Origin of the sequence: Longimicrobium sp., assembly GCA_036389795.1 — a bacterium.
Taxonomy (GTDB): domain Bacteria; phylum Gemmatimonadota; class Gemmatimonadetes; order Longimicrobiales; family Longimicrobiaceae; genus Longimicrobium.
On the sequence record DASVWD010000140.1, the window covers coordinates 1 to 115343 of the forward strand.

General features: G+C 72.2%; 91 protein-coding genes (1 of these 91 running past the window's edge). 60 read left to right on the forward strand and 31 right to left on the reverse strand.

The genetic code is table 11. The features are described 5' to 3' along the window. Window positions 1–199: 199 nt before the first annotated feature. Window positions 200–376, reverse strand: a complete 177-nt coding sequence (locus VF746_18620) for a hypothetical protein (GenBank protein ID HEX8694443.1) — start codon at window positions 374–376, stop codon at window positions 200–202. A 51-nt stretch (window positions 377–427) separates the two neighbouring features. Beyond that, a complete protein-coding gene (locus VF746_18625; GenBank protein ID HEX8694444.1) occupies window positions 428–685 on the reverse strand; it encodes a hypothetical protein in 258 nt (85 codons plus the stop codon). A gap of 364 nt (window positions 686–1049) precedes the next feature. Here VF746_18625 and VF746_18630 point away from each other — a divergent pair, with 364 nt between their 5' ends. Continuing rightward, window positions 1050–1568, forward strand: a complete 519-nt coding sequence (locus VF746_18630; protein ID HEX8694445.1) for a DUF3761 domain-containing protein — start codon at window positions 1050–1052, stop codon at window positions 1566–1568. On the opposite strand, the gene VF746_18635 is transcribed toward VF746_18630, so the two are convergent. Next, entirely contained in the window at window positions 1536–2015 is a 480-nt protein-coding gene (locus VF746_18635; protein HEX8694446.1) for a hypothetical protein, read from the reverse strand. The genes VF746_18630 and VF746_18635 overlap by 33 nt on opposite strands. A gap of 229 nt (window positions 2016–2244) precedes the next feature. Between VF746_18635 and VF746_18640 the strand changes: the two genes are divergently transcribed. From VF746_18640 to priA, 7 genes are all read left to right on the forward strand, one after another. Continuing rightward, window positions 2245–3207 (forward strand): histone deacetylase, encoded by a 963-nt coding sequence (locus VF746_18640; GenBank protein ID HEX8694447.1) that lies wholly within the window; start codon window positions 2245–2247, stop codon window positions 3205–3207. A gap of 299 nt (window positions 3208–3506) precedes the next feature. Next, window positions 3507–4361 (forward strand): methyltransferase domain-containing protein, encoded by an 855-nt coding sequence (locus tag VF746_18645; GenBank protein HEX8694448.1) that lies wholly within the window; start codon window positions 3507–3509, stop codon window positions 4359–4361. 122 nt (window positions 4362–4483) lie between these two features. After that, on the forward strand, window positions 4484–5707 hold the full coding sequence (locus VF746_18650; protein HEX8694449.1) for a M24 family metallopeptidase: 1224 nt from the start codon (window positions 4484–4486) through the stop codon (window positions 5705–5707). Next, on the forward strand, window positions 5704–6369 hold the full coding sequence (locus VF746_18655; protein ID HEX8694450.1) for a GvpL/GvpF family gas vesicle protein: 666 nt from the start codon (window positions 5704–5706) through the stop codon (window positions 6367–6369). Before VF746_18650 ends, VF746_18655 begins: the two co-directional genes overlap by 4 nt. Before the next feature lie 297 nt (window positions 6370–6666). Further along, on the forward strand, window positions 6667–7704 hold the full coding sequence (locus tag VF746_18660) for a dipeptide epimerase (GenBank protein ID HEX8694451.1): 1038 nt from the start codon (window positions 6667–6669) through the stop codon (window positions 7702–7704). 52 nt (window positions 7705–7756) lie between these two features. Further along, on the forward strand, window positions 7757–8074 hold the full coding sequence (locus VF746_18665) for a nucleotidyltransferase family protein (protein ID HEX8694452.1): 318 nt from the start codon (window positions 7757–7759) through the stop codon (window positions 8072–8074). 332 nt (window positions 8075–8406) lie between these two features. Further along, complete coding sequence (gene priA, locus VF746_18670) at window positions 8407–10884, forward strand: primosomal protein N' (GenBank protein ID HEX8694453.1); 2478 nt, start codon at window positions 8407–8409, stop codon at window positions 10882–10884. Window positions 10885–11166: 282 nt separating this feature from the next. Here priA and VF746_18675 read toward each other — a convergent pair whose 3' ends face one another. Together VF746_18675 and VF746_18680 are read right to left on the reverse strand one after the other, a co-directional pair. Beyond that, complete coding sequence (locus VF746_18675) at window positions 11167–13014, reverse strand: PDZ domain-containing protein (GenBank protein ID HEX8694454.1); 1848 nt, start codon at window positions 13012–13014, stop codon at window positions 11167–11169. Window positions 13015–13260: 246 nt separating this feature from the next. Continuing rightward, a complete protein-coding gene (locus VF746_18680) occupies window positions 13261–13500 on the reverse strand; it encodes a hypothetical protein (protein HEX8694455.1) in 240 nt (79 codons plus the stop codon). Window positions 13501–13914: 414 nt separating this feature from the next. On the opposite strand from VF746_18680, the gene VF746_18685 reads away from it, so the two are divergent. Then, window positions 13915–14472, forward strand: a complete 558-nt coding sequence (locus tag VF746_18685) for an HNH endonuclease (GenBank protein ID HEX8694456.1) — start codon at window positions 13915–13917, stop codon at window positions 14470–14472. Window positions 14473–14809: 337 nt separating this feature from the next. Here the strand turns inward: VF746_18685 and VF746_18690 are convergent, their stop codons facing one another. After that, complete coding sequence (locus VF746_18690) at window positions 14810–15343, reverse strand: SRPBCC domain-containing protein (protein HEX8694457.1); 534 nt, start codon at window positions 15341–15343, stop codon at window positions 14810–14812. A gap of 213 nt (window positions 15344–15556) precedes the next feature. On the opposite strand from VF746_18690, the gene VF746_18695 reads away from it, so the two are divergent. From VF746_18695 to VF746_18715, 5 genes are all read left to right on the forward strand, one after another. After that, complete coding sequence (locus tag VF746_18695; protein HEX8694458.1) at window positions 15557–16033, forward strand: DinB family protein; 477 nt, start codon at window positions 15557–15559, stop codon at window positions 16031–16033. Between the two features lie 149 nt (window positions 16034–16182). Further along, complete coding sequence (locus tag VF746_18700) at window positions 16183–17439, forward strand: M20/M25/M40 family metallo-hydrolase (protein ID HEX8694459.1); 1257 nt, start codon at window positions 16183–16185, stop codon at window positions 17437–17439. A 511-nt stretch (window positions 17440–17950) separates the two neighbouring features. Further along, complete coding sequence (locus VF746_18705; GenBank protein HEX8694460.1) at window positions 17951–21868, forward strand: P-loop NTPase fold protein; 3918 nt, start codon at window positions 17951–17953, stop codon at window positions 21866–21868. A 153-nt stretch (window positions 21869–22021) separates the two neighbouring features. Then, the gene (locus VF746_18710) at window positions 22022–22333 is read left to right on the forward strand and encodes a non-heme iron oxygenase ferredoxin subunit (protein ID HEX8694461.1); all 312 of its coding nucleotides are present in this window, start codon (window positions 22022–22024) and stop codon (window positions 22331–22333) included. 520 nt (window positions 22334–22853) lie between these two features. Beyond that, a complete protein-coding gene (locus VF746_18715; protein ID HEX8694462.1) occupies window positions 22854–26054 on the forward strand; it encodes an alpha/beta fold hydrolase in 3201 nt (1066 codons plus the stop codon). 144 nt (window positions 26055–26198) lie between these two features. Here VF746_18715 and VF746_18720 read toward each other — a convergent pair whose 3' ends face one another. After that, window positions 26199–27866: an FAD-dependent oxidoreductase gene (locus tag VF746_18720; GenBank protein HEX8694463.1), complete on the reverse strand. Its 1668-nt coding sequence runs from the start codon at window positions 27864–27866 to the stop codon at window positions 26199–26201. Between the two features lie 472 nt (window positions 27867–28338). Between VF746_18720 and VF746_18725 the strand changes: the two genes are divergently transcribed. The 13 genes from VF746_18725 to VF746_18785 all read left to right on the forward strand — a co-directional run bounded on the left by VF746_18725 (window position 28339) and on the right by VF746_18785 (window position 55203). Next, window positions 28339–29121 (forward strand): DUF2272 domain-containing protein, encoded by a 783-nt coding sequence (locus VF746_18725; GenBank protein ID HEX8694464.1) that lies wholly within the window; start codon window positions 28339–28341, stop codon window positions 29119–29121. Window positions 29122–30002: 881 nt separating this feature from the next. Beyond that, window positions 30003–33002 carry a SusC/RagA family TonB-linked outer membrane protein gene (locus VF746_18730; GenBank protein HEX8694465.1) on the forward strand — a complete coding sequence of 1000 codons (3000 nt, stop codon included), beginning with the start codon at window positions 30003–30005 and terminating at the stop codon, window positions 33000–33002. An 80-nt stretch (window positions 33003–33082) separates the two neighbouring features. After that, on the forward strand, window positions 33083–34966 hold the full coding sequence (locus VF746_18735; protein HEX8694466.1) for a RagB/SusD family nutrient uptake outer membrane protein: 1884 nt from the start codon (window positions 33083–33085) through the stop codon (window positions 34964–34966). 160 nt (window positions 34967–35126) lie between these two features. Beyond that, window positions 35127–37190 (forward strand): glycoside hydrolase family 97 protein, encoded by a 2064-nt coding sequence (locus VF746_18740; GenBank protein HEX8694467.1) that lies wholly within the window; start codon window positions 35127–35129, stop codon window positions 37188–37190. Window positions 37191–37441: 251 nt separating this feature from the next. Then, the gene (locus VF746_18745; protein ID HEX8694468.1) at window positions 37442–38782 is read left to right on the forward strand and encodes an alpha-amylase family glycosyl hydrolase; all 1341 of its coding nucleotides are present in this window, start codon (window positions 37442–37444) and stop codon (window positions 38780–38782) included. An 11-nt stretch (window positions 38783–38793) separates the two neighbouring features. Then, window positions 38794–41628 (forward strand): alpha-amylase family glycosyl hydrolase, encoded by a 2835-nt coding sequence (locus VF746_18750; protein HEX8694469.1) that lies wholly within the window; start codon window positions 38794–38796, stop codon window positions 41626–41628. A gap of 50 nt (window positions 41629–41678) precedes the next feature. Beyond that, window positions 41679–43112, forward strand: coding sequence for an MFS transporter (locus tag VF746_18755; GenBank protein ID HEX8694470.1), 1434 nt, complete (start codon window positions 41679–41681; stop codon window positions 43110–43112). A gap of 50 nt (window positions 43113–43162) precedes the next feature. Then, window positions 43163–43606 carry a hypothetical protein gene (locus VF746_18760; GenBank protein ID HEX8694471.1) on the forward strand — a complete coding sequence of 148 codons (444 nt, stop codon included), beginning with the start codon at window positions 43163–43165 and terminating at the stop codon, window positions 43604–43606. Window positions 43607–44125: 519 nt separating this feature from the next. Then, window positions 44126–46069: a hypothetical protein gene (locus tag VF746_18765; GenBank protein ID HEX8694472.1), complete on the forward strand. Its 1944-nt coding sequence runs from the start codon at window positions 44126–44128 to the stop codon at window positions 46067–46069. A gap of 660 nt (window positions 46070–46729) precedes the next feature. Next, a complete protein-coding gene (locus VF746_18770; GenBank protein HEX8694473.1) occupies window positions 46730–46942 on the forward strand; it encodes a hypothetical protein in 213 nt (70 codons plus the stop codon). A gap of 99 nt (window positions 46943–47041) precedes the next feature. Beyond that, on the forward strand, window positions 47042–49462 hold the full coding sequence (locus VF746_18775; GenBank protein ID HEX8694474.1) for an ABC transporter permease: 2421 nt from the start codon (window positions 47042–47044) through the stop codon (window positions 49460–49462). A gap of 358 nt (window positions 49463–49820) precedes the next feature. After that, on the forward strand, window positions 49821–52253 hold the full coding sequence (locus VF746_18780) for an ABC transporter permease (protein HEX8694475.1): 2433 nt from the start codon (window positions 49821–49823) through the stop codon (window positions 52251–52253). Window positions 52254–52776: 523 nt separating this feature from the next. Beyond that, window positions 52777–55203, forward strand: a complete 2427-nt coding sequence (locus VF746_18785; GenBank protein ID HEX8694476.1) for an ABC transporter permease — start codon at window positions 52777–52779, stop codon at window positions 55201–55203. Window positions 55204–56096: 893 nt separating this feature from the next. Here the strand turns inward: VF746_18785 and VF746_18790 are convergent. Further along, window positions 56097–56936 carry a helix-turn-helix domain-containing protein gene (locus VF746_18790; protein ID HEX8694477.1) on the reverse strand — a complete coding sequence of 280 codons (840 nt, stop codon included), beginning with the start codon at window positions 56934–56936 and terminating at the stop codon, window positions 56097–56099. A gap of 119 nt (window positions 56937–57055) precedes the next feature. On the opposite strand from VF746_18790, the gene VF746_18795 reads away from it, so the two are divergent. Then, a complete protein-coding gene (locus tag VF746_18795) occupies window positions 57056–57220 on the forward strand; it encodes a hypothetical protein (protein ID HEX8694478.1) in 165 nt (54 codons plus the stop codon). 31 nt (window positions 57221–57251) lie between these two features. Here VF746_18795 and VF746_18800 read toward each other — a convergent pair whose 3' ends face one another. Together VF746_18800 and VF746_18805 are read right to left on the reverse strand one after the other, a co-directional pair. Continuing rightward, window positions 57252–58529, reverse strand: a complete 1278-nt coding sequence (locus tag VF746_18800) for a hypothetical protein (protein HEX8694479.1) — start codon at window positions 58527–58529, stop codon at window positions 57252–57254. Between the two features lie 148 nt (window positions 58530–58677). Further along, window positions 58678–61914: an Eco57I restriction-modification methylase domain-containing protein gene (locus VF746_18805; protein ID HEX8694480.1), complete on the reverse strand. Its 3237-nt coding sequence runs from the start codon at window positions 61912–61914 to the stop codon at window positions 58678–58680. Window positions 61915–62872: 958 nt separating this feature from the next. Between VF746_18805 and VF746_18810 the strand changes: the two genes are divergently transcribed. Further along, window positions 62873–63508: a hypothetical protein gene (locus VF746_18810; protein HEX8694481.1), complete on the forward strand. Its 636-nt coding sequence runs from the start codon at window positions 62873–62875 to the stop codon at window positions 63506–63508. Between the two features lie 96 nt (window positions 63509–63604). On the opposite strand, the gene VF746_18815 is transcribed toward VF746_18810, so the two are convergent. Then, on the reverse strand, window positions 63605–65575 hold the full coding sequence (locus VF746_18815; GenBank protein ID HEX8694482.1) for an ABC transporter ATP-binding protein: 1971 nt from the start codon (window positions 65573–65575) through the stop codon (window positions 63605–63607). 668 nt (window positions 65576–66243) lie between these two features. Here VF746_18815 and coxB point away from each other — a divergent pair. From coxB to VF746_18840, 5 genes are all read left to right on the forward strand, one after another. Then, entirely contained in the window at window positions 66244–67371 is a 1128-nt protein-coding gene (coxB, locus tag VF746_18820; protein ID HEX8694483.1) for a cytochrome c oxidase subunit II, read from the forward strand. 103 nt (window positions 67372–67474) lie between these two features. Next, entirely contained in the window at window positions 67475–69433 is a 1959-nt protein-coding gene (gene ctaD, locus VF746_18825) for a cytochrome c oxidase subunit I (GenBank protein ID HEX8694484.1), read from the forward strand. 181 nt (window positions 69434–69614) lie between these two features. Next, a complete protein-coding gene (locus tag VF746_18830; GenBank protein HEX8694485.1) occupies window positions 69615–70256 on the forward strand; it encodes a cytochrome c oxidase subunit 3 in 642 nt (213 codons plus the stop codon). Window positions 70257–70267: 11 nt separating this feature from the next. Further along, window positions 70268–70669, forward strand: a complete 402-nt coding sequence (locus VF746_18835) for a cytochrome C oxidase subunit IV family protein (protein HEX8694486.1) — start codon at window positions 70268–70270, stop codon at window positions 70667–70669. A gap of 99 nt (window positions 70670–70768) precedes the next feature. After that, window positions 70769–71653, forward strand: a complete 885-nt coding sequence (locus VF746_18840) for a cytochrome c oxidase assembly protein (protein ID HEX8694487.1) — start codon at window positions 70769–70771, stop codon at window positions 71651–71653. 475 nt (window positions 71654–72128) lie between these two features. On the opposite strand, the gene VF746_18845 is transcribed toward VF746_18840, so the two are convergent. Together VF746_18845 and VF746_18850 are read right to left on the reverse strand one after the other, a co-directional pair. After that, on the reverse strand, window positions 72129–72395 hold the full coding sequence (locus VF746_18845; GenBank protein HEX8694488.1) for a hypothetical protein: 267 nt from the start codon (window positions 72393–72395) through the stop codon (window positions 72129–72131). 59 nt (window positions 72396–72454) lie between these two features. Then, window positions 72455–72946: a GNAT family N-acetyltransferase gene (locus tag VF746_18850; GenBank protein ID HEX8694489.1), complete on the reverse strand. Its 492-nt coding sequence runs from the start codon at window positions 72944–72946 to the stop codon at window positions 72455–72457. Window positions 72947–73048: 102 nt separating this feature from the next. Between VF746_18850 and VF746_18855 the strand changes: the two genes are divergently transcribed. Next, window positions 73049–73810, forward strand: a complete 762-nt coding sequence (locus VF746_18855; GenBank protein HEX8694490.1) for a methyltransferase domain-containing protein — start codon at window positions 73049–73051, stop codon at window positions 73808–73810. A gap of 25 nt (window positions 73811–73835) precedes the next feature. On the opposite strand, the gene VF746_18860 is transcribed toward VF746_18855, so the two are convergent. From VF746_18860 to VF746_18870, 3 genes are all read right to left on the reverse strand, one after another. Continuing rightward, window positions 73836–75038 carry a DegT/DnrJ/EryC1/StrS family aminotransferase gene (locus VF746_18860; protein ID HEX8694491.1) on the reverse strand — a complete coding sequence of 401 codons (1203 nt, stop codon included), beginning with the start codon at window positions 75036–75038 and terminating at the stop codon, window positions 73836–73838. After that, complete coding sequence (locus VF746_18865; protein HEX8694492.1) at window positions 75014–76045, reverse strand: NAD-dependent epimerase/dehydratase family protein; 1032 nt, start codon at window positions 76043–76045, stop codon at window positions 75014–75016. Before VF746_18865 ends, VF746_18860 begins: the two co-directional genes overlap by 25 nt. An 82-nt stretch (window positions 76046–76127) precedes the next feature. After that, entirely contained in the window at window positions 76128–76865 is a 738-nt protein-coding gene (locus tag VF746_18870) for a glycosyltransferase family 2 protein (GenBank protein HEX8694493.1), read from the reverse strand. Between the two features lie 198 nt (window positions 76866–77063). Here VF746_18870 and VF746_18875 point away from each other — a divergent pair, with 198 nt between their 5' ends. Next, the gene (locus VF746_18875) at window positions 77064–77327 is read left to right on the forward strand and encodes a hypothetical protein (GenBank protein ID HEX8694494.1); all 264 of its coding nucleotides are present in this window, start codon (window positions 77064–77066) and stop codon (window positions 77325–77327) included. Window positions 77328–77352: 25 nt separating this feature from the next. Here the strand turns inward: VF746_18875 and VF746_18880 are convergent, their stop codons facing one another. Together VF746_18880 and VF746_18885 are read right to left on the reverse strand one after the other, a co-directional pair. Further along, window positions 77353–77877 (reverse strand): YqhA family protein, encoded by a 525-nt coding sequence (locus tag VF746_18880; protein HEX8694495.1) that lies wholly within the window; start codon window positions 77875–77877, stop codon window positions 77353–77355. Between the two features lie 76 nt (window positions 77878–77953). Beyond that, window positions 77954–78406, reverse strand: coding sequence for a PaaI family thioesterase (locus VF746_18885; protein ID HEX8694496.1), 453 nt, complete (start codon window positions 78404–78406; stop codon window positions 77954–77956). A gap of 187 nt (window positions 78407–78593) precedes the next feature. Here VF746_18885 and VF746_18890 point away from each other — a divergent pair, with 187 nt between their 5' ends. Next, a complete protein-coding gene (locus VF746_18890) occupies window positions 78594–79382 on the forward strand; it encodes a class I SAM-dependent methyltransferase (protein ID HEX8694497.1) in 789 nt (262 codons plus the stop codon). Between the two features lie 156 nt (window positions 79383–79538). Further along, on the forward strand, window positions 79539–80771 hold the full coding sequence (locus tag VF746_18895; protein ID HEX8694498.1) for a CapA family protein: 1233 nt from the start codon (window positions 79539–79541) through the stop codon (window positions 80769–80771). A 126-nt stretch (window positions 80772–80897) separates the two neighbouring features. Here the strand turns inward: VF746_18895 and VF746_18900 are convergent, their stop codons facing one another. The 3 genes from VF746_18900 to VF746_18910 form a co-directional block, all read right to left on the reverse strand. Further along, the gene (locus tag VF746_18900; GenBank protein ID HEX8694499.1) at window positions 80898–81368 is read right to left on the reverse strand and encodes a GNAT family N-acetyltransferase; all 471 of its coding nucleotides are present in this window, start codon (window positions 81366–81368) and stop codon (window positions 80898–80900) included. Between the two features lie 82 nt (window positions 81369–81450). Further along, window positions 81451–82065: a hypothetical protein gene (locus VF746_18905; protein HEX8694500.1), complete on the reverse strand. Its 615-nt coding sequence runs from the start codon at window positions 82063–82065 to the stop codon at window positions 81451–81453. 170 nt (window positions 82066–82235) lie between these two features. Continuing rightward, window positions 82236–82844 (reverse strand): C40 family peptidase, encoded by a 609-nt coding sequence (locus VF746_18910; GenBank protein HEX8694501.1) that lies wholly within the window; start codon window positions 82842–82844, stop codon window positions 82236–82238. Between the two features lie 612 nt (window positions 82845–83456). On the opposite strand from VF746_18910, the gene VF746_18915 reads away from it, so the two are divergent. Further along, a complete protein-coding gene (locus VF746_18915) occupies window positions 83457–84422 on the forward strand; it encodes a serine hydrolase (GenBank protein HEX8694502.1) in 966 nt (321 codons plus the stop codon). A 219-nt stretch (window positions 84423–84641) separates the two neighbouring features. Here VF746_18915 and VF746_18920 read toward each other — a convergent pair whose 3' ends face one another. Beyond that, entirely contained in the window at window positions 84642–85157 is a 516-nt protein-coding gene (locus VF746_18920) for a DUF2059 domain-containing protein (GenBank protein ID HEX8694503.1), read from the reverse strand. A gap of 514 nt (window positions 85158–85671) precedes the next feature. Between VF746_18920 and VF746_18925 the strand changes: the two genes are divergently transcribed. The 6 genes from VF746_18925 (at window position 85672) to VF746_18950 (ending at window position 89044) form a co-directional block, all read left to right on the forward strand. After that, window positions 85672–86250: a hypothetical protein gene (locus VF746_18925; GenBank protein ID HEX8694504.1), complete on the forward strand. Its 579-nt coding sequence runs from the start codon at window positions 85672–85674 to the stop codon at window positions 86248–86250. Beyond that, window positions 86247–86774, forward strand: a complete 528-nt coding sequence (locus VF746_18930) for a hypothetical protein (protein HEX8694505.1) — start codon at window positions 86247–86249, stop codon at window positions 86772–86774. Before VF746_18925 ends, VF746_18930 begins: the two co-directional genes overlap by 4 nt. Window positions 86775–86833: 59 nt before the next feature. Then, window positions 86834–87139: a hypothetical protein gene (locus VF746_18935; protein HEX8694506.1), complete on the forward strand. Its 306-nt coding sequence runs from the start codon at window positions 86834–86836 to the stop codon at window positions 87137–87139. A gap of 161 nt (window positions 87140–87300) precedes the next feature. Beyond that, window positions 87301–87549, forward strand: a complete 249-nt coding sequence (locus VF746_18940) for a hypothetical protein (protein ID HEX8694507.1) — start codon at window positions 87301–87303, stop codon at window positions 87547–87549. 8 nt (window positions 87550–87557) lie between these two features. Beyond that, window positions 87558–87809: a hypothetical protein gene (locus tag VF746_18945; protein HEX8694508.1), complete on the forward strand. Its 252-nt coding sequence runs from the start codon at window positions 87558–87560 to the stop codon at window positions 87807–87809. Between the two features lie 35 nt (window positions 87810–87844). Continuing rightward, entirely contained in the window at window positions 87845–89044 is a 1200-nt protein-coding gene (locus VF746_18950) for a 6-bladed beta-propeller (GenBank protein ID HEX8694509.1), read from the forward strand. Window positions 89045–89132: 88 nt separating this feature from the next. Here the strand turns inward: VF746_18950 and VF746_18955 are convergent, their stop codons facing one another. Continuing rightward, window positions 89133–89498: a hypothetical protein gene (locus VF746_18955; GenBank protein HEX8694510.1), complete on the reverse strand. Its 366-nt coding sequence runs from the start codon at window positions 89496–89498 to the stop codon at window positions 89133–89135. Between the two features lie 204 nt (window positions 89499–89702). Here VF746_18955 and VF746_18960 point away from each other — a divergent pair, with 204 nt between their 5' ends. The 13 genes from VF746_18960 to VF746_19020 all read left to right on the forward strand — a co-directional run bounded on the left by VF746_18960 (window position 89703) and on the right by VF746_19020 (window position 100310). Beyond that, on the forward strand, window positions 89703–90389 hold the full coding sequence (locus tag VF746_18960; protein HEX8694511.1) for an endonuclease V: 687 nt from the start codon (window positions 89703–89705) through the stop codon (window positions 90387–90389). A 279-nt stretch (window positions 90390–90668) separates the two neighbouring features. Beyond that, window positions 90669–91166 carry a sigma-70 family RNA polymerase sigma factor gene (locus tag VF746_18965; protein ID HEX8694512.1) on the forward strand — a complete coding sequence of 166 codons (498 nt, stop codon included), beginning with the start codon at window positions 90669–90671 and terminating at the stop codon, window positions 91164–91166. Next, window positions 91163–92080, forward strand: a complete 918-nt coding sequence (locus VF746_18970) for a hypothetical protein (protein HEX8694513.1) — start codon at window positions 91163–91165, stop codon at window positions 92078–92080. Before VF746_18965 ends, VF746_18970 begins: the two co-directional genes overlap by 4 nt. Before the next feature lie 307 nt (window positions 92081–92387). Then, window positions 92388–93353, forward strand: coding sequence for a zinc ABC transporter substrate-binding protein (locus VF746_18975; GenBank protein HEX8694514.1), 966 nt, complete (start codon window positions 92388–92390; stop codon window positions 93351–93353). Between the two features lie 8 nt (window positions 93354–93361). Next, the gene (locus VF746_18980) at window positions 93362–94177 is read left to right on the forward strand and encodes a metal ABC transporter ATP-binding protein (protein HEX8694515.1); all 816 of its coding nucleotides are present in this window, start codon (window positions 93362–93364) and stop codon (window positions 94175–94177) included. A gap of 365 nt (window positions 94178–94542) precedes the next feature. Next, on the forward strand, window positions 94543–95664 hold the full coding sequence (locus tag VF746_18985) for a metal ABC transporter permease (GenBank protein HEX8694516.1): 1122 nt from the start codon (window positions 94543–94545) through the stop codon (window positions 95662–95664). Continuing rightward, window positions 95661–96779, forward strand: coding sequence for a metal ABC transporter permease (locus VF746_18990; protein ID HEX8694517.1), 1119 nt, complete (start codon window positions 95661–95663; stop codon window positions 96777–96779). Before VF746_18985 ends, VF746_18990 begins: the two co-directional genes overlap by 4 nt. Before the next feature lie 45 nt (window positions 96780–96824). Beyond that, the gene (locus tag VF746_18995; protein ID HEX8694518.1) at window positions 96825–97205 is read left to right on the forward strand and encodes a hypothetical protein; all 381 of its coding nucleotides are present in this window, start codon (window positions 96825–96827) and stop codon (window positions 97203–97205) included. Between the two features lie 61 nt (window positions 97206–97266). Then, a complete protein-coding gene (locus tag VF746_19000; protein ID HEX8694519.1) occupies window positions 97267–97494 on the forward strand; it encodes an AbrB/MazE/SpoVT family DNA-binding domain-containing protein in 228 nt (75 codons plus the stop codon). A gap of 2 nt (window positions 97495–97496) precedes the next feature. Continuing rightward, window positions 97497–97892, forward strand: coding sequence for a type II toxin-antitoxin system death-on-curing family toxin (locus VF746_19005; protein HEX8694520.1), 396 nt, complete (start codon window positions 97497–97499; stop codon window positions 97890–97892). Between the two features lie 118 nt (window positions 97893–98010). After that, entirely contained in the window at window positions 98011–98397 is a 387-nt protein-coding gene (locus tag VF746_19010) for a hypothetical protein (protein ID HEX8694521.1), read from the forward strand. Window positions 98398–98459: 62 nt separating this feature from the next. Beyond that, window positions 98460–99071 carry a hypothetical protein gene (locus VF746_19015; protein ID HEX8694522.1) on the forward strand — a complete coding sequence of 204 codons (612 nt, stop codon included), beginning with the start codon at window positions 98460–98462 and terminating at the stop codon, window positions 99069–99071. A gap of 96 nt (window positions 99072–99167) precedes the next feature. After that, entirely contained in the window at window positions 99168–100310 is a 1143-nt protein-coding gene (locus tag VF746_19020) for a tetratricopeptide repeat protein (protein ID HEX8694523.1), read from the forward strand. A gap of 16 nt (window positions 100311–100326) precedes the next feature. On the opposite strand, the gene VF746_19025 is transcribed toward VF746_19020, so the two are convergent. From VF746_19025 to VF746_19040, 4 genes are all read right to left on the reverse strand, one after another. Continuing rightward, window positions 100327–100806, reverse strand: a complete 480-nt coding sequence (locus VF746_19025; protein ID HEX8694524.1) for a GNAT family protein — start codon at window positions 100804–100806, stop codon at window positions 100327–100329. A 110-nt stretch (window positions 100807–100916) separates the two neighbouring features. Continuing rightward, window positions 100917–104159: an error-prone DNA polymerase gene (locus VF746_19030; protein ID HEX8694525.1), complete on the reverse strand. Its 3243-nt coding sequence runs from the start codon at window positions 104157–104159 to the stop codon at window positions 100917–100919. A 58-nt stretch (window positions 104160–104217) separates the two neighbouring features. Then, window positions 104218–105636: a hypothetical protein gene (locus VF746_19035; protein HEX8694526.1), complete on the reverse strand. Its 1419-nt coding sequence runs from the start codon at window positions 105634–105636 to the stop codon at window positions 104218–104220. Beyond that, on the reverse strand, window positions 105563–106306 hold the full coding sequence (locus VF746_19040) for a hypothetical protein (GenBank protein HEX8694527.1): 744 nt from the start codon (window positions 106304–106306) through the stop codon (window positions 105563–105565). The genes VF746_19035 and VF746_19040 overlap by 74 nt, the downstream gene beginning before the upstream one ends. A gap of 500 nt (window positions 106307–106806) precedes the next feature. Here VF746_19040 and VF746_19045 point away from each other — a divergent pair, with 500 nt between their 5' ends. Beyond that, a complete protein-coding gene (locus tag VF746_19045) occupies window positions 106807–107742 on the forward strand; it encodes a PHB depolymerase family esterase (protein HEX8694528.1) in 936 nt (311 codons plus the stop codon). 198 nt (window positions 107743–107940) lie between these two features. Then, on the forward strand, window positions 107941–109809 hold the full coding sequence (locus VF746_19050) for a S9 family peptidase (GenBank protein HEX8694529.1): 1869 nt from the start codon (window positions 107941–107943) through the stop codon (window positions 109807–109809). A 368-nt stretch (window positions 109810–110177) separates the two neighbouring features. Here the strand turns inward: VF746_19050 and aceA are convergent, their stop codons facing one another. The 4 genes from aceA to VF746_19070 all read right to left on the reverse strand — a co-directional run. Beyond that, on the reverse strand, window positions 110178–111467 hold the full coding sequence (gene aceA, locus VF746_19055) for an isocitrate lyase (protein HEX8694530.1): 1290 nt from the start codon (window positions 111465–111467) through the stop codon (window positions 110178–110180). A gap of 41 nt (window positions 111468–111508) precedes the next feature. Next, on the reverse strand, window positions 111509–113110 hold the full coding sequence (aceB, locus tag VF746_19060; protein HEX8694531.1) for a malate synthase A: 1602 nt from the start codon (window positions 113108–113110) through the stop codon (window positions 111509–111511). A 326-nt stretch (window positions 113111–113436) separates the two neighbouring features. Further along, window positions 113437–114120, reverse strand: coding sequence for a hypothetical protein (locus VF746_19065; protein ID HEX8694532.1), 684 nt, complete (start codon window positions 114118–114120; stop codon window positions 113437–113439). A gap of 249 nt (window positions 114121–114369) precedes the next feature. Next, a protein-coding gene (locus VF746_19070; GenBank protein ID HEX8694533.1) for a competence/damage-inducible protein A crosses the window boundary here: on the reverse strand, window positions 114370–115343 show its 3' portion. It continues 283 nt past the right edge of the window; 974 of the gene's 1257 nt are visible here — the last part of the coding sequence; its start codon lies off the right edge, out of view; the stop codon is at window positions 114370–114372.

Consider the following 115343-nt stretch of genomic DNA (forward strand, 5'->3'; position numbering starts at 1 on the left):
GCGGGCGCGCCGCCGCGCACGTTGGCGCCGCCCTCGGGCGAGCCGGTGTGGTCGCCGGCCCCGGCGAAGTCCGCCCCGCCGCCGAGCGACGCCTGGTCACCCCGCCCCGTGCCGGCGAGGTCGCTGGTCCGGTCCTGGTCCCGTTGCATGCTGGTCCCTCCGCTCGATGTAGGTGCCGCACACGCGATTGTTCGCAGCTTCAGCTCGGCCGCGCGCGCGTCTGGTCGGGCGTGACGCGGGCGACGGCGCTGTCGCGCGTGGGATCGGGCGCGCGGTCGTCCGCGTCGGGCTCGGGAGGGACGTCGCCCAGCGTGCCGCCCGCGCCGGCGCCCAGCCCGGGCCGGTCCTTGTTCTGCTCGTCAGGGTCCTGGTCCATCGGCGTACCTCGTGGAAGATCGTTTCCTCGCCGGCCGTCGGTCGGCCGGCGTCAGCTTCCGCCCGCGCCGGACGGGTCGTGCGGGGGAAGGCCGGCCGCGCCGATGCCGTGTGCGGACTCACCCGCCTCGCGCTCGGACGGGACGGTGTTGGGCTCGCCCATCCCCTCGGGACCACCGCCCCGCTCGGCGTCGCGGCGGGCGGCGTTGGCGATCCCCATCGAGTCGTTGCCCGTGCCCGTCCCGGTGCTCTCGGCCGCGTCCAGGCCGCGCTCCGGCTCTGCCCCGCGGCGTTCAGGCTCCTGCTGCATCCACTCCTCCTTCGCTCACGTTCCCCCCGACCGAAGTCCGGGAGGGAGAATGCACGCCCCGCACCACGGCGGCGTCAGCAGGTGCGTCCGGGCGGTGGCGCGACGCGAGCGAAGATGTTATCCTGAAAGAAAATGGCTCATCCCTCGCGGAGCCCGTCTTCCGAAGTCCCGCTTCCGCCGACGTACCTCCCGTCTCCGCGGTCCCTTCCGAGCTGTAGAATCCATGGCCATCACGCAGTGCCGCGAGTGTGGCGGCAACGTCAGCACCGAAGCGCCCACCTGTCCGCGCTGCGGCGCTCCGTACCCGGCCGGCAGCCGCGGGACTCACCGCGCGCAGCAGGAGCGGAACGCAGGCTGTGGGCAGATGGGATGCTTCCTGCTCGTCGTCATCTTCCTCATGGCGGCGCTGTCGGGGATGTGCGACGGCTCGGGCGGGAGCCGCACCGGCTCGTACGCGCCAGCCGGGAGCGCGTACTCGGCGAGCGGGTCCACGTCGTCGTACAACTCGTCTTCCAGCTACGCGGCGGGCGGCGCGGACACGTTCTACGTGCACGGGGCGCTCAACGTGCGGTCGGGGCCGGGGAGCGGGTACGGCGTGGTGCGCACGCTGCGGCGCGGCGAGCGCATCGTGGTGGGCCCCAGGGACGGCGATGGGTGGGCGAAGCTGGAGTCGGGCTACGGCCAGGAGTACGTGTACCGGGCGAGCGACCTGGTGCGCTCGTCGCCGCCGCGGGCGCGGACCAGCGCGCCGCGCCTGTACTCGTCGCCGGACGAGGTGAACCCGAGCGGCGCGACGGCGCGCTGCCGCGACGGCGCCCTCTCGTACAGCGCCCACCGCAGCGGGACCTGCTCACACCACGGCGGCGTGGCGGTGTGGTACTGAGCGGCCTGGTGTGATGGCGGACCGGAACGAAGGAGAGGGGCGGCGATGGCGCCGCCCCTCTCGTATATCCGGCTGGCTGGGAAAGCGGTCAGTCTCCGCCGCCGCCCCCACCGCCTCCGAATCCCCCGCCACCGCCACCACCCGTCCCGCCGCCACCGCCGGTGCCGCCACCGCTCGTGCCGCCGCCGGTCCCACCACCGCCACCGCCGGTCCCGCCACCGCCACCGCCGGTCCCGCCACCGCCCGTCCCACCGCCACCCGTTCCACCACCACCGCCCGTGCCGCCGCCGCCGGTCCCACCGCCGCCGCCGCCGGTGCCACCACCACCCGTTCCACCGCCGCCCGTGCCGCCACCACCAGTCCCGCCGCCGCCGCTTCCACCGCCGCCTCCCACACCGCCGCCGCCGCTACCCCCGCCGTACCCACCGCCGCCAGCAGCGTATTCATCCCGGTCCTGTTGCATGACGACCTCCTGTAGGAAGTGGCCCATGACTGGGGCGGGGTGGCGCGCGCCGTCCTGGCCGGCCACGACGCGCGGCATGACGGCGCACGTGTCGCCGGCAGGGACCCCGGGCGGGGTTGCCCCGCCGGACGACCGCCCGCGATTGTTCCTGCAAGATCCGGCCCCGTTGCGGGCGCGCGGACGAAGGGACCGGCCCCCGGGGAAGAGGAGCGAGTGAAGACGACCGCGTACGTCAGCCACCCCGACTGCCCGCGCCACGACACCGGGTGGGGCCACCCCGACCACCAGGGGCGGCTGCCGGCGGTCACGCGCGCCGTGCACCGCGACATGGAGGCGCTCTGGGAGCCGCTCCTGCAGGTGGAGGCGGTGCCCGCGGCGGAGGCCGACCTGCGGCTGGTGCACACCGCCCGGCACGTGGCCGAGGTGCAGGCCACGGCCATGCTGGCCGGGGCGCAGGGGAAGGTGCTGGCGCTGGGCGGCGTCCCGGTATCGGGCGCCTCGTGGGACGCGGCGCTGGCGGCGGCGGGCGTCGGCATCACCGCGGTGGAGACGGTGCTCGCGGGCGAGGCGCGCAACGCCTTCGCGGCCGCGCGCCCGCCGGGGCGCGGCGCGCTGCCCGACGCGGCGGGCGGCTTCTCGCTCTTCAACAACGTGGCGGTCGCCGCGCGGCACCTGCGCGAGCGGCGCGGCTCCCCGCGCGTGCTGGTGGTGTCGTGGGGCTCCGAGCCCGCCGACGTAATCCGCCAGGCGCTCGGCGCCGACCCTGCCGTATCCGTCCTCTCGCTGCACGCGGCGCCAGAGGATCCCATCGCCGGATCGGCCCACGGGGACGCGGCGCTGCCGGCCGGGAGCGACGGCGGGGCGTTCGCGGCGGCGCAGCGGGAGGCGCTGGAGGCGATCCCGCCGGAGGAGTCGCCCGACTTCGTGCTGCTCTCCGCCGGCTTCGACATCCTGACGGGCGACCCGCTCGGGCGATTGGCGGTGGAGCCGGACGACGTCTACCTGCTGACGCGCGAGCTGCGCGAGTGGGCGGACGCGCGCGCGGGCGGCCGACTCGTCTCCATCCTGGAGGGCGGCTACGACGCGGCGGCGACGGCCAAAGCGGTGGTGCAGCACCTGCGGGCGCTGGCGGGGGTGGAGGCGATGCAGGTGGGCAGGTTGGGCAGGGGCGGGTGAACCCGCGGCAACAACGGCGAAAAGCCCACCTTCGTGGGCTCCTTCGGTGTGGACTCGGCGTTCGGTGTGGAGTCGCCGGCATCGCAGGGGGCAGGCTTCCCGGCGTCCGGCGTGCCTCGTGGCGGGGTGGGTAGATTCCTCGGTCGCCGCCGGGCTTTGGTGCGGGGGCGGGGCTGGCGCGGCGGCTCCCTCGGAATGACATCGTTCGCACTCACGCACTCACGCACTCACGCACTTTCGCACTCCGTACCTCGCACCCGCAGTAGCGCCCCCCCAGCCCCAGGCGTATACTCAACCCCATGTCCGCGCCGTTCCCCGAGCACCTCCGCCTCCCGCCCGAGCGCGAGGCCGGCCCCTCGATGCTGGACCTGGTGCGGCTCAGCAGGGAGGTGGTCTTTCCGCCGGGGGGCGAGGAGCTGTACCGCCGGATCGCCGCGCTCACGGACATGCACGAGGGGATGGAGGTGCTCGACGCGGCGTGCGGGCGCGGCGTCTCCACCCTGTTCCTGGCGAAGGGCTACGGCGTGCAGGGGACGGGGGTGGACCCCGACCCGGCGCTGGCGGCCGAGGCCGAGCGGCGCGCGCACGAGGCGGGGCTGGAGGGGCGCTTCACCTTCGAGAGCGCGCGCCTGGACGACCTGCCGTACCGCGACGGGATCTTCGACGTGGCGATCGGCGAGCTGGGCCTCGCCGCCTCGGCCGACCCGGCGCGCGCGGTGGGCGAGCTGGCGCGCGTGGTCAAGCCGTTCGGCTGCGTGGTGCTGGTGCAGCTCATCTGGACGGGGCACGTGGACCCCGCGCGGCGCGAGATCCTGGTGCGGCACCTGGGCGCGCGCCCGCTGATCCTGGTGGAGTGGAAGCAGCTCCTGCGCGACGCGGGCCTGGTGGACCTCGTGGTGGAGGACTGGTCCGACGCCCCCTCGCCGTTCCGCCCCGCGGCGGGCGGGCCGTTCCCCGACTTCGCGGAGATCTTCACCCTGCGCGAGAAGCTCGGCATCCTGCGCCGCGCGCTGCGCCGCTGGGGGTGGCGCGGGGTGAAGGGCGCGGTGCTGCGCGAGCGCGAGATCCACCGCCTGCTCACCCGCGAGCGCGTGCTGGGCCTGTCGCTCATCAAGGGCACGCGCTGGGTGGCGGACTCGAACCCCAGTGCTTAGTGCTTAGTGTGTTAGTCCTTAGTGCTCAGTGGGTTAGTCCCCCCGGCGCCGAGCACTAAAACACTAAGGACTAAGCACTAAAGGACTCAGGACTTAGCACTCGCACTCAGGACTGAATTTCGATGGCCATCACCGAAGCCACCGTCTCCCTCGCCCCCGAGACCCTGGAGCGCGTCCGCGAGGAACTGCGCTCGCGCGGGATGGACGGGTGGCTGCTCTTCAACTTCCTGGGCTCGAACCCCGTCGCCGGCCGCATGCTGGGGCTGCCGGCGCTCACCCGCCGCTACTTCGTCTGGCTCCCGGCCGAGGGCGCGCCGGTGGCCGTCACCCACCGCATCGAGCAGCAGCCGTGGGAGGGCTGGCTGGGCGAGAAGGTGGAGTACTCCAGCTGGCGCGAGCTGGACGAGCGGCTGCGCGAGCTGTTCCGGGGCGGCTCCACGGCGGCCATGGAGTACGCCGAGGGCGACGCGGTGCCGTACGTGGACCGCGTCCCCGGCGGCATCGTCGAGCTGGTGCGCGGCGCCGGGGCGAAGGTGGTCTCCTCCGGCGACCTGGTGAGCGCCTTCTACTCGCGCTGGACGGCCGAGGGCGAGGCCGGCCACCGGCGCGCGGGCGCCGCGCTGCACGAGGTGGCGCACCGGGCCTTCCAGCGCATCGCCGAGCACGCCCGCGGCGGCGACCGGCTGACCGAGTGGGACCTGCGCGAGTGGATCCAGCACGAGCTCGCCGGCCGCGGCCTCGCCGTGGGCGGCGACGCCATCGTGGCGGTGAACGCCAACGCGGCCAACCCCCACTACGCGCCCGCGGCCGAGAAGCACGCCGAGATCCGCCACGGCGACCTGGTGCTGATCGACCTGTGGGGGAAGGAAGACGAGGAGGCCGTCTACGCCGACCAGACCTGGATGGGCTACGTGGGCGAGGCGGTCCCCGAGCGGCTCGCGCAGATCTTCCTGGCCGTGGTCGACGCGCGCGACGCGGCCATCGAGTTCGCCAGGGCGCGCTTCGCGGCGGGGGAGCCGGTGCGCGGCTTCGAGGTGGACGACGTCTCCCGCGGGGTGATCGAGGAGCGCGGCTACGGGAAGTACTTCATCCACCGCACGGGCCACTCCATCGACCGCGAGCTGCACGGCTCGGGGCCCAACATCGACAACCTGGAGACCCGCGACACGCGCACGCTGATCCCCGGCATCGGCTTCTCCATCGAACCCGGGATCTACCTGGCGGGCGACGTGGGCTTCCGCTCCGAGGTCGATGTGTTCGTGGGCGCGGGCGGGCCGGAGGTCACCACGCCCGGGCCGCAGCGCGCCCTCTACCCCCTGCTGCGCGAGGACCCCTTCGCCGGATGAGCTCGGAAGGCGCCGCGGCCCCGCCCCGCCCCCGCGGCTCCCGCGGGCTCTCGCTGCTCGGGGTGATCCCCCTGAACGGCGAGGCGCCCGCGTGGGAGGCGGCCGACCCCGGGCTGGGGGTGCGGCTGGTGGGCTACGAGGACGTGGCGGCGCTGGTCTGCTCGGCGCCCCCCGAGGGCGCCGACCACGACCCGCTGCACGTGACGGCGCGCCACTGGGAGGTGCACCGCGCGCTGCTGAAGGGCGACGTGGTGCCGGCCCCGGCGGGGGTGGTGTTCGCGGGCGACGAGGAGGTGGCGCACTTCCTCACCGAGGCGTACGCGTCGCTCCGGGCGGCGCTGGCGCGGGTGCGGGGGCGGTGGGAGTTCCGCCTGCACGTGGACGTGGTCGACGCCGCGTTCCCGCAGGCGAAGGCGCTGGACCTGGCCACGCACATCTACGCCGAGCTGCGCCGCGCGGCGGGCGCCGCGCTCACCTTCCCGCCGCCGGGGAAGCCGCGGGTGCTCTCCGCCGCCTTCCTGGTGGAGCGCGCGGCTTCCGACACTTTCCGCGACCGGGTGGACCAGCTCTCGGCCCTGAACCCCGCGCTGGAGCTGGACCTCACCGGCCCCTGGCCCCCGTACGACTTCGTGGCGATGCAGGCGCCGGCGAAGGCGGAGTAGGGGCCCTCACCCGGCGCCGCTACCGCGTCGCCACCCTCTCCCAACTTCGGGAGAGGGTACTCGACGGGATCGGCGCGGAGGCCGGCTCTCGCGCGTTGTTCTCCCCCTTTCTCCCGCGCAGCGGGGGAGAGGGGGCCGGGGGGAGAGGGGGCACCCCGCGGCCGCGCGGATGCCGGTCGGAGCGGTACGATCCGGCGTGGGAGTCCGCGCAGGCGGACTTTGTGCTGTTGCAGCCCCCGGTTTCGACCGGGGGCTGCAACCGGGGCGCGGGTGGACGTGAATCTCGACATTCGACGCATGCATCTCGATTTCGAAGTCATCGACCTCCAGACGAAGCACGTCTTCAAGATCGCGCGCGAGATGGCGCCGCCGCCGCGGCAGTCGGTGGTGGTGCGCGTGACGGACGACGAAGGCGTGGAGGGGTGGGGCGAGGCCCCGGCGACCCCGTATTACGGCGAGACGGCCGAGACCGTCACCGCCCTCCTCCCGCGCCTGGCCGAGGTGATGAACAGCGCCGCGCAGGGCGACCCCTGCGCGCTGGAGCGCATCGACGCGGCGCTGGTGCACGCGGTCGGGCGCAACCCGGCGGCGCGCGTGGCCATCTCGTGCGCGCTGCACGACCTGGTGGGGAAGCGGCTGGGGCTGCCCGTCTGGAAGCTGTGGGGGCTCGATCCATACGCGGCGCCGCTCTCCTCGTTCACTCTCGGCATCGACGACATCGGCGTGATGCGCGAGAAGGTGCGCGAGGCGGCCGGCTACCCGATCCTCAAGGTCAAGGTGGGCACCCCGCGCGACGAAGAGATCCTGCGCATGATCCGCGAGGAGGCGCCGGAGAAGACGATCCGCGTGGACGCCAACACCGGCTGGACGGCCAAGGAGGCGATCCGCCGCATCCCCATGCTGGAGGAGTTCGGCGTGGAGTTCGTCGAGCAGCCCCTTCCCCCGGAGGACCTCGAGGGGCTGCGCCTGGTCCGCCGCCGCTCGCGCCTGCCGATCATCGCCGATGAATCGTGCGAGACGGCCACCGACGTGGCGAAGCTGGTGGGGGTGGTCGACGGGGTGAACATCAAGCTGGCCAAGTGCGGCTCCCTGCGCGAGGCGATCCGCATCGTGCACGCCGCCCGCGCGCACGGGATGCGGGTGATGCTCGGCTGCATGATCGAGTCGACGCTCGGCATCGCCGCCGCCATCCAGCTGGCGCCGCTGGTGGACTACGTGGACCTGGACGGCGCCGCGCTCCTCGCCTCGGATCCCTTCACCGGCCCAGGGCTGGAGGGCAACGGCCTGCTGCGCTTCAACCAGGAGCCGGGGCTGGGCGTCACGGCGCGCGGTTAGCGGGCCGCGCCGGGCCCTACCTGGCGGATCGCCTTGCAGCTACGTTACCCGCATGGACACTGAGCCACTGAGCAAGCAGGTGATCGCCGAGCGGCTGGAGCAGGCCCGGGAGCAGATCCAGGCTCTCGGGGTGCGCCGCATCGCGCTCTTCGGCTCCTTCGCGCGAGGACAGGCCCACGCGGAGAGCGACGTCGACCTGCTGGTCGAGTTCGATCCCGAGAAGAAGACGCTGGACAACTTCATGGCGCTCTCGTTCATGCTGGACGACCTGCTCCAGCGCCGCGCGGACGTGGTCACCACGGAGGCGCTCAGCCCGTTCATCGGCCCCCACATCCTGCGCGAGGCGGAAGATGTCCTTCTCGCCGCTTGATTACCTGCGGCACATCCCCATGCTGTCATCCTGAGGAGCCGCCGCGCAGGACCATCGGCATGAGCGGATGCCGGGCGGCGACGAAGGATCTATAGGCGGCCCGTGAGCGAAATCCCGGCATTGTCGCGAGGCGGCCGTAGATCCTTCGGTCGCGTCCAACCATCTGCGCGGGAGCGAGTTGCGCGCGGACGCTCCCTCAGGATGACAGCAAGGGGCGTCCGCGACGGAGGATGATCGGCAGCCTGCCCGGCCATGCGCCGGGCAGGCTGTCTTGCGCTCGCTGTTAGGTTGTCGCTGGCTGTCCCCTGTCCCCTATCCCCTGTACCCTGAAGTTGTACGTCGAAGTCGCGCTCCCGCTGCCGCTGCCGCGGACCTTCACCTACCGCGTCCCGCCCGGGATGGGCGCGCAGGCGAGGCCCGGCGCGCGCGTGCTGGTGCCGTTCGCCGGCCGCGAGCGCATCGGGTGGATCGACCGCGTGGCCCAGGCCGTGGAGGGCGCCGACCCGGAGAAGGTCAAGCCCGTGGTCGCCGTGCTCGACCAGCGGCCGAGCGTCACGCCGTCCATCCTCCGCCTCTGCCGCTGGATCGCCGACTACTACCTGGCGCCGCTGGGGATCGTCCTGCGCACCGCGCTCCCCGCCGGGCTCACCGACTCGTCCACCGACTACGTGCTGCTGACCGGCGCCGCCGCCCCCGGGCGCGACCTCACCCAGCAGGAGGCGAAGCTGGTGGACTGGCTGCGGGTGAAGGAAGGGCCGCAGTCCGTCGTGCGGCTCCGCCGCGAGCTGGGCGACCGCGCCTGGTGGCCCACCATCCACCGGCTGGAGGAGCTGGGGATCGTGGCCGTGGAGACGGCGGGCCCTCGCGTCGAGGCGGCGGTGAAGAGGCACCGGGTGCTGCGCGTGCGCGAGCTGCCGAGCCTGATGCAGCGCGACGAGACCTTCGGGCGGGCGAAGCGGCAGCGCGAGGCGTTCGAGACCGTGGAGGCGATGGGCGGCCGCGCCGAGGTGGCGCACCTGGTCCAGCAGCTCGGCTTCTCGTACGCCATCGTCAACGCGCTGGTGGAGAAGGGCGTGGCCGAGATCGTGGAGGAGGAGGTCGCGCGCGACCCGTACGCGGGGGTGGACCCGCGCGCCGCCCCCGCGCTCACCCCCACGCCCGCGCAGGCCGCCGTCATCCGCCGCCTGGTGGAGGCGACGCGGACGAAGCGGCCGGGCACCTTCCTCCTGCGCGGCGTCACCGGCTCGGGGAAGACGCTGGTCTACATCGAGCTGCTGCGCGAGGTGGTGGAGCGGCAGGGGAAGACCGCGATCGTGCTGGTCCCCGAGATCGCGCTCACGCCGCAGACGGTGGGGCGCTTCAAGGCCGTCTTCGGCGACCGCGTGGCCGTGCTGCACTCCGCGCTCTCCGACGGCGAGCGCTACGACGAGTGGCGGTCCTTGCGCTCGGGCGAGAAGCGGATCGTGGTGGGCGCGCGCTCGGCGGTGTTCGCGCCGCTGGCGGACCTGGGCGCCATCGTGGTGGACGAGGAGCACGAGGGCTCGTACAAGCAGGGCGAGGCGCCGCGCTACCACGCCCGCGAGGTGGCCGTGGTGCGCGCGCTGGTCGAGGGCGCCGTCTGCCTGCTCGGCTCGGCCACGCCGTCGCTGGAGAGCTGGCACAACGCGGAAACGGGGAAGTTCACGCTGCTGGAGCTTCCCGAGCGGGTGGGCGGCCAGCCGCTCCCGCCGATCCGGGTGATCGACCTGCGCGCCGAGCGCAAGCGCCAGCAGTCCACCAGCGGGCCGCTGCAGGAGCGCTCGCCGGTGATCCTCTCCGACCTGCTGGTGGACGCCGTGCGCGCGCGGATCGCCGCCCGCGAGCAGACCATCCTGCTGCTCAACCGCCGCGGCTACGCGCACTTCGTGCAGTGCCGCGAGTGCGGGCAGGTGTGGCACTGCCCCAACTGCAACGTGAGCCTCACCTTCCACCGCCGCCGCGCGCGCCTCACCTGCCACTACTGCCTGCACGAAGAGCCCGCGCCCCGCCACTGCTCGGCGTGCGGGTCCACGGACCTGTCGTTCAAGGGCGTGGGGACCGAGCAGGTGGAGCGCGCGGTGGGCGAGACCTTCCCGTCGGCCCGCATCGCGCGGATGGACGTGGACACCACCGGGGGGAAGTGGGCGCACCACGAGATCCTGGGGCGCGTGGAGCGCGGCGAGGTCGACATCCTGCTGGGGACGCAGATGATCGCCAAGGGGCTCGACTTCCCCAACGTGACGCTGGTGGGGGTGATCAACGCCGACACCGGCATCCACCTCCCCGACTTCCGCGCCACCGAGCGCACCTTCCAGCTGCTGACGCAGGTAGCCGGGCGCGCCGGCCGCGGGCCGAAGGGCGGCGAGGTGTTCATCCAGACGTCGCTGCCCACGCAGTACGCCGTCACCCACGCCACCGAGCACGACTACGTGGCCTTCGCCGAGCGCGAGCTGGCGGAGCGCCGCGAGCCCGCCTACCCGCCCTGGTCGCGCCTGGTGAACGTCGTGGTCAGCGGTCTGGAGGAGACGGCCACGCAGGAGGCGGCCGTCGCTGCGGCGGAGTGGGTGAAGGGGCTGCTGGAGGCGCGGCGCGTGAGCCAGGTGCAGCTGGTGGGCCCCGCCCCCGCGCCGATCGACCGCATCCGGGGGCGCTGGCGGTGGCACTTCCTGCTGCGCTCCACGAGCGCGAAGGTGCTGGGGAACGTCGCTCGCTACTTCTTCCTCAAGCACCGCGTCCCCAGCAAGGCCGACCTGCGCGTCGTCATCGACCGCGACCCGGTGCAGCTGCTGTGAGTCGTTCTCATCCCCCGACGACCCCAACGATGTCATCCTGAGGGAGCCGCGGCGCAGAGTCACCGCCGTGCACAAAAGTCCGGCGGCGACCGAAGGATCTATGGGCTGCCTTGCCAGGGCGCAGACCCCGGTGCACGGCAGCCCATAGATCCTTCGGGAGCGTCCAAGCATCCGTCCAGACGCGGGTCACGTGCGGACGCTCCCTCTGGATGACAATCGGGGGAATCGGTCCGTTGACTCCGTTGACTCCGTTTGACTCCGTGTGAGGTCGTTGGTTGCTGTTCACCTGCCGCGGAGCCAGTCCTCGCGGACCGCCCGTTCGCGCTCGCCGGCGCCGGGGACTTCCTCGATGCGCACCACCGGCCGGTCGAAGCCGCTGACCGCCACCGCGGTGCGGAACGGCCCGCCCTCGCGCGCCACCTCGAAGCGCAGCGTGTCGCCGATCGCCGCGCGCGTCAGCGTTGCGCGGAGCTCGGGCCAGGTGCGCACCGCCGCGCCGTCGATCGACACCAGCCGGTCGCCGGTGTGCAGCCCGGCGCGGCCCCACGCGCTCGCCGGGTCGCCCACCACCAGGCTCAGCCCCTGGCCGCCGGGCAGCTCGCGGCCCCACATGCGCAGGTCCACCGCCGGCCGCCCCTCGCGGTTGAGCGCCGGCGCCCAGGCCACCCGCGTGCGCAGGCCGGCCAGGCGCAGGTACCGGTCGAAGTCGATCTCGCTCCCGCGGCGGACGTGCGCGTCGAAGAAGGGGGTCACGTCGCAGCCGCACACGTCCTCCACCGCCTGCTCGACGCCCTGCCCGTTGAAGCCGCGCTCGCCCGAGAAGCGCTCCAGCATCAGGCGCATCACGTCGTCCATCGAGCGCCGTCCGCCGGTCTCGCTGCGGATCACGAGGTCCAGCATGGCGCCGATCAGCTCGCCCTGCAGGTGCGCGCTCGCCGTGTAGTCGCCCAGCGCCCCCGGCGGCGCGTTGTAGGCCACGCGGCTCACCTGCTCGGCCGAGAAGCGCGCGTTGCCGGGGCTGGAGAGGTACCGCGCGATCAGCCCCTCCAGGTGGGCCGCGCGGGTCGAGTCGCTCACCGGCAGCCCCGCGCGGCGCAGGAGGAGGTCGGCGTAGAAAAGGGTGAGCCCCTCGCTGAACCAGAGCCCCGCCACCGGCCGCTGGGTGCGGTAGTCCACCGGGCCGTACTCCTCCGGGCGGATCCGCATCAGGTTCCAGGTGTGGATGAACTCGTGCGCCGTCTCTTCCAGCCCCGCCGCGGCGTCCCGGGCCAGCCGCGCGCTGGGGGCGCCGAGCGTCACCGAGTTCGGGTGCTCCAGCCCTCCGTAGGCGCTGTCCTGGAAGAGGAAGGCGTACTCGCGGTACGGCGCGCGGCCGAAGAGCTCCACCGCCTGGCGGACCAGCCGCTCGACCTGTCCCGCGAACGCCGCCGTGTCGAAGGGCGCGGCGCCGGGCGCGGGCCAGTAGACCACGCGGTGCGGCACGCCGTCCACGGCGAAGCCCCAGCTCCGCAGCCGCCCCGCCAGCACCGGCGACTCCACCAGCACCTCCACGCTGGGCGCGAAGAAGGTGCGCGGGTCCGACGTCGGCGCCAGGCCGGTCGCGATCTCCCAGCCTGGCGGAAGCTCCAGCCGCACGTGCGACGGGGCCAGGTTGGCCCCCAGCACGTACATGAACGAGTGCGGCCCGCCCACCAGCCCGCCCGTGGGGGAGAGGAACGGGCGCCACGCCGCGCGCTCGCCGGGCTGGCTCTCGGGGAGCCGGATGCGGTAGCGCACCACCGCCCGGCCTCCCGGCGCCGCGATCCGCCACACCGCGCTGTCCAGCCGTGTCACGGCGGAGGGCGGGGCACCCTCGACGCGCAGCCCCTCGACGTAGCGCCAGAAGCGGTCGTCGTACTCCGGGTGCGCCGCCATGGCCAGGCGCACCGTGTCGGGGACGTTGCGCAGCCGCATCTCCACCTCGAACCCCGAGAGGTCGGCCTCGTCCACGCGCAGCACGTACGACACCACCGGCTGCGAGCGGGCGTAGCGGACCTCGATGGCGTCCACGTGGTGGCGGAGCGGGTGCTGGGCGAGCGCCGCGGCGGGCAGCGCGGCCAGGGCGAGCGCGAAGGCGAGGGGTCTCGGCATGAACGGCTCCGGAGCGAAACGGTGGGCGGGAAGTCGGAACATGCCCTTCGAGGGGCGCCTTAGGATGGCGCCGCCGCGCGTGGGGTTGGAAACCGTGCTTTGAGGCGAGCGGGATGATGCTCGTCGGGCTTTATACAGAAGTTTTTGAGACGAGCAGGGGGGATCGTTTCGTAGATGGGAGCGCGGTGCGACAGCCTGCCGGGCGGCAAGCTGTCTCATCCGTCCGCCATGACGTGGCTCGGGCGCCTAACGGGAGTGCGCCGCGTCTGGTGCAGCGTGGCCGTGCGGAAAGAGCTTGCGCGCCAGCTCCTGGAGCCTGGATTCCCGCTCATCCACGGCATGCGCGGCTTCCGGCGAAGCCGGCAGGTCGGGGTCCACGGTGAAGCGCTCGGAGAGCAGCCGCTCGTATTCCTCGATGTCCTCCGGAGCCGCCTGCAGGCTCTCCTCCAGGATCCTGGCCTTGGTCTCGGGCTTCAGGGGCTCCATGTTCACCTCTTTGGCGTAGGCGCGCGGATCCAGCAGGAAACTACTGGTGATTCAGTCGAGCTGACAGCCCTCTGATAACCTCTCTACCACCAGAAGCGCTTTGCCCAAACGAGAATCTTGACACAACATCTTGTTGCAGAGCTTGACCGGGCACGGCAGATTTAGCTAACATTCATGCGGAAACTCAGGTTTTGCGCATACCGCCCACTTCCGCTCTCCCGTAGCGTCCGTGTGGCAGGCCCGCCCGGTGCGAGCCGGTGCGCACGATCCTTGATCCAGCGAACCTCCAACCGGCGGCAGAGGCAGAAAGGGACCAACCCTCGTCCGAGAGGTGCATCCGTTATGGGGTGTCTGGCACTCAACGCGTCTTTCGAACCGCTGACCATCCTTCCGATCGAGCGGGCCCTCCGGCTCGTGATCGACCGGAAGGCGGAGGTGCTGGAGGCCGACGACGCCCGCATCTTCCGGTCCGAGCGGGAGAAGATCGCCGCGCCGCTGGTCATCCGGCTCAAGAAGTTCATCCACGTGCCGCGGCGCTTCCGCCGGCAGGTGACCAACACCTTCCTCTTCGCGCGCGACGGGTACCGCTGCCAGTACTGCGGGCGCCACCGCAACGCGCTGCGCGGCCGCGAGTTCCTCACCCGCGACCACGTGCTGCCCATGTCGCGCGGCGGCGACAACTCGTGGGAGAACGTGGTCACGGCCTGCTCGCCGTGCAACAACCGCAAGGCCAGCCACCTCCCCGAAGAGTGCGGGATGCACCTGGTCAAGGCCCCCCACGAGCCCAACTACGTGGAGCTGGTGTGGGCGGTGCGCCGCGTGACCGACGTGCAGGCCAAGTACATCGCCATGTTCTACGGCGAGGAGATCCTGGAGGCGCTGCGCAAGCACGCGCACGAGGGCGAGCACCGGGAGCACCACCACGACGGCCATCACCACGAAGGGGAACGCCCCCTTCACCTCGTGAGCTGACCGGCGGGTCGTCCCATCCAGCGGCGGCCCGCCTTCTCGTTCCAGGCCGTCCGCGAATCGAAGCCCCTCGCCCGAGCCGTTCGGGCGAGGGGCTTCTGCGTATCGCGAGCGCTCGGCCGCGAGTGCCTGAGGACACCCGCTGGAACCACGGAAAGCCTCGCAAACCCCGCGAAGCTTCAACCGCACAACCCCATTTCGCTCCGCGCCTGGTGTCGTCGCGCGAAGCGCCGAGGTCCCTCCCCCAGGTTGTTTTGGGGGAGGGACAGGCGCCTCAGGCGCCAGGGAGAGGGCCCCGCGCCGGAGTCCGCCGAAGGGTACGAGCCTCCGCCCGTCCCCCTCACGTCCCCGCCGTGTTCGCGCCGCGGGCGGGGAGCGCCTTGCGCAGGTCGGCCACGTAGCCGTCGATGGTGCGGTGGTGGCCCATCACGTAGCGCGAGACGAAGCGGAAGACGGGGCTGTAGACCTCGCCGTCCTCGATGATGGTGAGTCGCGTGCCGCTCCCGGCCGGCTCCAGCACGTACGACCACGTCCCGCCGAAGTCCTCGCCCCCCGTCACCCGCGCCACCAGCCGCCGGGGCGGCGCCGACTGGATCACCGTGAACGCCATCGGCCCGAAGCTCCCCTCCTCACGCCACCCGTTCCACGCCCCGCCGCTGCGCAGCGTGCTGGCCGCCCTCACGCCGCTGCGCCACTCGGTGAAGCGCTCGGGCGTGGCGATCAGCGCCCACACCGCCTCGGGCGGCGCGTCGAGCCGTACCGTGCGCTGGGCCGTGTGCTCCACCGGCAGCCGCGCGCCCTCGGCCACCACCCAGCCCGCGGCGACCGCCAGCACCACTCCCGCGACCAGGAGCCGTTTCGTCCCGATCTTCATCACGCGCCTCCCCGTGTGGTGGATGTGAACCCCTTCCCCCACAGCCGCCCCGCTCCCAAGAGCGACGGTAATCACGGGACGCAGATTGTCCAAGGAAACAATTGTAGTCCAAGGCGCGGCGCGGCGATTTGCATTGCGTCCGGGCCGTGCGGTACATTCGCGCGTTCCCCCGCCGCGGCACTTCCAGAGGCAACGGCCAGTCAGGAGAGTCCCATGCAGGCGGACGAGCTGGCGGAGCAGGTGGTCGACACCTGGCGCATCCACCACCGCATCAACCTCTACCTCCTGGACGCCGTCCCCGACGAGGCGCTGGGCGACGTGGCGCCGAGCAAGGGGCGCAGCGTGGGCGAGGTGTTCGCGCACGTGCACAACGTACGGCTGATGTGGCTGAAGGAGGCCGGGCCGGACCTGCTGGAGGGGCTGGAGAAGGTGGAGAAGGACGCCGCGCTCGACCGGGCGGGCCTGCGCCGGGCGCTGGAGGCGTCGGCCGGCGCCGTCGAGCGGCTGCTGGAGCGCGCGCTGGAGGCGGGGCGGGTGAAGGGGTTCAAGCCGCACCCGCTGGCCTTCCTGGGCTACCTGGTCTCCCACGAGTCGCACCACCGCGGCCAGGTCGCCGTCGCGCTCAAGGCGAACGGGCACCCGCTGGACAGGAAGACGGCGTACGGCCTCTGGGAGTGGGGCGTGCGCTGACTGCCAGTGCGTGAGTGCGGAAGTGCGTGAGTGCGTTGGTGACGTGACTCGGATCGGTCCGTGAACGCACACCTCCGTTTGCGCCCGCCCACGCCGCCGTCGTACCTTCGCCGGGTCCTCCGTCCCCATCTCCTGAGCTCCGAGCGCCGATGCCACCGATCTCCAGACGCTCCTCCATCGCCGCGGCGTGCGCGTGCGGCCTCCTCTCCGTCGCCCCCGCCGCCGCCCAGCGCGTGGTGGTTCCGGACGACGCGCGGGTGCGGCAGGCGCTGGAGCACGTGGCGCGCACCGAGCCGCAGACCGTCGAGGAGCAGATCGCCATCTGCCAGATCGAGGCGCCGCCGTTCAAGGAGGCCCGCCGCGCCGAGGACTACCGCCGCCGCTTCGCCGCGCTGGGGCTGCAGGTGCGCATCGACTCGGTGGGGAACGTGATCGCCGAGCGCCGGGGGGAGCCGGGCGAGCCGGTGGTGGTCGTCTCCGGGCACCTGGACACCGTCTTCCCCGAGGGCACCGACGTCACCGTCCGCCGCGAGGGCACCATCCTGCGCGGCCCCGGCATCGGCGACGACTGCCGCGGGCTGGCGGTGCTGCTCTCCGTGGCCCGCGCGCTCGACCAGGCGCAGCTGCGCACGCGCGGCACCGTGCTCTTCGTGGGCACCGTGGGCGAGGAGGGCCCGGGGAACCTGCGCGGCGTGCGCCACCTGTTCGGGCGCGAGCTGAAGGATCGCGTCGACTACTTCATCTCGGTGGACGGGACGGGGCTCACGATGACGAAGGACGCCGTCGGGAGCCACCGCTACCGCGTCACCTACAAGGGGCCGGGCGGGCACAGCTACGGCGACTTCGGGATGCCGAACCCGATGCACGCGCTCGGCCGCGCCATCGCGAAGGTGGCCGACTTCCAGGTGCCGCGGAGCCCGCGCGTGACCTTCAGCGTGGGGCTGGTGGAGGGCGGCACCTCGGTGAACTCCATCGCCGGCGAGGCGAGCTTCTCGGTGGACATGCGCTCGGTGGACCGCGCGCAACTCGACTCGCTGGACGCCCGGTTCCGCGCCGCGGTGCGGCAGGCGCTGGACGAGGAGAACGCGCGCTGGCAGAGCGGCGTGAAGCTCACCGTCGCCATCGACACCATCGGCATCCGCCCGGCGGGGACGCAGCCCGCGGACGCCTACATCGTGCGCGCGGCGGAGGAGGCCGGGAAGCGGCTCGGCTTCACCCCGCCCGCCACCGCCTCCAGCACCGACGCCAACATCCCCATCAACCTGGGCATCCCGGCGCTCACCATCGACGGCGGCGGGGGCGGCGGCGGGGCGCACTCGCTCGGGGAGTGGTTCGACACCAAGGACAGCCACCTGGGCACGCAGTGGGCGCTGCTGCTCGTGCTCGCCCTGGCCGGGGTGCGCTGACGGGGAGCCCCCTCCCCGGCCTCGGCCGCTGCGCGGTGGAAGGGAGAGCTACGACGCCGCCCTCTTGCCGACTCCTCCCCGTCTAAACCCGGATTCGGAAGAACTGCAGGCCTCACGCAGAGTCAGCAGAGAAAACCCCTCCGCTGACTCTGCTGCCTCTGCGTGAGAAATCTCTTTTGTCGTATTGGCATCTTTTCTAGCTCTCGCACTTTCGTCTGCGCGCGCGCCGGCGAGCGCGGCCGGGAGCGGGAGGATGCGCGAGAGCGGGGGACGCATGGACCGTTCGGGGCGGGGAATGGCGGATCGGCGTGCATCGCGAAGTTTGGCCTCGGCCGCCGCACCCGCAAGAGAAACCATCGACTGCCGCCCGTCGGCTCCGTCCGATCCCACTCCGCGTGGGATGCGACACCGTTGAGCGGAGCCCGCCGCCGCGGTTACATTGAACGGCGTGCCCGGAGCGCCGCGCGTCTCCCCTGCTCCGGTTCGTGGTCCCCTCCTCCCGCTCCTCCCGATGGACAATCCCGATTCCGTCCTCCTGAGCCGCATCACCGGCCTGCTGTACCCCCCGGGCTCGACCGCTCCGCTCGATGCCATGGCGTGCCTGGTGCACCCGCTCGTGGCGGTGGTGCCGCGCGTCGCGATGAATGAGAAGGGGCCGCCAGGCACCGACTTCCTGTTCCACTTCGTCGCCGCGGAGTCGGACTGGCACGTCCCTGCCACGTATGTTGCCTCGGACGCGTGGCTCGCCGCGTTTCTGCTCGCGACTGCGTCTCCCGAGCCACTCGCCATCCTCCTCGACCTGCTGTCTCAGCGTCCACCCCCGCCGGGGTCGACCATCAATCTGCTGGCGCGCGACGACTCGGCGGCGGGGCTGGTGCCGCTCTCCGCGCGGTATGACGGAGTCACGGCTCACGGATTGGAAGGATTGGACGGACGGTTGAGGTTGACGATCCAGGAGCCGTCCTCGAACGCGTATCTGCTCGGCGCGCCTCTCGTCTACGGCGGAAAACTGATCGGCATCGCCGATACGCTCGCGCAGTCTTCGGGATCGAAGGGGGAGCTGCTGTACGCCCTCCCGGCCGAGCTGATCCGGAAGAGCCACGCCGTGGCGGAAGCGGTCAGCCGGGTGGAGAGAACCCCGGTCGCGGGCTCGTCCGGAGGCTCGTACGAGGCGCCCGGCCGAGTGGAGGGTTCCGCGGTCCAGGGCGAGATGGAGACCGCGAACGTGGGCGAGGCGCCGGAAACCATCGCCGTCCGGCGCAAGGCGCCCGCAGCGGCGAAGAAGGCGCCGAAGAAGAAGCCCACCGCACGCTCTCGCGCCCGCGGCGAGGCCGCCACTCCGCGGATCGACCAGGCCGCGTTCCTCCGCCGGCTCTCGCAGGGCGCGCGGCACGTGCTGTCGCACGCGGACGGGATGCGCCAGGCGCAGGGGCTCGACGCGCTGCACGTGGAGCACCTGGTCGGGGGAATCGCCTCGATGGACGGGGGTGTCGCGCAGCGCATGCTGGGCGCGCTCGAGCTGAACCGCGACGGCCTGCGGGAGCTGCTGGGGAAGGCCGCGCGGCACGAGCAGCCTTTCCCCGCGCCCGGCGGCTACGCGCCCTCCGTCCTGTCGGACCTTCCACCGTCCTCGGCGCACGCGGGGTATGCGTTCGCGTCGGCGGTGGCGGCGGCCGACGCGGAGAAGTCGGAGCGGATCGACGTGCGGCACCTGCTGGCGGGCGCGCTCGGCGTGGAGATGTGCGGCGTCGTCGATGCGCTGCGCGAGCGCGGGCTCACGCCCGAGCACGTGGGCGCGCGCGTCCCCGCGCTGCGGCTCTTCCGCGAGCCCGTGGGCGGCACCCGCTACCACGCCGACGACCCCGAGGGCGAGGACGCGCTGGGGATCGAGCGCGAGGTGAAGGCCCTGGCCGCGGTGCTGGCCCGCAAGGACACGCCGCTCCCCCTGTCGCTGGGGCTGTTCGGCGACTGGGGGAGCGGCAAGAGCTTCTTCATGCACGCGCTGGAGGACGAGATCGCCGCGCTGGCGGACGAGGCGCGCGGCGACCCCGCCAGCCCCCACCACTCGGGCATCGTCCAGCTCTGGTTCAACGCCTGGCACTACATCGACACCAACCTGTGGGCCAGCCTGGCCGCGGCCATCTTCCAGGGACTGGCCGCCGAGCTGGACCGGGGCGAGGGCGACCGGCGGAAGCGCGAGGAGCTGAAGGGCCGCATCCTGGCGCAGACCACGCACCTGGAGCAGGTGCGCGCCGACGCGCAGGAGCGGCGGCGCCGCCTGGACCGCGACCTCCGCGACGAGCAGGCCCGGCTGGAGCGGCTGGAGGCCGAGGAGCGCACCGTCCAGCGCAGCCTCACGGCCGGCGAGCTGCTGCGGGCCTCCTGGCGCGCCGTGGCCACCCACCCCACGGTGGAGAGCGCCGTCAAGGAGGCCAGCGAGAAGCTCGGCATCCCCCAGGCGAAGCTGGCCGTGGCCGACGCGCGGGCGCAGGTGCTGGAGTGGGGGCGCGTCCGCCGGTCGGCGTGGGGGCTCGGTCAGGCGCTCGCCGAGCGGAGCCGCGGCCGCCGCGCTGCGATTCTGGCGGGCCTGGTGCTGGGGCTCGCCGGCCTGTTCCTGATCTTCGACCTGGAAGTGGTTCCGGAGGTCGGAAACTGGCTGGACCGCCTGCCCGGGATCGGCTCGCTGGCGGCGGGGATCGCCGCGCTGGCCGCGGGGCTTGCGACCGGGACGGCGGCGCTGGCGCCGGTGCTGAAGGCGGTGCGGCAGGCGGTCGGGGTGCTGGAGAAGGCGAAGGAGGAGAACCGGGCGCGGGTGGCGGCCGAGCGCGAGGAGCGGAAGAAGGCGCTGCTGGAGCACCAGGAGCGCATCAACCACGACAAGGCCGAGGCCGAGCAGCAGATCGACGCCGCCACGCGCGAGCTGCGGGAGCTGGAGCGGCAGCTGGCCGCGCTGCACCCCGAGCGCCGCATGCAGGACTTCGTCTCGGAGCGCCACGCCAGCACCGACTACACGCAGCACCTGGGCGTGATCGCCCGCGCCCGGCGCGACTTCGAGATGCTCACCGAGCGGCTGGACGAGGTGCTGGAGGAGGAGCGGAAGGCGGCGGAGGAAGCCGGGGAGCCGGCCGGGGCGCGCCGGGCCGCCATCAGCCGCATCGTGCTGTACATCGACGACCTGGACCGCTGCCCCGAAGACAAGGTGGTGGACGTGCTCCAGGCCGTGCACCTGCTGCTGGCCTTCAAGCTGTTCGTGGTGGTGGTGGGCGTGGACTCGCGCTGGCTGCTGCACTCGCTCAAGCAGCACTCGGCGGTGTTCCGCGGCCGCCGCGCCGGGGCGGACGGCGAGGAGGGCGACGAGCTCAGCGTGGACGAGCGGGTGCACTGGCAGTCCACCCCGCTCAACTACCTGGAGAAGATCTTCCAGGTCCCCTTCACCCTGCGCCCGATGGCCGAGACCGGCTTCCACGAGCTGATCGAGAGCCTGGCGAACCCGGAGCAGGTAGACGGCGACCGGCACAAGCGTGAGCTACGGGAGCGCCTCCGGGCGGCGTCCGCGGAGCTCCGGCGGGCAAGGGCCGACCCGCAGGCGGCCGCGGCCGCGCAGGCCCGCGAGCAGGCGACCCAACAGGCCGTCGAACGGGGCCTTGGGAAAATCGCTGTTCCCGGCGAGGCTCAGGAGCAGCAATCGGAGAACCTGTTAGACCGGCTGGACCGCATCCTACTGCAGGTGGAAGCCGAGCAACCGGCCGCCGCTACGCGCGAACCGGAGCGACAGCAGCGCGCAACCGAAGCGGCGCGGCTGGAGATCGGCGCGGCGGAGCGCGAGTTCATGAAGCGGACGTACCGGCTGATCCCCACGCCGCGGGCGGCCAAGCGCTTCCTGAACGTCTACCGCCTGGTGCGCGGGGGGCTCGACGCGGACCAGCTCGAGGCGCTCGTCGGCAGTCCCGAGGCGGGCGAGTACCGGGCCGTGCTGCTGCTCCTGGCCATGCTCACCGGCTACCCGGCCGAGGCCACGGTGGTGCTGCGCGACCTGGTGGAGACCGAGCCCGACGACACCTGGTGGCACTACCTGGAGCGGCTGGAGCAGCGCCGCCGCGAGGCCGCGGAGGCGAACGACGACGCGGCGGACCCGTTCGCGGGGCTGGAGGGCGTCGAGGAGAGTCGCTGGGCCGACATGCTGCGGAAGCTGGAGGCCGTGCGCCCGTACCTCCCCGCCGGCCAGTCGTGCGAAGACTTCGTGAAGTGGGCGCCGGAGATCGCGCGCTACTCCTTCTACTCGGGCCGCGTGCTCTTCGGCCGCGAGCCGGGCGACGCGTCTTCCCGCCCCTCCCGGCCGTCCGCGCCGCCCGGCTCCGCTCCCCCCGCCGAAGCCGCGGAGGCAGTGCAGGTAGCCGTGGGGCCGCCGCCCGCCGCCTCACCCGCGTGACGAGCCAGCCAGGCCCGCTCCCGCCACGTACGGAGCGGGCCTCGCCGTCGTACGGGGCTTTGCGCGCGCCGCCGGTGCCGCCTTGCGCCGCCGCGGACCGCCTCCGAACTTCCCCCGCACTTTCGCACTTCGCACTTTCGCACTTGCGGTCATATGCCCGAACACGAAGTCACGCGCGTCACCGCCGTCCCCGAGGGGGAGGCGCGGGGGTTCACGGTGGGCGGGGAGGAGATCGTCCTCTGCAACGTGGAAGGCGAGATCTACGCGCTGCACGGGATCTGCACGCACGAGGAGCTGCCGCTGGACGGCGGCGAGGTGGAGGACGGCGTGCTCACCTGCGAGTGGCACGGCGCCCAGTACGACGTCCGCACCGGCGAGGTCTGCGCCCTACCCGCCACACGCCCGATCAAGACCTTCGAGACGCGCGTCGACGACGAGGGCCGCGTCTTCGTTACGATCGGCTGAGATCGGAAAAACGGTCTCACGCAGAGACGCGGAGGCGCAGAGGCGAACTGTGAGGGCACCTCGGTAGATCTGGATCACACGGAGTCAACGGAGTCAACAGAGAACGGCAAGAGGTTCTCCGTTAACTCCGTTGACTCCGTGTGAGGCATCATCAGATCACTCGCGCAGCACCCGGTGGACGAAGGCGACGGCGATGGAGCCCTCGCCGACCGCCGAGGCCACGCGCTTGATGTTGCCTCCCCGCACGTCGCCGACCGCGAACACGCCGGGGAGGCTCGTCTCCAGGAGGTACGGAGCCCGGGCGAGCGGCCACTCCGCCTCGGCCAGGTCGTCGGGCGTCAGGTCGGGCCCGTCTTGATGAAGCCACTGGCGTCGAGCGCCTGCTCGGTAGCTTCGTACTGCTCAGATGTCGATTCTACGCCCAAGACTTGACTTGAACTGTAAGTAAGACTACCCTGCGCAATCTGTGCGAACTCTCCTTCCTCTTCATTTTTCCCCTTCTCACGCTGGAGCCCGCCTGATGCGCCGATATGGCCTGGTCGCGACATTCCTTCTCACCTCATTTCTCCTCTCCTGTCGCGACAACCAGCTCCTGCACCCAAACGCGATTTCCACATCGATCTCAATCCAACCTGATAGTGTCATCGTGGTCCGAGGTGCCGACGTGCAGTTGCAGGTCACCCTGACCGACCGTCAGGGTCGTGCAATGCCCAACGCCGCCATCAACTGGCGCTCGGCCGACACCACTGTCGCGACGGTCAGCCCTCTGGGGGTCCTGCGCGGGGTAGCGTTTGGTAGAACCCGCGTCACCGCATCTGTAGGTACGCTACGGACGGAAATTCCTGTAATCGTCCTCTATCCGGCTCGAGACTCGGCTCTCGTGACCGCGACCGATTCTGCATCGGTCGCGGTAGGGAACGGCACCATCGTAACCGTAGCAGCCGGGGCGTTCCCGACCGGTACCCTGCTGACACTCGAGCAGGAGGCCACCGCTCCCGATACATCTGACGGTCCGCCGCTCGGGCCGACGTTCCGTCTTCGCGTCTCGATCCCGTCAACCGCGTCGGCCTCGCTCCGCGCCGAGAGGCGTCCGAACCTGTCCACGATCGCTAACGCATTCCAGATTTCTACCATCCTGAATACCACGGCCAAGCTTTCTACGGACGTGGTGTCGCTTGTCATTCGTCCAGCGGCGGACGTCACGACGAAGACCATACTCAATGCCGTGGACGTGGCTGAGAAAACGGGAGAGTTTGTGAATGCTCGGTTTGCAGTACCATTTTCGAGCATCATCGAAGGTGCGACAGGAGTCGTTTACGATCTCGAGTTTTCCCCTGTTCATGCGACCGCGAATTGTGACTCCCAGCCATCAACCTGGGCATTTTACAATGTGCTGGGTTCGAGCACAGTTCCTAATACCGATAAGATCCCGCTTGTGCTTATCCACGGATTCCAAGTGGACAAACGCTCGTGCCAGGCCGTTCAGAACTTTCACCCCGAGGAGGATACCTGGGCGCCGTTCATCCAGGCGTTCAAAACGAGCGACCTTGCGAATCGGTACGAACTCTGGGTGTATCGGTATCCGACCTTTTACTCGATCGAGAACTCGGCCGCGAGATTATCGACATTCATCAACAGCAAGTTACCCAACCGGGAGACTGTGCTCATTGGACATAGTATGGGCGGACTGGTTGGCGCCTATTACGTCGGCGTGACGCAGAGTAATCGCGTCCATCAATTGATTACGCTGGCAACACCGTTCCGTGGAAGTCCGGCGGCAGTACGGAACTTGACGAGTTTTCCATCGTTTGATGCTATGCAAGAATGCATGGGCACTCAGTACCTGCTCGGAGCAATTAGTGCATTTGATATAGTCGCGGGAAATTTCTTCATTGGCACAGAAGGCGGTCGTGAATTGAATCCGAACTCAGCCTTCTACACGGAGCAACTGGACCGTGTGAGTGCGCGATTTACACCGAAGCTCTGGTCGCTTCACGGAACCACCTCTTGGAGCAATGTATTGAGTGGATCTGGCGATGCACTCCTTATGTTTTTCGGATGCTACATTCTTGAAAAAACCGGTGAGGAGAACGATGGCCTGGTCACGATCAGCAGCGCTGAGCACTACGGACCGGCCGCCCTCCCGAACTGGGAGAGACACGACCACTACCAGATGGCCGGCGCAAGCGATGTAATCGACAGCGTGCTCCGGCATCTCTCGCTTCTCTCCAGGGAAGTTCCAGCAAAGCCGAAGAGTCTTTCGGTTGCCGCCGGCGACAACCAGATTGCCCGCCCCGGCCAGCAGCTTCCCATCCCAATCGCCGTGCAGGTCTCGGATGTTGCGGGGGTGCCTGTTCCGGGGGTCACGGTACAGTTCCAGGTGACTTCGGGTGGCGGCTCGCTCGCGGCGAGTGCCGCTGGGGTGACCGATACATCCGGCATCGCCTGGGCCACGTGGACGCTGGGCCTAACTCCGGGGCCACAGACTGCAACGGCATCTGTGGCCGGCCTTCTCGGCTCCCCCGTGACGTTCAATGCGACGGCCAGCGAGGTCGTCACGCCCACCATTCGTGCCCAGGTAAGCGCCGGGAATGACCATGCCTGTGCGATTACCAGCGCGGGACAGGCATACTGCTGGGGTAGCAACGTGATCGGCAGCCTCGGCAATGACAACGCAACGGATGGCTCGACGCCGAGCAGGGTTTCGGGCAATTATACCTTCGCGTCGATTTCTGCCGGCGGGGATGGCGCCGGCTCGGGGCAGTACGAACATTCGTGTGGAGTGACGACCGGCGGTACCGGACTGTGCTGGGGCAGTTCCACCTGGGGCGAGCTTGGCACCACGGTCTCCACCTGCGGATTCCAGAAGCAAGGTGCCTGCGTTCCCGTTCCCGTGGAAGGGAATCTCGAATTCAGCGCGATCGCCGCCGGGAACCTGCACACCTGCGGCTTAACTCGTGATGGTGCGGCGTACTGCTGGGGCTACGGCGGATTCGGTGCGCTGGGCACGGGGAGCACGGTTTTCACTGCGTTCACTCCACAGGCAGTCGTCGGGGGACTCACGTTCAAGTCGATCGATGCAGCCCGACACTGGACGTGTGCCCTGACACCTGCCGGTGCGGCCTACTGCTGGGGTGGCACGGGTGGGGGGCTGGGGAGCCTGACCCCGGGACAGGGTTGCAACGGTACCTGCGTTCCTCAGCCAACGCTGGTCGCGGGCGGACACACGTTCAAGGCAATCACCGTCGGCGGAAGCTTCTCCTGCGGAGTCACTACGGATGGAGACGCTTACTGCTGGGGAGGAAATACCTGGGGTCAGCTCGGTGACGGAACCACGACCGATTCCCCGCTCCCCGTCCGGGTGACCGGCGGACTGAAGTTCACCGCGATCGACGCCGGGGCCGAGCACGTCTGCGCAATCACTGCCGCGGGCGCTGCTTACTGCTGGGGCGCGGGACTCGCCGGCAACCTGGGCAATGGCGGTATGGTGGAGAGCCACGTTCCGGTTCCGGTCAGTGGTGGTTTCAGGTTCGTCCAGATCAGCGCGGGGACGGGTTTCACGTGCGGCACAACCACGGACGCCAAGATCTACTGTTGGGGGTGGGACAGTTCCGGCAAGCTCGGCAATGGAAGCGCGGGTTCCAGCACGATCCCCGTATTCGTCCTGGATGGGAGTGTCGGCGCTAACGCTCGAGCATCGAGGCGAGCGACCGGACGCTAAGGCTCCACCGAGCTGCGACCGGGAGTATCCACGTAGTGTGGACGCCCCCGGTTGCCGTTGATAGATCGGTGCGCGATAAGGCCGACTTTCCGAGATTGGCACGCAAGTCATTTCGGGGGAGCGCCGTCCTCATTCCTCTTCCGGTCACTCGCGCAGCACCCGGTGGACGAAGGCGACGGCGATGGAGCCCTCGCCGACCGCCGAGGCCACGCGCTTGATGTTGCCTCCCCGCACGTCGCCGACCGCGAAGACGCCGGGGAGGCTCGTCTCCAGGAGGTACGGGGCCCGGGCGAGCGGCCACTCCGCCTCGGCCAGGTCGTCGGGCGTCAGGTCGGGCCCCGTCTTGATGAACCCGTTCGCGTCGAGCGCCAGGCAGCCGTCCAGCCACTGCGTGCCGGGGACGGCGCCGGTCATCACGAACACGTGCCGGATGTCGCGCGTCTCGACGCTGCCGCTCCGCCCGTCGCGCCAGCGGACGCGCTCCAGCTGGTCGCCGCCCTCCAGCGCCTCGATCTCCGACCGCGTCCGCAGCTCGATGACGGGGCTCTGCTCGATGCGGCGGATCAGGTAGCGCGACATGCTCTCCGCCAGGCCGCCCGAGCGGACCAGCATGTGCACGCGCCGGGCGGTCTGCGCCAGGAAGACGGCGGCCTGGCCGGCCGAGTTGCCGCCGCCCACCACCACCACCTCCTCGCCCCGGCAGAGCTGCGCCTCGATGAAGGTGGCGCCGTAGTACACCCCCGCGCCCTCGAAGCGCGCCAGGTTCTCGATCTCCGGCCGGCGGTACTCCGCGCCCGTGGCGATGATCACCGTGCGCGCCGGCACCCGCCCGCCGTCGTCGGTCACGATGGCGTACGGCATCCGCTCGCACGAGAGCTGGCGGGCGGTATTGGCGATCGCCACGCGCGCCCCGAACTTCTCCGCCTGCGCGTACGCGCGGCCCGCCAGCTCCTGCCCCGAGATCCCCGTGGGGAAGCCCAGGTAGTTCTCGATCCGGGAGCTGGAGCCCGCCTGCCCGCCCGGCGAGCTGGACTCCAGCACCAGCACGTCGAGGCCCTCCGACGCGCCGTACACCGCCGCCGCCAGCCCCGCCGGCCCCGCGCCCACGATCACCAGGTCGCGCACCTGCGTGGGGTCGATGGCGTCGTTGAAGCCCAGGCAGTCGGCGATCTCGCGGTTGCTGGGGTTGCGCAGCACCACCTGGCCGCGGCAGATCAGCACCGGCACGTCCGCCACGCTGACGCCGAAGCGGTCCAGCAGCTCCTGCACGTCGGCGTCGCGCTCCAGGTCGATGTACGTGTGCGGGTGGCCGTTGCGCGTGAGGAACTCCTTCACCCGCAGCGTGCCCCGCGAATGGCTCGACCCCACCAGCACCACGTCGCCGAAGCCGTGCGCGAACAGCTCCACCCGGCGCAGGATGAAGGCGCGCATCAGGATCTCGCCCAGCTCGCCGTCGGTCTGCACCAGCGCCAGCAGGCAGTCGTGGTCCAGCTCCACCACCTCGCCCGGCTCGCTCACCCGCGCCCGGGCCAGCGCGCGGCGCCCCGAGAGCATGTTGGCCTCGCCGGTGAAGCTCCCCGGCCCGTGGGTGACGATGAGCTCCCCCGAAGGCCGCAGGATCTCCACCCGGCCGGCCGTCACCACGAACAGCGGGATCGCCGGGTCCCCCACGTCGAAGAGGACGTCTCCAGGCTCGACCGCCCGCACCCGCCCGTGCGCCGCGATGCGCGCGATCTGCTCGGGCGTGAGCGTGGGGAACATGCGCTCCATCTGCACCCCGGGCGTCACGACGGACAGGGACGTTTCGACCATGGCGATCCTCGCTCGGAAGGCGTCCGGGAGCGCGCGTCGGGCGGCCGCGCTCCACCTCGGCCGTAGCTTAGGCGCCTCGCCGGCTCGCGGGAAGCCCGTCGTGCGGCCCCACGCCGGCAGACGCCGCCGCGGATCCGGACGATCGGTGGGTGTGCGCCGTCGTGCCGAGCCTGAGGCCCGGGGCATACGGAACCGGCCTCCGCACGAACGGCGGCAGGGCTGGAGGATCTTCTCGCCTCGCCGGGCGCGGCGGCGTCGTGGAGCCGTCCACGCCCGTCCCTGGACATTGCGTCGACTGAAGAAGATGCTTGTGCGGGCGGGAGCCTGCGCTCATGTATTGCCTGTCCGCGCAGGTCCGTCCTGGGCGGACGAAGGTGGAGCTCGCCGAACGGGCGCCGCGCCGATCCGGTCGAATTCAGCGGCCGCTTCGACTGCGGCCGATTCTCATCTCCTCCACGGGAGGGCCCTCCCCATGACCCACACCGTCAAATCGGGCGAGACCCTGTCGAAGATCGCCAGGGCCCACGGGATCACCCTGAAGCAGCTGCTCGAGGCCAACCCCCAGTTCAAGGAGGATCCCGACATCGTGCATCCGGGCGACGTCCTGATCATCCCCGGCGGGGAGCCCGAAGGAGAGCCGGCGTCGCCCGGCCAGCCGGCGCCGGCATCCTCGGTCCCCTCGGCGTTCGCGGCGAAGCTGGCCACGATCGCGCAGGGGCTGCACGACAGGTTCCACGAGATGAACGAGGCCGACCCGGCGCTCTGCTCGCAGATCAAGAAGTGGACGGTGGACATCGGCGGCGCGTTCGTGAGCTGCACCCACAAGGACCACCCGTGGTCCGCCGTCTTCGTCTCGTGGTGCGTCATGTCGGCTGGGGCGACGTCGTCCGAGTTCAGGTTCTCGAAGCGGCACTCGGTCTTCGTGAACAAGGCGATCCGCGACGCCGACAACGGGAGGGGGCTCTTCCACGGCCTGGAGATCACCGCCCACGCCCCCAGGGTGGGAGACATCATCCAGAGCAACCGTCAGAACAACACGTTCAGCTTCGACCACGCGAGGAAGAACTCGCAATACAACTCGCATTCGGCCATCGTCGTCGAGACCGGGCAGGACGAGCTGGGCCGTTTCGCGCGCGTGATCGGCGGCAACGAGAGCGACTCGGTCCGCAGCACGAAGGTGCGCCTGACTCCCCAGGGCTTCATCAAGCAGCGCGGCAGGAATCCCTTCATCTGCGTGATCAAGACCCTGAAGTAGGACGAGGAACCTGGGATTGTGAAACGCTGTCATCCTGAGGGCGCACACGCCGAGGCCGTGTCTACACGAGAGCCTGTGCGCCCGAAGGATCTGCGGGCGGGGACTCGCGCGTCAGCCGTTCGAACGCTCGGACCCGACCCGCAGATCCTTCGTCGCCGCCAGGCATCCAACCATTCCGACGGCTCCGCGTGGCGGCTCCTCAGGATGACAACCTGGGGGATTCGCCACCGGCTGCCGATCCCGCGGCAGCTATTCAACAGTTTCCCCCACGGCGAAGTCGGGCAGGTCCGGACACCGCCCCCACGCCCCGCGCCGCTACCGATGAACTGCTGGGCTCACACAGAGGACACAGAGGTCACGGAGGAACGGCAGAAATGCCCGAAGCTCTCCGTGTCCTCTGTGTCCTCTGTGTGAGATCCTGGCGGAACTCGCAGGTCCCGCGCAGGAAGCCGGGCGCAAGGAGCCGGGCCCTCGCCGGGCCCGGCTTCTCCTTTTTCAACGGCCCCGTGACAGAGGAGCCGCGGCGGAAGAAAAACGTTGTTGACACGGACAGTTCCGCAGATTACGATACGCTCCGTTCCAGCCGGATAGACCCCCGACCCCTGTACTCCCCGTCCGCACTTCGAGATCGGCCTACCCCCGTCTGCGTCGCGCGGAATTTGTCGGATCTATTAACAAATAGGCTCGCGCCTCCCTGAAAGCCCGCCCCTCCGGGGAGCGGGACGACCGGGAGTCTGTCGCGCAGAATTTGTTGGAAGTCTTGACAAACCGGAGGGCGGGGCGTCCGCGACCTCCCTCCGGCTCCGGCGCACCGGCCGGCCGCACGCTGTTTCCGCAGCCTCACGGGGGCTGCCCGATCCACCTTCCTTCGGAGGGCGAACATGAGGAGGACAGTCGTCATGAGCCTGGCGGCCGCGCTGATCGCGGCCGGTCCGCTCCACGCGCAGACGGGGCAGGTCAGCGGCACCGTCACCTCGGCGGAAGGGGCGCGCCCCCTCTCCGGGGCCACGGTGAGCGTGGTGGGGACCGCGCTGCGCACCGTCACGGGGCCCGACGGCCGCTACACCCTCTCCGGGGTGCGCGCCGGGCAGCAGCGGGTGAGCGCCGCCCTGATCGGCCACGCGCCCGCCACGCTCGCCGTCACCGTGGCGGCGGGGCAGACGGCCACGCTGGACTTCACGCTCTCCACGGCCGCCGTGGCGCTGGAGGGCGTGGTGGCGATCGGCTACGGCGAGCGGCGGGTGAGGGACGTCACCGGCGCCGTGCAGGCCGTGGGCGAGGAGGAGTTCAACACCGGCCGGGTGGTCTCCCCCGAGCAGCTCATCCAGGGGAAGGTGGCCGGCGTGCAGGTGGTGGACGACGCCGCCCCGGGCGGCGGGGTGAACATCCGCATCCGCGGCGGCACCTCGGTGAACGCCAGCAACGAGCCGCTCTTCGTGGTCGACGGCGTGCCGCTGCAGCCGGGCGGAGGGCTCTCCGCGGGGCGCAACCCGCTCAACTTCATCAACCCCGAAGACATCGCGCGGATGACCGTGCTGAAGGACGCCTCGTCCACGGCCATCTACGGCTCGCGCGGCGCCAACGGGGTGATCATCATCGAGACCAAGACGGGCTCCTCGCGGGGGCCGCGCTTCGAGTACGGCAGCTCGGTCTCCACCTCCACGGCCACCCGGGGACCCGACATGCTGAGCGCGGCGGAGTTCCGCGCCGCCGTGGCCGAGCACGCGTCCTCGCGGGTGCAGTTCCTGGGGAGCGCCAGCACCGACTGGCGCGACGCGATCGAGCAGGACGCCACGGGCCAGGAGCACTCCCTCGCCGTCTCCGGAGCGGGGGAGGACCTGAACTACCGCCTGTCGCTGAACTACCTGGACCAGAGCGGCGTGGTGCGGGGCTCCGCCACCGAGCGCATCTCGGCGGCGCTCAGCTACAACCAGCGGCTCTTCGACGACCGGCTGAGCATCCGGGCGTCCCTGCGCGGCGCCCGCACCGACGACGTGTTCACGCCCGTGGCGGTGCTGGGCAGCGCCACCATCTTCGACCCCACGCAGCCGATCCGCACCGAGGGCGGCGCCTTCTTCGAGAACACCCAGTTCCGCCTGGGCCCCAACAACCCGCTGGCCGAGCTGGCCTTCGCGGTGGACGAGGGGCGCACCTACCGCAGCGTGGGGAGCCTGGAGGGGCGCTACCGGATGCCGTTCCTGGAGGCGCTGTCCACCACCGTGCGGCTCGGCTACGACGTGGCCGAGAGCGAGCGGCGGGGCTTCCAGCCCAGCACCCTGCAGGCGCAGGTGGAGAGCGACCACCCCGGCTTCATGAGCCGCTCCACCCCGTCGGACGTGAGCGGGCTGATCGACGCCTTCGCGAACTACGCCTCGCGGCTGGACGCGCTGAACGGCGACATCGACGCCACGGCCGGCTACTCGTACCAGTCCACCCGCCGCGACCGCCCCTACTTCGAGGCGAGCGGGCTGCAGTCCGACCTGCTGGGCCCCAACGGGCTCCCCCGGGCCGACGAGGTGAGGCCCACCCTCACCGCGAGCGAGTCGAAGCTGGCCTCGTTCTTCGGGCGCGTGAACTACACGCTGGCCGACCGCTACCTGCTCACGGTCTCCGTGCGCCGCGACGGCTCGTCGCGCTTCGCGCCGGGCCGGCAGTGGGGCACCTTCCCGGCGGTGGCGCTGGGGTGGCGCGTGAACGAGGAGCCCTGGTTCGAGAACCTCGGCTGGCTCTCGGAGCTCAAGCTCCGGGCGTCGTGGGGCGTCAACGGCAACCAGGAGATCGGCGACTACCTCTGGATCTCGTCGTACGAGTTCGGCGACGAGCGCGCGCAGGTGCAGTTCGGCAACCAGTTCGTCCCCACCATCCGGCCCACGGCCGTGGACCCCGAGATCCGGTGGGAGGAGACCACCTCGTACAACCTGGGCTTCGACTACGGCCTCTTCGACAACCGGGTCACCGGGAGCGTGGAGTACTACTTCAAGGACACCGACGACCTGCTCTTCCGCATCCCGGTGGCGGCCGGCACCAACGTGCGCAACTTCGTCACCACCAACGTGGGCGAGGTGCACAACCGCGGGCTGGAGCTCTCCGTGAACGCGCGGGTGCTGGAAGACGCGTTCGGGGGCCTCAGCTGGGACGCCAGCCTGAACGCCTCCACCAACCGCAACCGGCTGGTCGAGGTCAACCGCGAGGCGACCGGCGGCAGCGAGCGCGTCCTGGTGGGCGGCATCTCGGGCGGCGTGGGGAGCACCATCCAGGTGCTGGAGCCCGGCAGCCCGGTGAACGCGTTCTTCGTCTTCGAGCACCGCCGCGACGGCAGCGGCCGGCCGGTGTACGCCGACACCGACGGCGACGGCGACATCGACAACCAGGACCTGTACGTCGACCAGAACGGCGACGGCCGCATCACCGAGGAGGACCGCCGCGCGTTCCACAGCCCGCAGGCCCAGTGGATCCTGGGGCACACCTCGCAGTTCCGCTACGGCAACTTCGACCTGGGGATGACGCTGCGCGCGTACCTGGGCAACTACGTGTACAACAACACGGCTTCCGCCCAGGGCTTCTACAACAACCTGAACGCCGCCGGCGGGCTGATGAACCTGCACCGCTCGGTGCTGGAGACCGGGTTCGTCACCGAGCAGTACTTCTCGGACGTGTACGTGGAAGACGCGTCGTTCCTGCGCATGGACAACCTGACGCTGGGCTACACCCTCCCCAACTTCCGCGGGGTCCGGCAGCTCAGGCTCTTCGGGACCGTCCAGAACGTGTTCACCCTGACCGGCTACAGCGGCGTCGACCCGACGTCGGGGCTGAACGGGATCGACAACAACCTGTACCCCCGCTCCCGCACCTTCACCGCGGGCGTGAACGTCGGATTCTGAGGCGCGAGGGCGAAGGCGCCGCCGCGAGCCCGCGGCGCTCCCTGGCGTTCCTTGCCGAAAACCGAGAGGACGAACGAGCGATGAATACGACGACGCGCCGGATGCTGCTCCTGGCCACGCTCCTGGCGGGCGGGGCGGCGTGCACCGACATCACCACCGTGCCGATCAGCACGGTGCCGGGGACGGAAGTCTTCAACGACCCGAGCGCCGCCCGCTCCTTCCTGGCGAAGCTCTACGGCGGGCTGGCGCTCACCGGCCAGCAGGGGCCGGCGGGCAACCCCGACATCGAGGGGATCGACGAGGGGTTCAGCAACTACCTCCGCCAGTACTGGCAGCTCGAGGAGCTCCCCACCGACGAGGCGATCATCGCCTGGGGCGACCCGACCCTGCCGGAGCTGAACACGCAGCAGTGGGGGCCGGCCAACCTGTTCGTGCAGGCCATGTACTACCGCGTGTTCTACCAGGTGGTGCTGGCCAACGAGTTCCTGCGCGAGACCACCGACGAGAAGCTGGCCGCGCGCAACACGAGCGCCTCCCTGCGCACCGAGATCCAGCGCTACCGCGCCGAAGCGCGCTTCCTGCGCGCGCTCTCCTACTGGCACGGCATCGACCTGTTCGGCAACATCCCGCTGGTGACCGAGGCGAACCCCGTCAACTCGCCGCCCCCCGAGCAGGCCACCCGGTCGCAGATCTTCGACTTCGTGGTGGCCGAGCTGAACGCCGCCCTGCCGCAGCTCGCCGCGCCCAGGGCGGGCGAGTACGGCCGGGCGGACCAGGGCGCCGCGCGGATGCTGCTGGCCAAGCTGTACCTGAACTCGGCGGTGTACACCGGCACCGCCCGCTACGCCGAGGCGCGCGCCCAGGCGGAGGCGGTCATCAACTCGGGCGCGTACCAGCTCGACAACCGGTACCAGGAGCTCTTCCTGGCGGACAACCACACCTCGCCGGAGATCATCTTCGCGGTCCCCTTCGACGGGGAGCGCACGCGCACCTTCGGCGGGATCACCTACCTGGCCCACGCGGCCGTGGGCGGCAGCATGGACGCCGCGCAGCACGGGCTGAACGGGGGGTGGTGGGGGCTCAGGATCCGGCCCGAACTGTACAACCTGTACGGCTCCGGCGACACGCGGGGCGGGATCTTCTACACCAGCGGCCAGACGGTCAACATCACCAGCGTCGGCAACTTCAACGAGGGGGTGCTGGCGCCCAAGTACCGCAACGTGACCTCGACGGGGCAGCCGGGCTCGAACACGGAGTTCCCGGACACCGACTTCCCCATGTTCCGCCTGGCGGACGCCTACCTGATGTACGCCGAGGCGGTGCTGCGCGGCGGCGGCGGGACGCGGGCGCTGGCGCTGGAGTACGTGAACCGCGTGCGCGCGCGCCTACGGCAACACGAGCGGCAACATCACCGACGCCCAGCTCACGCTGGACTTCATCCTGGCCGAGCGCGCGCGCGAGCTGTTCTGGGAGGCGCACCGCCGCACCGACCTGGTGCGCTACGGGCGCTTCACCGGGGGCTCGTACATCTGGACGTTCAAGGGCGGGGTGCCGGCCGGCCGGGCGACGCCCGCGCACCTGGACCTGTACCCGATCCCGGCGTCGGAGCTCTCGGCCAACCCGAACCTGGACCAGAACCCGGGCTACTGAGGCTTGGCTCCGACAGGAGGAGTTCACCGTGTGCAGCTCCGCCGCCGCTGCGGCGGGGCTGCACACCGTTCTGGAGACGTTGGACCAAGGCCATGCTCCGTCGAGCCTCCCGCCATCGCCTTCTCGCGGAGTGGCCGGGGCTTCGTCGGATCAGCGTGCGACCGGTCCCGAAAGATGTCATTCCGAGCGGCGCCGCATCGCCGAAGCCGCTGCCGCACCGAAGCCGGGCGGCGCCCGAGGAATCTACTCACCCCGCCGGGTGGCTGGTTCTCCGCACGGGCCCTGCCTCGAACAGCCTGGCTATCGAGGGATGAAGCGAGCCGGCATCCGTGTCGCTGCCGCGCCCGACCCACGTGGCAAGGTGGGTAGATCCTTCGGCCCTGCCGTCACTCGGGCGGATGCTGGTTCCGTGTGGCCGGGCCTCAGGATGACAGCAAAGACCAACCGATCTTCGCGAACACCAACCGATTCGGTATGAGGCTGATCGACATGTATGGAAGGCCGCGGGGGCTGGCTCGCTTCCTGGCGATCGGAGCGGCGCTGGCCTCCTTCGCCGCCCCCGCGGCCGCGCAGGACACGGTGCGCGTGGCCTCGCCCGACGGGCGCAACGTGGTGGTGGTGGGCACGCACGAGGGCGGGCTGTACTACGCCGTGCGCCGCGACGGGCGGGAGGTGCTCCTGCCGTCGCGGCTCGGCTTCGCGTTCCGCGCCGACTCGCTCTACGGGGGCTTGCGCATCACGGGGACGGCGCGCCGCTCGGCCGACGAGACGTGGACTCAAGCCTGGGGCGAGCAGGCGCGCGTGCGCGACCACCACAACGAGCTGCGCGTGCAGGTGGCGGAAGGGCGGGCGCCCGGCCGCCGCTTCGCCGTGGTGTTCCGCGCCTTCGACGACGGCGTGGGCTTCCGCTACGAGCTCTCCGACAGCGCGGGCTTCGGCGACTTCGAGATGATGGAGGAGCTCACCGAGTTCGCCTTCGCCGACAACCCCCGCGCCTGGTGGATCCCCTCGAACCGGCCCGAGCCCGACCGGCAGGAGATCCTCTACTCGTCGGGACCGCTCTCCCGGCTGGACTCCGTGCACACGCCGCTCACCCTGCAGACCAGCGGCGGGCTCCAGGTGGTGATCCACGAGGCCGACCTGGTGGACTACGCGGGGATGTACCTGGCGCGCACCGGCAACCGCACGCTGCGCTCGACGCTGGCGCGCTGGGCCGACGGGGTGGCGGTGCGCGGCCGCGCGCCGTTCGTGACGCCGTGGCGCACGGTCCAGCTGGCCGATCGCCCGGAAGACCTGGCGCCCTCGCTACTCACCCTCAAGCTCAACCCGCCCAGCCGCATCGCCGACACCCGCTGGATCCGGCCGATGAAGTACAACGGCATCTGGTGGAGCATGCACATCAACCTGGAGACGTGGGGCTCGGGGCCGAAGCACGGGGCCACCACGGCCAACACGAAGCGCTACCTGGACTTCGCGGCGGCCAACGGGCTGGGCGGCACGCTGGTGGAGGGGTGGAACAAGGGGTGGGAGGTCGACTGGTTCAACACCGGGAAGGCCAGCTTCTCCTTCACCGAGGCCTACCCCGACTTCGACCTCGCCGAAGTGGCAGCCTACGCGCGGCAGAAGGGGCTCACGCTGATCGGCCACCACGAGACGGCCACGGTGATCGGCAACTACGAGCGCCAGCTGGACTCGGCGATGGCGCTCTACCAGCGCGTGGGCGTGCGCGCGGTGAAGACCGGGTACGTGGGCGACAGGACCGAGCACGGCCACGCGCACCAGTCGCAGTTCATGGTGCGCCACCACCGCCGGGTGATCGAGACGGCGGCGCGGTACGGGATCATGGTGAACGTGCACGAGCCGATCAAGGACACCGGCGAGCGGCGCACCTGGCCCAACATCCTCTCGCGCGAGGGGTCGCGCGGGCAGGAGTACAACGCGTGGGGAGGCGACGGCGGCAACCCGCCCGAGCACGAGACGATCCTCTTCTTCACCCGCATGCTGGCGGGGCCGATGGACTTCACGCCGGGGATCTTCGACCTGCTGATCCGGCGGCCCACCGGCACGCCGCGCCGGCCCGAGGAGGCTCGCCCGCGCACCACGCTCGCCAAGCAGCTGGCGCTCTACGTGGTCCTCTACTCGCCTTTGCAGATGGCGGCGGACCTGCCGGAGAACTACGAGGGGCAGCCCGCCTTCCAGTTCATCCGCGACGTGGCGGTGGACTGGGACACCACCATCGTGCTGGACGGGAGGATCGGCGACCACGTGGTCGTCGCGCGCAAGCAGCGCGGGGCGGACCAGTGGTTCGTGGGCGCCATCACCGACGAGGAGGCGCGCACCTTCGAGGTGCCGCTCTCGTTCCTGCCGTCGGGGCGTCGGTACGTGGCCGAGGTCTACGCCGACGGCCCCGGCGCGCACTGGCGCGACAACCCGCTCCCCGTCGCCATCTCGCGGCGGGACGTGGACGCGAGCACCCGGCTGCGCATCGAGATGGCCCCCGGCGGCGGCCAGGCGATCCGCATCCGCCCGGCGCAGTAAGGATTGAACTGCCGGCCTCACACAGAGGACACAGAGGGCACAGAGGAACGGCGAAACACGATCGAAGTTCTCTGTGTCCTCCGTGTCCTCTGTGTGAGACCCCTCAAAGCTTGCACATGCGCAGGAAGTTGAATCGGAAAGGGTGTGATCTGATGTCCATCGGCAGGAAAACGGCTCTACGTCTCGCGGCGGCGTCCATAGCCCTCACCGCCTGTCGGGCCGCTCCAAGGTCCGAGCTGGCGAGCACGGGCGTGGCGGCGGCCCCCTCGACGGCGGCCGCGGGTGCGCTGCCGAGCGCGGACACCTCGTTCTACCCGGCGTGGTCGCGCAGCGCGGCGATCTACGAGGTGAACGTGCGGCAGTACACGCCCGAGGGCACGTTCGCGGCGCTGGAGCGGCACCTGCCGCGGCTCGACAGCCTGGGCGTGGACATCCTCTGGCTGATGCCCGTGCAGCCGATCGGGGTGAAGAACCGCAAGGGGAGCCTGGGCAGCTACTACTCGATCCGCGACTACACGGCCGTCAACCCCGAATTCGGCATCGAGGCCGACTTCAGGCGCTTCGTCGACGCGGCGCACCGGCAGGGGATGCGGGTGATCCTGGACTGGGTGGCCAACCACACCGCGCACGACCACCCCTGGATCGCCGAGCACGCCGACTGGCACGACCGCGCCCCCGACGGCCGCGTGCTGAACGCGCGCGACAACGAGGGGCGCGAGACCGACTGGACCGACGTCGCCGAGCTCAACTACGGGAGCGCCGGCATGCGCCGGGCGATGATCGGCGAGATGCGCTGGTGGGTGGACTCGATGGGGATCGACGGCTTCCGCGCCGACGTGGCCGGCGGGGTGCCGATGGACTTCTGGATGGAGGCGCACCGCGCGCTCACCGCCGTCCGCCCCGACCTCTTCCTGCTGGCCGAGGCCGAGGACCCGCGCATGCACGCCGCCTTCCACGCCACTTACGGGTGGGAGCTGCACCACCTGCTGAACGAGATCGCGCAGGGGAAGAAGGCGACCGCCGAGCTGGACCGCTACTTCGCGGAGCAGGACCGCCGCTACGGCCGCGGCGCCTACCGCATGTACTTCACCAGCAACCACGACGAGAACAGCTGGCAGGGCACCGAGTTCGAGCGCATGGGCGCCAACCACGCCGCCGCGTTCGTGCTGAGCGCCACCGCCCGGAGCTCGTTCCCGCTCCTCTACACCGGCCAGGAAGTGAGCCTGAGCAAGCGGCTGCGCTTCTTCGAGAAGGACACGGTGGACTGGAGCGGCCCCTCGCTCGCCGGCTTCTACCGCGCCATGTTCGAGCTCAAGGAGCGCAGCCCGGCCCTGTGGAACGGCCCCTGGGGCGGTGAGCAGACGGCGCTGCGCACCGACGGCGGCGACCGCGTCTACGCCTTCACCCGCACGAAGGGGGCGAACACCGTGCTGGTGGCCGTCAACTTCGGCGACGCCCCGGCCCGCGTCTCGTACCAGGGGCTCGGGCAGCCGGGGACGTACACCGACTGGTTCGCGAAGAGGCCGGCGGCCCTCGCGGCGGCGGGGAGGCTGGAGATCCCCGCGCACGGCTGGCGCGTGCTGGTGCGGTGAGTCGGCCCGGGATGCGCCGCGCGCTGCTCGCCGGGGCGGGAGCGCTGTCGCTCGCCGCGGGCACATCGCTCGACGCGGGCGCGCAGCTCACCGTCCGCCTGAGCGCGCCGAGCACGCCGGCGGGTGCCACCGTCTACATCGCCGGCACGTTCAACCGCTGGAACCCGGCCGATGCCGCCTACCGCCTCACGCGGCAGGGGCCGGGGCGGTACACCATCGTCCTCCCCGGGTCGGTCCGCGGGCCGGTCGAGTTCAAGTTCACCCTGGGCTCGTGGGACACGGTCGAGGTGGACTCCGCCGGCGCCGACGTCCCCAACCGGGGCTTCACCGTCCCCGCGACGGGGGCCGCCACCTACACCGGCACCGTGGCGCGCTGGCGGGACGGGAGCCCGCGGCCGCGGCCGGCGTCGACCCGCGGGCCGGGCGTGTCGGTGCTGGACACGGCGTTCGCGATGCCGCAGCTGGGGCGCACGCGCCGGGTGTGGATCTACCTCCCGCCCGACTACGCCGCGTCGGACCGGACCTACCCCGTGCTCTACATGCACGACGGGCAGAACGTGTTCGACGCCGCCACCAGCTTCGCGGGCGAGTGGGGGGTGGACGAAACGCTCGACAGCCTGCACGCGCTGGGCGACCCGGGCGCCATCGTCGTCGCCGTCGACAACGGGGAGCAGCGCCGGCTGGACGAGTACTCGCCGTGGACCAACCCGCGCCACGGCGGCGGCGAGGGCGACGAGTACGTCGACTTCCTGGCGAAGACGCTCAAGCCGTACGTCGACCGGCGCTTCCGCACCCGCCCGGACCGGCTGAGCACGGGCGTCGCCGGCTCCAGCATGGGCGGGCTGATCTCGCTCTACGCCGCGCTCAAGTACCCGGAGGTGTTCGGCCGCGCGGGCGTCTTCTCCCCGGCGCTCTGGTTCGCGGCCGACTCCGTCTTCGCCTTCGCCCGCCGCGCCCGGCCGCGGCTGCCCGGCCAGCGCTTCTACTTCGTCACCGGCGCGCGCGAGGGGGAGACCCCGGAGGTGTACGTGCGCGACCAGCGCCGGATGATCGAGACCCTCGTGGCGGCGGGCTTCGCCGCCGGCGCCGAGGTCAGCTCCGTCGTCCGCGCCGACGGGACGCACTCCGAGTGGTTCTGGCGGCGGGAGTTCCCGGCCGCCTACCAGTGGCTGTTCGCCGGCACCGATTCCAGCGAAAGGACGTCCATGCGCCGCACCGCCCTCGCCACGGCCTGCACCGCGCTCGCCGCCTGCGCCACCCCCGCCGCCGCGCAGCCGGGCGCCGCCGCGCCTCCGGAGTGGACCCGCGGCGCCACCTGCTACGAGATCTTCGTCCGCTCGTTCTACGACAGCGACGGCGACGGCGTGGGCGACCTGAACGGGCTGATCCAGAAGCTCGACTACATCAACGACGGCGACCCGGCCACGCAGCGCGACCTGGGCGCCCGCTGCGTGTGGCTGATGCCGGTGGCCGCCTCGCCCAGCTACCACGGCTACGACGTCACCAACTACTACCGGGTGAACCCGGAGTACGGGAGCAACGACGACTTCAAGCGGCTGGTGGCCGAGGCGCACCGGCGCGGCATCCGCGTGCTGGTGGACATGGTGCTGAACCACTCCTCCAGCGAGCACCCCTTCTTCAAGCACGCGTCGATGTACCCGGGCTCGCCCTACCGCGACTGGTACCTGTGGTCGCCGCAGCACCCGGGGGTGCGGAACCCCTGGGGAAGCGACAACTGGCACAAGTCGCCGGTGCGCGACGAGTACTACTTCGGGCTGTTCTGGAGCGGGATGCCGGACCTGAACGTCGAGAACCCCGCCGTCGTGGCCGAGATGAAGCGGGTCGCCACCTTCTGGCTGACGGAGATGGGGGTCGACGGCTTCCGGCTGGACGCCATCAAGCACCTGGTGGAGGCGGGGAGGGGCGCCCAGGTGGAGCACCAGCCCGGCACGCACGTCTTCCTGCGCGACTACGCCGCCCACGTGCGCGGCGTGAAGCCCGACGCCTACACCGTGGGCGAGGTGTGGGACAGCATCGGCGCCATCCTCCCGTACTACCCCGACCAGCTCACCTCGCACTTCATGTTCGAGCTGTCGGACGCCATCTTCACCGCCGTCAACAACGGCTCGGCGGCCAGGCTCCTCCCCGGGTTCCTGCGGCTGCAGGACACGCTCCCCGCGTACCGCTACTCACCGTTCCTGCGCAACCACGACCAGCAGCGGACGATGACGGGGCTCGGCGGCGATCTGGGGAAGGCGAGGCTCGCGGCGACGCTCCTGCTCACCCTTCCCGGCCTGCCGTTCCTCTACTACGGCGAGGAGATCGGGATGAGCGGCGACAAGCCCGACCCGCGGCTGCGCACCCCGATGCACTGGAGCCGCGGCCCGGCGGCGGGCTTCACCCGCGGCGTGCCGTGGGAGCCGCTGCAGCCGGACTCGCTGACCGCCAACGTGGAGGCCCAGGAGGGCGACCCGGGCTCGCTGCTCAACCTGCACCGCCGCCTGGTGCACCTGCGCGCCTCCCACCCCGCGCTGGCGACCGGCCGCCTGGTGCCGCTCGCCACGGGGAACGACGCGGTGGCGGCGTACCTGCGGCGCGACGGCAGCCGCGCGGTGCTGGTGGTGGCCAACCTGGGCGCGGCGCCGGCCACGGGCGTGGCCCTTTCCTCGTCCGCCGGCGCGCTCCCCGCGGGGCGGCGCTACACGCTCGCCGACCTGCTGGGCGGCCCGGCCGTCACGCCGCTCACGGTGGGCGCCGACGGGCGGGTGCAGGGCTACGTCCCCGTGCCGACGCTCGGGCCCCGGGAGGTCCGCGTCCTGGACCTCGCCCCCGCCGCCACGCGCTGAGCACGGCCGTCTCTTCGACGTTCACCCCGACCCTGGCGCCCGAGGCCCTCGTGACCAGAAGACCGCACCTGAACTTCGCGCAGATGTTCAACATGAGCTTCGGCTTCCTCGGCATCCAGTTCGGCTGGGGGCTGCAGCTCGCCAACATGTCGGCCATCTACGAGCGGCTGGGCGCCAGGCCCGACGAGGTGCCGCTCCTCTGGCTGGCGGCGCCGGTGACGGGACTCCTGGTGCAGCCGATCGTGGGCGCGCTCTCCGACCGCACCTGGGGGCGGCTGGGGCGGCGCCGGCCGTACTTCCTCACCGGCGCCATCCTGGCCTCCGTGGCGCTCTTCTTCATGCCCACCTCCAGCGCGCTGTGGATGGCGGCCAGCCTGCTGTGGATCCTGGACGCCTCCATCAACATCTCCATGGAGCCGTTCCGCGCCTTCGTGGCCGACAAGCTGGACGCCAGCCAGCGCACCGCCGGGTTCGTGATGCAGTCGTTCTTCATCGGCGTGGGCGCCAGCCTGGCCAACGCGCTCCCCTTCCTGTTCCGCGCGATGGGGGTCACGGGGAACACGGCGAGCGGCATCCCGCTGACCGTGAAGTACTCGTTCCAGGTGGGCGCGGCGGTCTTCCTCCTCTGCGTGCTGTGGACGGTGTTCACCACCACCGAGTTCCCCCCCGAGGACCCGGCCGCCTTCGACCGGGCCCGGCGCGGGCGGAGCGGGCTCGGGGCCCTGTTCGGCGAGATCGGCTCGGCGATCCGCGACATGCCGCGGACGATGAAGCAGCTGGCGGTGGTGCAGTTCTTCACCTGGCTGGGCCTGTTCTGCATGTGGATGTTCTTCGTCCCCACGGTGGCGCGGCACGTGTTCGGCGCCACCGACCCGGACTCGGAGCTGTACGCCCGGGGGATCGAGTGGGGCGGGCTGACCTTCGCGTTCTACTCCATCACCTGCTTCCTGGTGGCCTTCGCGCTGCCGAAGCTGGCGGCCGCCACCTCTCGCAAGACCACGCACGCCGCCGCCCTGGTCTGCGGCGCGCTGGGGCTGCTGAGCGTGTACGTGATCCACGACCGCTGGCTCCTGCTGGCGACCATGGTGGGGGTCGGGATCGCGTGGGCGTCGATCCTGTCGATGCCGTACGCCATCCTCTCCACGGCGCTGCCGCCGGAGCGGATGGGCGTCTACATGGGCGTGTTCAACTTCTTCATCGTGATCCCCGAGATCGTCGCCTCGCTCACCTTCGGCCGGCTGATCCGCCTGGCGTTCGGCGAGGACAACCCCGACGCCTCGCTCTACATGGTGCTGCTGGGCGGCGTTTCGCTCCTGGTGGCCGCCGCCTGCGTGACGATGGTGCGGGACGTGGGGGAGAGGGACGTGCCGGAGGAGGTGGTGATCGAGGCCGACGAGCACGAGCCGTACTCGGTGCAGGGCTCCGCGCAGCCGGTCCCCAGCACCGGCCTGGTGGACGAGGGGCCGCGGGACGGCCGGCGGTGAGCCGCGAGGGGCGGTTGCCTGATCGGCGGACTTCCATGGCGTCTCTCGCCATGGATCGTCTGCCCGCGGCGCTGGCCTTCGCGGCGTGTCTCGCCGCCGGCGGGGTGTCGGCGCAGGAACGGGACACCTCGTACGTCGCCCGGATCGATCCGGCCGTCGAAGAGGTTGTCTCCGGTGGCGCCTGGAAGGCCGGCCAGGCCTCGGGCACCTACCGCCTGGTGGTGATCACGGAGGGGTGGGAAGCGATCCGCTACCGCCTCTTCCTCCAGTGGCTCGAAGTGCCGCAGGAGCCCGGGCCGATCACGATCCGGAAAACGGTGGAGCTCACGCCGCTCGCCGGCATGTTCTCCCTCACCGGGCCGGAGCTTTCGCTGCGGGGCGGCCGGTGGTACGTCACCGCATACGGCGCCGACCGGCCGCTCGCCGCCTCCTCGCGCCGCGTCAGGTTCGAGCTCGGTCCGCCGGGGACGGTGCGGCGCGTCCGGGCTCCGTGAAGCGTCCGGCAGACGAATTTTTCTCACGCAGAGTCAGCGGAGTCAGCAGAGAACCCTCCGCTGGCTCTGCTGACTCTACGTGATGTGATGCCTGTTTCCACGGGAGACGTCATCCTGAGTCTCACACCAGCCTTCGGCAGACCCTGGAAGATGAAACGGAAGGGCTGCGTAAGTGCTGGACGGAGGAAGTTTTTATTCAGGGAGCGTCCTCGCGAGACTTTCCTCCACACCAGAGGTCGGACGCGACCGAAGGATCTACCAACCCGCACGCGTGGCCAGTTGCGCGCCACGGTCCACCAGGCAGGGCGAGTAGATTCTTCGGTCGCCGCCGACCGTCTTCGCGTTCGCGGGGTTCGGCGCGGCGGCTCCCTCAGAATGACATTCGCTTGTTCTCCCGGTTTGGCCAGAAGCGAAAGCCTTGACCGGGCGCCGTCCGGCGGCGCATCGTGAACGAAGCGGGGGAGCGTGCGGGAGGGCGCTCCCCACTTTCGTTCCTCTTCTTCATCCCTGGAGTTCCCCATGGTGAAATCCCGGTCCCGCTCCGCCGCCGCCCTGCTGCCGCTGCTGGCGCTCGCCGCGGCGCTCTCGTCCGCCCCGGCGCACGCCCAGGCGAGGCCCGACCCGCGCGTGGGCCTGCGCGCGGGACTGCGCGACGCAGGCGAGGCCGCGTGGAACCTGCGCCTGCTCTCGAACACGCCCTCGCCGGCGCCGTTCGGCGAGAACACCAACTCCGACCTGGCGTTCACCGGCAACCTGGCCATCCAGGGCAACTACGGCGGCTGGCAGATCTGGGACATTTCCAACCCCCGCCGGCCCACCCTGGTGCGCGGGTTCGTCTGCCCGGCCTCGCAGAGCGACGTCTCGGTCTACCGCAACCTGCTCTTCGTCTCGGGCGAGGGGCTGGAGGGGCGCCTGGACTGCGGCACCCAGGGAGTGCAGGACACGGTCAGCAGGGACCGGCTGCGGGGGATCCGCATCTTCGACATCAGCGACCCGGCGAACCCCAGGAACGTCGCCAACGTGCAGACGTGCCGCGGCTCGCACACGCACACCGTGCTGGAGGACCCGGACGACCGGGCGAACGTCTACGTCTACGTCTCCGGGTCGGCGCCCGTGCGCTCGGCGGGCGAGCTGCAGGGGTGCGTGGACGCGCCGCCCGAGCAGAACCCCGCCTCGGCGCTCTTCCGCATCGAGGTGATCAAGGTGCCGCTGGCCAACCCCGGGCAGGCGGCCATCGTCAGCTCGCCGCGCATCTTCCAGGGGCTGGCGGCGCCGCCGGAGCACGGCGAGATGCCCCAGGACATCGCCGAGGCCCGGGAGGAGGCCGCCCGCGCCCGGGCCGCGGGCGGGTACACCGTCACCATCCAGGGGATGGAGTACGTGGCGCCGGACGAGTTCGTCGCGCAGATGCTGGACCAGATCGTGAAGGCGCGCGGCGGCACCGGGGCGCCCACCGCGGCCGACAGCGCCCAGCTGCGCGGCACCATCCAGGGGATCGTCGACCGGATGATCGGCGCCGACGAGCCGCACACCGGGCCCTCGCAGTGCCACGACATCACCGTGTACCCGGCGCTCGGCCTGGCCGGCGGCGCCTGCGGCGGCTACGGCCTGCTGCTGGACATCCGCGACCCGGCCAACCCGGTGCGCCTGGACGCGGTGGCCGACTCGAACTTCTCCTACTGGCACTCGGCCACGTTCAACAACGACGGCACCAAGATCCTCTTCAGCGACGAGTGGGGCGGCGGCGGCGCGCCGAAGTGCCGCGCCACCGACCGGCGCGAGTGGGGGGCGGACGCCATCTTCACGCTCCAGGACGGGAAGATGCGCTTCCAGAGCTACTACAAGCTCCCGGCGCCGCAGACCCCGCAGGAGAACTGCGTGGCCCACAACGGCTCGCTGATCCCCATCCCCGGGCGCGACGTGATGGTGCAGGCGTGGTACCAGGGCGGCATCTCGGTCTTCGACTGGACCGACGCCGCGCACCCGCGCGAGATCGCCTTCTTCGACCGCGGCCCGGTGGACTCCACCCGGATCGGCAACGGCGGGAGCTGGTCGGCGTACTGGTACAACGGGGTGATCGTGAGCTCCGAGATCGGCCGCGGGCTCGACGTCTTCGAGCTCGCGCCCAGCGAGCACCTGTCGCAGAACGAGATCGACGCGGCGAAGTCGGTGCGCCTGGACTACCTGAACGTGCAGTCGCAGCCGAAGTTCGTCTGGCCGCCGACGTTCGCGCTGGCGCGCGCCTACGTGGACCAGCTCCAGCGCTCCAACGGCCTGGCGGCGGCGCGGATCACGAGCGTGCGGCAGGCGCTGAGCAGTGCCGAGGGCGCCTCGGGCGCGGCGCGGCGGACCGCGCTCACGCAGCTCGCCGCGCAGGTGGAAGGCTACGCCGCCGGCTCCTCCGACGCGGCGAAGGTGCGGATGCTGGCCGGCGCCGTGCGGGACCTGGCCGGCGCGCGGTGAGGGCTTCCGCGCGGCGGCGGAAATCCTGAAAACCCAAAGCCTCACGCAGAGTCAGCAGAGTCAGCAGAGAACCCCTCTGTTTCCTCTGCTGACTCTGTTATACCAGATCCCGAAACTGATTGTGCATTTTGCACCCAACCAGGAATGTCATCCTGAAGGAGCCCCAGCGACTGAAGGATCTGCGGGTGGGTCGTGAGCGTCAGCCCGACTCACGCTCGCATTCAACCCGCAGATCCTTCGGGTCGCTTTAGGCTCCCCTCAGGATGACATTCCACGTTTCAAGTAAATGCACACTGAATCGACAGATTTGGTATGAGTAGATTCCTCGGGCGCCGCCCAGCGGAGGTGTGAAATTCGGATCGGTGCTGCGGCGCCGCTCGGAATGACATGGTTCGCGAGAGGACCGGATTGCACACTGATTCCTGGAATCCGGTATGACGCCGTCTTCTGACCACTCGCGTCCCGCAGGTGTCCGATTCCGGGACGGGGATTCCCGGCAGCGCACATCGGCGGCAAGCTCTCCGATCTCCATCTCGTTGAATGCCATAGACTTACGATACGACGCCGGCTGGCGTGCTACTTCCATCGTAGAGGAGCAACGGGGACGGGAGTCGCCGCCCCGCGATCCACCTACCGATCCCTACCTCTGGAGTTCTCGCAATGCTCGCCATCGCGTCGCCCTCGGACCGGCAGATCCCCGGCAGCTTCCGCCTGGGCGTGGGCCTCGTCGCCGCGTACCTGGTGCTCCTGGGCGCCGTCGGGCTGCTCTCGCTGACCCACGACCCCTCCTTCCAGGACGCCTTCGTCGGCGTGACCTGCCTCCCCGCCGGCGCGCTTCTGGTCTGGATCGCCGCTTCCTGGCTGCGGAAGTAGCTCCCCGGCCGCCCGCCGCCCGCCCTCCGCAGGCAGGGGAGCGCGGGCGGCGCGGACTTTCCCTCCTCCCCCTTTCACCCCCTTCCGAGGCCTCCGCAGATGGAGACCCTGCTCCAGGACCTGCGCTACGCCGTCCGCACGCTCTCCCGCAGCCGCGGCTTCACCGCCGCGGCCGTGGTGTGCCTGGCGCTGGGGATCGGCGTCAACACCGCCATCTTCAGCGTGGTGAACGCCATCCTCCTGCGTCCGCTCCCCTTCGAGAGGCCGGACGAGGTGGTGGCCATTCACGCCGCCAACCCCAGGCAGGCGATCGGCGAGTCCAACGTGTCGATGGCCGACCTGATGGACTGGAAGGCGCACGCGCTCTCGCTGGCCGACGTCGCGGGCGGGTACGAGCGCTCGCTGGCCATCGCCGACGAGCGCGAGGCGGAGCTCGTGGGGGGGTACGCCGTCACCCCCAACACCTTCGGGCTGATCGGCGCGCGGCCGGTGCTGGGGCGCGGCTTCCTCCCGCAGGACGGCCGGCCGGACGCCGAGCGGGTGATCGTCCTTTCGCACGAGCTCTGGCGGCGGCGCTACGGCGGGCTGCGCACGGTGGTGGGGAAGAAGGTGCTGGTCGACGGCGAGCCGCGCACCGTGATCGGCGTGATGCCGCCCCGCTTCCGCTTCCCCGAGCGGGCCATGGCCTGGGTGCCGATCCGCGCCGGGGGCGACGAGGCGCGCAGCGAGCGCTACGTGTGGGCGCTGGGGCGGCTCAGGCCCGGGGCCACGGCGGAGCGCGCCGCGGCCGAGGTGGCCGCCGTCTCCCGCCGGCTGGCCGAGGAGCACCCGGAGACGAACGCCGGGTGGACGGCCGTGGTGCTCCCCTACCGCAGCGACGTGGTGGACGGCACGCTGCGCACCATGCTGACGCTGATGCTGGGCGCGGTGGGCTTCGTGCTGCTGATCGCCTGCGCCAACGTGGCCAACCTGCTGCTGGCGCGCGCCACCGTGCGCCGCCGCGAGATCGCCGTGCGCGCGGCACTGGGGGCGGGGCGCGGCCGCCTGGTGCGCCAGCTCCTCACCGAGAGCGTGCTGGTGGCGCTCCTGGGCGGCACGCTCGGCGTCCTCGTCGCGGTGTGGTGGCTGGACTGGGTGCTGTCGCGCATCCCCGAGGAGCTGCCGTACTGGATGCGCTTCGGGGTGGACGCCCGGGTGCTGGCCTACACGGCGGCGCTCTCGGTGGGGACGGGGATCGTCTTCGGCGTCTTTCCGGCGCTCCGGGCGTCGCGCACCGACCTGCAGTCGACGCTCAAGGAGGGCGGGCGCGGCCTGGCCGGGGCGGGGCACGCGCGGATGCGCAACGCGCTGGTGGCGGGCGAGATCGCCCTCTCGCTGATGCTGCTGGTGGGGGCGGCGCTCATGATCCGCTCCTTCGTGGCCGCGAGCAAAGCCGACCTGGGCTTCGAGACGGAGCGGCTCCTCACCGTGCAGGCGTTCCTCACCGGGCCGCGCTACCAGGAGCCGGCGGCGCGCGCGGCGTACTTCGCCCAGGCCGTGGAGCGCGCCGGGCGGCTCCCCGGGGTGGCCGCGGCGGCGGCGCCGGTGGCGCTCCCCTCGTCCGACGGCCTGCCGGGGACCTCCGTGGTGGCCGAGGGGCAGCCGGTGGCGCCGGGCGAGGAGCTGGTGGTGGGGTTCGGGGCCACCACCCCCGGGCTCTTCCGCGCGCTCGGCCGGCCGCTGGTGGCGGGGCGGGACTTCACGGCGCAGGAGGCGATGGACACCGCGGCGACGGCGGCCATCGTGAGCCGCGAGGTGGCCGAGCGGCTCTGGCCGGGGCAGGACCCGCTGGGGAAGCGCGTCCGGCTGGGGACCTTCGGCGGCGACGCGCCCTGGCTCACCGTGGTGGGGGTGGCGCCGTCCATCCTCTACGACGAGGTCGACAACCTGGGTCCGCAGTCGCGCCTGCAGGTGCACCTGCCGTACGCGCGGCTGCCGTGGCAGGAGATGGCGCTGCTGGTGCGCACGCACGGCGACCCGGCGGCGCTGGCGGGGCCGCTCAGGCGCGCCGTGCGCGAGCTGGACCCCACGGTGCCCGTCTACAGCCTGCGGACGATGGACGAGGTGCGGCGCTGGTCCAACTGGCCGTCGCGGCTGTGGGGCGAGTTGTTCGGCACCTTCGGCGGGGTGGCGCTCCTGCTGGCGGGCGTGGGCGTGTACGGGGTGATGGCCTACGCCGTGTCGCAGCGGGTGCACGAGATCGGCATCCGCATGGCGCTGGGCGCGCGCGCGGCCGACGTGGTGCGCATGGTGATGCGCCAGGGCGCCGTGGTGGCCGCGGCCGGCGTGGGCGCGGGGCTCCTGGGCGCGCTGGCGATCGCGCGGCTGATGTCGGGCGTGCTCTTCGGCGTGAGCGCCACGGACCTGGTGACGTTCGTCGCCATGCCGCTGGCGCTGGCCGCGGTGGCGCTCTTCGCCTGCTGGATGCCGGCGCGGCGGGCGGCGCGGGTGGACCCGATGGTGGCGCTCCGCAGCGAGTGAACGGGACCACGAAAGCTCGGTAAAGACTCTTCTCACGCAGAGGAAGCAGAGTTAGCAGAGAACACATCGCTCGCGGTGTTCCTCTCTGCTACCTCTGCTTCCTCTGCGTGAGGCTTGCTGTTTTGTGGATTCGGTACAACGCGGGAAGCCGGAATACTCTGCCGAAACCTGCCCTGCAAGTGCGCCCGCCTGTCCGCTTCCGGGACACGGTTTCCCACGTCCGCACAGGACGAGCGGAGCGGGCTGAATCCCATCTGATTGACCGACAAGCGGTTGGAGGAATGCGGCAGGAGGCACGAGGCTTCCCTTTCCCACCTGACGTCCTGCGGTCCCGGCTTCCCCTCCACGGCGCACCTCCATGGACACGCTGCTCCAGGACCTCCGCTACGCCGCCCGCGCGCTGGTGAAGAGCCCCGGGTTCACCCTGGCGGCCATCCTCTCGCTGGCGCTGGGCATCGGCGCCAACACGGCGATCTTCAGCGCCATCGACGCGGCGCTCCTGCGCCCCCTCCCCGTCGACGAGCCCGGCCGCCTGGCGCTCGTCACCGTGGAGCGCGGCGAGGCGGGCGTCACCCCCAACTTCAGCCACCCCCGCTTCCTGGAATTCCGCGGCGGCACGCGCGCCTTCAGCGGGATGGCGGCGTTCTCGCCCCAGCCGCTGAACCTGGCCACGGGCGGCGGCGCGGTGCGGCTGGAGGGCGAGATCGTCTCGCCCGACTACTTCCAGGTGGTGGGCGTGCGGCCCGCCCTGGGGCGCGGCTTCGTCCCCGGCGAGGGCGCGGCGACGGAGGCCGTGCTCTCGCACGAGCTGTGGACGCGGCGCTTCGGGGCGGACCCGGGCGTGGTGGGGCGCGCGGTGTCGCTCAACGGGAAGCCGTTCACCGTGGCCGGCGTGGCGCCGGAGGGGTTCCGCGGGATGGTGCGCGGGACCGCCCCGGCGCTCTGGATCCCACTGGAGGCGCAGCGCGTCCTCGCCACGGCGCCCGACCAGGTCTACCTCGACGAATCGAATATCAGCTGGCTGAACGTGGTCGGGCGGCTGGCGCCGGGCGTCACCCTGGCGCAGGCGCAGGCCGCGCTCCAGGGGGTGCAGCGCGGCATGGCCCAGCGCGACTCGGTGGTGGCGGGCTGGCGGATGCTGGTGGAGCCCGGCGCGCGCGGCTACGGCTACCTGCTGAGCGGCACGGAGAAGCCGCTGTACCTGTTGCTGGCCACGGTGGCCATCGTGCTGCTGATCGCCTGCGCCAACGTGGCGAACCTGCTGCTGGCGCGGGCGGCGGCGCGCCGCCGCGAGCTGGCGATCCGCGCCTCGCTGGGGGCGCGGCGGGGGCGCATCGTCCGCCAGCTCCTCACCGAGAGCCTGCTGCTGGCGGGGCTCGGCGGGGCGGCGGGGCTGCTGGTGGCGATCTGGACGGGGAACCTGCTGCTGCGCTTCCCGCCGCCCTCGGGGGTGCCGGTGCGGCTGGACACGGGGCCGGACGCGCGCGTGCTGGGCTTCACCCTCGCCGTCTCGCTGCTGGTGGGGCTCGTCCTGGGCCTGGTCCCGGGGCTGCGCGCCTCGCGGCCGGAGCTGGTGTCGGCGCTCAAGGCCGACGCGCGCGCGGGCGGCCCGGCCCGGCTGGGGCTGCGGGGGCTTCTGGTGGCCGGGCAGGTGGCGCTCGCCGTGGTCCTGCTGGCCGGCGCGGGGCTGCTGGTGAGAACGCTGCGCAACCTGGAGCACACCGACCTGGGCTACGGCGCGCGGAGCGTGCTGCTGGCCTCGGTGGACCTGGAGGGGACGGGGTGGGAGCCCGAGCGCGGGCGGCGGTTCTACGCGGAGCTGCTGGAGCGCGTCGGCGCGGAGCCGGGCGTGGACGCGGCCTCGCTGGCGACCACGATCACGCCCAACCCGGGCGGGAGCAACGTGAGCGGCGTCACCATCCCCGGCTACACGCCCGCGGGCGACGAGCTGGTGTCGTTCGACCTGAACGTGGTGGCGCCGGGGTACTTCGCCACGCTCGACATCCCCGTGCGCGGGCGCGACTTCACCCCCGCCGACCGCGAGGGGGCGCCGCGCGTGGCCGTGGTCAACGAGACCATGGCGAAGCGCTACTGGCCGAACGGGAACGCCGTCGGACAGCGCATCGTGCTGGGGACGGACTCCACGGCGCCCTCCGTCGAGGTCGTCGGCATCGCGCGCGACGGGAAGTACCGGACGCTCCGCGAGGAGCCGCGGGCGAACGCCTGGTTCAGCGTGCTGCAGAGCTGGCGGCCCACCATGACGCTGCTGGTGCGCTCGCGGCGCGACCCGGCGGAGCTGGCGGCGGCGGTGCGGCGCGAGGTGGCCGCCCTCGACCCGCGGGTGCCCGTCTTCGAGGTGCGCACGCTGAAGGAGCACATCGGGGTGGCCACGGCGCAGGAGCGGCTGGCGGCCACGCTGGTGTCGCTCTTCGGGGCGCTGGCGCTGGTGGTGGCGGCGGTGGGGATCTTCGGAGTGCTGGCGTGGCTGGTGGTGGAGCGCACGCACGAGCTGGGGGTGCGCATGGCGCTGGGCGCCACGCGCGCCAGCGTGATCCGCCTGGTGCTGGCGCGGGGGCTGGCGCTGGCGGGGGCGGGCGCCGCGGTGGGGGTCGCGGCGGCGTTCGGGCTCACGCGGCTGGTCTCCTCGCTCCTCTACGGCGTGAGCCCGTCGGACCCGCTCGCGTTCGCGCTGGCGACGGCGCTGCTCCTGGGGACGGCCGCGCTGGCGAGCTACCTCCCCGCGGCCCGGGCGGCGCGGGTGGACCCGATGGTGGCGCTCAGGAGCGAGTGAACGGCAAGTGCGAGAGTGCGAAAGTGCGAGAGTGCGAGAGTGCCGGGTTGGTCCTGACCATTGACGGAGAGATTGGCGCGGCGGTGGGGCCCTCACCCGGCGGCCTTAGAGCCGCCACCCTCTCCCAACTTCGGGAGAGGGTACTCGACGGGGTTCGGCGCGTAGGAGCGGGGTTCTCGTAGGGTCGAGGCATGCCTCGACCGGCGGATGCCAGTACATGCGCGGTAGGCGGCCTCTTGCGCCGATGCCGCCTGTGCTCGGACTCGCATGCTCGCCCCTACGACCGCAAGACGCTTCGCGAGACCAAACCCGCGTGAGGGATGCGCGCCCGGAGGGCCGGACACGGGCGTGCCGGGGGTTTGGCACGACCGGGGCCCGGCGCCGTTGGGCACAGTGGTATCGTGCCCTACGGCGCGCGCAGCCCGGCCCGGAGCGCAGGGGAGGGACACGCCCAGACCAGCAGTTGCTGTTCGCTTTTCCGCAGTTTGCAATCGATTCCTCGCAAATCACGCAGGGTGATCGCATGGACACGCTGCTGCAGGACATTCGCTACGCGGCGCGGACGCTGGCGCGCTCGCCGGGGTTCACGCTGGCGGCCGTCGCCACGCTGGCGCTCGGGATCGGGGGGACCACCGCGATCTTCACGGCGGTGCGCGCGGTGCTGCTGGCGCCCCTGCCCTTCGCGCGCGCCGACGAGCTGGTGGTCTTCACCGAGGACAACCCCCGCGCCGGGCTCGAGAACGTGGAGGTGGCGCCGGGGAACTTCGCCGAGTGGAGGGCGCGCAGCCGCTCGGTGGCCGAGTGGGCGGTCTACGACTACGCCACCGCCAACCTGAGCGGCGCGGGCGACCCCGAGCGGCTGCGCGCCTTCGCGGTCTCCGCCAACCTCTTCCGGGTGCTGGGCGCCCGTGCGGCCGTGGGCCGCACCTTCGCCGCGGGCGAGGACCGGCCCGGCGGCGCGCGCGTGGTGATGCTCAGCCACGCGTTCTGGCGCGCCCGCTTCGGCGCCGACCCGCGGATCGTGGGGCGCGCCGTGCGGCTGGACGGGGAGCCGTACACGGTGGTGGGCGTGATGCCGGCGGAGTTCCGCTTCCCCCAGGCGAGCGACGTCTGGCTCCCGCTGGCGCTGGACGCGGCCGACCTGCAGGACCGCCGCGGGCACTGGGCGCGCGTGGTGGGGCGGCTCCGCCCCGGCGCCTCGCCCGGGGACGCGGCGGCCGAGCTGGGCGCCATCGCGCGGCAGCTGGCGACGGAGCACCCGGAGACCAACGCGGGGTGGACGGTGGACGTGCGCCCGGTCCGCGCGGGGCTGCTGGAGGGCTTCAACCAGATGCTGATCTCGCTGATGGCGGCGTCGGCGTTCGTGCTGCTGATCGCCTGCGCCAACGTGGCGGGGCTGCTGCTGGCGCGCGGGGGCGCCCGGCGGCGGGAGCTGGCGGTGCGGGCGGCGCTGGGGGCCGGGCGCGGGCGGCTGGTGCGCCAGCTCCTCACCGAGAGCCTGCTGCTGGCGCTGGCCGGCGGCGGGCTGGGGGTGCTGATCGCCACCTGGGCCAGCGGCGCGCTGGAGGCCGCGCTGCCGGCGACGTACTTCGACTTCGTCCCGCAGTTCCGCGACGCGCGGGTGAACGGGGCGGTGCTGGCCTTCGCGGGCGGGGTGTCGCTCTTCACCGGCGTGCTCTTCGGGCTCCTCCCCGCGCTCTCGGCCACGGGGCGGCACCTGCAGCCGGCGCTGCGCGAGGGCGGGCCCGGGGTGGCGCGCGGGGGCGGCCGGGCGAGGACGCGCGCGGCGCTGGTGGTGGGCGAGGTGGCGCTCGCGCTGGTGCTGCTCACCGCCGCCGGGTTCAGCATCGCCACCGGCGTGGCGCTGGCGCGGCGCAACTGGGGGTTCCAGGAGGAGCGGCTCCTCACCATGCGCGTCACCCTCCCCCAGGGCGACTATCCCACCGACACGGCGGCGTCCCTCTTCCACGCGCGCCTGCTCGAGCGGCTGCAGGCGCTCCCCGGCGTGCGCGCGGCGGGCCTGGCCACCGGGGTGCCGATGTCGGGCGAGGGCGGGCCCGTGACGCTGGAGGTGGAGGGGCGCCCGCCGCCCCCGCCCGGGCTGGCGCCGCGCGCCGAGTACCGGGGCGTCTCGCCGGGGTACTTCGCCGCGCTGGGGGTGCCGCTGGCGGCGGGGCGCGCCTTCGGCGACCGCGACCGCATCGGCTCGCCCCCGGTGGCGGTGGTGAGCGCCGACTTCGCCCGGCGCGCCTTCCCCGGCGAGAACCCGATCGGCCGGCGGGTGCGGGTGGAGGGCGACGGCAACCCCTGGCGCGAGATCGTCGGCGTGGCGGGCGACATCTCCGACCTGCGCACGGCCACCCAGGGCAAGGCGTACATCTACACGCCCTTCCTCCAGCTCGGCCAGCCCACCGCCTTCCTGGCGCTGCGCACCGCGGGCGACCCGGCCGAGGTGACGGCCGCCGTGCGGCGCGCGGTGGCGGCGCTGGACCCGGGGCTTCCCGTCTACGACGTGCTCACCATGCGCGAGCGGGTCGCGGAGAGCATGTTCCCCTTCCGGGTGGTCGGCTGGCTGCTCAGCGCGCTGGGGGCGGTGGCGCTGGTGCTGGCGGCCGTGGGCGTGTACGGCGTGGTGGCGTACGGCGTGGCGCAGCGCACCCACGAGATCGGCGTGCGCATGGCGCTGGGCGCCGCGCGCGCCGACGTGCTGCGGTTGTTCGCGGGGCAGGGCCTCAGGCTGGCGCTGGCGGGGGTGGCGCTCGGCGCGGTGGGGGCGCTGGCCGTCGCCCGCGGGATGCAGCATGGCATGCTGGCGGGCGTGGACCCCTCCGCCCCGCGGGTGTTCGCGGCGGTGGCGGGGGTGCTGGCGGCGGCGGCCGTCCTGGCCAGCTACCTCCCCGCCCGCCGCGCCGCCGGCGTGGACCCGATGGTGGCGCTCCGGGCGGAGTGAACGGCGAGTGCTGAGTGCGAAAGTGCGAGAGTGACTGAATCGCAGTTACTTTCGCACTTCGCACTCAGCACTTTCGCACTTTTGGTTTGAGCGTCTCCCTCCGCTGCGCTCCGGGCCGGGCTGCGCGCGCCGTGGGGCACGATACGACCGTGCCCAACGGCGCCGGGCCACCGCCGCCACGATACCCCTGTGGCGGCGGCGTCCCGGCCCTCCGGGCGCGCATCCCTCACGCGGGTCTCGTCACGCACCCGATGCGAGTGCCTGGATCGCGAGCGCGTGAACACCACTCGCCGGGACCACGGAACGCCTCCGCAACCCGCGAGGCTCCAACCGCGCAACTCCAACCGCTCCTTGTCCTTACGTTCGCCGCGCGCGGGGGTGGAAAGGCGTGCCGGCGGCTCCCCGCGGGGCTTCGCCGCCTCGCGCCGGACGAACGGCTGCCCAAGGTTTGTCCACTCGAAATCGCACGTGGGCCTTTGCTGATCGGGCTGCGTGCCCTATCATGAAGCCTCGGGTCCCCCTGGTCCGAGGATTTTTCATCCTCCCTTCCCGAGACCAACCGCCTCGCGCGCGTTCCCCCGCGGACCCGATGCACCGCCCCCGGACAGGATTCCAGGACCGCGAGCGACGACCGGCGGCCGCTGTCGGGCCGCCGGTCTCCGTTGCCGGACGTGCGGACCGTTCCCCCTCGCTGCGTTACTCCAGGCGCTTCCGGTCGTCTAAGCGCGGTGTCCGCGCGCGGCCGCCCGGCGCGCCGGGGAAATCGCGGACACGAAAAGCGGGGAAGTCCCTTCCGCGGAGACCTCCCCGATCCGGTTCTTTCGAGTCGAGCCCGAGCCGCACCCCGGTACTGTACTGAGGACTGAGGCACTAAGGACTCAGCACTCAGGACTTCAGTTCAGCCACGTCTTCTCCGGCTTCCCCCGCGTCCGGGCCGCCTCGCGCAGCTCGAACAGCTCGGCGGCGAAGGCGCGGGCGGCGGTCTCGAAGGCGCCCCGGCGGCGCAGCTCCGTGGGCGGGGCGCCCATGAACTGCCGGAGCGCCGCCTTCAGGCTCACCTCGTTGGCGTAGCCGCACGCCTGCGCGATGGAGGCCACCGTGCGGCCGGGGTCGTCCAGCAGCTCGGCCGCCATCAGCAGGCGCAGCCACGCCAGCAGCCGCCGCGGCGGGGGGAGGTCGGCGCGCTCGCACCAGCGCGGCACCGTGCGCTCGGTGACCCCCAGCGCCGCCGCCAGCTCGGGCGCCTGGCCCCCCGCGGCCACCGTCTCGGCCGCCGTCGTGAGCAGCGCGCGCGCCCGGCTGGGCACCCCGCGGGGGAGCGCGCGGCGGAGGACCCGGTGCACCGCGCGGCCCTGCACCAGGCGGATGCGCCGCTCCAGGGCCGCCGGCGTGTCCTCGCGCCCCAGCGCGATCACGTCGGCCACGCCCCAGTCCAGCAGCGTGCGCAGCTTCTCCGCGTCGGCCGCGCCCAGCGGGAGCGCCGCCAGCACCGTGGCCGAGGGGAGCTCTTCCAGCAGTTCGCGCAACTCCGCGGCCAGCTGCCCCGGCCGGGCCGGGTCGTGCGGGTCCACCACCGAGACGGCCGTGGCGGGGGAGCGGTGCAGCGCCAGGCGCAGCGCACGCCAGTCGGCCAGTCGGAAGAGCCGGAACAGCTCCCCCTCAATCCCGGCCAGCCGCTCCCGCAGCTCGTCGCTCGGGTGAAGAAGGTACAACGGCCGGACGACGATCCGCATGTTAGGACGCCAAGGGGGTAGTTTTTACGACACGTCTTGACGCTGCGCACAAAAACGCGGCACCTTACCACGCCTTCCTTCCCACCCGTAACTCACGGCCACACGCCCGGAGGAGAACCATGAGGGTCCGTCACGCTTTCGGCATCGCCACGCTCGCGCTCCTGCTCGCCGCCTGTTCGGAGAGCGTCACCGGCCCGTCGCTGCAGGCTTCGGACGGCGCGGCCGCCAACATCGGCTGGGGCGGCGGAGGAGGGCGCAGCGACGGGACCAGTTCGACTCCCTGAGCAGAGCCGGCCCCGGGGAGGCGCAAACCGGTCAGGCGGGGGCGAGGGTCCGCACCAGCTCGCGCGCGAGCCGGTCGGCGAAGCGGCCGCTCCCCGCGGTCTCGGGCTCGCGGACCGGCGCTTCGGCGGCGCGGCGGTCCCGTACCCGCTCGAGATGCTGCTCCGCCAGGATGCGGACGTCGGACTCGCCGCGTGCCGTGGCCAGCATCTGCGCGCGCCGGGCCAGCTCCTCGGCGCGGCCCCACTCGCGCGCTTCCGCGTCGGCCCACGACAGGATCGTGAGGACCTCGGCGGCGCGTGCGCCCGCGGCATACGTCTCGGCCATCCCGAGCGCCTGCTCGCGGGCCGCCTCGTACCTCGAGCGATCGCCGGAGCGGGCGGCGGCGTGCGCGAGGTTGGCGGTCGCCACCATGCGCGTCGGCTGGTCCAGCCGGGGCGCGACCGCCTCCAGCACCGGGACCGCGCGGTCGTGGCGGCCGACGACCAGCCAGTAGCGTCCCAGGTCGTGGGCCAGGACGGGGAGGTTGGGGTTGTCGGCGTCGTACGCCTGCAGCGCGGCGCGGGCGTGCTCGTACGCCTCGCGCAGCCGGCTGGCGTCGACCAGCAGGTTGAAGAGGTGGTGGTGGGCGGAGGCCTGCAGCGGGCGCATCCGGCGCTTGACCGAGGTGCGCAGCGCGCGCCCGATCACCGTCTGGGCCGCCGGGTAGTTGCCGGTGCGGATGTAGAGGACGCCCAGGCCGATGAACCCCCAGGCGTAGCTCTCCCAGTCGCGGCGCCGGGCCAGCTTGATCGCCGCGCGGAACCAGGTCTCGGCCGGGGCGTGGCGCGCCAGGTCGCGGGCCAGGCGCGCCGTGTCCAGCGCCAGCTTCGGGTCGCTGGGCAGCGCCAGCGCCGCCGCCTGCGCGAAGGCCAGCCGGGTGCCGGGCGCGCCCCGGCGCTCCGCCCAGCGGGCCACGGCGCGGCACGCGTACGCCAGCCGCCCGGGGTCGGCGGCCTCGGGGGCGTCGGTCATCTGCGCCAGCGAGAGCAGCGGCCCCCACAGTTCCTGGTCGGGGGCGGCCGCGGCCACCGCCTCGCGGCGCAGGACCCCGGCGCCGTAGGCGAAGAGCCCCTTCCGCTCGCCGGCCGGGGTCTCCACCCACAGCATGAAGTCGCGCAGGGCGCCGAAGAGGAGCACGCCCGCGGGCCCGGGGACCTCGGCCATGACGTCGGCGCCCTCGGCGGCGTCGTCGGGGCGGGTGAGCGGCGGCGCGGCCACGTACGAGGGCCGCGTGCGCCGCGTGCTGCGGTGCGGCGGGAAAGCCTTCATTGCGCTCCGGGGGTGGGACGCGGGCAGGCACCCGCGGACATCGGGAAGGGAGACCGCGTTTCCGGCCATAAAGTACCCCCGACGGGCCCGTCTGACCAGAGTCGTGGCGCACGGATGCCGCACAGGCGCGCTCCGGCAGGGGCGGCGCTCACCGCTCAGCGCCCCGCGGCGTGCGCGGCGGAGCGGCCGCCCCCGCCAGCTCCACCTCGTCGGGGGTGAGCCGCCAGGCGCGCTCGACCAGCTGCCCCAGGCGCCGCTCGAGCCCGGCCGCCTTCGCGTGCACGGCGGTGAGCCGGGGGGCGTACTCGGCGTGCGCGTTGCGCAGCATCCCCACCTCGCGCGGGGTGAGCGGGTCGGCCTTCCGGGGGCGGCGCCGCTTCACCTCGTCCACGAAGTCGCCCGCCGAGAGGTCGGCGAACGCCTCCAGCCGGGCGCCGGGCTGGGCCACGCCGTACTCGGCGCGCACCCACTGCAGGAGCTCGGCGGCCAGCGTCCTGCGCTCGCCGGTGAGCTCCACCAGCCGCTCCACGGCGCCCGCGGCCTCGTCCTCCATGGCGGGCGTGGGCTCGGGGACGGGGAGCGTCTCCACCAGCGGCCCGGTCAGGCGCACCGCCTCGTCGCGCCCGTGGCCGGCGCTCCTCCACGCGTAGGTCCACAGCACGGGCGAGTTGAGCACCGCCAGCAGCCAGGGCGAATCGCCGGGGACGAAACAGAGGCCGCCCCCGGCCACGTGGGCGTGGCGGTCCAGGGCGAAGGCGGCGCACCAGGCCACGTCGGGGTAGACCAGCCGGGGCGCCTCGAGCAGCCCGGGGGGAGGGCCTGCGCGCAGCTCCCACCAGTGCTGCCCCTGGTCCTGCCGGAGCCGCAGGCGGTCCTCGTGCGGCTTCAGGTGCGCGTACAGCGAGGGGTACGCCCCCCGGAACGCCCGCTCGGCCTCGGGGTCGGAGAGCCCCGTCCACGGCCAGCGGCGCCGCTCGCCCGACTCCAGCAGGACGATCCAGAGCCCCGCCCACCCCGGAGCCCAGCGCCCGGCCTCCTGCGCGCGCAGGTACGGCCGGAGCAGCGGCTCGGCCCCCGGGTGCTCGCGCACGAGCCGCTCGCGCGCGGCGCCGTCCACCACGTACGCCTCGTTGAGCCCCGTGCGGACGCCGGCCACCGGCGCGCTCCCGGCGAAGTCGCGCAGCGCGATGCCCCCGTCGCGGAGCTTGCGCAGCAGCGCCTCCACGGCCTGCGGCTCCAGGCTCCACGGCCCGGCCCCGAAGCGCGCCTGGGGGACGGCGTGGGCGTGCCCGGCCACCCAGGCGCCGAGCCCCGCCCCGGCGGCCTCGGGGGGGACCACGGCCACGCGGGTGTCGCGCCCCTCGCGCGCGCCGCCGTTCGCCTCGGGGCGGCCGACCACCACCACGCAGGGCGAGAACTCGCCGTCTGGCAGCACGGGGGCGTGGCCGAAGTCCACCACCGTCTCCATCCGCGCGTGCTCGGCCAGGTAGCGCCGGAGCCCCTCGCCGGCCCCCGAGCGCACCCAGCGGTTGGGGACCACGAAGGCGGTGCGCCCCCTACGGCGCAGCAGGTCGAGCGCCTGGCGGTAGAAGTAGGCGCCCGCGTCGGCCGAGCCCTCGTGCACCTCGGCGAAGGCGGCCGCCAGGTGGGGCCGGAGCGCCGCGAGCGCCTCGCCGCGCGCGGCCGGGGGGCGGCCCACCACCGCGTCGAAGCCGGCCTCGCCGCCCCCGCCGCGCGCCGGGTCGCCGAACGCCTCGGGGAGCTCCAGGTCCCAGTGGAAGAAGCGGTGCGCCCGCGCGAGCTCCGCCGCGCGCTCCAGCGCCTCGCGCTGCGCGGCGCCGAGGCGCGCCCCGCCCGCCAGCACCTCCGCCGCGTGCAGGGTGGCCACCTCCTCCGCGCGCCGGTTGCCGAAGGCGCGGCTCACCCACAGGTCCAGCAGGCGGCGGTACGGCGCCAGCGCGCGCTCGGCCTCGGCGAAGCGCGCTGCGGTGTCGGCCGCCTCGGCGAAGGTGGCGTCGTCGCGCGCGGCCAGCTCGCGCACCGCGGCGGCGGCCTCGGCCAGGCCGTCGAAGGGGCCGCCGAAGGCCAGGAACTGCCCCTGCGGGCTCTCCTCCACCGCGCGCTGCACCTCGGCCGCGCGCGCGCCCGCGAGCGGGCTGCCGGCGCGCAGGTGGTGGTCCAGGAAGGGCGGCGGCGCGCCGGGGACGAAGGAGTGCAGCCAGAGCGTGGCCTTCGCGAGGTCGACCGCCAGCGGGTCGGGGTCCACCCCGAAGAGGCAGCGGCGGACCACCATGCGCCGCAGCAGCGCCTCGTCGGTCAGCCGCGTGGGGTCGGCGCCGATCCCCTGCGCGTCCAGGTCCTCAGTGATCTCCTCGCGCAGCGCGGCCAGGCGCTCCGCGAGCGGGCCGCCGGGGAGGTCCGCGGCGGTCGCCAGCAGGCGCGCGGCGATCCAGTCGGCCGCGTGCAGGAGGAAGTGCCCACCCCCCATCGCAGGGTCGCAGACGCGCAAAGACAGGAGGTCCGTCAGCGCGCGCTCCTCCAGCCGGCCGGCCTCGCGCAGGAGCCGCGCGGCGTCGGGCCCGCCCGCCGCGGCCCGCTCGCGGCGGGCGGCGGCCTCCTGCAGGGCGTCGCGGAAGGCGGCCTCGCGCGCGGCGAGCGCCGGGCCCACGGTCTCGCCCAGGACGTAGTCGACCACCCAGGCGGGGGTGGCGTGCGTCCCCGGGTCCTTCCGCTCCCCGCGCGCGTCCACCAGGCGGGGGCGGCCGCGCTCGTCGGGCGCCAGGCGCATGCGCAGCAGCCCCTCGCAGAGCGAGGCGATCTCGTCCGCGCCGAAGGACGCGAAGTCGGCCTCCTCGCCGGCGGGGCGCGAGAGGCGGTCCAGGGCGCGCACCAGGAAGGCGTCGGAGAGCGCGTTCTCGCGGAGGAAGCGGCTGTTCTCGTCGGGGTGGAAGAGGCCGCCGCCGTAGCCGGGCACCCCCAGGGCGGGGTCGCCGTGGTCGACCAGGTCGAAGAGGTTGGCCAGGTCGTCCCACGCCTCGGTGGAGGCGTCGGAGAGCCGCTCGCCGGCGTCGACGCGGGCCGCGGCCGCGCGGCGCAGGCGGGCCAGGCTGTACAGCTGGTACGCGGGCGCGGCGCCCACGGGAAGGAAGCCGCGCGCCTCGGCGTGGGCCACGAAGAGGACGCGGTGCAGCAGCCGGAGCGTCCCCGCGAACACCTCGCGGAGCGACTCGTCGGTCTCGGGGGGGAGCCCGCGCTTGCGGCGGCCGTCCACGAACCCGGCGGCCAGCCGCTCGAACACGTCCGCGAAGACCACGCGCCGGAGCGCGGCCTCCGGGCCCGCGGCGTGCTCGTGCGCGGGCGGCGCGGACGCAGCGGCCGGGCTCACCGTAGCCCCGGATGGCGGGCGCGCGCGTGCGTGCGGGTGCGTGGCGGCATGCGTCGGGTGCTGCGAAACGGCGGGAGGGGTGAGTGACCGTCCGCGGGGAATGTCAGCACGCAACCCCCGGAAGTCAACGGGCTTGCGTGCGGTGTAGCAGTTTTTCGCAAGGCGTGCCGACTGCGCAAGGAAAAAGTGCGTGAGCGCGAAAATTCGAAAGTGCGAAAAATATATTAAGGCGCATTTGCCGTTCTTCCTCTGCCGGACAACGGGAGGATCTGGGAAGAGCTGCCAGGGCTAGTGCCGGGGCGATGTGGCGGCTATGACGCAAAGGCGCGTTGCGCACTTTCGCACTTTCGCACTTTCGCACTTTCGCACTTTCGCACTTTCGCACTTTCGCACTTTCGCACTTTCGGGTGGTGTCCCTCAACAGAGTTGACACACTGGACGGAAGTGTACAGATTGGACACGCCCCCACACCAGCACTCTTACGCCGAGGTGCATCATGGCAGAGAGGCTGGAACTGGTCCCGGCAGGCAGCTTCTGCTGGAACCAAAGAGTGTCCACGGTACGGGCAGACCGGTGCCGGCAACCTGCGGCGTTTCGGAAGGAGCCGCCAGGGCGTTCAGCGCTACCAGTGCAACGTGTGCAAGAAGGTGTTCTGCGCCACGCGGGGCACCCCCTTCTACCGATTGCACAACCCGGAGAGGACGCTGAAGGCGCTGGCGTCTTATTGTGAGTGGCCCAGCCTGCGCGGGGTGCATCGGGTGGAAGGGGTGAAGCCGGACACCCTGGGGGAGTGGCTGGAGAAGGCTGCGGGGCACGTGGAACCGATCGAACGGTTGCTGCAAGAACGCCATCAGGTTACCCGGGCGCAGTTGGATGGGCTCTGGACCTTCGTGGGCCACAAGGGTGAAAAGGGGGCTACGCGGAAGAGGAAGGGCGCGGCACCTTCTGGTGCACACGGGTGATCGACATGGACACGCGCCTGCGGCTCGGGTGTGTGGTCACGAAGACGGAGAGCGAAGGGGCGCTCCTGCTCATGCAACGGCTAAAGAAAGCGCACCCCGAGGCTCCGCCCGCGCTGGCGACGGACGCGAGGGGCGGCTACGAGGATGCCATGATTGAGACCTGGGGAAAGGTGCCGGCCTATCAAGGCTACGGCCGACCACCGACGCGCAAGCAGGCTGGGGCCGACTGGCAGTACCTCCAGGTGAAGAAGATTCGCTCCGGCAATCAGATCGTCGAGGTGAAGACGAAGGTTGTCTTCGGCGATCCGCAGCAGGTGGTGCAGAGGCTGGGCGAACACACTGCCTACATCGAGCGCTCGCAATTGACGTCGAGGCAGATGAACGGGCGGCTGGTGCGCAAGACGCTCTCCTTCTCGAAGGAGGTGCGCCGCCTGCGGGCCGCCTGCGCATGGGAGGACGCGGTGTACAACTGGGCCCGGCGGCACCTGAGTCTTCGTGTGGAGAGCAGCACGCCGGGCCGCCGGTGGGATCAGCGCTCGCCCGCGATGGCGGCCGGACTGACTGACCACATCTGGAGCGTACGCGAGCTGCTCACCACCCTGGTGGTTCCCAAGGCCATCAACTCCGTTTAGGGACACCACCCACTTTCGCACTTTCGCACTTTCGCACTTTCGCACTTTCGCACTTTCGCACTTTCGCACTTTCGCACTTTCGCACTTTCGCACTTTTCAGCGATACCCCGCCGCCTGCAGGCTGAACAGCTCCGCGTACCTCCCGCCGAGCGCCACCAGCTCCGCGTGGGTCCCCTCCTCCACCACGCGCCCGTTCTCCAGCACCAGGATGCGGTCCGCCATGCGCACGGTGGAGAAGCGGTGCGAGATCAGGATCGCCATCTTCGCCTCGGTGAGCTCGGCGAAGCGCTGGAAGACGGTGTACTCGGCGCGGGCGTCGAGCGCGGCGGTGGGCTCGTCCAGGATCAGCAGCTGCGCGTCTCGCATGTACGCGCGAGCGAGCGCCACCTTCTGCCACTGCCCGCCGGAGAGGTCCACCCCGCCCTCGAAGCGGCGGCCGAGCATCGTCCGGTAGCGCTGCGGCAGCGTCTCGATCACCTCCGCCGCCAGCGAGCGCGCCGACGCGTCCTCCACCCGCTCGCGCGCCGACTCGGGCTCGCGCTCCAGCGCCGCGATCCGCCCCACCGCCACGTTCTCCTCGGCCAGCATGTCGTAGCGCACGAAGTCCTGGAAGATCACCCCCACCTCCTCGTGCAGCTCCGCCGGGTCGTACTCCGCGAGCGGCCGGCCGTCCAGCAGGATCACCCCGCGCGTGGGGTCGTACAGCCGCGTGAGCAGCTTGGTGAGCGTCGTCTTCCCCGCCCCGTTCTCGCCCACCAGCGCCAGCCGCTCCCCCGGCCGGATGCGGAAGCTCACCCCCCGCAGCACCCAGCGCGGATCGTCGTCCGGCACGTCGTCGGGTGGCGGGACCAGGTCCGGAGCCCCGCCGCCGCCCGCTGTCCCCCGTTCCCCGTCCCCCGTCCCCCCGGGGCTTCCCTCCGCCTCCGGGTAGCGGAACCAGACGTCCCGGAACTCGAAGCCCTCGCGGATCGGCCGGGGGAAGGGCGCGGCGCGCGCCGGCCGGGCGATCGCGGGCTGCATGGAGAAGAAGACGAAGAGGTCCTCCAGGAAGAGCGCCTGCTCGTACAGCTCCGTGGTCGAGAGCAGCGTGCGCTGCACCAGGTCGCGCGAGCGCGAGAAGGTGCCGGCCAGGAGCGTCAGGTCGCCCAGCGTGATGCGCGCCTGCACCGCGCGCACCACGATCGACGCGTACGCCGCGTAGTAGCCCAGCGTGGAGACCAGCGACAGCCCCGTCCCCGCCAGGTTGCGGCGGATGGCGAGGCGCCGGTTGGCCTGGTAGAAGCGGTCGGAGAGCTCACGGTACTGCTCGGTGAGCCAGTGCGAGAGGCCGAAGAGCTTCACCTCCTTGGCCGTCTTGTCCGACGCCGCCACCAGCCGGTAGTAGTCCAGCTTGCGCCGCTCCGGCGTCCACTGGTAGAGGAGCGAGTAGCCCAGCGCGGCGAAGTGCGTCTCCCCCAGGAACGAGGGGAGCACGGCCACGATGAGCAGGAGGAAGAGGAGCGGGCTGAACGCCAGCAGCGTCCCCGTGAGCGTGACCAGCGTGATGGCGTCCTGCGCCATCCCCAGCAGCTGGTTGAGCAGGCCGATGCGCCCCACCGTCTGCCGCCGGGCGCGCTCCAGCCGGTCGTAGAAGGCCGGGTCCTCGAAGTGCTGCAGGTCCAGCCGCGCCGCGTGCTCCATCAGCCGCACGCTCATGCGGTTGCTGAACAGGTCGCCCAGCAGCGATTCGAGGAGCGTCCCCGTGCGGGCCGCCACCTCGCCCGCGGCCACGATGGCGAACTCCAGCACCAGCAGCGTCCCGATCCGCCGCCAGTCGGGCGTCCCCGAGCGCGACGACGCCACCACCTCGTCCACGATCAGCTTCCCCACCCACAGCGTGGCGATGGGGACGAAGGCGCGCAGCAGCCGCAGGCACACGATCCCCGCCACGAAGCCGCGGTGCGTGCGCCACACCATGCCGAGGAACGGCGGCACGTTGCGCATCGCCCGCCAGCGCTGCGCCCAGGTGGGCCGCTCCTCGGCGGGCGGGCGGGTCCGCCTTCCCGTGTGCACGCGTGCCTGTGCCATGCGAGAAGACTAACGCCCGGCCCCGCGGTTCGGGAGTCGAAGACCTTTCAGATCGACACGAGCGCACTTCGCACTTCGCACTCAGGACTGCGGTCTTGGGCGTGTCCCTCCGCTGCGCTCCGGGCCGGGCTGCGCGCGCGGTAGGGCACGATACGACTGTGCGCATCCCTCACGCGAACGGCAGGGAACAGGGGACAGCCGACGAACCCCCCTCGTTTCGGCACAATGCCTCGTCCCGCGCTCGCTACGAGCGAAGCGAGGAAGTCCCTCTCCCGCGCAGCGGGGGAGGGACAGGCGCCTCAGGCGCCAGGGAGGGGGCTCCTCGCCGGCGCGGCGAGACCTTCCGCGTAGCCAGATCCCTGTCCCCACGCTGGCAGGAGACGTGCGGACGGCCGCGCACGTCGCGCCGGCGGCGCGGACGTAGGGCAATCCCCCACGCGCGGTCCAGGGCTTCCCGACAGGCGTGCCGGGAGGACGCCGCGTAGATTCCCGGCGGCCGCACCGCCGCGCGCGCGCACGGGAAACCCTCCCCGCGGGTCTGGCGGGCTTCCGGAGGGCCGCATATAATGCCCGCCTCCCGGAAGACCCGCGGCGCGCGTGGCTTCGCGCGGTGTCCACGGGCAGTCGGCCGGACACGGGAACGACCGAACACCGAACCCTCACCGCAGATGACGTCGACAGCGATCCTCGCCGGACCGCGCCGGGGCCGCGGCCAGCACGCAGGGGCACGCCGGCCGGTCCGGGCGCGCCTGCCGCTTGCGCTCGCGGCGCTCCTTCCGCTGCTCCTGGCGGCGTGCGGTGAGGACCACGTGCACCGCTACCCGCAGACCACCTTCCACCCCACCACCGAGTACGCGCGGATCACCGACTGGCTCTTCAAGTACACGATGACGCTGGGCGCCATCGTGGGGCTGCTGGTGTTCGCCATCCTGGCGTACATCATGGTGAGGTTCCGCTACCGCCCGGGGATGGCCGAGCCCAAGCAGGTGCACGGCAACACCACCGTCGAGCTGATCTGGACGCTGGTCCCCGCGCTCATCCTGGCGGCCATCGCCGTCCCCACCGCGCGGGCCATTTTCGCCACCCAGCCCGAGCCGCCGCCCAACGCGGTGGCCATCGAGGTGATCGGCAAGCAGTGGTGGTGGGAGTTCCGCTACCTGATCAAGGACTCGCGCGGCGCCATCGTCGACACCGTGGTCACCGCCAACGAGATCCACGTCCCCCAGGGCGACACGGTGCACCTGCTGCTCAAGAGCGACAACGTGCTGCACTCGTTCTGGGTGCCGCAGATGGGCGGCAAGCGCGACCTGATCACCAACCGCGTGAACCACCTGGTGTTCATGCCCGAGGAGCCGGGCGTGTACCTGGGACAGTGCGCCGAGTTCTGCGGCGACAGCCACGCGCTCATGCGCATGCGGCTCGTCGTGCACACCCCGCAGGGCTACCGCGACTGGCTGGCCAACGAGAGCCGCCCCGCGGCCGAGCCCGTGGCCGGCGACTCGGCGCTGCTCTACGGCAAGCAGCTGGTGACCGCCGGGCAGTGCGCCGGGTGCCACTACATCGAGGGGACCACCGCGGTGGGGCGCACCGGGCCCGCGCTCACCCACTTCGGGCGGCGGCTCACCATGGCGGGCGGGATCCTGGAGAACAACGCCGAGAACCTGGCCCGGTGGATCGCCGACGCCCCGTCGGTCAAGCCCGGCTCCAAGATGCCGCAGCTGGGCGGCGGCATCCAGGGCGGGCTCACCGACGAGCAGATCCAGTACATCGTGGCCTACCTGCAGTCGCTGCAGTAGGCCGGCGGGCTCCGACAGGCCGAGGGCCGGGCGCGGAGCCCGGACGCATCGTGACCCAAGCGCCCGCGCGCTCCGCGCGGCGCCGCAACCCGATGGAGCAGGAATGGCAACGCAAACGGTCGCCGCACCCCACCACGCGCCCGCGCCGGCGCACCCGGAGCCCACCGGCATCTGGAGCTGGATCACCACGGTCGACCACAAGCGGATCGGCATCCTGTACGGCGTCACCGCCTTCCTCTTCTTCCTGGTGGGGGGGATCGAGGCGCTCCTGGTGCGCGTGCAGCTGGCGGTGCCCAACAACGACTTCCTCAGCGCGGAGAGCTACAACCAGCTCTTCACCATGCACGCGCTGACGATGATCTTCCTGTCGCTGATGCCGCTCACCGTGGCGTTCTTCAACTTCATCGTCCCGCTGCAGATCGGGGCGAGGGACGTGGCGTTCCCGCGGCTCAACGCGCTGTCGTACTGGCTCTACTTCTTCGGCGGCATCTTCCTGAACGTCTCCTGGTTCCTCAAGGCCGCGCCCAACGCCGGGTGGTTCGCCTACGCCCCGATCACCACCACCCTGTTCGACCCCGGCTTCAACATGGACTTCTACGTCCTGGGGCTGCAGGTGCTGGGCTTCTCGTCGATCCTGGGCGCGCTGAACTTCATCGTCACCATCATCAACCTGCGCGCTCCGGGGATGCGGCTGATGCGGATGCCGATCTTCACCTGGATGACGCTGATCACCGCCGTGCTGCTGGTGACCGCGATGGCCGTGTTCACCATCGCCGTCACCGAGCTGATGTTCGACCGCGTCTTCGGCACGAACTTCTACAACGTGGGGACCACCGCGTCGGGCGCGCCCGCCGGCGCCGACCCGCTCCTCTGGCAGCACCTGTTCTGGATGTTCGGCCACCCCGAGGTCTACATCCTCATCGTCCCGATCTTCGGCATGGTCTCGGAGGTGCTCCCCACCTTCAGCCGCAAGCCGCTCTTCGGCTACAACGTGATGGTGTTCGCCTCGGTGCTGATCGGCTGGCTGGGGTGGGGGGTGTGGAGCCACCACATGTTCGCCACCGGGATGGGCCCCATCGCCGACAGCTTCTTCGCGCTGTCGACCATGCTGATCGCCATCCCCACGGGGATCAAGATCTTCAACTGGATCGGCACCATGTGGGGCGGGTCCTTACGCTTCACCACCGCCATGCTCTTCGCGATCAGCTTCATCGCGATGTTCACCATCGGCGGGATCTCGGGGGTGATGCACTCGGTGATGCCCAGCGACCTGCAGCAGACCGACACCTACTTCATCGTGGCGCACCTGCACTACGTGTTCTTCGGCGGCACGGTGCTGGGGATGTGGGCGGGGATGTACTACTGGTACCCCAAGGTGTTCGGGCGCCTGCTGGACGAGCGGATGGGCCAGGCGCACTTCTGGCTCACGCTCGTCGGGATGAACCTCACCTTCTTCCCCATGCACTTCGTGGGGATGTTCGGGATGGTGCGGCGCACCTTCACCTACCCCGACAACCTGGGGTTCAACGCCTACAACCTGGTGGAGACGATCGGCGCCTTCATCATCGCCCTGGGGACGCTGATCTTCGCCGTGAACCTGTTCACCGCCTGGAAGCGCGGGAAGGTGGCGGGGCCCAACCCGTGGGGCGCCTCCACGCTGGAGTGGAGCATGCCCTCGCCGCCGCCGGTCTACAACTTCCGCGAGGTGCCGGTGGTGCACTCGCGCATGCCGCTCTGGGAGGGCGACCCCAGCAAGGACGCCGGCATCCCGCACGGGCGCATGGAGGAGGAGACCGAGCACGTCAAGATCGCCGGCACCGAGATCGCGCAGATGCGCGACCCCGACGACGAGAACCGGATGTCGGCGCACGACCTGGGGATCCACCTGCCGCCGCCCTCGTTCTGGCCGGTGGTGCTGGCGGCCGGGATCACGCTGGTGTTCGTGGGGCTGATCTTCCGGCAGGCCGAGGGCTTCTGGCACAACCTGTGGGTGCTCACGATCATGGGCGTGGCCATCACCATCGTCTCGATCTACGCCTGGGCGTTCGAGCCCGGGCACTGACGGACTTCAGGGGACAGGGAACAGGGGACAGGGGACGGCCTGCACGGCTCCCCGTCCTCCTCCCGGTCCCCGGACGAGAAGGCGAACGACGAAGAGAGGGTGAAGCGAGCGAGAAGGGCGGTCTCGAGATCGATTTTCGCTCGCTGTCCCCTGTACCCTGTCCCCTGTACCCTGGCGGTTCATGGCTGACGCGCACGCGCTGGCGGCCCACGCGGCCCACCCGGCGCACATCGACACCAGCACCGGGCTCGACAGCCGGAAGATGGCGTTCTGGATCTTCATCGGCTCGGAGTGCCTGCTCTTCGGCTCGCTGATCGCCACCTACATGGCGTACAAGGGGCGCAGCCTGAACCCGCCGTACCCGCACGACATCACCATCAACGGGGTCTTCCACGAGGGGGCCCTGAACATCCCGCTCACCACCTTCAGCACCTTCGTGCTGCTGATGAGCTCGGTGATGATGGTGCTGGCGCTGAACGCGGTGCAGAACGGCGACCGGAAGGGGAGCGTGCTCTGGCTGCTGATGACGGCGCTGGGCGGCTCGATCTTCCTGGGGTGCCAGGTGTTCGAGTTCACCGAGTTCTACCTGCACGGGCTCACGCTGCAGAGCAACCTGTTCGGCTCCACCTTTTTCGTGCTCACCGGCTTCCACGGGGCGCACGTGACGGTGGGCGTGATCTACCTGATCACGCTGGCGGCGCTGGCCGCGCGGGGGCGGCTGGGGCCCGAGAAGACGCTGAACGTGGAGATCGCGGGCCTGTACTGGCACTTCGTGGACGTGATCTGGATCGTGATCTTCCCCCTGGTCTACCTGATCAAGTGAGCGGTGGCGAGATGAGCAGCGAGACGCGCGAGATCGTCCACGACCAGCACGGGCACCCCACGCGGAAGTTCTACATCGTCATCGGCGTGATCCTGATCGTGCTGACGGTGTTCGAGGTGCTCGGCTACCTGGGCGAGGTGAACGGCGTGTTCGCGCCGGGGACGGCCGCGGCCGTCATCCTCTTCCTGTCGGGGCTGAAGTTCTTCAGCGTGGTCGCCTACTACATGCACCTGAAGTTCGACCACAAGCTCTTCACCGGGATCTTCGTCTTCCCGGCGCTCCTGGCCACGCTGGTGATCGGGGGGATGATCCTGCTCTTCCACGTGATCCACGGCGAGGCGACGGCGCTCCACGGCACGCTCACCACCGACGAGGGGATCCACGGCGCGAGCACGAACCCCACGCAGCCGTAGGGGAGCCGGGGGCGGGTTCGTCCCGGAGGGGGGATGGGTCCGGGGGGTCATTCGAGGGGGCGCGAGCCCCCGTTCTGCGGTACCTGAGGTAGCGTGACGATGGTGGCGACGGCCCTGCTCCACGGCGAGACGTTCGCGTGGAGCGAATGGCGGGTGTATCCGAGCTTCATGGCGGGGTGGCTGCTGCTGGGCGCGGCCTACTTCCTCCTGGTCGGCCCCTTTCGCCACCGCTTCCCCGGCTCGCGGCCGGCCCGCCCCCGGCAGGTCGCGAGCTTCGTGTTCGCCTGGGCGGCGATGTTCCTGTCGCTGCAGGGCCCCCTGCACGAGCTCTCCGACTACTTCCTGTTCAGCGCGCACATGGTCCAGCACCTGGTGCTGATCCTGCTGATGCCGCCGTTCCTGCTGGCCTCCGTCCCCGACTGGATGCTGCGCCCGGCGGTGCGGGTGAAGTGGGTCGGGAAGGCCGCGCGCCTGCTCACGCTGCCGCTCGTCGCCTTCACGCTCAACAACGCCATCTTCCTGGCGTGGCACTTCCCGGGTCCGTACGACCTGATGATGCGCGAGCACGGCGTGCACGTCGGCATGCACCTGACCATCATGGTGACGGGCGTGATCATGTGGTGGCCGGTGATGAGCCCGCTCCCCGAGCTGCCGCGCATCGCCCCGCCGCTGCAGATGATCTACCTGTTCCTGGCGGGCATCCCCATGATGCTCTCGGCGGCGCTCATCACCTTCGCGGGGACGCCGCTCTACCGGTGGTACGTGGAGGCGCCGCGCGTCTTCCCCCTCACGCCGCTGGAGGACCAGCGCCTGGGGGGCGTGATCATGTGGGTCCCCGGCGGCCTGGTGCTGTGGATCGCCATCACCTTCGTCTACTTCCGCTGGACGCAGCGCGAGGTGCGCGAGGACGAGGCGCGCGTCGTGGTGCGCCCGCCCGTGACCGCCGCCGGGCTGGTGGTGCCGCCGCCGTTCCCGAACCACTGAGGGAAGTACGAAAGTACGAGGTCCGAGGTACGGGGTACGGGACTGCGAACGCCTCCGGGGCCGGGCTCCGGAGGCGTTCGTGCGTGCCTGTCGAAAGATTGAACTCACGCAGAGACACGGAGAAACAGAGAACTGCTTTGGTTTTCTCTGTGTCTCCGTTTCTCTGTATGATACCGTTTTTCGAGATTCGCTGTGCATTGGGAAGCTGTCATTCCGAGTGGAGCCCGACGCGCTGATCTCGCGTTCGCCACCGAAATCGGCCGGACTCCCGAGGAATCTACTCGCGGCCGGCAGGAGGCCGGACCGATGCACGGAGCCAGCGTCCGGGCGGGGTGAGTAGATTCCTCGGGCGCCGCCCAGCTGAGGTGTGAAACCCGGATCGGTGCTGCGGCGCCGCTCGGAATGACATGGTTCGCGAAAGGACCGGATTGCACACTGATTCTTGGAATTCGGTACGAGTCATTCTGTTGCCGTTCTACCTCCCGCCGCAGATGCGGACGGCGTCGCGCAGGCGGCGCTCGATCTCGTCGCAGCCGATCCAGTCGGGCTTGCGGGTGAAGGTGACGGTGAGCACGCCGCTGTCCGCGTCCCAGCGGTACTCGGCCTCCGCGCCGTGGGCCGACGCGGTCCCGTCGTTCTCCTTCGGGATGGGAATGCCCCGCCGCCGCGCCTCCTCGCGCAGGCAGTCCCACTCCCGCCGGGTGATCCCCTCGAACCGCATCGTCGGGCACGCCGCCGCCATCGCTCCTCCCCCGGTCGAGTGTGAGCGGTGCCGACGACGCATCCGCCGCGCCGCGGGCGTCACACGCCGACCACCGTGCTGCGGCGCTCCAGGATGACCGTGTCGCGCCAGGCGCCGTGGTGCCGCGCGATGCGCCTGCGCACGCCCACCACGCGGAAGCCGAACGCCGCGTGCAGCGCGATGCTGGCCACGTTCTCGGGGAAGATGCTGGCCTGCAGCGTCCAGATCCCCGCCGCCTCGGACCCTTCCACCAGCCGCTCCAGCAGCTGCCGCCCGACGCCCCGCCCCCGGTGCGAGGCGGCGACGTAGACGCTCACCTCGGCCACGCCCGCGTACACCGCGCGCGCCGAGACCGGCGAGAGCGCCGCCCACCCGGCGACCTCCGCGCCGTCGCGCGCCACCAGGCGCGGGCGGGGCAGGTGGCCGGCGTCCCAGCGCTCCCACGGCGGCGCCTCGGTCTCGAAGGTCGCCTGGCCGGTGGCGATCCCCTCCAGGTAGATCTCGCGGACGCGCGGCCAGTCCTCCGCCGTCATCTCCTCGATCGGGATCATCTGCCCGCCTCGGGGTGGAATGTCCTCTGCTTCCGCGGGCCCGGCGCTTGCCCTGCGGCGGCGGGCGCGCTATCTCGAACCGCCCCCGGCCCGGAGCGCACGTTGCACGCGGAAGACTACGCCGACCTGTACGCGCTGGAGGAGAGCCTCTGGTGGTTCGTGGGGATGCGCGAGATCACGGCCGCGCTCCTCGACCCGCTCTGCCCCCCGGGGCGGCGCCGCGACGTGCTCGACGCCGGCTGCGGGACGGGGGACATGCTCACCCGCCTGGCGCCGTACGCCGGCGGCGGAACGGTGGCGGGCATCGACGTGTCCGCCGACGCGCTCCGCTTCTGCCGCGAGCGCGGGCACCGGCACCTGGCCCTGGCCTCGGCCACCGACCTGCCGTTCGCCGACGGGAGCTTCGACCTGGTCACCAGCTTCGACGTGCTGGTGCAGATCCCCGGCGAAGGCGCGGACGACCGGGCGATCCGCGAGATGCACCGCGTGCTGCGGCCCGGCGGCGTCGCCTTCGTCCGCGCGGCCGCTTACGGGTGGATGAAGAGCGGCCACGACGAGGCGCTCGGCACCCAGCGCCGCTACTCGCTGGGCGCGCTCGCCGCGGCGCTGGAGCGGGCGGGCTTCGAGGTGGTGCGGGCCACCTACGCCAACGCCCTCCTCCTCCCCGTGGCCGCGGTCCGGCGTCTCGTCCTCAAGCGCCTGGGCCTGGCCGCCCGGGGCTCCGACGTGAAGCCCGTCGCCGCGCCGCTGAACCGCGCGCTCGCCGCCGTGCTCCGCGGCGAGGCCCGCGTCCTCCGCCGCCCCGGCGCGAAGCTCCCCGCAGGCCTCTCCGCGATCTGCGTGGCGCGCAGGCCGGGCGCCTGAGACGGACTCCGACAAAAAGATTGTCTCACACAGAGTTAGCAGAGGAAGCAGAGAACTCATCGCCCGAGTCGTCTTCCTCTGCTACCTCTGCTTCCTCTGCGTGAGGCTTTGATGTTTTTCCTGCTCGCCCGAAGTCGAGGACCGCCCTGGCCACGGCGTCGAGCTCGTCGTCGCGGAGCTGGGGGTAGAGCGGGAGAGAGAGGATCTCCCCGGCCAGGCGCTCGGCCACGGGAAGCGGCGCCTGGCCCGCGCGCCGGAAGAGGGGCTGCCGGTGCAGCAGGGGCCCGTAGTGGACCAGCGTCTCCACGCCGCGCTCCGCCAGGTGCGCGCGCAGGCGCTCGCGCCCGGGGTGCCGCACCACGTAGAGGTGGAAGACGTGCGCGCCGGGCTCGCGGACGGACGGGAGCTCGACCACGCCGGCCCCCGCGAGCCGCTCCCGGTAGACTTCCGCCAGCCGCGCGCGCCGCCGGTTCCACTCCTCGAGGTGCCGGAGCTTGACGCGCAGCAGCGCCGCCTGCAGCTCGTCGAGGCGCGAGTTGAGCCCCGCCACGCTCCCCCGCATCGCCTGCGGGTGCCCGCCCTGGCGCAGCTCCTTGACCCGCTCCACCAGCCCCGCGTCGTCCGACGTCACCGCGCCGCCGTCGCCCCAGGCGCCCAGGTTCTTGGTGGGGTAGAAGCTGAAGGCGGCGGCCGCGCCGTGGCCCCCGGCGCGCCGGCCGCCGAGCGCGGCCCCGTGCGCCTGCGCCGCGTCCTCGATCACGACCAGCCCGTGCCGCTCCGCCACCTGGCCGATCCCCGCCATGTCGGCCATCTGCCCGTAGAGGTGCACGGGCACCACCGCGCGCGTGCGGGGCGTGAGCGCCCGCTCCAGCGCCGCCGGGTCGAGCGTGGCGGTGCCGGGCTCCACGTCGGCGAAGACCGGGACGCCTCCCGCGCGGAGGACGGCGAGCGCCGTGTAGCCGGCGGTGAGCGGGGCGGTGACCACCTCGTCGCCGCGCCCGGGCCGCACCGCGCCCGAGGCCACGAGCGCCAGCTCCAGCGCGTCGGTGCCGCTGTTCACCCCCGCGGCGGCCCGCACCCCGCAGAAGCGCGCCCACTCCGCCTCGAACGCCTCGACCTCGGGGCCCAGCACGTAGGCCCCGCCCGCCGCCGCCCGCGCCAGCGCCGCCCCCGCCTCGGCCCCGAGCTCCCCGTGCTGCCGCGTCAGGTCGAGGAAGGGGACGCGCATTCGGGGCTCCAGTAGTGCTCGCCGTGGCGCTGGTAGTACTCGACGGTGCGGGCGAGCCCCTCCCGCAGCCCCGTGCGCGGCCGCCAGCCGAGCGCCGACTCGATCTTGGCGTAGCTCGAGTACGAGTTGCCGATGTCGATGAGCTGGCGCTCGGGCGGGAACGGCACGCGCCGCACCGTGCCGCGCCCGGTGATGGCGATCAGCTCCTCCGCCAGCTCGGCCACGGTGACGGGGTCTCCCCCCAGGTTGAAGATCTCCCCCTCGGCGGCCTCGCTCGCCCCGGCCAGGAGCAGCGCCTCCACCACGTCGTCCACGTAGTTGGCGTCGCGCCGCTGGCGCCCCTCGCCGAACAGCTCGATCTCGCCGCCTTCCATCGCCTGGCGGATGAACCACCCCAGGAAGCCGTGGCGGTCGTCGCGCACGTGCTGGCGGGGGCCGTAGGTGTTGGTCAGGCGCAGGCACACCGCGCGCATCCCGTACACGCGGTGGTAGAGCAGGTGGTACTGCTCGGCCGCCAGCTTGTTGATGCCGTTGACGTCCAGCGGGGCCACCCGGTGCTGCTCGTCCAGCGGGAGGTAGACGGGCCGGCCGTACACCTGCCGCGTGCTGGTGAAGACGATCTTGGCGTTGGCGTTGTAGCTGCGGCAGGCGTCCAGGAGCGTGAGCTGGGCGGCGCAGTTGAGCTCCAGGTCGCGCTGCGGGTTGCGCATGGACTCCAGGTGGCTCCCGCTGGCCGCCAGGTTGAAGATGTAGTCGACGCCGCCCACCAGGTGGTTGACGGTCCAGTCGTTCCCCATGTCGGCGGTGTGCAGCGTGACCTGCTCGCGGATGTCGTGCACGTTGTAGAGGTTGCCGCCCTGGTCGGGGAGGAGCGCGTCCAGCAGGTGCACGTCCACGCCGCCCACCTCCACCAGCCGGCGCGCCAGGTTGCTGCCGATGAAGCCGAGGCCGCCCGTGATCAGGACGGTGCGTCCCCTGTACTCGCTGAACGGGACAGGCCTTTCCATGCGGGGACGCATCAGCAGGATGGGGTTCGCCGGTGGGACGGCGCACCTGGCGGGTGCGCGGCGCCGGTCGCGGACCAGAAGTTTACGCCCTCGCCCCGGCGGCGCCAGTGCTTCGTGCGCGGCCGAGCACCACCAGCCTCAGCCAGAGCTTCAGGAGGTCGGCGGCGGTGCGGGCCACGCGCCCGGGGGTGAAGAACTGCGAGCGGCCGTGCCGGCGCGGGTAGTGGTGCACCGGCGCCTCGGCGAACACGCACCCCGCCCGGTGCAGCTTGTAGACCAGCTCCACGCAGATGCTGCCGCTGTCGGACTCGAGCCGCACCCGCTCCAGGGCGCTCCTGCGCATCAGCCGGAAGTCGCAGTCCACGTCGCGCACGGGGAGCCGGAAGAGGAGGTGCGCCAGGCGGTTGTACGCCGCGCCCAGCACCTTGCGGCTCCAGCCGTCGGCCCGGCCCAGCTTGTAGCCGTTGACCACGTCCACCCCCTCGGCCAGGAGCGGGCGCAGGCGGACGAGCTCGCGCACGTCGTACTGGGCGTCGCCGTCGGTGTAGAACACCAGCTCCTTGGCGGCGCTCGCGAACCCGGTGCGCAGCGCCCCGCCGTAGCCGCGGTTGCGCTCGTGGTGCACCACCCGCACGCGCGGCAGCGTCCGGGCCAGCTCGTCCAGCACGGCCGGCGTGCCGTCGGTGCTGCCGTCGTTCACCACGACCACCTCGTAGTCGTCGGCGAGCCCGGGGAGCACCTCCAGGGCGTCCCTGACCAGCGAGGCGATCGTGGCCTCGTCGTTGTACGCGGGGAGAAAAACGCTGATTCCAGGACCCATGCGATGTGTCGGACGCGCGTCGGCCGCGCCACCCCGAAGCAACAACGGTGCCGCCCGCCGCCCCAGGCGCCCCGAGCCACGGGGACGAAGCAGGCTACTTGCACCCCGGACGCCGGCGCGGAACGTTAGACGCCGCAGCCGGGGATCAGTCACTACACGGACAGGCGGGGGACGACCGGCCATGGCCAGCCGAACGCGATGAAGCGCCTCAAACGGATCGCCGCCCTCCTGTTCGCCCTCTTCCTGGCGTTCGCCCCGCCGGGGACGCTCATCGGGCTGGCCCTGCTGATCGCCTGGCTGGGGCGCGAGTACCCGGTGGTCGTGGGCGCGCTCGGGCTCGCCGCGGCCGCGGCGGCGTGGCTGGCGCTGCGCAAGCGGCTCGCGCGCCGCCGGCGGCGCGCGGAGCCCCCCCCGCCCGCGCCCGCCGACGTCCCCGCGCCCGGGTGGCGGCGCGACACGTGAGGGCGCCGTCCGCCGGACCGGCTCGTCAGTGCGCGTCCTTGCCGGGCCTGCCGTGCGAAAGGTAGAGCGCGGCGGAGACCAGCAGGACGCCGATGGCCAGGTAGAGCAGGTCGAGCGGCGTCTGGAAGGAGAGCTGGAGCGCGTACTCGAAGAACTTCACCACCAGGATCAGCAGCACCACCTTGGCCAGGCGGTCCTTCAGGTCGTCGAGGCTGCGGATGAGCAGGAGCCGCTCGGCGAACTCGGAGCCCTCGGCCGCCTCGATGCGGCTGATGAACAGCTCGTACAGCCCCAGCGAGAAGATGAGCATGATGGAGGCGAGCAGGTAGCCGTCCACCACCTCCACCACGTGCGCGACGATGGTGGAGCGCAGCTCCGGCCGCTCGTCGACCGCGGCGGCGGCGTAATGGGCGACGTGCTCCAGCAGCCCGATCACGTCGACGGTGGCGACGAAGAACATCCCCACCGCGACCACCAGGCTGGCGACCACCGCCAGCAGCACGATCAGCCGGCTCCCCCACAGGAGCCGCTCGAATCCCCTCTCCAGCATCTACTTTCGCGTCAGGATGGGATGCGATTCGAGGCAGCCCGCGCACTTCGCACCTCGCACTTCGCACTTCGCACGATCACCCGCTCAGCCCCGGCCGGTCCATCACCGTCATCATCGTGGCCTGCATGGTGGCGACCAGGCGCTCCTGGCCGCTCTGGAGCGCGAAGACGTCGGCGGTGCAGACGGTGAGCGTGCGCCCGGCCTTCTTCACCCGCCCGCGCGCCACGAACGCCTCGCCGGCGGCGGGGGCCATCAGGTTCAGCTTGTACTCGACCGAGAGCACCGCCGCCTCGGCGGGCATCAGCGTGTACGCCGCGTAGCCGGCCGCGCTGTCGGCGACGGCGCCCAGGATGCCGGCGTGCAGGAAGCCGTGCTGCTGCGTCAGGTCCGCGCGGAAGGGGAGCCGGATGTCCACCTCGCCGGGCGCGACGTGCGCCACCTCGGCGCCGATGGTGTGCATCGCCGCCTGCCGCGCGAAGCTGTCCCGCACCCGCGCCTCGTAGCCGGGGTCGCGCGCCTGCGGGCTCACGCGGCGCCTCCGCGCGGGTCGGGGATCGGGCTCGTCATCGGGTGCGCGGGGTTGCGGCGGAGGAGCCAAAGAGCGGGAATCTTGTGGCGCGGCGGCCGGAGTCGCAAGCTGTCTCCCTGCGCGCGGAGGGGGACGCCCCTAATCATCCTCCCGCGCGGGAGACTTCCATGCCGCCGGGGATTCGCGGATGACAGACACGGGCGCCGCCTTCAAGGACCACTTCTCGGGCCACGCCGACGCGTACGCGCGCTACCGGCCCGACTACCCGGCGGCGCTGTTCGCGTGGCTGGCCGAAGCCGCGCCCGCCCGCGAGCGCGCGTGGGACTGCGCCACCGGGAACGGGCAGGCGGCGCTCGCCCTGGCCGGGCACTTCCGCGAGGTGGTGGCGACGGACGCCAGCGAGCGGCAGGTCCGGAACGCCTTCACCCACCCGCGCGTCCGCTACCACGTGGCCCCCGCCGAGCGCTCGGGGCTCGCGGACGCGTCCGTCGACCTCGTCACCGTCGCGCAGGCGGTGCACTGGTTCGACCTCCCGGCCTTCTACGCCGAGGCGGACCGCGTGCTGCGCCCCGGCGGCCTCCTGGCCGTGTGGGCGTACGCGCTCTTCCAGCCGTCGCCCCCGTCGCCGGAGATCGACCGCGTGGTCCAGAAGCTCTACCGCGAAATCGTGGGGCCGTACTGGCCGCCGGACCGGGGGATGATCGAGAAGGGCTACGCCGGCGTGGAGCTCCCCTTCGAGCGCGTCGAGCCGCCGCCGTTCTGGATGGAGAAGCGCTGGAGCCCGGACGACGTGCTCGGCTACCTGCGCACCTGGTCGGCCACCCGGGGCTACCTGGAGGCGAACGGGCACGACCCCGTCGCGCTGGTGGCCGGCGAGCTGGCCGCCGCCTGGGGCTCCGGCGAGCGCACCGTCCGCTGGCCGCTGATCCTCAAGGTGGGACGGAAGACGGCCGCGGGAGCAGGCGCGTCCGCTTGATCGGATCGGCCGGCTGATCGTCCTTGGCTCTCCGCCCGCGGAGCACGCCGGGAGATCGGCGCCCTTCTGCTACGCGGGTCGGCGGGGTTATCTTTCCGGGGCCGCTCCTCCCGGCGACACCCGTCCTCCTCGCCACCCCCGACCGGAAGCCCCCGCTTGACCCGCATCCACGGCATGCTCGCCGCCCTGCTGGCGGCCGCGGCGCTCGCGGCGCCCGCCCGCGCGCAGGACACCATCCCCGCCCGCGACACCCTCCCGCGCGACACGCCGGGGGCCGACACGCTCCCCGGCACGAAGCTCCGCGCGGAGGCCGAGGGGCGCGAGGGCGTGCGCATCTGCGCGGGCGGCGACGTGACGCTGGGGACCAACCTCGACACCACCTGGGTGCACACCGCCTCGGCGCGGCTGAGGCGGCGGGTGGCCGCGCTCCCCGACCCCGACTCGCTGCTGGCGCCGCTGCGCCCGCTGCTGGCCGGCGCCGACGTGGTGCTGCTGAACGTGGAAGGGGCGATCGGCGAAGGCGTGCCGGCGCGCCAGAAGTGCGCGCCGGGATCGACGAGCTGCTTCGCCTTCCGCTCGCCGGTGGCCGCGGCCGCCGCGCTCCGGCGCGTGGGCGGCGAGGCCGAGGTGGTGGGGAACGTGGCCAACAACCACGCGCGCGACGCGGGCGACCCCGGCTGGCGCGCCACGGGCCGCCACCTGCAGGGCGCCGGCGTGCACGTCACCGGCTACGACACCGTCCCCACCCTGGTGGCGCTGCCCTCGGGCGACACGGTGGCGTTCCTGGGCTACAGCGCCTGGGCGGGGCCCAAGGTGCACGACCTGGCCGGCGTGCGGCGCCACGTGGGCCGCGCCGCCGGGCGCCACCGCTACGTGGTGGTGACCATGCACGCGGGCGCCGAGGGCAGCGGCGCCCAGCGCACGCCGAACGCGACGGAGATGGCCTTCGGGGAAGACCGCGGCAACTCCGTCGCCTTCGCCCGCGCGGCGGTGGAGGCGGGCGCCGACGTGGTGTTCGGCCACGGCCCGCACGTGATGCGCGCCGCCGAGTGGTACCGGGAGGCGCTGGTCTTCTACTCGCTGGGAAACCTGGTCACCTACGGCCCCTTCACCTTCAGCGAGCCGCTGAACCGCGGGGGGATCGCCTGCGCGGACCTGGACCCGGCAGGGGGCGTGATGGCCGCGGAGATCCGCTCCACGCGCCAGCTCGCCCCCGGCCTGGTGCGCCCCGACACCACCGGCGCGGCCGCGCGGCTGGTGGAGCAGCTCAGCCGCCTGGACTTCCCCACCAGCGCCCCCGTGGTGGCCCGGGGCGGCGAGGTGCAGCGCCCCCGCGGCGGCGAGGCGGGCGGCGTCCCTGCGGCCACCTCTCCCCGCCGGCGCCAGTAAGAGGAAGCGCGGGTTTCGTAGGGGCGAGGTACGCCTCGCCCGACGAAGCCGGCTGGACGCACCGGAGCCGCGGAATGCGCCGAAGGAGCCCGCGCAGGCGGGCTTTTCGCCGTTGTTGCCGCGGCTTCAGCCGCCCTCGTCCCCACCTCCCTCCTTCCGCCGCGCCCCGGGATCGCGCAGCTCCATGTAGACCGACCCGCTCGCCGGCCCGAAGCCGAAGCGCTCGTAGAGCCGCTCGGCGTCGCGCGTGATCAGCGCCATGCGGCGCAGCCCCTGGAAGTCGGGGTGCGCCAGGATGCACTCCACCAGCCACACGCCGACCCCCCGCCCGCGGTGCTCCTCGCCCACCACCACGTCGGTCAGGTAGGCGTAGGTCGCCCGGTCGGTCACCGCGCGCGCGAACGCCACCAGCCGCCCGCCGTCGTAGACGCCGAAGCAGACCGAGTTCTCGATGGCGCGCTCCATCACGTCGCGCCGGAGGCCGCCGCCCCAGTGCTCCGGGGCCAAGAGCGCGAGCACCGCGTCCAGGTCCAGCCGCCGCCGGTCGGTCGAGAGCGTCAGCTCGCCGCGCTGGAGCTCGAAGGGAGTATCCTGCATCGCGCCGGGTTCGTGCGACGGGCGCCGGCCGTGCCGATGCCGGCCGCAAGGAGGCTACAACCATCAGGGGACGAAGGCGCCGCTACTCGCGTGCGGGCCCGCCGGGCTTCTCGCGCAGGCCGAGCGGCTCGTGGAAGCGCAGCGGCAGGGGCTCTTCGGCGTGGAGCGCCACCTCCCGGGCCAGGCCGTTCCAGCGGGTGGCGGTGAGCTCGCCCGTCCTCTGGCGGAAGAGCTTCCACCAGACGTCCCAGTCCAGCTCTCCCGCCCGCGCGCGCCGGTTGGCGTCGAGGATCTCCCGCTGCAGCTCGCGCTCCTCGTCCGCGGGGAGGGGGCCGTCGCGCTCCGCGAGCTCCTCCGGCGGGAGCGCCGAGCCGGACCGCGCGAAGTCGAGCTTCCCCCGCTCCACCGCCGCGTCGTCCGGCATCAGCGCGTCCTCCCACCCGCAGACCAGGCAGAAGGTAGCCGGCGCGGGCGAGCCGCAGACGGGGCACTCGACCCAGCGCGGCCACTCCTTCCGCGGGTCCAGCTCCTCCATCTCCCCCGCCCGGAAGGTGGCGTGCTCGGCCAGCGTCTTCGCCGCCCTGAACTCCCTGTGCTTGCGGAGGGCCGCCTGGAGCTCCCGCCACGGCCCCCGCGCGATCCGGAGCGCAGCGAGGAGCACCGCGAACATCAGCAGGGCGATGACGAGGTCCGCCATTGGGGGAGAGTGTCTCGCGGGGACGGCCGGCTTTCGCTTCCGCGCCATGGTAGCGGCGTGCCGAGCGCGCGGGCAAGGCGGGGCGAAAAGCGGAGCCAATTGCGCGTCGAAGCGAAAAGGCCCGCGCCCCGGGTGCGAGGCGCGGGCCCTTCGTCTTCGTCCGATGACGCTCAGTTGCGGCGGCTCGAGCTCGCGCTGGCGGCGGCCACGGCGGCCGCGCTGTCGCCGTCGCTGAAGAGGCGGCGCACCCCGAACCAGGCGCGCACCAGCGCCGACTGCGGGCGGTCCAGGCGGCTCTCCACGATGCGGCCCTGGCCGCTGCTGGCGTGGATGTAGCGGCCGTCGCCCACGTAGATCCCCACGTGCGTCACGCGGTTGCCGCGCCCGAAGGTGAGGATGTCACCCGGGCGCAGCAGCCGCGGGTCGCGCGGGACCTCGCGCCCCACGCGCGCCTGCTCGGCCGCCGTCCTGGGCAGCTCGCGTCCGAAGGCGCGCATCAGGTACTTGAGGAAGCCGCTGCAGTCGAAGCCGCTGGGTGTGTTGCCGCCCCACACGTAGCGGCGGCCGAGCTGCGCCCGCGCGAGCAGCACCACCGAGTCGGCCTGCACCTGGTCCCGGAGCGCCGCCCGCTCGGCCGGCGTGGGAGGGCGGACGACCGCCGCGGGGAGCACACGGGGGCTCTCGGCCCGCCTCGCCGCTTCCTGCGCCGCCACCGGGAGCGGGGCGAGCATCCCCACGAATACGAGCGCGCGCAGAACGGCTCTGCGTTGCTGGGTCACGGCTCTGTCGGCTCGGGGTTGCGGACGGATCGGCGCCCGTGAACGTCCATGCTTCCGGGTGGCGTCCCCCCACGAGGGGACGGCCGCGGCGGCGCCGATGCGGAACTGGAGTCTCGCTGTTGGGACGGGCGGCATTCTACGCGCGCCCGCCGCCCCCGGAAACCCTTTCGGCCCCGCTCCCGTAGCAGTCACTCCGTATCTCCTTACCCTGCAACGAAGTGCCGCTCCCCTCCTCACCAACTCCTAATCGTTTCTTCGGGTCCGCACCCCCGCACTTCGCACAGCAGTTTGGGCGTGTCCCTCCGCTACGCTCCGGGCCGGGCTGCGCGCGCGGTAGGGCACGATACGACTGTGCCCAACCGCGCCGGGCCACGGTCGCGCCCAACCCCACGGCGCGCCCGCGTCCCGGCCCTCCGGGCGCGCATCCCTCACGCGGTCGTTCCGTCGCTGTTCGAAGCCTCGCGGGGTTTGCGAGGCTTTCTGCCGTGGTTGCCGCGGATTCATCCGCCCTCCCCAGGCAGGTGCCAGGAGAGGCTCGGGTGTGGACACGCCACCGCCCGCGCGCCATACTGCCGCCGTCCACCGTCCTCCCCTCATCCGCCCGGCCCACCGATGCCCCGACCCACCCTCCTGCGCCTGCTGGCGCCGCCGATCCTCGCCGCGCTGCTGACCCTGGCCTGCGCCGCCCGCCCCGCGCGCCCCGCCGCGACCGCGCCGCCGTCCGCGGGCGCGGCCGACACCGTCCCGCTGCGGCGCGCGCTGGAGGAGCTGCTGCGCGGCTACCCGGGCGTGGCGGGAGTGAGCGTCAAGAACCTGGCGACGGGCGAGGCGATCTCGATCCGCGGCGGCGAGACCTTCCCCACCGCCTCGCTGATCAAGGTGGCCGTGCTGGTGGCGCTGCTCGACGAGGCGCGAAAAGGCGCGCTCCGGCTGGACGAGCGCACGACGATGATCGCGCGCGACCGGGTGGGGGGCTCGGGGGTGCTGCAGTACGTGGGCTCGGGGGTGGAGCCGACGCTGGAGGACCTGGCGTGGCTGATGATCACCATCTCCGACAACACCGCCACCAACCTGATCCTGGACAAGATCAACGTGCGGACGGTGTGGGACAAAATGGAGGCGCTGGGGCTGCCGCACACCAAGATCCACTCCAAGACCTTCCTGCGCTCCACCTCCATCGCCATGGACTCGTCGGTCAAGTACGGCCTGGGCGTCACCACCCCCGACGAGACCGTGCGGCTCTTCGAGCTGCTGCACCAGGGGCGCGCCGTCTCGCCCGCGCTGGACTCGCTGGCGATCCGGATGCTGCGCGCCAACCAGGACCTCGCCAAGCTGGCGCGCTGGCTCCCCGAAGACCTCGCCTTCGCGCACAAGACCGGCGAGGTGGACGCCTCGAGGAGCGACTGCGGCATCCTCTACGGCCCCGACGCCCCCGTGGCCCTCTGCGTGATGACGCGCGAGAACCGCGACCACTCGTACGCCGTCGACAACCCCGCCAACCTGCTGATGGCGCGCATCGGCCTGGCCGTCTTCCGCCACTACAACCCCTCCGCGAAGGTGCCGGACCCGCCGAGGTGAGGGGAAGTGCGTGAGTGCGTGAGTGCGTGAGTGCGAGAGTACGAGAGTACGCGCGGAAAGCCGGCTCCCGCGGTATGTGCACCCTTTCTCCCGCGCAGCGGGGGAGAGGGCCGGGGAGAGGGGGGCTCCCCGCGTCCGCGCAGATGCCCGTCGAAGCGGCGGGAAAACCAGAGGGCACCCCGGCCAGGGGTGCCCTTCGCGTATCCGCCGAGGTGCGGCTCACGGCCTCGGGGGCGGGGGAGCGGGGGCGGGCGGCGGAGGAGCCGGCGGGCCGGAGAGCTGCCGGAGCACCGCCTCCTGCAGCTCTCCCATGTGCTCCTGCACCGCGCGCTGGCCCAGCTCCGAGCCCTCGCGCATGAGCTGCGGCGTGGCGCGCGCCAGCTTCTGCCCGGTGGGAGTGCGGTAGAAGGCGATCATCTCCCGAAGCTCGGGCTCGGTGAAGGCGCGGCTGTAGATGTCCGCGTACCCGGCTTTGAGGTTGTCCCACGACATGTAGCGCACGAAGAAGTCGCGCATCACGCTCTCCACCGCCTGCAGCTCGGGGTTGCTCTGCATCTGCGCCTGGAGCACGGTCTCGATGGAGAGCTGGAGCGCCTCGGAGACGCGCATCGCCTCCAGCAGCTCCAGCGCCGCCGCACGGTGGGTGGGCGAGACGGGCGCCGGCTGGGCTGCGGCCGGCCCCGCGGCGAGCAGCACGGCCAGGAGCGCCGGGACCAGCACCGTGATCTTCTTCATGTCGGTTCTCCCGTGCGAGCGGCGGACGAGACGGTGAAAGGGTAACTGAGGCGGCCGTCGTACCCCGCGCAAGCCGCCGCGCTCCGGGCGCGCGAATGCCGCGCCCGCCGCCGGGCCGAACACGCCCTGGCGCGCAGCCACTCGGGTTGCAGGCAGAAAATGACCGCACGCGAGGAACGCCGGCACGTCTGCGTAAGCCGATGTGAACAAAGTGATTCCGGCTCGCGCCAGCTCACCTTATCAGACACGTATTGCGCCGCACCCGATTTGCGCCTAATTTAGGTCGCAACATCCGTAGCACCCTTGAGCCCAACCCGGCGCGCAAGCACTCCGGCGCGTCGGCCCAACCTCCTGAAATGCCGATGCCCCGCTCGCTCCGGACGCGCCCTCACGTGCCCTGCCGCCGCCATGGTGCCGTGCGCGGCGCTCCCCTGCTCTCCGGGGGGATCATCATCGTGTCCGGCGGCCGCGCCGGCGCCGGGCCGCTTCCGTTCCCCGTCCATCCGACCCGCCCGTGAGCCGATCCCCCCGCCGCGCGCGCCGCGTCGACCCGTCCGCCTGGCCGCGCGAGAAGTTCCTGGCCGTGCTGTTCACCCTCCTGCTGGCGTGCGCGTGGATGGTGTCCACCGCGGCCGAGAGCCACGCCGCGCTCCGCAGGCGGCACTTCATGGGCCTGGCCACCTGGCGCGCGAAGGCGCCGCTGCCGTACCTGGCCGTGGTCGGCGGGGCGCGGGGGCTGGGCCGGCCGGCGCCGGGGCGGGCGCTGGTGCTGGTGCGGGCGGACTCCGCCGCTCCCGGAGAACGGGCCCTCCTCTGCCGCCTGGCCGCCGCCGGGTCCTCGCCGCCGCCCGGGCTGGAGCTGCGCTGGGTGGCGCTCGGGGCCGACGTCGATCCCTGCACCGCCCGGGCGGCGGGCGCGCGGCTGGCCCGCCCCGCCGCGCCGGCCGCGAGCGCCCTGCGCGCCCAGCTCGCCGGCGCCCGCTGGGTGCTGCTGGACGAAGGCTGGCGGGCGCGCTACAGCCGGCGCGACATCCCCTCCGCGGCCGAGCTGGCCGCGGTGGCGCGGCTCCTCGGCGGCGAGGTGGCGCCGTGACGCGGCACGCGTGGCGGGCGCTCCTGGCGGCGGCGGGCGCGGGCGTCCTGCTCTTCGGCGCGCGGACGGCCGCCGCGGTGCGGAGCTTCGCCGGGGCGCCCGCGCTCACCGAGACCGTGGCGGCCGAGGGGGCGCGCGGCTTCCGGGCGGCGGCCTTCCACCCCGCGCTCGCCACGCTCCCGGCCCCGGGGCGCGCGGTGGTGCTGGTGTACGCCGCCGACTGCGCCGCGTGCGCCGACAACATGTGGAACTGGGTGGACGCGGTCCGCGCGGCGGACCCGGCGGTGCGCTTCTACGCCGTCGGGCCCGGCGACCGGCCCGCGCCGCCCGGCTACTGGGCCGGGCTCGACCGCCGCGTGGCGGTGGCCGCCGCCGACCGGCGGGCGGTGCACCAGGCCCTGCGGGTGGACGCCACGCCGTCGACCCTGCTGGTGCGCGACGGGGTGGTGGAGCGGACGTACGTGGGCCTCCTCACCCCGGCGGCGCGCAGGAGCGTCCTCCGGTTCGTGGGCGCGCGGCCCTGACGGGCGGTAGACGGTAGATGCCAGGAAAGCCAGGGACCCGGCTGGGAGGCCGCGGCAGGATGCACGACCACCGAACGCAGTTCATCCTCCACGACACACCCCCATCGACCATGCGCAACCTGCTCTTGAAGTGCGCGATCGCGGCCGTGCTGCTGGCGGCCGCCCTGCTGCTGTCCCCGCCGTTCGCCGGGACCTCGTACGCCACCTACGGCGGCTGCTCGGCCACCTGCCGCAACGGCTCGTGCAGCGCCGACCCCGAGCCCGGCGAGACCTGCAACTGCAACTGCAGCTGGTTCACCGGCTCGGCGAGCTGCACCTGCACGCACCAGCTCCAGCCGGCGCCGGAGCCGCAGCCGGGAACGTAGGCTCCGCCCGGGACGTCCGCGGACCGGCTCGTTCCCCTCCGAGTGCCTCCCAGCCCGGAGCCGGTTCCGCGGCGCCCCGGCGCGCATTCGACCGACGCCCTTGCGGCCGGCATCCTCCCGTGGCGGAGGACCGGCCTCGACGCGAAACCGCCGAGCCGACGATGATCCGAACCCGACTGCTGCAGACCGCCGCCGCGCTGCTGGCCGCCGCGGCCGTGGCGCTCGCCTCCCCGCGCCTGGTGCCGGGCGCGTACGCCGACCTGGGCGGCTGCTCCGTGCGCTGCGCCGACGGCACCACCTGCTCGAAAGATCCCGGCACGCTCGAGAAGTGCACCTGCACCTGCGCCCTGTGGGGCCACGGCTCCGCCGAGTGCACCTGCACCCAGCTCAAGCCGCTCACCACGGGGTGACCAGGACGATGACGACGAGACGATACCTGCTGAATGCCGCGCTGGCGCTCGTAGCGCTTTCGGCGGCGCTGCTCGGCTCCACCCGGCTGGTGCCGGACGCCTATGCCGCGCTCGGCGGGTGCACGGTTACCTGCCCCGACAAGAGCACCTGCTCCGGCAACCCCGAGGTGGGGGAGACCTGCAACTGCACCTGCACGTTCTGGGGCCTGCAGACGGCGAAGTGCACCTGCCAGGCCCTCAGGCCCGCGCCCGAGGGCTGACTTCCATGATCCCGCTTCCCAACCACGTTACGACGATGCGATTCGGCGCTTTTCGACCGGCCACGTGGGCCGGCTCGCTCTGCCTCCTTGCCGCCTGCGGCACCGCCTCCGCGAACGGGCCCGACCGGGTGACGATCGACACGCTGGCGAACGGCGTGGTCCAGGTCACGAACCCCGAGCGCGGCGCGTGGACCGAATCCACCGCCTGGCGGGCGGTCGAAGACCTGCGCATCGGCAGCGCGGATGGGGGCGGGCCCGACATGCTGGCCATGCCCATGGACGTCGAAGAGGACGGTGCCGGGCGGATCTACGTCCTCGACGGGCAGGCGATGGAGATCCGCGTCTTCAACGCGGCGGGGCGGCACGTGCGGAGCTTCGGCCGCCAGGGCGCCGGGCCGGGCGAGCTCCGCCAGCCGCTCGGGATGACCTGGGGACCGAAGGGCGAGCTGTGGGTGGCCGACTTCGCCAATGCGCGGTACTCGGTCTTCGACACCACGGGCACGTTCCGCCGCTCGTACCTGCGCCACAACAACACCCTCCAGATGCCGTGGCCGGGCGTGGTCGACCAGTCCGGCCGGCTGTACGACACGCGCAGCAGCGACCAGGACGGCCAGCAGGTGGCGGTTCTTCTCCGCTACGATCCCTCGGTCTCGCGTGCGGAGGCGTTCGCGCTGCCGCACCGGCGGGAGCAGATGTTCGAGGTGCGGGACGACAGGAGGAGGCTCAGCAACGCCATCCCCGTCCCCTTCGCCCCGCGGGTGGAATGGGCGCTCGCGCCCGACGGCCGGGTCTGGTCCGGGGGAAGCGAGCGGTACCGTCTCGAGCAGCGCGATGCGGACGGCCGCCTGCTCCGGATAGCCGAGCGGCCGTACACGCCCGTGAAGGTCGAGCGGGCGGAGCTCGATTCGATCCCCGTCCGGCACCAGGATTTCGTCCAGCGGGGCGGGAAGATCGACCTCGCCGCGGTGCCGAAGGAGAAGCCCGCCTTCGTTTCCATCCAGGTGGACGACAGGGGATACCTGTGGGTGCGGCCCTCGGCCCCGCTCGGGCAGCAGGGCACCGCGTTCGACGTCTTCGAACCCACTGGAGTCTACCTGGGCCGCCTCCAGATCCCCCTGGAGATCCCGGAGTTCATGCCGATCTTCGTCCACGGCGCCCACGTCTACAGCGTCACTATGACGGACGAGGGCGTGCCCCAGGTCGTGCGCTTCCGGCTGGAGGGGCGCGAGGCCTGACGCGCGCCGCATCCTCGCCGTCAGAACGCGCCGCAGGGGCTCCCGACACCGGGAGCCCCTGCGTGCGTTGCGGCTGGATAAGGTGCCGTCAGTCCTGCGCGGCCAGCCAGTCCAGCGCCTCGTGCTCGGCGTCGAACGTCTGGAACTTGCGCCGGGAGAAGAGGATCACGGCCAGCAGGGCGATGCGGTGCAGCCCGCCCATCCCCACCACGGCGCTCGCCCGGACGTACGGGGCGTTGTGCGCGGCCATCTCCTTCATGGCCTGCAGGGCCCGGGCGTCGTAGCGCGCGTCGCGCACGTTGGTGAGGATGCGCAGCGAGCCGGGCGGCTGCGCGGCCACCACCCGGGTGGAGTTCTCGATCTCGCGCAGCGTCTCGCCCGTGTCGTGGAGGCCGGCGTAGTCGAAGAGGAGGATGCGCTTGCCGCGGTGCTCGATGAACCGTGTGCGCTGCATGGTCTCGGGTCTCCGGGAGGGATGCGGTGGGATGATCGGCCAGTCGCGCGCATGTTAACCCCCGCCTTCGAAACCGCAAGCGCGCGAAAGGACCGCCCCGCGCTTCGTTTCCGCCTCGAAGTCGAACGATGCGAACACTCGACGAAAGCCGTACCTTCCCGGTCGCGCACTTCGCACTTCGCACCCCACACTTCGCACTGACCGATGTTCCTCCCCCTCCACCCGTGGAACCTGACCGTCGCGCAGGCGCGCGAGGTCCAGCTCTCGCTCAGGGAGCGGCTGGTGCCCACCCCACCGCCGGGGTTCGCGCCGCGGCTGGTGGCGGGGGCGGACGTCTCGGCAGAGAAATTCAGCCGGCGCGGGTACGCGGGGGTGGTCACGGTGGACCTGGCGACGCTGGAGACGGTGGAGGAGGCGTCCGCCGTGGTGGACCTCGGCTTCCCGTACGTCCCCGGCTACCTCTCCTTCCGCGAGCTCCCCGCCCTGGCGGCCGCGTGGGAGCGGCTCGAGCGGCGCCCCGACGTGGTGGTCTTCGACGCGCACGGCTACGCGCACCCGCGCCGCTTCGGGCTGGCGTGCCACGGCGGGGTGCTGCTGGACCTGCCCTCCATCGGCTGCGCGAAGACGATGTTCGTGGGCGAGCACGGCCCCCTGGCCCCCGGGCGCGGCGCCACGGCGGAGATCGTCGACCGGGGCGAGGTGGTGGGGGTGGCGCTGCGCACCCGCGACCGCTGCAACCCCGTCTACGTCTCCCGCGGCCACCGGATGGACCTGGACACCGCCGTCGGCATCGTCCTCTCGCTCAGCCGCTTCCGCATCCCCGAGACCACCCGCCGCAGCCACAACCTGGTCAACGACCTCCGCCGCGCGGACAAGCCCCAGGCGCCGTAGGCCGCGTACGTCCGGCCGTGCTCGCCGGCGGCGACGCGGAGGCACGAACAGAGCTTCGGCCGTCCCTCGTTGAAACGAGCATTCCGCGGCGGGGGGCGCGGGTGTAACTTGGGCTCGGGCGCCCCGGTGCGCCCATCGGTCCCCGTTTTGCCAGCCCTCGCTCCGTCTGTGGCGGCGCCGGTCAGAAACCGGCGGCCCGGTCCGTTCCACAGCGGCTCCGGAGCGCCCGGCCAACCCGACGCTCGAAACTTGCCACCCTCCATGCCTTCGGAAGAGCGCTTGAACGTTACCCAGCTCTTCCTGCAGCACTACGACGGGCTCTACCGCTACCTGGTGCGCCTGACCGGCGACCCGGACCTGGCGGCGGACGCTGCGCAGGAAGCGTTCGTGAGGCTCGTCGAGCGGCCGCCCCAGGACCGCCACGTGCGGGCCTGGCTGTTCGCGGTCGCCACCAACGTGGTGCGCGACACGGCCCGCGCCCGCGCGCGCTGGCTGACCCTGCTGATGGGGTCGCCGGACCGCGCGCCCATGGGCGACGTGGGCCCGGGGCCCGACCAGGAGGTGGAGCGCTCCGAGCGGCGGCAGATGGTGCGCACGGCGCTGGACCGCCTGAGCTGGAAGGAGAGGACCGTGCTCCTGATGCGGGAGGAGGGATTCGCCCACCACGAGATCGCCGACGCCGTCGGCACCACGACGGGCTCGGTGGGCACCATGATCGCGCGGGCGCTGGCCAAGCTTTCGGCCGAGCTCGCGCCAACGTCGGAGAGCCTGAAATGAGACTGCTGGCTGGGCCTCGCCACCCGGGTGACGAGGACCTGATTCGATACATGGACCACCAGCTCCCCCGCGAGGAGCAGCGCCTGACGGGGGTGCACCTGCGCACCTGCGCCGAGTGCGCCGCGCGCTTCGAGGAGCTCAGGCGGCGCTCCACCGCGGTGAGCGGGTGGCTGGCCGACCTGGGGGTGGAGCTGCCGGACCCCAACAAGCGCGCCGTGGCCCTGGCCGCGGTGGAGCGCGCCCGCTTCCGCAGCTCGGCCACCGGCCCGCTGGGGAGCGGCTGGATGCGCGCGGCGGCCATGATCCTGCTGACGGTGGGCTTCGCCCTGGGGACGGGGACGGGGCGGGCGTGGCTGGCCGGGGCCATCGTGCGCCTGGCGGGCGACGCCCCGCCGCCCGCGGTGGCCAGGGTGCTGGAGTGGCTGGGCGAGGACGAGCGGCTCGCCGCGGACGCGCGGCTGCAGCGCCGCGGCGTGGCCGACTTCGAGGCGCCCTCGGCCGCCGGCCGCCAGGCCAGCCCCACCGACCCGCGCCCGCCGGTGGCGGCGCTCGCGCCGCCGCCGCCGGGGATGTCGCCGCCGCTGCGCTTCGAGCCCGAGGGGCCCGACGTGGCGCTCTACTTCGACAACATCCAGCGGGCCGGCTCGGCCACGGTGTGGATCCGCGACGTGCCGGCGGCCAGCGCGCAGGTGGTGGCGCACCTCGCGGGCGAGGCGCTGGTCCCCACGCCCGAGGGGCTCGCGGTGCGCAACCGCGGCGACTCGCGCGCCGACTACGAGATCACCGTCCCCTCGCGCTTCCGCTACGTGCGCATCCGCATCGGCGAGGGGCAGGAGATGTTCATCCCGATCCGCAAGAGCAAGCGCGAGTGGATCTGGACCATCAACCTGCAGCGCTCCGCCCTCGAACAGTAGGAGCGCGGGAGACGCGAAAGGACCGGGACCGCCCGGCGCCGTCGGCAGGCGCCGGGCGGTCCTGTGTTCAAGATGAACTGCATTTCTCACACAGAGACACAGAGACACAGAGAACAACAAGCGTCCTTCAGGCTGTTCTCTGTTCCTCTGTGTCTCTGTGTGAGTCCCAGGCGGAGCCCGTTCCAGATCGGCACCGTCCGACGTGGCAACGACTTTCGGTGTCGGCGCTTGACAGGACCGGGCGGTGTAAATATCCTGTTAGAAGATTTTAAAGCCATTTAAAATTCGAATTCGGCCAGTGTGGACGATGCTGGATAGAGCCGGGAGGTGGAAGGAGGCGGCGAAGAACGCGCTGGCGGCGCTCGCGGTGGCGGGCGCCCTGGCCGCGTGCGCGCCGCCGGAGCCCACGGAGACGCAGGGGCGCCTGCACGTGGTCGCCACCATCGGGATGATCAAGGACCTGGTGGAGAACGTGGGCGGCGACCACGTGGTGGTGACCGGGCTGATGGGGCCGGGGGTGGACCCGCACCTCTACAAGGCCAGCGAGGGCGACGTCCGCAAGCTGTACCGGGCGGACGTGATCTTCTACGGCGGGCTGCACCTGGAGGCCAGGATGGCCGAGGTGCTGGAGGAGATGGGCGAGCGCACCCGCACCGTAGCCGTCACCGGCGCGATCCCCAAGGACAGCCTGCTGGCGCCGCCCGAGTTCAAGGGCGCCTACGACCCGCACGTGTGGTTCGACGTGCGTCTCTGGATGATGACCATCGACCGCGTGGAAGAGACGCTGGCGGCGATGGACCCCGCCAACGCCGGCGACTACCGCGCCAACGCCGCCCGCTACCGCGCCGAGCTGGATGCGCTGGACCGGTACGTGCGCGCCCAGGCGGCGCGCGTGCCCGACAACAAGCGGGTGCTGATCACGGCGCACGACGCCTTCAACTACTTCGGGCGGGCGTACGGCTTCCAGGTGCGCGGCCTGCAGGGGATCAGCACCGCGGCCGAGGCCGGCACCGCCGACGTGCAGGACCTGGCGCGCTTCATCGCCACGCGGAAGATCCCCGCGGTCTTCGTGGAGTCGTCGGTCCCCTCGCGCACCATCGAGGCGGTGCGCGAGGCGGTGACGGCCCGCGGCTACCGGGTGGGGATGGGGGGCTCGCTCTTCTCCGACGCCATGGGCAGCCCGGGGACGCCGGAGGGAAGCTACGTGGGGATGGTCCGCCACAACATCGACACCATCGTGGGCGCGCTGCTGCGCGACCCTGACTCCCGCTGAGGAACGGTATGAACGCCATTTCCGCACCCGCCATCGAGGTGAACGACCTCACCGTGGCCTACCGCGAGAAGCCGGTGCTGTGGGACGTGGACCTGGAGGTGCCCGCCGGGGTGCTGATGGCCATCGTGGGCCCCAACGGCGCGGGGAAGTCCACCCTGATCAAGGCCATGCTGGGGCTCGTCCGCGCGGCGGCCGGGCAGGTGCTCTTCTTCGGCCGGCCGTACGCGGAGCAGCGCCGGCTGGTGGCGTACGTCCCCCAGCGCGGGAGCGTGGACTGGGACTTCCCCACCAGCGTGCTGGACGTGGTGATGATGGGGTGCTACGGCGCGCTGGGGTGGCTCCGGCGCCCGGGGCGGCAGCAGCGCGAGGCGGCGTGCCGGGCGCTGGAGCAGGTGGGGATGCAGGAGTTCGCGGAGCGGCAGATCTCGCAGCTCTCGGGCGGGCAGCAGCAGCGGGTGTTCCTGGCGCGCGCCCTGGTGCAGAGCGCGCAGCTGTACCTGATGGACGAGCCGTTCCAGGGGGTCGACGCCAAGACGGAGCGCGCCATCGTGGGCGTGCTCCAGGAGCTGCGCCGCCAGGGAAAGACGGTCGTCTGCGTGCACCACGACCTGGAGACGGTGCCCGAGTACTTCGACCAGGTGCTGCTGCTGAACGTGCGCCGCATCGCCTCGGGGCGGGTGGACGAGGTGTTCACCGAGGAGAACCTGCGGCTCACCTACGGGGGGCGCACGCCCTTTCTCCAGCGCCGCGGCGGCGGGGTGATGTCGGCGCTCTCGGCGGGGCACGCCGAGCCGCGGCCGATCGGGCGGGCGGCGTTCAGCTAGGGCTGTCGGGCTGGTGGGGGTGGTCCGGGGCGGCTGAAGCCGCGGCAACGACAGCAGAAAGCCTCGCAAACCCCGCGAGGCTTCAAACCCGACGATAGACCCGCGTGAGGGATGCGCGCCCGGAGGGCCGGGACACGGGCGCGCCGGGGGTTTGGCGCGAACGTGGCCCGGCGCGGTTGGGCACAGTCGTATCGTGCCCTACCGCGCGCGCAGCCCGGCCCGGAGCGCAGCGGAGGGACACGCCCAGACTGCAGTGCGAAGTCCTGAGTGCGAAGTGCGAAGTGCGTTCGTACCCAATTGACCGATACCAATCCTCCCGGTGGAGGCGAGACTATGTTCCTGGAATTGTTCGCGGCGGCGGGGCGATGATGGCGCTCCCCGACCTCTTCGGCGACTACACGCTGCGCACGGTGGCGCTCGGCGCGGCGGCGCTGGGCGCGGTGAGCGGCTCGCTGGGCTCGTTCGCGGTGCTGCGCAAGCAGAGCCTGCTGGGCGACGCCATCAGCCACGCGGCGCTCCCCGGGATCGCGCTGGCCTTCCTCCTCACCGGGAGCAAGGCGTCGCTGGTGCTAGTGCTGGGCGCGGCCGCCGCGGGGTGGCTGGGGACGCTGATCGTGATGCGCATCGTGGGCACCACGCGGGTGAAGGAGGACAGCGCGCTGGGGATCGTGCTCTCGGTGTTCTTCGGGCTGGGGCTGGTGCTGCTCACCTACATCCAGAAGCGCCCCGACGCCAGCCAGGCGGGGCTCGACCGCTTCCTCTTCGGCCAGGCGGCCACGCTGCTGCACCGCGACGTGATCCTGATCGCCTCGCTGGGCGCGGTGGCGCTCCTGGTGGCGGCGCTCTTCTGGAAGGAGTTCAAGCTGCTGGCCTTCGACCCCGACTTCGGCTCGAGCCTGGGCTTCCCGATGCGGGCGATGGACGTGCTGCTCACCTCGGTGCTCGTCCTCTCGATCGTGATCGGGCTGCAGACGGTGGGCGTGGTGCTGATGAGCGCGATGGTGGTGGCGCCGGCGTCGGCCGCGCGGCAGTGGACCGACCGCACCGGGCGGATGGTGTTCCTGGCCGGGGGCTTCGGGGCGCTGGCCGGGGTCTCGGGCGCGGTGGTGAGCAGCCTGGGGCAGCACGTGCCCACCGGGCCCACCATCGTGCTCTGCCTGAGCGTGCTGGTGGCGGCGTCGATCGCCTTCGCGCCGAACCGGGGGCTGGCGTGGGAGTGGGTGCGGCAGCAGCGCAACCGGCGGCGGCTGCACATGGAGGCCGTGCTCGGCGACCTGGCGGCGCTGGCGCGCCAGCACCCGGGGCAGGCGCACGGCCACGCCACGGCGGCGCTGGAGGCGATGCACCCGGGTGCGCACCACGAGCTGATGGCGCTGGAGTCGCGCGGGCTGGCGCGGCAGACGGCGGAGGGGGAGTGGGCCATCACCCCCGCCGGGCAGGCGCAGGCCGAGCGGCGCGGCGGCCGCCTGAGGGAGGTGGAGCCGTGATCGCGCTCGCGCCCGAACAGGAGATCCAGTGGATCGCGGCGGTGACGGCGGCCGCCTGCGCGCTCCCCGGCGTGTTCCTGGTGCTCCGGCGGATGGCGCTCATGAGCGACGCCATCAGCCACGCCATCCTGCTGGGGATCGTGCTGGCGTTCTTCGTCACCGAGAACATCGCCTCGCCGCTCCTGATCGCGGCCGCGGCGGCCACGGGGGTGCTCACCGTGTCGCTGGTGGAGGCGCTGCACCGCACCCGCCGGGTGAAGGAGGACGCGGCGATCGGGCTGGTGTTCCCCGCGCTGTTCAGCATGGGGGTGATCCTGATCTCGCGCTTCGCGGGGAACGTGCACCTGGACGTGGACGCGGTGCTGCTGGGCGAGCTGGCGTTCGCGCCGTTCAACCGCCTGGTCGTCGGCGGGGTGGACCTGGGGCCGCGGACTCTCTGGGTGATGATCGGGATCCTGGCGCTGAACGTGGCCTTCATCCTGGCGTTCTACAAGGAGCTCAAGCTCACCACCTTCGACGCGGCGCTGGCCGGGGCGCTGGGCTTCGCGCCGGCGGTGGTGCACTACGCCTTCATGACGCTGGTGTCGGTGACGGCCGTGGGCGCCTTCGACGCCGTGGGCTCGGTGCTGGTGGTGGCGCTGATGATCGCCCCGCCGTCGGCGGCGTACCTGCTGACGGACCGGCTGCCGCGGATGATCGGGCTGAGCGTGGCGATCGGGGTGGCGAGCGCGCTGGCGGGGTACTGGATGTCGTACCTGCTCGACGTCTCCATCGCGGGGTCGATGGCGACGATGACGGGGGTGGCGTTCGGGCTGGTGTTCCTCTTCGCGCCGGAGCGCGGGGCGGTGGCGCTGGCCCGGCGGCGGGCGCGCCAGCGCTGGGAGTTCGCGCAGGCCATGCTGGCGATCCACCTGCTGAACCACGAGGCGTCGCCCGCGGCCGCGACGGAGAACCGGGAGACGCACCTGCACGAGCACCTGCGCTGGGAGCCCGGCTTCGCGCGCGCGGTGGTGCGCCGCGCGCAGGGCGCCGGCCTGGTGGCGCGCGTGAACGGCGACCGCCTGGCGCTCACCGACCGCGGCCGCTCCGTCGCCCGCGAGATGGTGGCGGCGTAGATCGGCTTTCGAAACGACGACGGCGGGTCCGCCCGCTCTGGAGCCATGGCCGCAGAATTGATCGCGAAGGTCTACTCCGCCGGCTTCCTGGTGATCGGGCTCTCCCACCTGGCGCGCCCGCGGCTCTGGGCGGACTTCTTCGCCGAGGTCCTCCGGAGCCGGCACGCCGCCTTCCTCATCGGCACCCTCACCCTGCCGGCGGGCCTGCTGATCGTCGTCGGCCACAACGTCTGGGTCCCCGGGCCGCGGACGCTGATCACCCTGGCCGGCTGGGGGATGACGCTCAAGGCCACCGCCTACCTCCTCTTCCCCCGCTCGGCGGACCGGCTCGTCGCGACCGGCGCCACGCCCCGCAGCTACGCCATCGGCGGCGCGGTGATGTCCGCGATCGGCGCGCTGCTCGTCTTTGACGTCTTCCTTTCGTAGCCCTGGCCCGCCGGTATAATTTTTGTTATACTCCAGTGCGGACGCAAACCTGGAGGCCGAGATGTACAGGACCATGACTCTGCGGCGGATCGGGGGCTCCTTGGGCGGCACGCTCCCGAAGGAAGTGACTGAGCGGTTGAACGTGGGCGAGGGCGATAAGCTGTTCGTCGTCGAGCGGGAGGACGGCATTCTCCTGACTCCCTACGATCCCACGTTCGAGAAGGCGATGAAGATCTACGAGCGCGGTGCGAGGAAGTACCGCAACGCGCTTCGGGAACTCGCGAAATAGGAATGGCTGCCGAGCCGGTCTGGCTGAGCCGCGAACTCGTCGATCAAATCCATGCGAATCAGATCGAAGAGCACGGAGGAAGCCACGGGGCGCGTGATGATGGTCTGATCGAGTCCGCACTGGAGCGCCCACGAAACCGCTGGCAGTACGATCCTGAGGCGGATCTTCATTCACTTGCAGCAGCGTACGGATACGGGCTCGCCAAGAATCACGGCTACATTGACGGGAACAAGCGTGTCGCATACATGGCGATGTATGTGTTCCTGGGCCTCAATGGACTCGAAATCGAGGTGGCCGAGCCCGAGACCGTGATGGCCATGCTGGAAGTCGCGGCCGGAGAGCGCTCGGAAGATCAACTCGTGGAGTGGCTCCGGGAGCATACAATTCCCTTCGAATAGCTGTGGGAATGAGCGGGTGTCGCTCTCGACGCCCGCTTCGTTTTTCTGACCGGGAGCACACAACTTGCGCGGCGGTTCCTCCCCCTCGCGGACGACGAGAGAGAGACAGGAGGATGCGATGGACCACAAGCCGCAGACCGAGGCCAAGCACCCGCCCGAGTACCAGCGCGACCTGAGCCCCGACCACATGGCCGGGCAGAACGTCGGCAACCCGTCGGGCGACCGGGAGGTGGGGCTGCGCACGGCGTTCGACGTGAAGTCGGTGCACCGCTCGCTCTCCGGGCTCCCCGACGACGAGCTGAAGCAGGTGCCGATCCTGGAGGAGGGCACGCGCCTGCAGCAGGGCGCCACCTACCTGGACCTGGCGCACCCCGAGCGCGGCGAGCTGACCGCCACGGGCGACATGGCGGCGGGACCGGAGAACGTGTACGTGGCCAAGGACCGGGTGCCGTACCAGACCTGGAACCGCCTGCGGGGCGTCGACGACCCGCGGCGCACCACCTGACGCCGGCGAGCGCGGCGGCCCCACCGGCCGCCGCGCTCCGCTTCGCTCCCCCATCGGAGCCGATGATCGAGATCCTGCTGGAGCTTCCTCCGCCCGGCGGCTACGTCCGCGCCGAGGGGTGGGAGTCGTACGACGAGGTGCCCGCGACGAAGGCGTGGCACCGCTTCGCCGCGGAAATCGAGGCGGGGGTCGAGGCCGGGCTCGCGGGCGACGGCGCCGGGGCGCTGCGGCGCTTCGACCTGGCGGCCGCGGAGCTGCCGCCGGAGGCGCTCTACGGCCGGCTGCTGCTGGGGATCGACCGCGCGCAGGCGCTGCTCCTGCTGGACGACGCGGCGGGGGCGGAGGACGAGGCGGTGAGGGCGCTGCGCCTGGCGCGGCGCGAGAAGCGGGAGCACTGGATGGCGCTGGCCGGGCTGGGCGTGGCGCTGGTCTACCTGGCGCGCGGCCGGCGGGCCGAGGCGCGCACCCGCCTGGGCGAGGCGGTCCGCGGCTTCGCGCGCCACGGCGACCGGCTGCGGCAGATCCAGTGTCACTACGTGCTGGGCGAGATCGCCTACCTGGGCGAGGACCCGATCCGCGCCGGCTCGCACTACCGCGACGGGCTGGCCGTGGCGCGCGAGGCGTGCGAGCAGGAGTGGATCGAGCTGCTCACCAGCCGCTTCGAGCATCGTTAATCCCGCCAACGAGTTGAGGGGCTTGCGCCGGACGGCCTTCCCGCGGTATCGTGTGTATCCCGTCATTCCTCGTTTTCCCTTCGAACTCCACTTCCGATGCTCCGCCGATTCTTCGCCTCCGTCGCCGTCGCGGTGGCGCTCGCCGCGCCGGCCGCCGCGCAGAACGCCCCCGAGCGCCCCGAGCTGCCGCGGGGCGCCGACCCGAACGACTGGGAAGCCTACTACGACTTGGGCGTCGTCAAGCTCAACGCGAAGCTGGGGAGGGACGCCGGGGCGGCGTTCTACTGGGCCGCGCGCCTGGAGCCGCAGCGCGCGGAGCCGCTCTACGGGATGCGCGCCGCCGTGTTCATGCAGGACCTCACGCTCTGGGAGCGCTACCTGGCGGACGACGAGCGCGCGCTGCGGAGCCCGGCCGCGCTGCGCGCGGACTCGCTCATGGTCGAGTCGCTCCTGCGCAACCCGTTCGTCGCGCCCACCCTCGACGTGCTGCTGCTCGACCAGCTTCCCGGGTACTGGGGGCAGGACCGGACCACGCAGGGGTGGCTGCACTTCGCCCGCGGCAACCTGGGGCAGGCGGCGCGCCACTTCCGCGCGGCGATCGAGTCGAACCCCCGCTCCAACTATCGCCGCCGCTACTCCCTGGCGACGGTGCTGGTGGTGATGGGGGAGATGGACAGCGCCGCGGTGCAGATCCAGGCGATGCTCGACGAGCTGCGCCGGCGCGACGAGGCGCGCGTGGTGGTGGTCTACCAGTCGAAGGAGACGCTGGAGTACGCGCTGGGGCTGCTGCACATGGCGCGGCGGCGCTGGCCCGAGGCGCGCGCCGCCATGGAGCGCGCGGTGCTCGAGAACGCGGGCGGGCACCTGGGGCACCGCGGCCTCGCCTCCATCGCGCAGGCGGAGGGGAAGGCCGCCGAGGCGGTGGAGGAGTACCGGCAGGCGGTGGCGCTCGGCGGCGAGCACCCGCTGCTGGAGTACGAGTTCGGCGACGCCCTCCTGCGCGCCGGCGCCGTCGAGGAGGCCATCGAGCACCTGGGGCGCGCCGTCGCCCGGGAGCCGTACTGGGCCGACGCGCGCCTGGAGCTCGGCCGCGCCTGCGAGACCGCGGGGAAGACGGCGGAGGCGCTGGAGGCCTACGAGCGCTACGCCCAGCTCGCCCCCCGGAAGGACGCCGCCACCGTCCAGGCGGTCCGCCAGCGCATCGAGCGGCTCCGCGCCGCGCCGCCGTCCGCGCCGTGACCTCCGTCTCGCACGGCTAGCCCGGACGCCGCAGCACGGCGAAGCGCGTCCCCTCCGGGTTCGCGAAGCTCTGCTCCACGACGAAGCCCGCGCGCTCGCAAGCCCTGAGCGCACGGGCGTTCCATTCGGCGACGGTGACGCGGAAGGCGGGCGGGTGGAACCGCTCACGGGCGAAGCCGAGCGCCGCTTCCAGCAACGGGAGTCCTCGCCCGCGCCCCGTCAGCTCCGGGCGCACGCCGCCGCCGACGTCCAGCGCCTCGCCCGCGTAGTCGCCGCCGGGAACGCGCGCGTCCGGCCCGAAGCACCAGTAGGCGACGAGCGCGCCGTCTCCATCCCGCACGGCGAAGTACGCGTTCGCGGGATCGAGGAAGGTGCGCAGCGCTGCGTCCGGATCTCCCGTGCCGGGATCGTAGACCGCGTACAGGCCGGCGTAGCGCCAGGCGAGGATCTCGCGGGCGCTCTCCTCGTCCATCGGCTGGAAGGTGAAGGCGGCCATGAGATCCCGTCCGGCGGTATCGTTCAGGTATCGGATCTGAAAAGTCTCACACAGAGAAACAGAGGAACAGAGAGATCCTCTCTTCCTCTGTTTCTCTGTGTGATCCAAATTCAGTGGTAGTCGTGCGAGGCGACGACCTGGGCGGCGTCGTCCAGGCGGAGCTGGTAGAAGGTCTCGGCGCGCAGGTTGGTGACGCCGTCCTCCTTCCCCAGCTTCCCGCGTACGGCCAGGATGCCGCTGCCGTTCAGGATCTCGCGCTGCTCGGCGTAGACCCTGGGGCTCACGATCACGTCCAGGCGCCCCGTCTCGTCTTCCAGCCCCACGAACACGAAGCCCTTGGCGGTGCCCGGCCGCTGGCGCACGATCACCACGCCCGCCGCGGTCACCGGCTCGCCCTGCCGGCGCCGCTCGTCGCGCAGCTCGGCCACCGTCTTCACCCCCAGCCCGCGCAGCCACTCGCGCAGGTGGCGCATGGGGTGGCCCTCCAGGTCGAAGCCGGTGGCGCGGTGGTCCAGCAGCGTGCGCTCGGTGGGCACCAGCGCGGGGATGCGCGCCTCGGGCGCCACCTCGGCCGGGGCCAGGGGGCCGCCGCTGCGGCGCGCGCGCAGCTCGCCCAGCACCGTCCAGAGCGCCTGCCGCGGGCCCCCTGCGATCCACGAGCGGAACGCCCCCGCCGCCGCCAGCGCGCGCAGCCCCGCCTCGGAGTCGAAGCGCGCCACCACGTCGGACGCGGAGGTGAACGGCCGCTTCGCCAGCTCCGCCTTGAGCCGGGCCCCCGCCACGGCGCCCAGGCCGCGGACGTAGCGCAGGCCCATGCGCACGGCGGGGTCGCCGCGGGGAGTGCCCAGTTCCAAGTGCCCAGTGCCCGGGAACTGCTCCGATCCTCCTGGGCCCTGGGCACTGGGCACTGGGCACTTCGGTTCCAAAGTGCAGTCCCACGCGCTGTGCGCCAGGTCGATCGGCCGCACCTCGACGCCGTGCTCCTTCGCGTCGTGGATCAGCGTGGAGACGGGGTAGAAGCCCATCGGCTGGGCGTTGAGGATCGAGCAGAGGTACTCGGCCGGGTAGTAGTGCCGCAGCCACGCGCTCGCGTACGCCAGCAGCGCGAAGCTGATGGCGTGGCTCTCGGGGAAGGTGTAGCTGGCGCACGCCTCCAGCCACCCGAGCACCTTCTCGGCCGCCTCGCCCGCCACCCCGCGCGCCGCCATCCCCGCGCGGATCGCGGCGGTGGCCTTGTGCATCTCGTCGCTGGAGCGCTTGCGGCTCATCGCCCGGCGCAGGCGGTCGGCCTCGCCGGGGGTGCAGCCGCTCACCACGATGGCGCAGCGCATCAGCTGCTCCTGGAAGAGCGCCAGCCCGTGCGTGCGGGCCAGCACCGGCTCCAGGTCGGGGTGCGGGTACTCGGTGGGCGCCTGGCCGCGGCGGCGCGCCATCATCTCCTTCACCTGCCCGCCCAGCATCGGCCCCGGGCGGATGGCGCCCACGCTGATCACGATGTCGTAGAACTCCCTGGGCTTCAGCCGCGGGAGGAAGTTGGCCTGCGCGCGGCTCTCGATCTGGAAGAGCCCCACCGTGTCGGCCGCGCGGATCTGGCGGTACACCTCGGCGTCGTCCATCGGCAGGCGGCCGATGTCGACCTCCCTGCCCCGCCACGCCTTCACGTGCTCCAGGCACTCGCCCAGGAGGCGCAGCATCCCCAGCCCCAGCAGGTCGAACTTCGGCAGCCCCGCGTCGGCGCAGTCGTCCTTGTCCCACTGGATCACCGTGCGGTTGGGCATCGACGCGGGCTCGATGGGGACCACGGAGGAGAGCGGGCGCGCGGAGATCACGAAGCCGCCGCTGTGGATCCCCCGGTGGCGCGGCAGGCCGTCGAGCCCGGCGACGAGCTTCACCAGCGCCCGCGCCGTGGGCCCGGCGGGGTCGAGCCCCACCGCCTTCAGCGCCTTCCCCTCGGCCAGGTCCAGCCACTCGGCGGCGGTGCGCGCCGGGGTGTACCCGTCGATCCGCTTGGCCAGGAAGTCGCCCGTCGCCACGGGGAGGCCGAGCACCCGCACGGCGTCGCGCACGGCGGAGCGCCCCCGGTACTCCACGTGGGTGCAGACCATGGCGGCGTGGTCGCGCCCGTACTTCTCGTAGACGTACTGCAGCACGCGCTCGCGGGCGTCCAGCGCGGCGAAGTCGATGTCGATGTCGGGCGGCTCGGGGCGCTCCAGCGAGAGGAAGCGCTCGAAGAGGAGCGAATGGGCCACCGGGTCCACCGCCGTCACCCGGAGCGCGTAGCAGACGATGGAGTTGGCCGCCGAGCCGCGCCCCTGGCACATGATCCCCCGCTCGCGTGCGAAGCGGCAGATGTCCCAGCACACCAGGAAGTGGTCGGCCAGCGAGAGCGCGCGGATGGTGGAGAGCTCGTGCTCGAGCTGCTTCCAGTGCCGGTAGGTGGCCCCGGGGAGCCGCTCGCGCAGCCCCGTTCTGGCCAGGTGGTCCAGGTAGTCGTCGGCGTTTCCCCAGCGCGCGGGGGAGGGGAAGTGCGGGTGCACGGGCCCCAGCTTGCCGAAGACGAACCCTTCCGCCCGCTCGGCGATCTCGCGGGTGCGCCGGATCCCCTCGGGCGCGTGCCGCCAGCGGCGCGCCATCTCTTCGGGCGGCTGCAGGCACCACTCGGCCGAGGGGCGCAGCAGCCCCCGGCGGTGCGCCTCCTCCAGCGTCACCTGGCGGCGCACGCACACCAGCAGGTCGTGCACGGCGCGCGCTTCGGGCGTGGCGTAGTGCACGTCGTGGGTGACGGTCCAGGGCACCCCCGTCTCCTTCGCCAGCTCCAGCAGGTCGGCCGAGAGCGACGCCTCGCCGTGGGTGCGGTGGTCCCACAGCTCCAGGTACAGCCGGTCGCCGAAGACGTCGCGGAGCCGCCCCACCTCCTCGCGCGCCTCGGCGTAGCGCTCCTCCCGCAGGAGCCGGGGGACGCGCCCCTGGGGGCAGCCGGTCAGAGCGACCAGCCCCCCGGCGTACGCGGAGAGGTCGTGGAAGGAGATGCCGGGCTCGCCGCGGGGGGCCTGCATCCGCGCCTGAGTGAGCAGCGCGCAGAGGTTGCTCCACCCCCGCGGGTTTTCCACAATCAGGGTGAGGTGAGAGCGGTCCGCCAGCGTGATTTCCGCCCCGAAAACCGGCTGGATTCCGGCCTCCGCGCACGCCTTCGCGAAACGGACGGCGCCGCCCAGGTCGTCGTGGTCGGTGAGCGCGAGGGCGGGGTAGCCGAGCTCGGCCGCGCGGGCGGCGAGCGTCTCGGGCGTACTGGCGCCGTCGCTCAGCGAGAAGGCGCTGTGACAGTGCAGCTCTACGTAATCTCGTTGCCCCATCGTCACTTAGATGCAAAGCGCGTGCATTGCGCCGTCGCGCCGGGGTCACGGGGCGTTCTCAATCGTACCACCCTTCCAGGTACCAGCCGCCGTCCGCCGCGTCACGGTAGAGGAGCCCGAGCCACCCGTCGGGAGACTCGATTCGCCAGTACTCGCGGGCGGTGCCGCCGGCCCACCAGGCGCCCGAGACCCGCTCCGGGCCCTCGGCGATAGTTTTCCACAGCCTCGGTGGAAAACTCCCGGGCTCGCCCCCAAGTGCGTCCGTTGACGCGGCTTGGAAGTCGACCCCCAGCGGGCGGCGCCCGGCGCCCTCGCGGACGCGCACCGGGCGGGGCTCGGGGAGGCGGCGCAGGCACAGGGAGAGGACCCCGCGCCCGAGCTCCGGCCCCTCCTCCTGCGGCTCCGGCGCCGGGGGGTGCGCGCGGGTGAAGGGGGCGATGCCGGCGCTCCCCCGCGCGTCCCAGGCGGCGTGCTCGGCGGGGAGGTGTGCCCCGTGGCGGACGGCCCCGGAGAGCGCCCCCTCGCCCCAGCGCGCGAAGACGGGGAGCAGCGCGGCGTGGAGCGCGCCGGGGTCGGGCGCGGGGGCCTGGAAGGCGTCGAGCTGGTCGGCGCGGGGAACACCGTCCTCGGCCAGCTCCAGCCGCACCCCGGCCACGGGCCCGGCCGGCTGGCGTTCCTCCACCGCGCGGCGGCAGAGGTCGGCCAGCACGCGCTCCTCGGCCGTGGGGCGCGCGGGGCGCACCTCGCGTGCGTCGTCCACCACGCCCTCGGCGGTCTCGGCGCGCAGCACCAGGCGGAGCCGCGCGGGGATGCGCTGGCGGCGGCCGAGCTGGGCGCAGACGGAGGCGATCAGGCCGGGGAGGACGAAGCGCAGCGGCTCGGCGCCGGCGATCGGCGGCTCGAACTCGGCCTCGGCGGCCACGGCGCCGGGATCGGCGGGGGGGAAGGGCCAGCGGCCGTCCTCGGCGCGCGCCAGCCGCCACGCCGCCACCCCCGCCGGCCCGAAGCGCAGCTCCACGTCGGCCGGGGAGAGCGCGGCCAGGTCTCCGCACGTCTTCAGCCCCAGCAGCTCGAGCGTCTCGCGCAGGTCCGCCGGCATGGGCACCAGCGCCAGCGAGCGCCGGCGCAGGTAGCGCGCGTCGGCGCCCGGGGGGACGACGCGCGAGTGGGTGCCGCGCTCGCGCGTGGCCGCCGCCGCGGCGATGCAGCTGCCGGCGATCCCCACCTTCGCGTCGGGGAAGCCGGCCTCGGCGGCGGCGTCCAGCAGCGCGCGGGCCACGGCCGCGTCGCCGCCACGGCGCTCCATCCCCCCGGCGTCGGCCCAGAGCGCGCGCGGGTGGCCGCGCACGGGGGTCACCCGCGGCGCGGCCCGGAGCAGCGCCCCGGCGAGCACGACCTGCGCCTCAGGTCCAGGACGCGGCGCGCCGGTCGGGGGCGAAGGCAGGCGGATGCAGGCGATGCGTCGGTTCGTGGACAAGCTCGACCTCTCGTTCTCCCGCGCGCGCGCCCGACCCCTTGGCCAGGCGCACCCCCGAGCGCCGCCGGAAGCGGGCGCCGGTGCCGAGCCCCGCGCCCGCTTCGGCCTCGCGGCGGAACTCCAGCCGCGCGTCGGCGCGCCACCCGGGGGCCGCCCCGGCGGTGGAGACCAGGAGCGCGGCGTCGGTCTCGCGGGCCAGGGCGCGCAGCCGGTGCAGCTCGGTGGCGTCGGGGGCGGGGCCGTCCAGCACCACCAGGCCGAAGGCGCCCGTGCGCAGGAGCTGCTCGGCCACCCAGGCGCCCTCGCCCGCGTGCCCGGGGCCCGGCGGGCGCGCCACCCACAGCCCCGGCGCGGAGTGCCCGTCGGGGCCGCACCAGGCGGCGGGGTCCAGGGTGCAGGTGGCGTCCACCAGCGCCACCAGCGCCTCGCGGCAGGCGGCCTCCACCAGCGCGCGCACGGCGGCCGTGCGCCCCGAGGTGGCCTCGCCGGTCCACAGGGTGACGGCGCGCCGGGGCACGCCCCCGGGGAGGAGCTGGTCGAGCGCGCGCACCCCCGTCCGGAAGCCGGGGCGCGCGCGCTCCGGGGCCTCGCCCGGCAGGGGGCGGATCGCGCTCCCGAACCGCTTCTCCAGCTCGGAGCGGAGCCTGATCAGGTCTGCGGCTGCGCTCACGGTGTCCTCCGGGTAACGCTCTCTGGACGCACGGTGGCTGCAATGAATCTCTCGCTGTGCAACAGTAATACCGAAAACAAACCGAAACAAGGTAAGAGAGCTGTAAACATCGTATAAATTCCAATTTCCTTGCCACTGCTGGACTTGCGCGAGAGCGGAAGCTGCATGCCACGGGAAAGGTGCCGTGCACTCCGTTTACTTATTGCGCGTCGACCCGTGCACCCTGTTTACTTCGTTCTTGAAATCGGGGGAATGCGCGAAAGTGCACGAAGTGAAAGGAAGCTGGTAGCGAGACCGCAGGAGAAGACCGGAAGATGCGTCTACGATGTAAACCGTTCATTGCTGACGATGGATGATCACCACATTGCACGCCGGGTGATGGTCGCCACGCGGCGTGAAGAGGTCGTGCACGGAGGATGCGGGAGAGTGTCAGAAGCGCGGACGGGAGGACGTTCCCGCACCGGCACCGAGATCACCCCACCCGATCCAGCAGGCAACCGATGCCCGGCAGAAGACGATCCCTCGCGGCGCTGCTCCTGGGGCTCGCCGCCGCGGGCTGCGGCGGGAGCGTGACCGACGCCGACCCGCCGATCGACGCCCCCGGCGACTACGTCCGTACCCTCAGTTCGGGCGGGCGCGACCGCACCTACGAGTTGCACGTGCCGCCGGGGTGGACTCGCTCCGCGCGGCTGCCGGTCGTGCTCGTCTTCCACGCCGTGCCGGGCACCGCGCAGGGGATCCAGGCCATCACCCGCTTCAACGCGGTGGCCGACGAGCGCGGCTTCATCGCCGCCTACCCCAGGGCCGCGACGGGGGACTGGGAGCTGGGGTGCGGCGGGTGTACGGCGGCCGAGCTGGAGGGAGTGGACGACGTCCGTTTCGTGCGCGCCCTGATCGACGAGATCGGGGCGGAGGCGGGGGCCGGCACCTCGCGCGTCTACGTGGCCGGGTACTCGCAGGGCGCGCTGCTGGCGCACCACCTGGCCTGCGCGATGGCGGACCGGGTGGCCGCCTTCGCCAGCGTCGCCGCCACGATGCTGGAGCCCACCGCAAACGACTGCACGTCCACGCGGCGCGTGCCGGCGCTCTTCATTCACGGCACCGCGGACGCCGTGTTCCCGCCGGGCGGGCTCACGGCGGGCGGGCTCACCTCGCTCTCGCTCGACGCGACCATCGAGTTCTGGCTGGCGCGCAACGGCTGCACGGGCGTGGGGACACCGACGGTCCTTCCCGACACGCAGGCCGACGGCACGACGGTGACCCGCACCACCTTCCCGGGCTGCCCGGCGAGCGGCGAGGTGGTGCTCTACCAAGTGGTCGGCGGCGGCCACACCTGGCCCGGCGCCGCCCCGGGCACCCTTCCCGCCGCGCTCGGCCCCGTCAGCCGCGACGTGGACGCCAGCGAGCTCCTCGGCGAGTTCTTCGCGCGGCACTGAGCGGCGCCGCGACTCGCGGTGGCTGTTCTGCACCCGCCGGGGACGACGGCCCAGCGGGCGACTGTTTTGTCCGGGTCGTTGCGCTCGCACGGCTGGCGGCACTACGTTCTCTCCGGCCACTTTTGCGTCGCGGACGACCCACCCTTCCGACGCGTCGGCTCGGTTCGGGGAATTCATCATCCTGCTTTCCGCCCACTCATGTCCAACGACTCGCTCCGCTGCCAGAACTGCGACGAGGACGCGCTCACGGAGGCCGTGCGGGCACTGGCCGCCGTGGGTGCCGCCATCTCGCCGTCGTTCGCGCCCGACGGAAACCGGATCGCGTTCGTCACCCGGCTGAGCGGGTCGCCGCAGGTGTGGACCGTCGCGTCGGAGGGCGGGTGGCCGGACCAGGTCACCGCGTTCGACGACCCGGTGAGCGGCGTCAAGTGGTCACCCGACGGCGAGCTGCTGGCGGTGGCGGTGGCGCCGGGGGGCGGGCTCAACGAGCAGGTCTACCTGCTGCGCCCGGACGGATCGGGGGTGCGGCGGATCACAGACGGAGGGAAGGACAACAACTGGCTGATCGACTGGACCCGCGACGGCCGGCTGATGCTCGCGTCCAACCGCGACGGCGACGGCATGGACGCGTACCTGTACGGCGCGGCGGCGGGGACGATGCGGAAGGTGGCCGCGAACCCCGGGGTCGGGCACCTCACCGACGTCAGCCGCGACGGCGCCCTCGGCGTGCTGTACCGCCAGCAGAGCCGCGGCGACGACGACCTGTTCCTAGTAGACCTGCGGCGCGGCGGCGAGACGCGGCTGACGCCGCACCAGGGGCCGGGGAGCTTCGCCGTGGGCCGCTTCTCGCCCGACGGCTCCACCATCTACCTCTCCTCGAACGCGGACCGCGACCTGGTCGCCTTCGCGCGGGTGCGGCTGGGCGCGGACGGCCGCCCCGGCCCCATCGAGGTGCTGGCCGCGCGCGACGACGCCGAGCTGGACGAGTTCGCGCTCGCGGAGGACGGGCGCACCGCCGCGCTCTTCTGGAACGTGGCCGGCAGGAGCGAGCTCGCCTTCGTGGACCTCGCCAGCGGGCGCGTGGAGCCCGGGCCGCCGCTCCCCGCCGAGGTGGTCGGCGGGCCGTACGAGCGGACCGGCCCCGGCTCCGAGTTCTCGCGCGACGGGCGGCGGCTGGTGCTGGCGCTGTGGGGCCCGGCGGCGCCGTCGGACCTCTGGGTGCTGGACCTGGCGACCCGGCGCTTCACGCAGGCCACGCGCAGCCCGCACCCGGGGGTGGACCTGTCCGCGCTGGCGCGGCCGGAGCTGGTGGAGTACGCGGCGCACGACGGGCTCCCGCTCAGCGGCTGGCTGTACCGGCCGCGGGGCGCGCGGGGCCCGGGGCCGGTGGTGCTGAACTTCCACGGCGGGCCCGAGGGGCAGGAGCGCCCGATCTTCCGCTCGGACTACCAGGCGCTGGTGGCGCGCGGGATCTCGGTGTTCGGGCCCAACGTCCGCGGCTCGAGCGGCTTCGGCAAGCGCTTCGTGAACCTCGACAACGGCGCGCTGCGGGTGGACGCCGTGCGCGACATCGAGTCGACCGTGGACCACCTGGTGCGCGCCGGGGTCGCCGACCCCAGGCGCGTGGGGATCATGGGCGGCTCCTACGGCGGCTACATGGTGATGTCGGGGCTGGCGGACTACCCGGAGAAGTTCGCGGCGGGGGCCAACCTGTACGGCGTGGTGAACTTCGAGACCTTCTTCGCCAACACCGAGCCGTGGATGGCGGCGATCTCCACCGTCGAGTACGGCGATCCTAGTACCGAGGCCGACCTGCTGCGCCGCCTCTCCCCGATCCACCGGGTGGACCGCGTGACGGCGCCGACCCTCGTGCTGCACGGCGCCAACGACACCAACGTCCCGGTGGTGGAGGCCGAGCAGGTGGTCGAGAGCCTGAAGCGGCGCGGCGTCCCGGTCGAGTACGTCCTCTTCCCCGACGAGGGCCACGGCTGGCGCAAGACCGCCAACCGCATCCGCTCCGCCGTGGCGATCGTCAGCTGGTTCGACCGATACCTCAACCGGGAGTGAACAGGTTGACGAACGGCATCGTATCGCGCCTGGAAAACGTACGGGGTTGACAGCTCGCCGTTCGGAATGTAAGCTTTGTGTGGAGGCTTTGCGGTCGCGCTGGTGTGGCCGCATTGCCTTTTCTTTTTCCAGCGTATGCGGGTGGAACGGACCGTACCAGAGGTGATCTGATTTGAACTGGTCGAACAGCGGGTGATCGGAGGTGGCGTCGAGCATCTGCTCACATCACCGTCCACCAGGACGTTGAGTAGATCCCTCGGGTCGCTACCGCGCCCCTCGGGTTGACATTTGTTGGTCCAACGCTGATGAAAAGCAGGAGGGCGGGTCCGCGGACCCGCCCTCCTGCTTTCGTCTCCCGGCTCAGCCGCTTACGCGAACTGAGCCTGCTCCGTCGAACCGGTCAGCGCGGCGGTGGAGGCCTCGCCGCCGGTGACGGCCATCAGCACGCGGTCGAAGTAGCCGGCGCCGACCTCGCGCTGGTGCCTGGTGGCGGTGTAGCCGTCGGCCTCGCGCGCGAACTCCTCCTGCTGCAGCGCCACGTACGCCGGCATCCCCTGCTCGGCGTAGCCCTTCGCCAGCTCGAAGGTGCGCAGGTTGATCAGGTGCCACCCGGCCAGAGTGACGAACTGGAACTTGTAGCCCATCGCGTTCAGCTCGGTCTGGAACTTCGCGATGGTGTGCGCGTCCAGGTTCCTGGTCCAGTTGAACGACGGCGAGCAGTTGTACGCCAGCATCTTCCCCGGGAACTCGGCGCGCACCCCTTCCGCGAAGCGGCGCGCCTCGTCCAGGTCCGGCGTGCTGGTCTCGCACCAGAGCAGGTCGGCGTAGGGCGCGTAGGCGCGGGCGCGGGCGATCGCCGCGTCGAGCCCCGCGCGCACGCGGAAGAACCCCTCGGCCGTGCGCTCGCCGGTGGTGAACGCCCGGTCGCGCTCGTCCACGTCGCTGGTGAGCAGGCTCGCCGAGTCGGCGTCGGTGCGGGCGATCAGCACCGTGGGCACATCGGCCACGTCGGCGGCCAGCCGCGCGCCGACCAGGGTGCGGATGAACTGCGAGGTGGGCACCAGCACCTTCCCGCCCAGGTGGCCGCACTTCTTCTCCGACGCCAGCTGGTCTTCGAAGTGCACGCCCGCGGCGCCCGCCTCGATCATCGCCTTCATCAGCTCGAAGGCGTGCAGCGGGCCGCCGAAGCCGGCCTCGGCGTCGGCCACGATCGGCACCAGCCAGTCGCGCAGGCTGTCGCCGTTCTCGCCCCACTCGATCTGGTCGGCGCGCAGCAGCGCGTTGTTGAGCCGCCTGACCACGGCGGGGACGCTGTTGGACGGGTACAGGCTCTGGTCTGGGTAGGTCTGCCCGGAGAGGTTGTTGTCGCCGGCCACCTGCCAGCCGCTCAGGTAGATGGCCTCGAGCCCCGCCTTCACCATCTGCACCGCCTGCGCGCCGGTGAGCGCCCCGAAGGTGCGCACCGGGGCGTCACCCAGCAGCTGCCGCCAGAGCCGCTCGGCGCCGCAGCGCGCCAGCGTGTGCTCCACGCGCAGGCTTCCGCGCAGCCGCACCACGTCCTCGGCCCCGTACGGCCGCTTGATCCCCTTCCACCGCCCGTCGGTCAGCCACTGGATCTCCAGCGACTTCACCTGGTCCTGAAAGTTCTCCCGGCACATCGGCTCCCCCTGTCTCTCTTCGTCGATGTCTGCCCCAACCTTCAGCCGAGGAGCTGGTAGGCCGGGATGGTGAGGAACTGCGTGAACTCCGAAGACTGCACCAGCTCGTCCAGCAGCTTCCTGGCGCGCTCGAGGTCGGCCGTGTCCGCGCGGCCCTCGCGCAGCCTGGCCAGCTCGTCGTCGCGGACGCGGCAGTAGAGGTCGGGCGTCACCGGGCCGCCCTCGGCCATCTCGGTGCGGTGGCGGATCCACTGCCAGAGCTGCGCGCGCGAGATCTCGGCGGTGGCGGCGTCTTCCATCAGGTTGTTGATCCCCACGGCGCCGTTGCCGCCCAGCCACGCCTCCAGGTACTGCAGCGCCACGCTCACGTTGTTGCGGATCCCCGCCTCGGTCACCTGGCCGCCGGGGATGCCGCAGTTGATCAGCTCGCGCGCCTCCACGCGCACGTCCTCGCGCAGGCGGTCCTTCTGGTTCGGCCGCCCCTCCAGCCGCCGCTCGAAGATCTCGCGCGCCACGGAGACCAGGTCGGGGTGCGCCACCCAGGTGCCGTCGAAGCCCTGCGCGGTCTCGCGCTCCTTGTCCTCGGTCACCTTCGCCAGCGCCGTCCGGTTCACCTCCGCGTCCCGCCGGCTGGGGATGAAGGCGGCCATCCCGCCCATGGCGTGCGCCCCGCGGCGGTGGCAGGTCTGCACCAGCAGCTCGCAGTACGCCTTCATGAACGGCACCGTCATGGTGACCTGCGCGCGGTCCGGGAGCACGCACTCGTCGCGCGCGCGGAACTTCTTGATCAGGCTGAAGATGTAGTCCCAGCGCCCGGCGTTGAGCCCGGCCGCGTGCTCGCGCAGCTCGAAGAGGATCTCGTCCATCTCGAACGCGGCCAGGATCGTCTCGATCAGCACCGTGGCGCGGATCGTCCCCCGGCGCACGGAGAGCTCCCGCTGGGCGTGCAGGAACACGTCGTTCCAGAGGCGCGCCTCCAGGTGGCTCTCCATCTTCGGCAGGTAGAAGTAGGGGCCGCTGCCGCGGGAGACGAGCTCGCGGGCGTTGTGGAAGAAGTAGAGCCCGAAGTCGAAGAGGGAGGCGGAGACCGGCTCGCCGTCGACCAGCACGTGCTTCTCCACCAGGTGCCAGCCGCGCGGGCGGACGAGGAGGACGGCCAGCTTGTCGCCCAGCCGGTACTGCTTCCCCTCGGGGCTGGTGAACTCGAGGGTGCGGCGGACGGCCCTGATCAGGTTGTCCTGCCCCTCGACCACGTTGCGCCAGGTGGGCGAGAGCGCGTCCTCGAAGTCGGCCATGAAGCAGCTGGCGCCCGAGTTGAGCGCGTTGATCATCATCTTGGCCTCGACGGGGCCGGTGATCTCCACCCAGCGCTGCTCCAGGTCGGGCGGGGTGGGGCCCACGCGCCAGTCGTCGCGGCGGACGTGCTCGGTCTCGGCGAGGAAGGCGGGGAGCTCGCCGTTGTCGATGCGCAGCTGCCGCTCTTCGCGCGCGCGGAGGAGTTCCACGCGCCGCGGGTTGAAGCGGCGGTGGAGCTTCGCCACGAAGTCGAGCGCCTCGGGGGTGAGCACCCGCTCGCACGCGTTGAACTCGCAGAGTACGCTCACGCCTTCCACGTCGGTGCCGGTCGCCGTCGTGGCGTCCATCGGCTCTCTCCCGAAGTCAGGTGTGGTGCTCCACCGCCCGACCGCGCGGTGTGCGGGCGCGCGAAGGGGGCGCCCGCCGTCGTGGTGTCGCCCCCAAAAGCATAGTCCGGGCCACGTCCGTAACTACGCGTTTACAATGATGTTGCCATGAGTCCGGCTCAGCCATCGCCGGACGGAGTGCACGCGGTTCTTGTTCGGGAAGTGCGGACGGGCAGGGGAACGGATGTGGGGCTACCCGGACGGGTGCGAGGGGAAGTGCGTGAGTGCGTGAGTGCGAAAGTGCGAAGTGCGAGAGTACGGAAGAAAGGCGCGGCTGTCGGATTCGTCTATCGCTGCGGGACGGGAGAGGGGAGGATGGGCGGAGGGAGGTAGGCGATGGGGGCGAAGGGGGTGCCGTTGCCGGAGGAGGGGCGCGTGCGGGGGGCAACAGCGCGGCCGAAGCGGATGTACAGCTCCGGGCCGCCGTCGTCGAAGGCGAGGCGCTGCTCCACGACGATCTCGAAGGTGGAGAGGTCCACGTCCCACTCGTCGCTGAACATGCGCAGGCCCACGCCGGCGGAGACGGCGGGCGCGATCCCCCAGCGCTCGTCCTCGCCCACGCGGTTGCCGAACTCGCCGACGCCGTAGGTGGAGGCGAAGGCGATCAGGTACGGCTCCGCTCGGGTGCCGCGGCCGAACGACATGTACTGCGACGGGAAGGCGTAGCCGAAGCCGACCGAGGGACCCGCGAGCAGCCCGTCGATCAGGTCGCGGCCGGTGGTGAAGCCCAGGGAGAACTCCAGGCGCGGCATCCACTGCCCGGACTCGCCCATCGTCCGCATGCGGCCCCACGAGAACAGGATGTCGCGCCCGGCGTCGGGATTGCCGGTGACCTGCGCGCCGAGGTTGAAGGTGCTGTAGCGCGGCGCGGGCGTGTACGCCGGCACCGGGTCCTGCGCCAGGACCGGCGCGGCGGCCAGCGCCGCGGCGAGGCCCACGATGCCGAGCGGGAGCGGGCGAACGAGACGCATGCGGGTCGGCTGACGGTCTGTTCTGCGGGCTCGCGGCGAAGTGGACGGCCCGGCGTCACTCATCAACGTCCCAGAAGCGGTGCAGTTGACAGGGCGCCTCGCCGCCCATCTCCTCGGATGCGAGGGACCGAACGTCGGCGGGCGGCGCCGGGTGCCGCTCCGGCGAGCCGGGTTCGTCTGCGCGGCCGGCCGTCTCCGGAGACTGCGGCACGTCGTCGCGATCGGGTCGGAGCGGGTGTCGATCGGCCATCAATGCATCTCTCCCAGCAGCCAGCGGCGGACGCGGTCGAGGGCGATCTGCGTGGTCATGCCCTTGATCCAGTCGCGGCCGCGGTCGCCCAGGTCGAAGCGGCGGGACCAGGCGCCGCCCTCCCAGGCCACCGCGACGCACACCGTACCCACCGGCTTTTCCGGTGTGCCGCCGCCCGGCCCCGCGATCCCCGTGGTCGACAGGCCCAGGTCGGCGCCCGCCAGCCGCCGCACGCCCTGCGCCATCTCCTCGGCCGTCTGCGTGCTCACCGCGCCCCACTCGGCCAGCGTCCCGGGCGAGACGCCGATGACCTGCTCCTTCGCCTCGTTGGAGTACGTGGCGACGCCCAGCAGGAAGTACCCGGAGCTGCCGGGGACGTCGGTGACGCGGTCGCCGATGCGGCCGCCGGTGCACGACTCGGCGACGGCCAGGGTGAGGCCGCGCTCGCGCAGCAGCCTGCCGACCGTCTCCTCCAGCCCCTCGTCGCCGGTGGCGTACAGGTGCGTGCCCAGCCGCTCGCGCACGCGCGCCTCCAATTCGTCCAGCCGCGCCTCCAGGTCGTCGCCGGGCGAGCCGGTGACGGTGAGGCGGGCCTGGATGCGCGGGAAGGCGGCGCGGAAGGCGAGCCGCGCCTCGGCGGGACCGGCCACGCCGACGAGCAGCTCGTCGAGCTTGCTCTCGGTGAGCCCGAAGGTGCTGAAGGTGCGCGAGACGAAGCGCCGGCCGGGATTCCGTGCCGCCGCCCACGGCACCAGCGTGTGGGCGACCATGACGCGCGTCTCCCGCGGGACGCCGGGGAGGCAGGCGACGTGGCGCTCGCGGCCGCCGCGCTCGACAGGGCAGATGAAGCCGGGGGCGGTGCCGTTGGGGTTCGGGATGATGGTGCTGCCCTCGGGGAAGAGCGCCTGCTTGCGGTTGTTGGGCGTCATCTCGAGCCCCCGCGCGCGGAAGCGCTCCTCGATCGCCGCGAGCG

What these genes read in the sequence shown, in the direction of transcription:
- VF746_18620 (HEX8694443.1), bottom strand. Translation starts at nt 376, where the DNA reads ATGGACCAGGACCCTGACGAGCAGAACAAGGACCGGCCCGGGCTGGGC.
- VF746_18625 (HEX8694444.1), bottom strand. Translation starts at nt 685, where the DNA reads ATGCAGCAGGAGCCTGAACGCCGCGGGGCAGAGCCGGAGCGCGGCCTG.
- VF746_18630 (HEX8694445.1), top strand. Translation starts at nt 1,050, where the DNA reads ATGGGATGCTTCCTGCTCGTCGTCATCTTCCTCATGGCGGCGCTGTCG.
- VF746_18635 (HEX8694446.1), bottom strand. Translation starts at nt 2,015, where the DNA reads ATGAATACGCTGCTGGCGGCGGTGGGTACGGCGGGGGTAGCGGCGGCG.
- VF746_18645 (HEX8694448.1), top strand. Translation starts at nt 3,507, where the DNA reads ATGTCCGCGCCGTTCCCCGAGCACCTCCGCCTCCCGCCCGAGCGCGAG.
- VF746_18650 (HEX8694449.1), top strand. Translation starts at nt 4,484, where the DNA reads ATGGCCATCACCGAAGCCACCGTCTCCCTCGCCCCCGAGACCCTGGAG.
- VF746_18655 (HEX8694450.1), top strand. Translation starts at nt 5,704, where the DNA reads ATGAGCTCGGAAGGCGCCGCGGCCCCGCCCCGCCCCCGCGGCTCCCGC.
- VF746_18660 (HEX8694451.1), top strand. Translation starts at nt 6,667, where the DNA reads ATGCATCTCGATTTCGAAGTCATCGACCTCCAGACGAAGCACGTCTTC.
- VF746_18665 (HEX8694452.1), top strand. Translation starts at nt 7,757, where the DNA reads ATGGACACTGAGCCACTGAGCAAGCAGGTGATCGCCGAGCGGCTGGAG.
- VF746_18675 (HEX8694454.1), bottom strand. Translation starts at nt 13,014, where the DNA reads ATGCCGAGACCCCTCGCCTTCGCGCTCGCCCTGGCCGCGCTGCCCGCC.
- VF746_18680 (HEX8694455.1), bottom strand. Translation starts at nt 13,500, where the DNA reads ATGGAGCCCCTGAAGCCCGAGACCAAGGCCAGGATCCTGGAGGAGAGC.
- VF746_18690 (HEX8694457.1), bottom strand. Translation starts at nt 15,343, where the DNA reads ATGAAGATCGGGACGAAACGGCTCCTGGTCGCGGGAGTGGTGCTGGCG.
- VF746_18695 (HEX8694458.1), top strand. Translation starts at nt 15,557, where the DNA reads ATGCAGGCGGACGAGCTGGCGGAGCAGGTGGTCGACACCTGGCGCATC.
- VF746_18700 (HEX8694459.1), top strand. Translation starts at nt 16,183, where the DNA reads ATGCCACCGATCTCCAGACGCTCCTCCATCGCCGCGGCGTGCGCGTGC.
- VF746_18705 (HEX8694460.1), top strand. Translation starts at nt 17,951, where the DNA reads ATGGACAATCCCGATTCCGTCCTCCTGAGCCGCATCACCGGCCTGCTG.
- VF746_18710 (HEX8694461.1), top strand. Translation starts at nt 22,022, where the DNA reads ATGCCCGAACACGAAGTCACGCGCGTCACCGCCGTCCCCGAGGGGGAG.
- VF746_18715 (HEX8694462.1), top strand. Translation starts at nt 22,854, where the DNA reads ATGCGCCGATATGGCCTGGTCGCGACATTCCTTCTCACCTCATTTCTC.
- VF746_18720 (HEX8694463.1), bottom strand. Translation starts at nt 27,866, where the DNA reads ATGGTCGAAACGTCCCTGTCCGTCGTGACGCCCGGGGTGCAGATGGAG.
- VF746_18725 (HEX8694464.1), top strand. Translation starts at nt 28,339, where the DNA reads ATGACCCACACCGTCAAATCGGGCGAGACCCTGTCGAAGATCGCCAGG.
- VF746_18730 (HEX8694465.1), top strand. Translation starts at nt 30,003, where the DNA reads ATGAGGAGGACAGTCGTCATGAGCCTGGCGGCCGCGCTGATCGCGGCC.
- VF746_18735 (HEX8694466.1), top strand. Translation starts at nt 33,083, where the DNA reads ATGAATACGACGACGCGCCGGATGCTGCTCCTGGCCACGCTCCTGGCG.
- VF746_18740 (HEX8694467.1), top strand. Translation starts at nt 35,127, where the DNA reads ATGAGGCTGATCGACATGTATGGAAGGCCGCGGGGGCTGGCTCGCTTC.
- VF746_18750 (HEX8694469.1), top strand. Translation starts at nt 38,794, where the DNA reads ATGCGCCGCGCGCTGCTCGCCGGGGCGGGAGCGCTGTCGCTCGCCGCG.
- VF746_18760 (HEX8694471.1), top strand. Translation starts at nt 43,163, where the DNA reads ATGGATCGTCTGCCCGCGGCGCTGGCCTTCGCGGCGTGTCTCGCCGCC.
- VF746_18765 (HEX8694472.1), top strand. Translation starts at nt 44,126, where the DNA reads ATGGTGAAATCCCGGTCCCGCTCCGCCGCCGCCCTGCTGCCGCTGCTG.
- VF746_18770 (HEX8694473.1), top strand. Translation starts at nt 46,730, where the DNA reads ATGCTCGCCATCGCGTCGCCCTCGGACCGGCAGATCCCCGGCAGCTTC.
- VF746_18775 (HEX8694474.1), top strand. Translation starts at nt 47,042, where the DNA reads ATGGAGACCCTGCTCCAGGACCTGCGCTACGCCGTCCGCACGCTCTCC.
- VF746_18780 (HEX8694475.1), top strand. Translation starts at nt 49,821, where the DNA reads ATGGACACGCTGCTCCAGGACCTCCGCTACGCCGCCCGCGCGCTGGTG.
- VF746_18785 (HEX8694476.1), top strand. Translation starts at nt 52,777, where the DNA reads ATGGACACGCTGCTGCAGGACATTCGCTACGCGGCGCGGACGCTGGCG.
- VF746_18790 (HEX8694477.1), bottom strand. Translation starts at nt 56,936, where the DNA reads ATGCGGATCGTCGTCCGGCCGTTGTACCTTCTTCACCCGAGCGACGAG.
- VF746_18795 (HEX8694478.1), top strand. Translation starts at nt 57,056, where the DNA reads ATGAGGGTCCGTCACGCTTTCGGCATCGCCACGCTCGCGCTCCTGCTC.
- VF746_18800 (HEX8694479.1), bottom strand. Translation starts at nt 58,529, where the DNA reads ATGAAGGCTTTCCCGCCGCACCGCAGCACGCGGCGCACGCGGCCCTCG.
- VF746_18815 (HEX8694482.1), bottom strand. Translation starts at nt 65,575, where the DNA reads ATGGCACAGGCACGCGTGCACACGGGAAGGCGGACCCGCCCGCCCGCC.
- coxB (HEX8694483.1), top strand. Translation starts at nt 66,244, where the DNA reads ATGACGTCGACAGCGATCCTCGCCGGACCGCGCCGGGGCCGCGGCCAG.
- ctaD (HEX8694484.1), top strand. Translation starts at nt 67,475, where the DNA reads ATGGCAACGCAAACGGTCGCCGCACCCCACCACGCGCCCGCGCCGGCG.
- VF746_18830 (HEX8694485.1), top strand. Translation starts at nt 69,615, where the DNA reads ATGGCTGACGCGCACGCGCTGGCGGCCCACGCGGCCCACCCGGCGCAC.
- VF746_18835 (HEX8694486.1), top strand. Translation starts at nt 70,268, where the DNA reads ATGAGCAGCGAGACGCGCGAGATCGTCCACGACCAGCACGGGCACCCC.
- VF746_18840 (HEX8694487.1), top strand. Translation starts at nt 70,769, where the DNA reads ATGGTGGCGACGGCCCTGCTCCACGGCGAGACGTTCGCGTGGAGCGAA.
- VF746_18845 (HEX8694488.1), bottom strand. Translation starts at nt 72,395, where the DNA reads ATGGCGGCGGCGTGCCCGACGATGCGGTTCGAGGGGATCACCCGGCGG.
- VF746_18850 (HEX8694489.1), bottom strand. Translation starts at nt 72,946, where the DNA reads ATGATCCCGATCGAGGAGATGACGGCGGAGGACTGGCCGCGCGTCCGC.
- VF746_18860 (HEX8694491.1), bottom strand. Translation starts at nt 75,038, where the DNA reads ATGCGCGTCCCCTTCCTCGACCTGACGCGGCAGCACGGGGAGCTCGGG.
- VF746_18865 (HEX8694492.1), bottom strand. Translation starts at nt 76,045, where the DNA reads ATGGAAAGGCCTGTCCCGTTCAGCGAGTACAGGGGACGCACCGTCCTG.
- VF746_18870 (HEX8694493.1), bottom strand. Translation starts at nt 76,865, where the DNA reads ATGGGTCCTGGAATCAGCGTTTTTCTCCCCGCGTACAACGACGAGGCC.
- VF746_18875 (HEX8694494.1), top strand. Translation starts at nt 77,064, where the DNA reads ATGAAGCGCCTCAAACGGATCGCCGCCCTCCTGTTCGCCCTCTTCCTG.
- VF746_18880 (HEX8694495.1), bottom strand. Translation starts at nt 77,877, where the DNA reads ATGCTGGAGAGGGGATTCGAGCGGCTCCTGTGGGGGAGCCGGCTGATC.
- VF746_18890 (HEX8694497.1), top strand. Translation starts at nt 78,594, where the DNA reads ATGACAGACACGGGCGCCGCCTTCAAGGACCACTTCTCGGGCCACGCC.
- VF746_18900 (HEX8694499.1), bottom strand. Translation starts at nt 81,368, where the DNA reads ATGCAGGATACTCCCTTCGAGCTCCAGCGCGGCGAGCTGACGCTCTCG.
- VF746_18905 (HEX8694500.1), bottom strand. Translation starts at nt 82,065, where the DNA reads ATGGCGGACCTCGTCATCGCCCTGCTGATGTTCGCGGTGCTCCTCGCT.
- VF746_18915 (HEX8694502.1), top strand. Translation starts at nt 83,457, where the DNA reads ATGCCCCGACCCACCCTCCTGCGCCTGCTGGCGCCGCCGATCCTCGCC.
- VF746_18920 (HEX8694503.1), bottom strand. Translation starts at nt 85,157, where the DNA reads ATGAAGAAGATCACGGTGCTGGTCCCGGCGCTCCTGGCCGTGCTGCTC.
- VF746_18935 (HEX8694506.1), top strand. Translation starts at nt 86,834, where the DNA reads ATGCACGACCACCGAACGCAGTTCATCCTCCACGACACACCCCCATCG.
- VF746_18940 (HEX8694507.1), top strand. Translation starts at nt 87,301, where the DNA reads ATGATCCGAACCCGACTGCTGCAGACCGCCGCCGCGCTGCTGGCCGCC.
- VF746_18945 (HEX8694508.1), top strand. Translation starts at nt 87,558, where the DNA reads ATGACGACGAGACGATACCTGCTGAATGCCGCGCTGGCGCTCGTAGCG.
- VF746_18950 (HEX8694509.1), top strand. Translation starts at nt 87,845, where the DNA reads ATGCGATTCGGCGCTTTTCGACCGGCCACGTGGGCCGGCTCGCTCTGC.
- VF746_18955 (HEX8694510.1), bottom strand. Translation starts at nt 89,498, where the DNA reads ATGCAGCGCACACGGTTCATCGAGCACCGCGGCAAGCGCATCCTCCTC.
- VF746_18960 (HEX8694511.1), top strand. Translation starts at nt 89,703, where the DNA reads ATGTTCCTCCCCCTCCACCCGTGGAACCTGACCGTCGCGCAGGCGCGC.
- VF746_18970 (HEX8694513.1), top strand. Translation starts at nt 91,163, where the DNA reads ATGAGACTGCTGGCTGGGCCTCGCCACCCGGGTGACGAGGACCTGATT.
- VF746_18975 (HEX8694514.1), top strand. Translation starts at nt 92,388, where the DNA reads ATGCTGGATAGAGCCGGGAGGTGGAAGGAGGCGGCGAAGAACGCGCTG.
- VF746_18980 (HEX8694515.1), top strand. Translation starts at nt 93,362, where the DNA reads ATGAACGCCATTTCCGCACCCGCCATCGAGGTGAACGACCTCACCGTG.
- VF746_18985 (HEX8694516.1), top strand. Translation starts at nt 94,543, where the DNA reads ATGATGGCGCTCCCCGACCTCTTCGGCGACTACACGCTGCGCACGGTG.
- VF746_18995 (HEX8694518.1), top strand. Translation starts at nt 96,825, where the DNA reads ATGGCCGCAGAATTGATCGCGAAGGTCTACTCCGCCGGCTTCCTGGTG.
- VF746_19000 (HEX8694519.1), top strand. Translation starts at nt 97,267, where the DNA reads ATGTACAGGACCATGACTCTGCGGCGGATCGGGGGCTCCTTGGGCGGC.
- VF746_19005 (HEX8694520.1), top strand. Translation starts at nt 97,497, where the DNA reads ATGGCTGCCGAGCCGGTCTGGCTGAGCCGCGAACTCGTCGATCAAATC.
- VF746_19010 (HEX8694521.1), top strand. Translation starts at nt 98,011, where the DNA reads ATGGACCACAAGCCGCAGACCGAGGCCAAGCACCCGCCCGAGTACCAG.
- VF746_19015 (HEX8694522.1), top strand. Translation starts at nt 98,460, where the DNA reads ATGATCGAGATCCTGCTGGAGCTTCCTCCGCCCGGCGGCTACGTCCGC.
- VF746_19020 (HEX8694523.1), top strand. Translation starts at nt 99,168, where the DNA reads ATGCTCCGCCGATTCTTCGCCTCCGTCGCCGTCGCGGTGGCGCTCGCC.
- VF746_19025 (HEX8694524.1), bottom strand. Translation starts at nt 100,806, where the DNA reads ATGGCCGCCTTCACCTTCCAGCCGATGGACGAGGAGAGCGCCCGCGAG.
- VF746_19030 (HEX8694525.1), bottom strand. Translation starts at nt 104,159, where the DNA reads ATGGGGCAACGAGATTACGTAGAGCTGCACTGTCACAGCGCCTTCTCG.
- VF746_19045 (HEX8694528.1), top strand. Translation starts at nt 106,807, where the DNA reads ATGCCCGGCAGAAGACGATCCCTCGCGGCGCTGCTCCTGGGGCTCGCC.
- VF746_19050 (HEX8694529.1), top strand. Translation starts at nt 107,941, where the DNA reads ATGTCCAACGACTCGCTCCGCTGCCAGAACTGCGACGAGGACGCGCTC.
- aceA (HEX8694530.1), bottom strand. Translation starts at nt 111,467, where the DNA reads ATGTGCCGGGAGAACTTTCAGGACCAGGTGAAGTCGCTGGAGATCCAG.
- aceB (HEX8694531.1), bottom strand. Translation starts at nt 113,110, where the DNA reads ATGGACGCCACGACGGCGACCGGCACCGACGTGGAAGGCGTGAGCGTA.
- VF746_19065 (HEX8694532.1), bottom strand. Translation starts at nt 114,120, where the DNA reads ATGCGTCTCGTTCGCCCGCTCCCGCTCGGCATCGTGGGCCTCGCCGCG.